Raw genomic sequence first — 115,343 nt, 5'->3', positions numbered from 1 at the left:
GTGGCGTGTCCAATCAGTTGACCACGACCATCGATGTCGTCGACTTGATCCCACCGCAAGTGCAGGACGTGATCATTGACGATGGCAGCTCGCAGCGTAGCATGGCCCGATCGATCACCGTGCTGTTCGATTCTCCAATTGTGCTGGAAGAGGGTGCATTTGATCTTCGCGATAGTCAAAACGAATCTATTTTGATGGAAACCGACTTCGTGCCAGGTCAAGCCACCAACAGAGTCGTCCTGACCTTCCCGGGACAAATCGGCGGATCCCTGGCTGACGGGAACTACAAATTGAGGATTCTATCAAGTCATATTCAAGACGCTGCTGGCAACCTTTTGGAAAGCGAACCGACAGGCGACGACCGGGTCGACGAGTTCTTCCGTTTCTACGGGGACATTAATGGCGATGGATTTATTGATTTTGCCGACTTCGCCGGATTCGGAGCCAGCTTTGGGACCGACGACAAGACCTATGACTTCAACGGTGACGGTACGGTTGACTTTCTCGACTTCGCCGAATTCGGACGTCGCTTTGGCACATCTCTCTTTTAACACCAACAATTAGGAACGACTTTACTATGCTGAGAAAAAACATGACACGACTCAAGATTGCTTCAACACTCTGCTTTTGTTTACTTTCGTTGGCCGCGACGAGCGAACAAGCGACTGCCGCACTGACCTATCAAATCGACCTTGAACGACTCGGCCCAGCCGATGCTCCGAATAAAGTGAGCGTCGCGATGGTGTTGCGAGAAGTCGATGACGGGCTTGATGCCAGCCCTGATTCGGCACTAGCCAAAGGTAGCGGTCTGTTCGGAATTGGGATTCGACTCGAACGCACGCAAGGTGATGCAACGCTGAGCGGTTTTCGCCTTGCCGATGGCTTTGGTCCCTTCGGCGCAAACCCAACCCCCAATCCGACCGAAACGGAATCTCTCTGGGAATTTAACATCGTTTCGTCGAACGCATTTGGGGACTCACCTGGTTTTGGCACGCTACAATCGAGTTTTACGGTTGGTACCGTCGACATCACGATTGGTCGACAAGAATCCGTATTCCGCTTGGGGAACCTAACCGCAGCACTCCCCAACAATTTGTCCTTGGGGCAAAATGCTTTTACACAGCGTGCGGATCGGATTTCGGAATACGGAAGCATTAATGTTTCGGCAGTTCCCGAGCCAGCATCGGGTTCGTTCGCGATGCTGATCGGAAGCTTGATCTGCTTTGTTCGTCGCCGAAAAACGGCGGCGGTCTTGGATCGGTTGAACACGTGAATTGTCGCTGGGCTAATTCATGCCTAACAGCACAGGGACATAACCGTGTTCGCTGGGGTAGACGATTAGGATTCGTCTTCCATCAGGCGATACCTGGATACTTCTTGGACGCCGCAAGTCGTTTCTCGGATGATAGAGAACCCCGAGTCGTTGGCCGGTCGGAACGTGCCAGGCCATGATCTGGCCGTCGTTGTGACCTGATAGCAAGACGCGGTCATCCGCTAGGAAGCAAAGTGCAAAAAGGGAGGAGAGATTCTGGATGTCTAGCATCACCTGGCCCGATTCGCGGTCCCAAACGTTCAGGTGCTTGTCGTTTCCGGCGGCGATCAATCGCTCGTCACGACTAATCGCAACGACATCGGGATCCGACATCTCTCGCCAACGCATCACCCGGCCCGATTCGATTTCGAGCTCTTGCACCCTTGTGTAAGCGGCATTTTCGCAAATCAATGTTCGGTTGTTATCCGCGAAAACCGCATTGGAATCGCCTGCCTTGGGATTGTTCGTGATCAATTGATGGGTGGACCAATCATCGATCGACTTCCATACATAGACTTGCCCATTTCCGATGGCGGCCAGCCGACTGCCGTCACGCGATAGACTCACATACTCATGGGTTTCGAGTGGCGATTCGATCGTGGCAAGGGGTCTGCCAGTCTCTAGCGACACGATTGCAATTTGGCCGGAACTCTGCATCGCCGCTAATCCATTAGCGGATTGGGGCGAGAATTTTTCGATCGACGACCTCGTCGGCTCCTGCCCTCGCAGGACGAAAACCGGATCGGGCTCGTTGTCGAACAGGTAGGCAGCTTCGATCGCCATCGCCGATGTGAGCTCACGCTGGCAGGCAACGGCATCGCGATCCCACACTTGCACCACGCCATCATTGCCAGCGGTAACGAAGTGCTTGGAATCGTCACCGAACCACTTCGCCGCTAACCGTGTCTCTCCCTCCTGATCGTGAGCGGTCAGCTGTGCGTGAATTCGACCGTCGACATGCGATGAATCAAAACGGCTAAGCTGGATCAACTGTACCCGTCCATCACCAAATCCGGCTGTCAACCACATCCCGTCCGCTGACGCGGATACCGACTGCGCATAAGATGCACTGACGTTAAAGCTCCCCATCGCTGCTCCGGAATCACGATCAAAGACGGCCAATGAATCTAAATAGCGTTCGCCTGCGATCAACCACTCGCGATGCGGACCTGCCCAACACATCGCACGGATATTGGAAAACGGTTTCGTATCGATCGATCGGGTATGCTTCCCGGTGGCGACGTCCCAAACGTGAATCCCCTCTCGTGTCGGCACAAACAGTTCGCGACTGTCGGGCGAGAACAAAAGCGTCTCGTGCCGCTGATCATTTGCAAAGCGAAATTTCTCATTCCCTTCCGCGTCGCCAACCCAGACACCGGTGTATCGAAATCCAGCAGCAACCGACTTGCCGTCGGGCGACCAAGCCAATGATTCGACTCCATTGATGACTGGCCATACATGCCCGGTACACTCCGCTTGCTCCAAGTCCCAATAGCGAACGAATCCCGACGCCGACCCGCTGATTGCCATCGAGGCATCGGGAGAAATCGCCACCGCATGGACCGGTTCCCAATGACTTCCAAGCGTGATCCGGGGCTGCTCCGGTTCATCCAATCGAATCTTCATCAGGTTGCCATCCTCGCCGACACAGAGGCAGAGATTACCATCTGCGGAAACCGCAACCTCATGGATAGGCGAAGGGAACGAAAACTGACGCTGCGGCGGCGGATGTGCCGCCGAATGCAAAAAATCCAATAGCGTTGGCGTCCGTTTGGTCGTTGGATCCAGTAAAGAAAGCCGGCGGTTTTGCAGCGCATCGCTGGTTACCTGGGCCAAATGAACCAGATCGCCACCACGATAGGCCGCGGTCGCCGTTTGTAACTGGCTACTCTCCAGCAAACCATTGGCCCGCCGCTCGCGTGCCTCGCTTTCCAATTTAGCGCGGCGAACTTCGACCACTTGCCAAGTCGACACGACACTTATGGTAATCAGTGAGAACAGGACGAGTGCCACCGCAGAGAGTCCCAAGCGGTGCCGCTGGAACATTTTGCGAAGTTGGTACAGCCGTGAAGGTGGGCATGCCAAAACCGCATCGCCGCCCAAGTATCGCATGATGTCGTCAGCCAATTCGGCTGCCGTCCCATAGCGACGGCGACGATCCTTTTCCAATGCCTTCATGATTATCCAATCCAGCTCGCCTTGAATCGTCTCATGCAGCTTTCGCCGATCCACGCCTCGATGTTGGGCAATGGTAGAGACCTTATCAGCCTTCATGGTGCTAATTGCTTCGCTCGGTCGAAGCGGTTGTACCTCGCGAATGATCCGGCGTACTTCATCGAAGCTAGCCGTCTTGAAAGTTTTGTGGCCGAACGGCGGAGTGCCCACCATCAATTCATACAACAACACGCCCAACGAATACACATCGCTGCGTGTGTCGATATCGACGACGCCCATTTCAGCTTGTTCGGGACTGATGTACATCGGCGTGCCCACCATTTGAGCGAAACCGGTGTAGATTGTATTGTCCGTCAGCGGATGACCGAGTGCCTTTGCCAACCCAAAGTCGATCACTTTGGGAACCGCCTCCTCATCAACCTGAGCAACCAGAATGTTCGAGGGTTTCAAGTCGCGATGAATCACCCCCTTTCGGTGAGCATGCTGAACCGCACGACAAACCTTGACGAAAATTCGTAGCCGTTCGTTCGCTTTGAGCCGGTAGGCATCAGCATGTTCGGTGATCGGTAACCCTTGGACCAGTTCCATCACGAGGTAAGGCTGCCCAGCCGTCGTTGCACCACCATCGAGAATCTTGGCAATGTTGGGATGATTCATCATCGCCAACGCTTGACGTTCATTCGAAAATCGAGCCATCGTCTCTTTGGTGGCGATCCCCGCACGAATCACCTTCACGGCCACCTTGCGGCGGACCGGCCGCTGCTGCTGAGCAACATACACCGCTCCCATCCCACCTTCGCCAAGAAGCTCACAAATCTTGTATCGATCGATCAGATGCACCCGGTCGAGTTCGCTAGGCCCCGATTGCAACCATTTTGTGACAGGGGTTCGCCGAGTCTCGGCAGCCCCAATACGATCGACCACCTCATCTAAAAGGTTGGCTCCCTGACGATCGTGGGCCCCCAGCAATCGCTCGACGTCCGAGAGCATCGCTCGGTCCGATCCACATGCTTGTTCGATAAATCGCCGTCGATCCTCATGGTTTTCGAGTTCGGTCGCCCGTAAAAAAACAGACTTGATCGATTCATGTTTCGATGGTTCATGCATGTGCGGATCAGTTAGAATCGATTGGTCCAGTGAGTAAACGGAGTTGTGGACGAGGCGACGAGGCCTTGATGGGAAAAAAATCGGTTAAGACTCCTAAGAGTCATGCGAAAAAGTTACGAGATCGTCCAACGCTTTTCGCTGCGGTAGGCAGGAATCAGTGACAAAATTTCGCTTTATGCAGTGAGCAACCATGGATCATCAACCTCCGTAGTGGATCTTGTTAAAGATCCCTCGCGGTAAGGATCTTTAACAAGATCCACTACGGGGAGCGGGTATGGATCTTTAACAAGATCCACTACGGGGAGTTCTTTCGTTTTCAACTTTCCGACTGCACCGCGAACCAAGTGCGGGCGAACTCCCAATTCTTGTAAGCGGTGCTTCGCGGCATCTCCAACAATTCGCCCGCTTCGACAATCGACAAACCTGCAAAAATGCGAAGCTTTACCAAATCTGCCGACGCGGCGTCTACGGTGGCCAATCGCTCAAGCCCTTCGTCCAAATCCAACCACAGATCGGTCATCTGAATCGACTCATCCGCCAATTCGCCTAATTCCACACGCCGAAACTGGCCACCCCGCTTTTGGCTTCCGCGAGCACGTGCGGTATCGATTAGAATTCGACGCATCGCTTCGGCGGCAGCCGCGAAAAAGTGCCCACGACTATCGAACGGCTGAAGCCGGCCACCCGATACCAAACGCAAGTAGGCCTCGTTGACCAGTGCTGTTGGCTGGAGAATGCATTCGGCACCTTCCCCTGCAAATTGGTACCTGGCAATCAAACGCAGTTCGTCATACACGGCGCAAAGCAACCCCTCCGCCACCCCAGGTTCGCCGGTCCGCAATTGGCCCAATAATTCGGTAACTTCACCCATGCTGATAGTCTATTCGGTAACCACCCGACAATCCAGCCGAGTCACCGAATTGGATCGGTTCGGCCTATCGGGTTTACCGTTGGAGGCATCGCACCACGGGGATCCCGGCATAAAAAAAGCCGCGTTCCATCTTAGAACACGGCTTTTCCATTAAACGGTTAAGTAAACTGCGCGGGACATTGCCCCGCGCCGCTCATCAAACGAATTCACGGGCTTGGATTTATCGCTGAGCGATCGAGTGTTCGACAAAGTCGAATGTCAATTCGGTTGTGCTGCCTGCGGCGACATTGACCGAACGCTCTTTGCTAACCGATTGGCCATTGACCATCGCTGTGACGCTTACGGTGTATCCGCTCCACTGCTCGCCCGCCTTCAATTGCTTCGTGCGGAATGTTCGCACGCTGCCTTCGCCTCGAGTTTCATTGCCAGCCAAGGTAACAACGGCATCTTCCGGAACGTTCAACTTGACAGTCGTCACAACATCGTTCGTCACAACATCGTTTGCCATGGGGGCTTCCGAAGTCGTGGTCGCCAGTTCGGTTTGCATTGGCTCGGCTTGCGTGTCGGAAAATACGAGTCGCTCCTCATCACCCGACCGCAATTGGATCGTCTTGGTGGTCGACTTTGGTTCACCATTAAGCTCATAATCCACCTGCACGACATAGCTGTAGACATAACCTTCCTGAAGACCTCGCGACATGAACTTTCGCTCGCTACCTTCGCTGCTGGTAGGACGTCCGTTGACAGTCACCTTAGCATTTGTGGGGACGTCGATCGTCAACATCGCCGAATCCATCTTCAGGCCTGGCTCGATCGATTCGACCCCAGCAGCGTCATTGTCGTCGTCGCCCGAACGATCAGCGTCGCGGTCACTCGAAGCTGGAGCTGCATCGGAAGCGGGGGCTTCCAGGATGTCGGAATCACTTCCTTGATTGGTATCTAAACGAGATCCGTTGTCGATATCTGTCCCGTCCATCGGAGACGAATACGACTCCAAAGGTGATTCAATGACTGACGATTCGTAACCATAATCGGCATCCATCATTGGATAGGAATTAACGACTGGAGCCGTATAGGAATCGTAGTTGTTTACGACGCCGGTGCTGCCGCCATAGGCAGGGGCTAGGTACGCCCCATAGCTACCAGTTGACCCATAGCTACCAGTTGACCCGTAACCCGCGTACCGCCCACCACTGCTGCCACTATTGTAGCTGTAGTAACTGGCGTAACTCACTCCCCCGCCGCTTGATCCCCCGCTGGCGTATCCACTCGATCCGCCACCGTAGAAGGCGGCTGCTCGTGCGGCTTTCTTTTCATGAATATGAGCAAAAAGCCGTTTTAGTGGTCCAGCGTGTCCGCCGACAGAACCGCCACCACTTGAGTTATACCCTCGGTAACTCACGTAGCTGACGGCGCTCGAGCCATAACTGCCGCCACTCGAGCCATAACTGCCGCCGCTCGAGCCATAGCTGCCGCCACTCGAGCCATAGCTGACGGCGCGCGAGCCATAGCTGCCGCCGCTTGAGCCATAGCTGCCACCACTCGAGCCAAAGCTGCTACCGAAACTACCGCCGGCCTCGACATCTGTAGGTGCTATCGCCATGCAGGCGAGGGCCGAGGTAATCGTTAAAATCTTGAAGCATTTTTTCACAGTTGAAGATCCTCCGTCATCCGATAGATTGGTTACTTGGTATTTGCTAGCGATTCGTCAACACTGAGCTTTTTGGGAGTGGATCTCGTTAAAAATCCTACCGCGTGAGGATCTTTGACAAGATCCACTACCGGCTGCCCTAAATTCAGATAAGGTGAAAAGCACTAGGCTTCCTGCTCAAGGCGATACTGCGGGCCATGGTAGCCGATCACGCATCGCTAGCAGGTAGAGTAGCGGTTAGTTTACACCAGGCAAGCAGTCTGGGCAAACTTTGCGGATTAGGGTGGCTCAGGCACCCCACTTCACAATGGAAGGACAATCACGGGTTCAATCGACTTTTCGAATAGCAATATCATCGAAGTCGGCTTGTCCCGTGGCACCGAACAGGCCGATTCGCAAGATTGCTTCGCGTGTTTGTACAGGAATTCGCACCATTCGGCTGACCTCTCCCCAAGAACGAGTCCCCTTGTAGGGACCGATCCAAAGTGTCCCCAGATCTCGTCGCTGCTCGTCATAAAGGCTGATCGCGATCATTGGAAGCGTGTCTGGTTCAGGACCTGCGACAACATTTTTTGTTTGAATTTTTCCGCTAAGTCTTATCATGGACACTTCGCGTCCGTCGATTGGAATTCCCTGCAACAGATGGGAACTGAGGTTAGGCGTTTCATTTTCGAAGCGAACGAAACCTTTCGACTGGCCGCCGATTGATCGATCCATTTTCGAGTTTTTGTTCGCAGGGAGTTCATGACTCGACAGACGGGTCGAGATGGCATCGACTTTGACGTGTTCCAATTGACGTCCGTAATACCATCCTGGAACAAAATCAACGATCTCGGAATCCTGTTCATCGGGAAAGCTCTCAAAATCCCCATTCACGACGGCTGGGTTTGCCGCATCGGGTTGCATTTGACGGCCCTCCTCCGCCTCACCGGTCATAGGGACAAACAAGGTAGGACGGAGCATTTTGCGAGTCAGTTTGCCATCTTTTTTAGTCATCAGAAAGAGCGTTTGCTGATACCTTTGTCCAACGGGTATGACCATCATGCCTCCTTCGCGAAGTTGTTCGACCAGGGGTTCAGGAACCTTTTCGGGGCTACAGGTCACGATAATTTTGTCGAACGGGGCAGCATCCTTCCAACCTAAGAAGCCATCGCCAACGCGAGTCGACACGTTTTCGTAACCGAGTCGTTCTAGATCTTGCGCTGCCCGTCGGCCCAATTCATCAACAATCTCAATCGAATACACATGCTTGACCAAGGGACTTAGGACGGCAGCTTGGTAGCCACTTCCGGTTCCAATTTCCAGTACGATGTCGGTTTCCTTAGGCTCGATCGCCTGGGTCATCATGGCAACGATAAACGGGCTGCTGATCGTTTGCGAGTCACCGATCGGCAAGGACATATCCAAGTACGCACGGGCTCGTTGGCTACGGGGTACAAATTCATGCCTCGGGGTCGTACGCATCGATCGCAGGACTCGTTCGTCCGTCACCCCTGCCGTTGCGATTCGGTCGCGTACCAATTGATCGCGTGCCATTGCGTACAAGTCATCCGCACTTGCTTGCGTGGATTCGAACAGAAAAGTCAAGCCAAGGCTCCCCAAACAGCAAACGACGAGAAACGGTCGAAACCAAGACATCATTAAACTCACCTTCCCGCTCGAAGTAAGACAGGCATACCGAACACATCACGAAATAAACCCGCATTTTGCCGCATCGCTACTTGCTCGAGTGAAACATCCTCGACCCCAGGGACTTGAATGACCAATTGTTTTGCTTCGCGTACGCACTCGATCTCTTGGATACGTCCGCTTCGCGTGTCATCCAGCGCGATTGCCAATCTCAAAATGGCGGCCAATTTGGCAACCGTCACGCGATCTTCGCGTCCGAGTGATCCGTATCCTTCGTGCGATTGCTGCGGATAGGCTCTACGGTAGTAGCGAGCCACCAAGCCAACCTGCAAAAGTTCCGATCGAGACAATCCAAAGATTTCGCTATTTCGGATCACGTACAAGGCGTGTTTGTGATTGCTTCGCACATTGATCATCAAGCCGATTTCGTGCAGCAGAGCGGCAACATACAGCAATACCTCTTGACGATAATCAAGCTGATGCTCTCGAGCGAGTTGGAGGAACAATTTTCGCGACAATTCGGCAACATTGCGAGCGTGCGACTCGTCAAAATCGAAACGACGCCCCAAACCCAACGCGGACCGGATGATTTGGTTGCGAAATTCATCGGTCCAACTGCCGCCCACGGCCATATCGTGAAGGAGACCGTCGCGTAGGTTGGTGTCACAGACATAGAGAAATGGTTGCTGGAAAGCCTGAGCCAGCATGGTGTAGGCCAACAATGCGGGACCAAGCGTTTCGGCCTCAATAAAACTTGCTCCGAATCGTTTGACGATCGTGTCTTCATCGAGTTGCAAAATTTCATTGGTAAAGTCGGCTAACTTCTCCGTCGGCAGCGGCGTCAGCGACGTTCCATCCCAATCGTCGAGGAGACGATGGGCGGCGAATCGAATGTCGCCTCCAAATGCGACGATTCGATTGGTCGGATCCTCGCTAACGTCGGCAACGATGTTGTCTAGCGTCCGGCGAACATGACTTTCGATAAAACTTCGGCGGCGAGAGGGCGAAACACGTGACGACTCAATCTGTTGCAACAACCGCAGCGAACCTAAACGATACGATTGGCTGTGCATGACGTTGCCGCTGCGGATCACTAAAACCTCGGTGTTACCACCTCCTATTTCTACCACAACGGATCGGCCATCCGCCAATTCCGGCTCGCCTCGCAATTGAGGAGCGATTCCCATGTAGGTAATTCGGCTGACTTCGGCCTCATCGATCGATTCGATGTTCAAGCCGGTGACGATGAAGATGCGGTCGGTAAAGGCAACGCGGTTCATCGCTTCGCGGACAGCCGTCGTTGCCACAATCCGTAAATCAGGGCCTGGTGTGATCCCGTATTCTCGCAGCACCCGTTGATACTGTTTCAAAACCGTCGCCGCCCGCTCAATGCTCTTTCGCGACAACCGCCGAACGGCAAACACTTCGCGCCCCAAATCAGCGGGTTGCACCAGCGTATCGAGGGTCCGGACGTCGCCGTCCGCATGGATCTCGGCGATCGCCATCCGAATACTCGTTGCACCAATGTCGATCACGGCGACCGGGCGTGGCGAGATTGGAAGCAGCGGTGTCGAAGGAACTTGGGCGGGAGATGTCATAGGTAGTAATGAATGAACGAAGTGATGGAAACGAAGAAAGAGTGCTACGACTATGTTTCGGCGAATTGCTCTCGATTTACAAGCCGTCAATCAATGACATCAAAATCTTTCAGAACCCTCTCAGCCGACTCTCCTCCAAAACATTGTACGGCATTCCAGCCTCGTTGAACCGCAGCATCGATATTTTCTTGTTTGTCATCGAGAAACAGAATCCGCTTTGGGTCGACGCCAGCCAACCCTTCGGCTGCTGCGTAAATACGAGGATCGGGCTTCATCGCGCCGACCTCGTAACTGACGATCCGGTGCGTCCAAACCATTTGAGAGATTTCCCACGTTTGGTTGGCGATCCACTCCCAATGAGACACGCAGGTGTTGGAAAGCAATCCATAGTGTGTCCCGCGACGGGCGACCTTCGCCACCGTTTCAGCCATCGATTCGATCGGCGTAAACATATCGCTGCTGGCCTCTAGCAAGTCGCGATTTGACATCTTCGCGGGTGACATTCCTATCTGCCCACGTACCGCCTCGGCGAATTGGTCACACGTCAAACGCCCCTTTTCGTATTCTTCCTGAAATCCACTCTCATACAAACAAGCTTTCGCATGAGCACCATCAATGCCAAAACGTTCAACGAAATTGGCGATCGCGACCTTCGGATCAAAGGCAACGAGAATGTTCCCCAAGTCAAAGTAGACGAAATCAATCGAGCGATTCATGTGGATGTCGTTTTGGAGTTGTCGCGTTGAAAAATAAAAGCGGGAGGGGGCCCTCGGTTTTTGCCCCGGTCTGTTTCGCCCCAGTCTGTTTTGCCCCAGTCTATGGTGAAGCTCGTTTGTCAACAAACCGTGATAGCCAACAACGCAGGACGCAATCGAGAAAGGGGTAGGAAATCGAGCAATGAATTTGTAGCGACTCGTCCACAGGAAGGATACCGAAATCAGCCTCCACCGCTCACCCACCTCAGGGGTACTCAAAACTTGCTGTTTCCATAAAGAATCATTTACGCAGTTGCTTGGTAGCCCTGAATTGGAAAGGTTTGGAAACTGGAAAATTCTTTACAAAATACCGCTTTGCTCTGTCCCGTTCGATCAAGAGAGGACGCATTGGACCTCTAGTGGGTTCCATTCCGCTCCACCCGAAGGAACGCGATGCCTGCAGAACCACAACTCCCAATTGGTGAATACGGCTTCCATTGGACTTCGTGACAAAGGCGATCAAGAAGTGTCCTAGGTTTACATCGTCTTAGCCATTGGCTCCGAACTGTTTAACGAAACCCCTTCAAGGAAGAAACGATGTTAGTCCTATCACGAAAAATCGGCGAGCGAATCACGATTGGCGACGACGTACAAATCACGATAACCCGAATCGCAGGCGGACGGGTGACCATCGGTATCGACGCGCCAAAGAGTGTCACCGTACGCCGCAACGAACTAGCGATTCAAAATCATGAGTCCTCACCCCGTTTCAGCGGAACACTTGGCCTGCCTGGTCAGCGTCGTGCTCCTTTGATTGAAGACGTTTCGAATGTTTGAGGCGTTTCGAACGCCGTCGAGACTTACGATTGTATTGTCAGCTTGCCAACACAGCAGCCAAACGTTTCGAGAGTAAAACCACAGGCCCAAAAAATGGAACGAGCGGCCATGGTGCATGTGATCGGCCCCCAACGGTCATGAGGCATCAAAGACAGCCTCAAGTCATCTCCTTTCGGAAACGCAAGGTTGTCGCATCAAGGCAATTGCTTCGCCGTCGTAATCGCAGGAGAAACCGATCACCGAAACCGTAGCTCCGCCGATAAACAACCAATCTGGACAAGCCAACTATTTTGTCAAAATCAGCTTTCCCTGCCGGGTCAGACGCAGACGATAGAGCTGCCCCTCGTGCTCAATCCAAACCTCCTCTCCACAGCGAGCCAGTTCATTGAAGTGAACAATTTTCGACTCAATTTGGCGGATTGCCGAATCGTTCGATTCGGTCGTTCTTCTAGAATCGCCATCAGAACTGCTCTCGCGTTTCTGCATAAATCATTTCTCAGTCATACTTTAAGGTTTAACACTCTTTTTACACACACAGTATTGCGTAAAATCAATTTTGCCGCAACACTTACTGAGAACGATTCGCAGTAGCAATTCGCGTCCCTCCCGGCAATAGAGTCGTTCGACGCCATCGAAACGCAGATTGATAACGGTTGTTGGCACAGCTTGTGCATTGCCTGAGCAATACCAGAGTTCCGGAGGAATTCGGCCTCACGGCATTTGCTGCGTTTTACCCGTTGGAGACCGTGGCTGACGGCCGCAGGCGAATCCTAAACCATCCACAATCGGAGAATCCCCCCATGAGTCAACGACGGAATTTTCGCCTCGAGCGACGGATTTTTGTCACCACGATCGCTTTGCTGGTTGTCTGCGGAACAACGTTCGCCCAAGACCTTGCGCCGGTAGAAAGGGCTCCGGTTTCTAAACGGGAGCAACAGCGACGCGAAGTCGTCGACAAAGCCCTCGCCTATTTGGCGAAAGAAGGCCAATCCAATGCCGGAACGTTCTCGGACAAGGTCGGGCCAGGAGTGACGGCTTTGGCGATCACTGCGGCCCTGCGAAATGGAAAAACGACGGATGATCCGATGGTGGCCGAGGGCTTGATGGCCTTGGAGAGCTTCATCAAGCCCGACGGTGGGATTTACGGCAATGGTCGACTAAAGAACTATGAAACCTGCGTTGCGATGGTTTGTTTTTCCGAGGCAAATCAAACGGGTAAGTACAATGAAACCTTGAAGCGAGCCAAGGAGTTCGTCACAGGAATGCAATATGGCGAGGCGAAGCGTGATCCGTCTGACCCTTGGTATGGAGGCGTTGGCTATGGCGGGGCGGGACGTCCTGACTTGTCTAACACCGGTTACTTGATCGAAGCTCTTCGGGCAGCCGAATCTAGCCCCGAGGATCCGGCGATCCAACGAGCATTGGCGTTCGTTTCACGTTGCCAGAATCTTGACAGTGAGTATAACGACACTCCGTTCGCGGCTAAGGTCGACGACGGCGGGTTCTATTACGAAATCCCCACGACGAAGATCGACCCGAGCACGTCAGAGGAGCGTTACACGCCAAATGGAGGTTTGCGCAGTTACGGGTCGATGGGTTACACGGGACTGAAGAGTATGATTTTTGCAGGGTTGACGAAAGAGGATCCGCGAGTGAAAGCGGCATTGCAATGGATTACGGATCATTACAGCGTCGAGAAAAACCCGGGGATGGGCTCGGCTGGATTGTACTATTACTACCACACGTTCGCGTCAGGCTTGAACGCTGCCGGAATCAAGATGTTAAAAGACGCCGACGGAGTCGAGCACGACTGGAAAGCAGACCTTATTGCCGAGCTAGCCAAGCGTCAAAACGAAGACGGTTCGTGGAGCAATGACAATCAACGATGGTTCGAGAACGACAAGAACCTAGCAACAAGTTTTGCATTGATGGCGTTAGCATATTGTAAGTAACGTAGCACAGGCTTCCAGCCTGTGAATTCACTCGCGCCATCGTGGCACAGGCTTCCAGCCTGTGAGTTCACTCGTGTCATCGTGGCACAGGCTTCCAGCCTGTGAATTCACTCGTGCCATCGTGGCACAGGCTTCCAGCCTGTGATGGATTGTCGTCATGCCGTCAAACATCTCCCCCTTTTTCACAGGCTGGAAGCCTGTGCCACATTACGTCATGTTACAATCAGATATAAAAGCTAGCTGATGTTGATTCTCTCACAGGCTGGAAGCCTGTGCCACATTACGTCATGTTACAATCAGATATAAAAACTAGCCGATGTTGATTCTCTCACAGGCTGGAAGCCTGTGCCACATTACGTCATGTTACGATCAGATATAAAAGCTAGCTGATGTTGATTCACTCACAGGCTGGAAGCCTGTGCCACATTACGTCATGTTACAATCAGATATGAAAGCTAGCTGATGGTGATTCACTCACAGGCTGGAAGCCTGTGCCACATTACGTCATGTTACAATCAGATATGAAAGCTAGCCGATGTTGATTCACTCACAGGCTGGAAGCCTGTGCCACGATTGAAGGCCAATCCATGATTGACGAAGGTCTCTTCCGTCGCCGTAATTTGCCGCACATTGACGTTGATGGAAAGCCATATTTTATCACTGGCTGCTTAGCTGGAAGCATTCCGGCCTCTGGCATGAGTCGAATTCGATCGTACCGCCAAGAATTAGAGCAGAGAAGCATTCCCAACAATATGGCGTGTCAAGAATGGGAAGAAAAGAAACACAAACTTGTTTTTAGGCTGGTTGATTCGATCCTAGATGGTGAACCCGCGGTAAAACACTTGGAAGACGACCGGCTTGCGGACATCGTACAGAATGCTTTTTCGCATTTTGCGGGTGAACGATACCAACTCTTTGCCTACGTTGTCATGCCCAGTCATCATCATTGGGTGTTCTTGCCTGATCCAGATTGGAGTGACGCGTTTTTGAAACAGCAACTGAGCAAATGTAGGCAACAAACACCACGCGAATCCATATCGCATAGTATTCAAAGTTTTACAGCCACGCGATGCAATCGTATTCTCGGGCGAACAGGTACATTTTGGCAGGACGAAACATTCGATCATTTTGTTCGCAACGAAACCGAATTGCTACGAATCATTCATTACATCGAGAACAATCCGGTTGTCGCTCGCTTGTGTGAAAAACCAGAAGACTACAAACACTCATCGGCATCCATTCGCAAGAAGCGGGGCATCGAAGCGGGGCAACCGATCAGCCGTGGCACAGGCTTCTAGCCTGTGGCCCCTAACCCTCACAGGCTGAAAGCCTGTGGCACATACAAGCATCACAGGCTAGAAGCCTGGGCCACTAACATGAAACGACTCTGGTTAATTCATCTGACTTCACTGATCGCGATCGCGATTTGGGCAGTGTCGGACCCGTTGTTCGAAACGACCATTCAGTATCGAGGTCTGAGTGATGCTTCCCAAAATGTCGGTTGGATTCGCGTAGCCAGTTTCACGCTCGTTGTCATTTTCGCAATCGGCAGTCTACTGGCGTTGCTATTTCAAACGTTGAGCCGACGCAGCGCCCCGCGGCATCGCTCGACCCGTCAACTGCTGGCCATCACCACCGTGATCGCCGTTTGGTTTTCTTTCGCTCTGTATCACGACGCGATCGCTTGGCAAGGCAAACGACTTCGCTTCGCCACCCGTGTCGATGAACTCGAAGCGATCGTAGCTCCCCTACGTTACGAATGGCCAGACCGCGATGGAGAGCTTCGTGGGATCGGTCCTTTCATGGCCTATCCGTTTGGTCGTCCCACGACGCTCCTGCTGTTGGAAGCGCCGCGGGTCGCCGAGCGATCGGTTTACGTCAGTGCTGTCGAACGATCGGATACCGGAGCAATCAAATTGCAACTGACCGGCACCGACGGCGGCGACTGGGCCGAATGGCATCCACCCGGCAGCCAACCATCCTCCTTCACCGGAGGCCTCGCAGATTCCCACGAGCTTCAATCGGCCACATCGATCGGCAACGGTTGGTACTTGGTGCGTTACAGGGCGTAACGTGCCCTTAACATAGCAGGAGCGTCAACGTTGAAATTCGCCAGGAAAAATCGAGTCTCACTATCGAGAGAGTGCTTTCGTTCGTTGTTGATCACAGATTTTCTGCATCGAGTCACTCGGAAGAGAAGCAAACCAACGATCGAGTGCCGCTGGGTCACCGTCATCCACGTCAATCCGATCAAACATGCAGTCGGCACCGACCCATTGTAGCCATTGGTCGAGCTGCCGGCCAAAGGCACAGTAATCATCGTAGCTGCTATCGCCGAGTGCGAGTACGGCATAATGCACGCCCGACAGGTCGGGTGACTCGGCCATAACGGTATCAGCGAACGCGATGGCATGTTCAGGCGGATCGCCCTGACCAGCGGTGCTGACGATAAACAGGACTCGTTCGTATTGCAGAAGAGCGTCAAGCGCGACCTCGTCGATTGGCAACCGTTCAGCCAGTTCACCGCTCGTTTGCAATCGTAAAACCGTTTGCTTTGCAATCTCTTCGGCAAACCCCGTCTCCGTAGCATAGATGACTCGCCATTGTGCCCGCGTCGGCGGGGGGTGAGCCGAAGCTGGCTTTCGTGATGACCACCAGATCAAAACCGCAAAGGCAACGAGGATGATCATAGCGATGAACCAACGATCCGCGCGAGGTGTCGCGATCCACCAAACACCGTCGCTCCAAGTTGCGAACAAGATGCCCACAACTGACAGACTCATTAAACAGAAAACGTTTACGAGTTGGGTGTCCAATCGACCATGCATGTTGAATTCCGATCCGCAGGTACGTGAAAATCCCTAGTGGCACAGGCTTCCAGCCTGTGAGCGTTACCCAGCACAGGCTGCCAGCCTGTGTGTGTGTTGCGTAGCACAGGCTTCCAGCCTGTGTGTGTTGCGTAGCACAGGCTTCCAGCCTGTGAGTGTTGCGTAGCACAGGCTTCCAGCCTGTGAGTGTTACCCAGCACAGGCTGCCAGCCTGTGTGTGTTGCGTAGCACAGGCTTCCAGCCTGTGAGTGTTACCCAGCACAGGCTTCCAGTTCGTGTGTCGGCCATCACAGGCTGGAAGCCTATGCCACTTGTTATTGAGGCAGCACTTCCACGGTTGCGGCGTAACCGAGACGTCGCGTTTGTGCTTGCGGAACGCTCGTATCCTTGTCTTGGGCACTCGATTCGATCCAGTACATACCTGGATTTGACCACGTTACGGAGAACTCGCCATTGGCATCCGTCGTCACAATCTGTTCCTCTTGCCTGTCGCGATAGCGAGTCTCACCACGAATCACGGTGACGTCCAGTCCCTTGGCAGGTTTGCCGTTGACGACCAATCGGAACGTCGCTTTTTCACCAACGTAAAGGTCGTTAGGATGGCTGACGGGAAGGAGTTCGACACCTTCACCGGTCGGTTTGAGCGAATCGGTTGTCGGCGGCCCGTTGGTGACAAAGGTTTCGATCCGTCCGACACTTTCGGTGACTTGTAAGTTCGTCGCTTCCAAGGGAATCTCGGCCGTAAGATTCTCGGGCTTGCCGCGCCAACGCAGCTGCTCGCCATCGAGTTCATAGCTGGCGAAGACGCCTCGATTGACAAGTGCGATGCGATACGTTCCTCGTTGGGTCAGTGGCAGGTCGAAGACGCTACGATACTTGCCGACCGATTGATTTTGAGCATCAGCGGTACTTCCATCGGGTGCGATAATCTCCAACCCATCGAGTTGAAGCGGAAAATGATTGAAGTAAAACAGATCGTTCGAGACCGCAGCATCGACGGTGACCCAAGGATCGGTCCCAGAAAACACGGTTTGCGAAGGACGCAGCCAAACTTTATGGGCAAAGCTGGTTACGGGAAGCAGCAAAGCAACCAATAGCGTTGAGAGTAGGATTCGAGTCATCGGTTTCTCCAGGGTGGTGAAAGTGGCCAGGCTTCTAGCCTGTGTTCAGCAAGGACGACAGGCTGGAAGCCTGTTTTAGCAAAGTTCACAGACTGGAAGCCTGGGCCACGGTTAAGGTTGAATGGTGAGCGTGATTTCGCCGAGTTCTTCTTTGCCCGCGGCGCGAAGCGTTTTGTTTTGATCAGCCGGCCAGGTGAACGGTATTTCCAGCAGCTCGCGTCCACCAACTTCACGTGCAGCTTCGACGATCAAGTTGTATTTTCCAGGTGCGAGTTTTACCAATCGCGGATCATCGCTGGACAGCGCAACCGTGTGCGTTCCCGCCGGTCGGGTCGCCCCGGAAACGCCATCAACAGGCATTTGCAAACTTCGTCCGCTGCGCCGCCACCATTGCCGCAGATCAGGCAACCACTTCGTGCCGACTCCTTCAGCAGAGTCTTTCATCTGATACCAAACGGCGACGTTCGCAACCGCTTGCTTGTCTTGGTCTTGAATCCACGCCGCAACGTAAGGGCGATGGTATTCAGACACGTTCAATCGCGGAATCTCGATCGTCGTGACGAAGCGGGCGGTTGGTTCATCGCCGTGAACGATACTGGCAAGCAAACACAGGTTTAGTAAACCAAAAAGCAGTGATTTCATCGAATTTCAAAGTGTTGAAGGATGTGGCACAGGCTTCCAGCCTGTGAATGACAAAAACACAGACCGGAAGCCTGTACCACCTAGTGAATCAATAATATCGCCACCAACGCGGGAGCGACGAAACCGAGTGCGACCAACGGCCATGTTAGCCGGCGACGTCGCGCATGCTGAATCAACAACATCAATCCCGTCACACAAAACACGACCGTCGCTAAAGCAAACAAATCCAAAACCCACTTCCACGCGGGCCCGGTATTGCGGCCTTTGTGCAAGTCGTTGAAGTAGGAAATCCAGCCACGCTGAGTCCGTTCAAACTCGACCATCCCTGTCTCACGATCAATGGCCAACCAAGCGTCGGTGCCGGGGCCAGGCATTGAAAGATAAATTTCATCATCGGACCAATCCGCAAGTCGTGAACCGATTGGTTTCTCAAAGCGGTCCGTCAGCCAACTCGCAACTTCGACCGGCAACGTGCCGCTACCGTCAACCTGGATTTGTCGCACCCGATCTTGTAAGCCTTGAGGCATCTCGGCTGTCCGTGATTCGACTTGTGGGTTGCCCTCAATTTGCGAAGCATGATTGAGGGTGATACCTGTGATCGCAAACAACAACATGCCGACTAAACTGACCGCCGAACTGATCCAGTGCCATGTAACGATCGTGCGGGACCACGAAGCAGGGCGTGGCGTTGGTGGAACTTCGTCCGCCGTCCGCATTGGTGCCGATTGAGTCATAGGATCCTTTCACGAGCTCGCATGATCGCGGTGGCTATGGCTGTGACGAAATCGTTTCAACCTCGCGTCCCCGTTTTGTCCAGCTGGCATGCCAAACATCGGCATCGACGGAGTCGGTAACGTTGCGAACACTACCGTCCGCCAAGCAGACCTTCACGAGGCCGGCATGATTGCTGCGAGCTGCCGTGATCTTGGACGACCCGCGAACCATATCTGGAATCTGGCTATTGGGGCTCAGGCGACCGTTCATGACAGGGCCGTTGGGTACGCTGCCGCGTAGCCAGTAGTGATTTCGATCCCCATTCCAACTCGTGATGTAGCTCTGAATGTCGGCAACGTTCCCCGAGTCCGAAAGACTGGCCACCGTGGTGTCCGCTGCAGAGGTGGACGCTCGATAAAAATCGGGATCCATCAAGGGGGTAGGGGTCGCTTGGTCAATGTCTCCACCAATCAACGCTTCGGCAAAGGCAATTGTGTTGCTAGTCCCATCCAAGATGTCTCGGAACCGCACCGTAGCCCCAATCCAACACAGTCCATCCGATTTCACGCCGTTGCCAGGATGGAAGACGCCATCAAGGCCACTGCCTTGATTCATGCTATAGCTTGTTCCGGCAATTTGGATCGATGCGCCTGACGGCATCGTGAGTCCATGCAAGGCAGCGTTGATGTCGCTGGGGCATTCATAAGTGGCAACCCTTGTCCCAGCGGCCACATGAAGATCGGCTGGTAAATCAGCGAGCGCGGGGTGCCCCATGTAGATATCAAAGTCGATCAAATCCTGCAGCTGAGCCTGTTCCAAGAAGGGCAGAATCTTGGCGTGCGGCGAGTAATCGCTTGGATATCCGCCCGGCCACGAGTACCCATTGTTTGGAAAGGCCTCGTTGTACGTCGAAGCGTAGTTGTGAAGTGCAAGACCAATCTGTTTTAGGTTGTTACTGCACTGCATCGAGCGAGCCGCTTCACGAGCAGATTGAACGGCGGGCAATAGCAGCCCCACAAGCACGCCGATGATTGCGATCACGACCAGCAGCTCAACGAGCGTGAAGGCCTGGCGGGCCACCGCAGGGCTTATGCGGCGTGTAGGGGTACGTAGAGACGAATGTCTATAGAGACGTAGCATTGATTTTCTCCAGCCTAGGAAGGCACACGAGGAACGGATCTTTCCCAAAACTTGTTTTTCTGTCACCACCGTGGTGACCTTCAGAGGTTGGGAACGGATCGAACGTGGCTGGCTAGAGGGCGTTGGACGGCCCGTGGCTTGCTTCGTCGATTGAGCGAATCGCTAATGCGAATCATTCTCAATACCCAACATGTTAGCGGTGTTGTTTTTTTACGCAAGCGAGGATGTGAAAATTCTCGTCAATGCGGTTTTCGCCGACCTTATCGCGGCTCTTGTAGCGGCAATCGCCGCGTCTGGTGTTTTTTCGATGATGACTTTTGCCGCATTCCAGCTTCCCCAACCGTTAATCTGAGTGTCGCGAGGCGTCCCAGGATGGAAGCCTATTGCTTTGTCCAGATTTAGCTTCAGGTGCGGCGCCAACGTGCCGGGGGTGATCACCCCCCCCCTTTTCTGCGGCTGGAGACAGAGCGTGGCTGTGGCTTCCAGCCGCAGCGTATTGGGCTAGATGCCCCCAGCCACTCTTTTGCCAAGCCTAAACTCAAGCCTAAACTCAAGCGGAGACAAAGCACGGGACGACGGCTGCACGGGACGACGGTAGCATTTTGCCGACCTATGCCAAAACCGTGTCTTCCGACTCGACCGCCGCCTGATACTGCATCGATAGCGACAGAGCGTTCCCGCACTCGTCAACTTCGAATTGTTTCAAGATTCGGCCATCCTTTAGCACGACGACTCGGTCCGCCCATGCCGCCACGGTCGATTCATGAGTAACAACCACAATCGTCCGTCCTTGTTGGTCGCATAGTGTGCGAAGCAACTTGCAGATCGCTTGTCCGGTAACCGAGTCCAAACTGCCGGTCGGCTCGTCGGCAAGCACGATAGCGGGATTCGCAATCAGCGAACGCGCGATCGCAACGCGCTGCTGCTCACCTCCGCTGAGCGAATCGGGGCGGTGCGTCAAGCGATCCTGAATGCCGAGCTGGTCCGCGAGCTCGCTCACCTCTGACGTGTCGGGCTGTTTGATACCCGCGGCATAGAGCGGGAACAAAATGTTGTCATAGGCGTTGAGCGAAGGAATCAAGTTGAATGCTTGGAACACCAACCCGATACGTTCGCGGCGAAAACGAGTGAGTTTGCTATCACTAAGTTTGTCCAAGTCTTGGTCGGCAACGATCACGGTGCCCGCAGACGGTCGGGTCAGGCCGCTCATTAAATGCAAAAGCGTGCTCTTGCCAGAACCACTCGCCCCCATGACTGCGACAAACGTTCCCTCGTTGATCGTTAGGTCCACCTCAAGCAGCGCGTTGACCGTACGATCTCCTTGGCGGTAAATCTTCGAGACGTTTTGCACGATAGTGATCGGCTCAGGGTTCTTTTCATTCATCCGTTTGGCTTCGGTAGGGTGGTTCATGCCGTAGCCCGGCCACACGCCTGGACCACGATTCCGGTTTGATCGTTCACCCGAACGATTTATCCGGGCTTACACCCCATTTAGCACAGCCCGTACCAAGCCGAGCGAAAATGCCCCGGAGATCATTCGAGTGGCCGCGTTGTCACCCAAAAAACGGGGGAAAACATGGCGAGTTTTGGGCAACCGCCAAGAAGTGACTTTCGGTTGAGCAGGTTCCTGGTGGCGAAAATCTCATCCGAGGCGGCTAAAAATTCGCCTCCCTTCGTGCAGATGCAAATTCCTTGTGGATTGGTGCTTGACGAAAATTTTGCGCTGCTTTAACCTGTTGAGAACCAGTCGCAACAAGTCGACTGGCTCGATAGAAGCAAGCGAGGGGCCCAATAGCTCGATAGCCAGCCACGATCGAACCGACTCTTGAGCATCAACTCGAGGGTATTATCCGTTTCAACCTGTGGTCCTTGCTGGAGTGAGCTATGTACCAAACCGCTACGTCTGTGGAGTCTCGTCTGAACCGTCGAGCTTTCACGCTGGTCGAACTTTTAGTCGTGATCGCCATCATTGGGGCGTTGGTAAGCCTATTGCTGCCCGCTGTGCAAAGCGCGCGTGAAGCGGCGAGGCGAATGAGTTGTTCCAACAATTTGAAACAACTCGGCTTGGGCATGCACAATTTCCATGCGGCCTTCGATGCGTTTCCAACCAGCACCTCGGGTAATGGCGCGCTGCATTACTGGGGTGCTCAGTTGATGCCGTATCTCGAGCAAACGCCATTGGCCGGGATCTATGATTATTCGGTTCGGTACAATGACGTTGGCAATCGCCCAGCGGTACAGACCCCGCTTTCTTATATGAGTTGCCCGAGCACCCCTGGCGGTCCGATTCTAGACCCGCGTTTCAAGCGGGCGACGGGGTCGAGTCCGGAGGCTTGGTCGTCCTATGGTGCTGACTACGCTGGTTCGGCTGGCCCGTATTCCTCCTTATGGAAGGCGCCCAACTATGTGGGAACCGAAAAGCCAACAAACATCGATGGATTTTTCAAAGGCACGACGAAGCCGGGGCAACGAGGGCGTCGCAGCCGTGACATACTCGATGGGCTTTCTAATTCGATCATGTTCGTCGAATCGGCTGGCCGTCCTCAAGTGTGGCAACAAGGCCGCATGCTTCCTGGCTCTGGCGAATTAGAGAGTGCCTCTTCGTTGTACGTCGCCGTGTCGAGTTGGGCAGCGGCCAATTTGTTTGTGGTTCGCGGCTATCGTTATGACGAAACCATCGCAGATGAGTTCTCAAGATGGAAAACGCCAGGCCCGAAAATGATCAATGCATCGAATTACTATTCCACCTATTCCTTCCACCCCGGTGGTGCTCACATCGGTCTCGCCGATGGTTCGGTTCGATTTGTCAGCGAGAGCGTTTCAACAGCAACGATGTGTGATTACTTGACCATCGCAGGCCACGAGGTTAACGGAGAGTTATAGTGAATCAAATGCGTTCACCGGCCATTGGATTGATCGGTCGTCCGAGATCGATATTTATTTTGCTGGCAATGATTTCATCCTATGTCACCGCTGCCAGCGAAAGTACCGAAAAGAAACCACCTCGCCCCGAGCGAACCGAACGCGAGCGAGCGCAGTGGATCGACGAGCTGCGATCGCTGTATACCACAGACCCTCAGCAGTGGCCCGCTCCGTTTGTCGATGAGCCACACCAATGGCGTGAGCTCGGATTGCTTCCGCCTGTCGTCCATCCTACCGATAACCCGCACTCACCTGAAAAAGAAGAACTTGGGAAGATCTTATTTTTTGATCCCAGGTTGTCTGGTAGCGGCCAAATTGCCTGTGCATCCTGTCATGACCCCGATCTTCATTGGGCAGATGGACGCACCACCAGTTTCGGTCATTCCCGCACTCTGCTGACTCGCAATGCCCCCACGATTCGCAACAGCGCGTTCGCGAAAACGTTGTTTTGGGACGGCCGCGCCGAATCGCTGGAGTCACAAGTCATTGCAGTCTTAAACAACCCTAGCGAGATGCGTGCGAATGTTCACGACGTCACCGAACGGCTCAAAACGAGTGATGAATACCGAACACGTTTCCAGGCTTCGTTTGGTGATGACGCGATTACCTTCGAACGAATTGCCCAGGCAATCGCTTGTTTTGAGCGAACGATCGTCGGCGGCCGGTCACGGTTTGATGCGTTCCTCAACGGTAAGATCCCTGAACTCAGCCCATCCGAGCTTGCCGGATTGGATCTTTTTCGCCGTGAAGCCCGTTGCATCAACTGCCACAATGGTCCACTGTTTTCCGATGGCGAAATGCACAACGTCGGACTGAGTTACTATGGGCGTCGGTTTGAAGATCTGGGGCACTACCATGTCAGTGGCGAAGCAGAATCCGTCGGACAATTTCGCACTCCTTCATTACGCGATGTCACACGGACGACGCCGTTAATGCACAATGGGTTGTTCGAGCTACAGGGCGTGCTCAACATGTACAATGCAGGGATGCCAACGCTAAGGCGAAAGGATCACCAACAAGACGATCCCTTGTTCCCAATCAAATCACCTCTACTAAAACCATTGGGATTGAACCAACAAGATCTCGCAGACTTAGCTGCATTTTTGAAAGCGTTGGAAGAACCGAAACTGCGGATTTGGGCTCCCCCTTTGCCAAGCATTCCGCCGACCAACTGACCCGAACGATATTGATTAAATTTCTGATGTTGAATACAAGAGTTGCCTGCGCGATACTGTGGTTGTCATCTGTTTTTCTGACGGGATCGGCACAAGAGAGAATCTTGGAGTCGGGTAAAACGCACCACGGAAGCATCGCCGCGTCAAACGAAGTCGATTCGCTTGAACTTACGCTGTCACCGGAGGATTTTGTACGTGGTTCGGTCGCCGGTGATGAGATGGTTCTGTGGCTTGTCGATGGAGATCAGCGTCGTGTTCGACGGTTGGCAGCTGGCATCGGGTCTCGGCAAGCATTTATGTTTGTTGCTGGCGAAAAGGGTCCTTACTCGTTGCAAGTCAGCGGCCCAGTGGGTCAGAGCTACACGGTGCAACTTAGAGATGTCGTCCCGCTTGCTGATCAATCGCCTCCAGCGAACCCGTTGGCGAGTCCCACGCTACGGAAACTAAAAAAGCATCTGGCTTCCGGTGGCGACACGAGCGATTTTTGGGAAAAAATGCAACAGCAAGGAACCCCTCTCGTTGAAACAACCAACGTGGAACCTCCGCTCGATGCGACCGAAGCATTAATCACCTTTTTGTGGCGAGGTGCGAAACGCAATGTTAGACTTTTCGGTGCACCATCAGGCGATCATGATGAACTCGCCCGGCTCCCTGGTAGCGACATTTGGTACCGCAGTTACCGCGTTCCCAAGACAGCCCGCATCGACTATCGACTAGCACCGGACGTTCCGCAATTTGACGGCACAGCGACCGAGCAACGACGTGCGATTTTGGCGACCGCCCAACGCGACCCATTCAATCCACGGCACGAGCCAACCAAAACGGTTGACATCTACGATGGCGTTTCGATTGTCGAGCTACCCGATGCGCCAGATCCAATTTGGACCACGCCGAACCCCTCTCTACCAACCGGCACGGTCAAAACCTATCGTTTAACGAGTCAGATTCTTGGCAATACACGGGATATTCATCTGTATCGTACGGCCGGTTATCGACCTGATTCGCCCGAGAATGCGATCGTGGTCACGTTCGATGGCGATCAGTATTTGAACGAGATCAAATTACCGCTGATTTTCGACAACTTGGTTGCCGCTGGCAAAATTCCTCCCACCGCAGCGATCATGATCTGCAATCCCAGTCAACAACGCCGCTCTGCCGAATTGCCGTGCAATGACAACTTTGCTCGATTCATAGCTGACGAGTTGATGCCTTGGGTGAACGAACAAGATATCCACGCGGCTAGAGAACGGACCGTTATCGTTGGTGCAAGTTTCGGTGGCCTTGCGTCGGCGTTCCTGGGACTCAAACACCCCGAGATCTTCGGCAACGTGATGAGTCAATCAGGATCGTTTTGGTGGGCGCCCGGCGGTTTTGAAGCGAAGGGTAACGTAGAGTCTCAATGGCTAACTCGCCAATACGTTACGGCTCCACTGCAACCCGTTCACTATTATCTCGACGTAGGAACGTTTGAGACACCGAGTGAGATATTGCCATGTACCCGGCACCTTCGCGATGTGTTGCAGGCGAAAGGCTACGACGTGAAGTACAACGAGTTTGTTGGTGGCCATGGATACTTTTACTGGCGATACAGCTTGGCTGACGGTATCATCCATTTACTTGGTGCTTCGCAGAACGCTGATCAATGATTGTTGTGACAACCAGAAAACGTGCGTGAAGGGAATGCCCGTGCTACTGAGAACGAGCACGTCGTTTCGCTTGCAAGAGTCGTTCGCTATAGGTCAGCTCGGCTTCTTCTTCCACTTCCACTTCTTCTTCGTTGAATTGCGTTACGAAACCCTTCGTCGATCGCTCGGTAGTTGCTTCGCGTTTGGCGTGCTGCAGCGCGTCGAGTCGTTGGATCCGGTCGGTTTCAGGTGGCTGTCGGTTGAAGGGTGTCCAGAACCGGTTGATCCAGTTGAATTGAAAGGCAATCCGTCGCACCAGACAATCGGCGAAGAAGACGCAGCACCCCAGGACCACCATCGTCGGCCAATTGTCGCGGATCGTTTGGATCGCGGGGAGGCCTCTGCGAAAGGGGTTGATTGAAATCGGCTTATCGGTTGATGCATCGACCAGTGGGACGATTTCCGCGTCGCTTTGGTTCATCGTAAGACGGCGGATCAGCGGTTCATTGATTGTCCGGCTACGATACTCGTCATCAGCGGTTACCGTGACGCCTGCGGTCAACGGCGCCTGGGCAGCCCCTGGTGTGACTTGAATAAAATAGACGCCCGCTTGGTCCGTGGGAAATGAACCAACGTATCGCCCTGGAGCGGTTTGGTTCAGTGCCACCGGGACGGGATTCAACTTAGGATCGAGAACAGACGCCGATGGTTCTAAAAAATCGAGATAATCACCGTCTTGGTTGATCGCATTCACAACGATCTGGACTTTCCCGTCTTCAATTCGAGTATGGAGCGTGAAGTCGCCTGTGTCGCCGGTAGGACGCATCAGCCAACGCACCAATTGCGAAATCAGTTTTGCTTTCCCCGGCCAAGCGTTCCAATCGGTCGCCCATCGCTGGCCGGTGTCGGTGGTCCAAACAGCTGATCGCCCTAATCCGAATTGCCAAGCTGCTAGTAGGGGATGATCCGTTTGCATCGGTCCAGGGGCGACGATCAACGACTGTGCCAATGGACTGTCTTTGATCGTGGTCATGACGAAGCCATGCACCGGCGGCACCGCGTCGATGCCTGAAAGGGTTGCGTGGGGGAAGGCGATCGTGGGCTCAACCCCTTGCTGACTTTCAAAGATCAGCGGGCGTGAAACGCGTCGTGTTTCTCGCATCACAATTTGTGGAATCGCTCGTGGTGAATGAACGTGATAAAGTTTTCCATTGCCGCCCGTTGCAATTCGTCGCATCAATTCGACATCCGCATCGGCGCCAATTGCGACAGACGTGATGGTAATATTGGCCTGCGTTGCCTTGGCAACCAAATCGTCGAAATTGGCCGACATTGTCCTGCCGTCGGTCAGCAAAATCATATGCTTCACCGCCGCATCATTGCGAACCAAACTCACCACGGCTTGTTGCATGGCGGGAAACATATTCGTCCCTCCGCCCGTTGCAATCCGACCAATTAGAGGAAACAGGTGCGTGCGATCAGCAACGGTTTGCATCGGAACGATCGGGTGTGCTTCGGAATCGAACGCGGTGATGCCAATGTAATCTCGAGCCCCGAGCGACTGCACCGCTGCTCGTGCCGCCGCCTTGCACAACATCATCTTCTCACCATCCATCGACCCCGAACTATCGATCACTAAGGCCAACGCGCCTACGGCGGCGACTTTCGAGTTCTTGATCTCAAAATCGACCGGCATCGCCCGTTCGATTTCGGTTCCCGTCCATCCCCCCGCACCAAACGAGTCGGGGCCACCGATCATCAACAGACCCGCGCCGAGTTGTTGTGTGTTGCGAACCAGCATTGCGATCTGCTGATCGCTGACGAACGCTATCGAACGACTCGGATCGTCACTGGCACGCGGCAGGTCGGCAAGAATGACGGCGGAGTATGCTTGTAGTTCCGCGAGCGTGCCGAACATCGAATCGGACGCCTGTACCGTGACTTCGATTGCTTCGTCTCGCAATAGATTGGCGATCGATTCCCACTGATTCACTTGCCTTGCCGGCGTGATCATTAACACGCGCCCTTTACCAACGACGTTTACAAACGCGGTCGTGCGATTGTTCTGGTTGCGAGTGTCGCTGGTCGGGTCGCTAGCGATAAACTCAGCCGTGTAGGTGTACGCCCCAGGCCGGTCGATGGTGTGGCGAATCGGGAACACATTGCTTCCTGGTTTCAACTCGATCGGTTCTTCAAGCAACAGCTCCTCATCGCCACCGGCGTTGCGTGTCATTCGCAACCGACCTTTGACCGGATCGCTTGACGCTTTGGATCCGAGTTGTTCGATCAAAACGCGTGTCTCAATCGGTTGTCCGTCACGAATGACCGAGGGGACGTCGAGCCGTTGGAGGATCACGTCCGTCCCCGATTCGGGTGGCACCGTAACGAAATCAATCCCGATCCTGGACGCTACCAAGTTTGCGGCAATTCGCTCCACCTGGCCCCGTGTCTGGTTGCCATCGCTGAACACGACGATTCGCCGCCGGGTATCGCTGGGCATCGACGACGCAGCGAGCCGCAGCGCGTCTTCCAAGTTGGTCGCGTCCGTCCGCAAACCAACTCGGCGGAGTGCCGACCGAAACGGCAAGCCATCATCCAACGGCGGGAGTTCGATAGCAGCATCCGCACCAAACAAGATGACTCCGGCAAGGTCTTCACGACCAACGTCTCGGTTTTCAATCGCGTTTTGCCGAGCATAATCGTACAGTTGACTGCGATAGGCAGGATCGATGCTGTCGGATTGATCGATCACGTACATGACGGTAATGCGATCGGTCATCCTTTGAATTTGGATTCCAGCGATCGCCGACACGATTGCAGTGATGACGATCGAACGAGTCAGAATCGCAAGAACGCAGCGTCCCCGGCCAAGGGACTGCATGCGTTGAAATCCCCACGTTGCAATCAAAGGAACAAGTAATAGAAACCAAAGATAGTTGGGATGTTCAAAGGTAAGTTGCATGTCGTAAAATTTTTCATGGAATTGGGTTGCCTCCGTGGCCTAGGCTTCCAGCCTGGGGTGGGTTGCCTCCGTGGCCTAGGCTTCCAGCCTGGGGTGGGTTGCCTCCGTGGCCTAGGCTTCCAGCCTGGGGACAGTGAGTTGATCTCCCAGGCTGGAAGCCTAGGCCACGGGGCGATGCACTCAATGTACCCAGGCTGGAAGCCTAGGCCACGGGGCGATGCACTCAGTGTCCCCAGGCTGGAAGCCTAGGCCACGGTTGGATGCACTTAGTGTACCCTGGCTGGAAGCCTAGGCCACTTCTTACACAAAATCTCCTCCCGATTGCAGTAGGCTCATCGGCCTCGCGCGGCGTATCGCTAGGGCGGGCCAAGCGGCTGTCAGAATGCCTAATAGACCGACCAAAATCACTCCGCCGACGATCGGCAACCATGGAATCACAAGCGGTGGGTGAAGGCCGCCAAAAAAACTCACATACTGTGCCAACTCGGCTCCACACCACCCGGTCAGAATGCCGAATCCAACGCTCAGTACACCTGCGACCAAGGCGATCATCAAACCCTCGACCAAAATCGCTCGTGCAAGCTCACTGCTGGTGAACCCAATCGATCGTAACACGCCAAACTCCCATCGTCGAACTTGAACCGATGCAACGATCACGTTCAAGACCCCGATGCACGCGATCAATAGCGTCACCAGCGGTAGGACGCTGATCATCCATAACCATCGCTTCGCACCGCCCAGAAGTCGATCACGGATACTTTCAATCGAAACGACCTTCGCACTCACTTCGTCGGAATCGGTTTCGCTAACCTGATTCGCCTGAATGAATCCAGTGATCGACGATTCGATTGCTTCCACATCCGCCGAATCGCCCTGGTAGGAAAACCAAACGTGAGAGGCAACACGCAAGTCAAAATCGGCGGCGACGGAATCGTAGTCGGCAAACACCAACGCGGCGGCACGATGAGTTCGCGGACGCAGTCCCGTCAACTTCGTTTGCCAATGCCAGCCCGGTAACTTCACGGCGCCCACAATCGTGTATTCAACCGTTTCTCCTGCGTTTCGAGGTGGATCGACGGCGATGGTCTCTCCCAACTTCAATCCTGATTCTACCAGAAAATGATCCGGAACAACACACGCATGACCTTGCTGCATTCGCTTTACAGCTTCCTCTGGCGTGCCAGCGACCCACTCCAATTCCAGCAGCGGCCGCTCGCCCGCAAACGCCCCTGCGGGATCAATGCCAACGATGATGACGTTGTCCTGCCGAATCACGGATGGCCGATCGGCACTCCCCATGATGTCGTCGACCAATCGCGGTTGCTCGACGACCAGCGGCAGGCATCGCGAGGCATCGACATCCGAAAGCTCGGTGATGCTCGATACCTGATCGGGCGGTAATCCTGGCTTCATGAGGACCATCGCATCCGGCGTCCAATCGCCAGGAACGAACGATTCCAGCATGGTGAATCCCCAGACTTGGATGCCGACGAAAAGCCCCAGACCGAAGGCCATCGAAACCGATGCACCAACAGAGCGCCAAATGTTACTCGTCACTTGACTAGCCAACAACTTCGGTTCGACATCAAAAACATGAGCAAGCAAGGGACCAAGCAAACGGTCAACGAAGACGACGATCGACGGGGTGAGAACAACGAATCCTATCGTGATGCAGGCGAAGCTTGCCGCCATCGCCAACCCTATCCTGTCTTCGCTAGGTGGAATCACGAACGCGATCAGCGGACCGACCGCAAGCAGCACCAGGCCGATGATGACGGTCGGAATCATGAATGGCGGGATTTGATCGTGACACATGTTTCCCGCCTGGGTTCTAGATACCATATGCTGGAAGCCCATGCCACTGGTCATCGCGTCAATCGGCTTCACGCGGGTGGCTTGATAGGCAGGTACGAGCGATGCCAACATCGCGCCACCAATCGCTGCGATCGTGGCCAACGCGAAACTGCTCGTGCCGACCGCCACACCGTGGTACAGCAGGTCGCCGAACAAACTTTCGGCCACTTTCAGCAAACTCCAACCCAAGGCAACCCCAGCGACAAGCCCCGTGCCACCCAGCACAAGACCTTCAATCAAAATTAGCAATCCGACCTGTCCGCGAGTTAGCACGACCGCCCGCAAGATCGCGTATTGTCGAATCCGTTCAGTCACCCCCATGCTTAGCGAACAGTAGATAACGAGCATTGCGACTAACATCGCGACGCCGGTTGCAGCATACGATTGCATGCGCACATTCTGAGCTGCCGACGCTTGGTCGAGAGCCTCTTCGATCTCGAACGCTTGTTGAAACTGCAAAGGAACCGCATGGTCACTCAATCGAGGAGCCCAACGGAAGCGAAATTGCGTGATGTCGGCATGCGGGTCGACCTTGACGCCAAGCAAACTGATTTGAAACGGTTCGCCGGTGATCCGTTCGGCCAGCGGAATCGAGATGAATGCTTCGCCGGAACTTGGCGACAACACCGGGATACCGACACCACCCGCACCCGGTAACGTTGGTGCGTTGACCATTCCGTCGACTCGCACAACGATGGACGTTTCGCCCGCTTGGTTCGGATGCGGTAGTTCCAACGTCAAGTGATCGTCGATCGAGATTCCGCGTTGATTTGCGACGTCGGCGCGAACGACAATGCTCGGAGTTTCCTCATTTGAGTCGTCGGCAACAATCCAGTTTCCCTCCGCCATCTCGAACGGCGGTTCCGGTGCCTCGGTGGCGATGAACAACAGCGATGGCAGTGGGCTGTGCGAACCCGAACCGGAGCCGCCACGGGCTGGTTGGTCGCTCGGAAGCGGTAAATCATTCAGTTCCAACACGGGGATTCGGCCTGCCCACATCGGGTCGACCGCTTTTACCGCAGGATCGTTGCGCAGCGGAGCGATCGCTTCGGACGGTACAAAGTCGGTCGGCTCGCCGCTGATCGGGGCGATGGCAAGTTCGTATCGACCAAGCGCGAGATTCGCGTATTCGTCATACGTTTTGTGCAACGCTTCGTAACTGCTCGTGACCCAGATCACCATACTGACTGCCGCGGCAGTTGCGAGGATCGTCAAAAGGGTTCGCGATCTACGTTCACGCAAAAAAGCGATGACTAAGTGGATAATCATTGGAAGTTCCATCAACGTCGTTGAACCGCGTTCCCGTCGGGCCGCGAATGGGTCTGAAATCACGAGGCCTTGCCCACGCGGTTACACAAGCACTTCTTGATATTGGCTTGCCACGGTTTGAAGATCGCGTCTGCCATCGGTTTCAAATTCCGCTAAGTTTTCGCCGTCTTTCAAAACGCAAATCCGATCAGCCCACATCGCGACGCGCGGTTCATGAGTGACCATCACGATCGAACGGTGTTGCTCATCAACCAAAGCGCGAAGCAGTTTGCAAATCTCCGTTCCCGTAACGGAATCGAGACTTCCGGTCGGCTCGTCCGCCAACACGATGGCAGGGTTGCAGACCAGCGCGCGAGCGATCGCAATGCGCTGTTGTTCGCCGCCCGAAAGTGCTCCCGGTTTGTGGCTTCGTCGATCCGACATGCCGAGTCGCATGAGCAGTTCGTCCACGTCCGCATCGAGTTGTTTGTTCGCCCGTGCGGGCAAGCGTATGTTGTCTTCTGCCGTAAGACTTGGAATCAAATTGTACGCTTGAAATACGATCCCAAGATTCTGGCGGCGGAATTTTGTCAATGCGGTATCCGAGAGCTGCGACAGATCTTGGCCCGCGATCGCCACGCTGCCCGCGTCGATGTCGATCAATCCAGCGATCGCATGTAGCAGCGTGCTTTTGCCAGATCCCGACGCGCCCATGATTGCAACGAACTCGCCCGGCTGCACGGTCAAACAGACACGATCGAGTGCGATGATTGAATTCGTCCCCTGTTGGTAACGCTTGACAACGTGCTGGGCCACCAATGGAGGTGCAAATGCGGGTGAGTTCAAAGGTTGAGGTTCCTATGCGGGTGTAATAACCATACTCCATTCACAACGCACACATGAAGCCGCGTTGATGTGAACAACGCACCGCGGGATTTCGCCCGCGAGGTAAACACAAGTTAGTTGCTCATGATGGCCTGGACAAGACACGGCGGGCAAACCGCCAACCATGGCGGAAACTTCGCCGGTTTTTGCTTTGCTCAGACGATCAGGACCGAGATTATTGAACGAAATGACAGTCGACAAACATTGGCGCACTTGTTGCATACGTCGTGCCGAAGTCCATTCATCGTGGCACAGGCTTCCAGCCTGTGATTTTGTGGCACAGGCTTCCAGCCTGTAATTTTCATTCGTTCACAGTGGCACAGGCTTCCAGCCTGTGATTTTCATTCGTTCACAGTGTCACAGGCTTCCAGACTACGATTTTCATTCATTCACAGTGGCACAGGCTTCCAGCCTGTGATTTTCATTCGTTCACAGTGGCACAGGCTTCCAGCCTGTGATTTTCATTCGTTCACAGTGTCACAGTCTTCCAGACTGCGATTTTCATTCGTTCACAGTGGCACAGGCTTCCAGCCTGTGATTTTCATTCGTTCACAGTGTCACAGTCTTCCAGACTGCGATTTTCATTCGTTCACAGTGTCACAGGCTTCCAACCTGTGATTTTCATTCATTCACAGTGGCACAGGCTTCCAGCCTGTGAATGAATCCAAATCACAGGCTGGAAGCCTGTGCCACCTTTTTCTTGAGTTTCCATGACAAACCTTCGCCTACTAGCAAAACTGGTTATTTCTCAAACGCGACTTCATCCGGGACGGGCCATCATTACGACGCTCGGGATTATCGCGTCCACGTGTGCGGTCGTTTGGGTCGTTAGCGGCTATGATGCGCTGGTATCACAATTCGATGAGAACGCGGGCAAGTACCTCGGCCGCTATGATGCATTGGTGATCCCCAAAGCGAGCGGACCGCCGGGTTCACCAACGCCAACGATTGACGAATCACTGATTGCAACGCTTGAGCAGGACGCGGGTGTGTTGGAGGTGAATCCAATTAGCAATTCGCGAGTTTCAGCAGCACGGGTTGGAGGATCTTCTGACGGAGACGAATCGGAATCATCATTGGGGTTGCTCATCGGTGATCGCCCCCCGGTCAACGGAGCACCTCCGATAGGCCCGACGATGGTTAGCACCCCAGCGACGGAAGAACCTACTACCTTGATTGCTGGACAATGGTTAAGCGACACGAACCGTAGCCTAGGCTTCCAGCCTGAGACCCCCAGCACCCAGGCTAAAGGGCGAAGCCACGAGAGTGCGTTTGAGGCCGTCGTTGGCGAAGATGTCGCCAAGGAAATGAAGTTGTCCGTCGGCGACGAGTTGCGTGTGACAACGTTTGGCAATCAAGTGCAATTGAGAGTCATTGGCATCGTTGAGCAGGCTCCGGAAGCCCCATCGCTGCGACCAAGTGGGCGAGGCCGCGGCCCAAGCCCCCAGTCTGGGGAAAAGCGGAAAGCGCCAGGCGGGAAGCCCAGCGCTCCCACAACACCAAGCATCGGGCTTCCAAGCGGTTTCACTCAAGGGATCGCGACGAGCGCTATCTACGTCCGACCCTCGGTCGCCGCGATCATCAACGGCTATCCCACGAAACCGCAAACACTACAAATTGCCATTCGTGACACGGTAACGATCGAACAATTCCGCAATGTCTGGCAAGACAAATTGGCCGCGAACCACCCGCCCCTTCAACTCGTTGACTTCTCCGCCGTCCGCAGCGGTTTGGAAGCGAGCGGTAGCGTTTCCAGCCAACAATCGCAAGCCTGGGCGGCAACCGGCATGGCGTCGCTCGCGGCAATTTTCATCATCTTTTCAACGCTCAGCATGGGCGTCAGCGAGCGGGCACGCGAGTTCGCGATGCTGCGCGCGATCGCACTGACGCGCACACAAATTGCAGGCATCATTGCGATCGAGAGCTTGCTGTTGGCGTCGGTCGGCTGGCTCGGTGGTCTCGCTGCGGGCTGGTTCTTGGTACTCTTGGGCAGCCAATTGCTACCCAGTCTATTCGTCTCCGGTGCAGTGCTTGGTTGGGGCTGCGTGGCACTTACCGGCCTGACTGTTTTCGTCGGGGCAATCGGAGCGGCAGTCTTGCCCGCGTGGCGCGCGATGCGCATCCAGCCACTCGAGGCAATGACAAGTGGCACAGGCTTCCAGCCTGTGAATGAATCCAAATCACAGGCTGGAAGCCTGTACGACGAATCTAGATCACAGGCTGGAAGCCTGTGCCACGGTTCCAAATCACAGGCTGGAAGCCTGTGCCACGGTTCCAAATCACAGGCTGGAAGCCTGTACGACGAATCTAGATCACAGGCTGGAAGCCTGTGCTACGGTTCTAGATCACAGGCTGGAAGCCTGTGCTACGATGGCAAATCACAGGCTGGAAGGCTGCGTTACGCGTTGGTCGGACTGCTGTTGGTCGCCTCCACTCCCGCCATCGTGTTTTTGTTACCCATGTCGGATGCGTGGCGAAAATGGTGCTATTCTTTCGTCACCTATCCAATGCTATTGCTTGGAATCCTCATGCTGGCTCCCATGATCGTGATGATTTGCGAACGCGCGTTTGCTCCTGTTGTGACCGGCCTGTTGCGATTGGACCAACGTATGATCAAGACCCAATTGTCGAGCAATCTTTGGCGAAGCGTTGGTGCAACGTTGGCACTATCGGTTGGCCTGGGCTTGTACACTTCGACTCAGATTTGGGGCTATTCCATGTTGGTGCCGTTCACGCCCGGCGACTGGCTGCCGGATGCGCTCGTCGCGTTTCATCCGATCGGGCTGGAAAAAGATGACGAGCAACGGATTCGCCAAGTGGACGGAGTGAATCCGGATCAAGTGATGGCTCTGGCAATTGAGCAAGCAAAGTTTGACTGGGGTGATGCAGGACCACCCGAAAGACTCAAGATGGGTGGAGACAATGGGATCGTTTGCGGGATCGATCCGGTTCAAGCATTTGGTGGTAAATCCCCGATGTTGCCGGTGACGTTTGTCGCAGGAGATCGCGAAACGGCAATCAAGTCACTTTCCGATGGCGATGCCTGCGTGATCGCGGAAGATTTTTCAATGGCCACCGGGTTGGGCGTCGGCGACTCGGTGACGTTCATTCCACCAGCGGCCGGAGACCAACGGGTGACATACCGAATTGCAGCGGTAGTATCGCTTCCGGGTTGGCAATGGGTAACGAAGTTCTCGGGAGTTCGCCGCCACTTCGTTCGAACAGGGACCCTCCTGTTCGCAAGCCGCAAGGATGTGCGCACGGACTTCGCATTGCCGCACACCGAGTTTTTCTGGCTTAATTTCCGTGGCACAGGCTTCCAGCCTGTGAACCCAACGAATCCCCAGGCTGGAAGCCTAGCCCACATCGAAGCCGCTTTTCAGTCGATCGCTGAAAGACACGCGGGCAAGACGTTCACCGCTGATGGCGTGGGCGAAGTAAATGCCTATCGTCCCTTTGCTCGCATGACGGCAACCGAGGATGTCAAGAAAGCGATCAAGATACGTGCAGACGATATGATCTGGGGGATGAGTTATCTGCCTCTGATCACCTTAGTCGTGATGTCCTTGGCCGTGGTCAATACGATCATTGCCTCCGTTCGCTCACGAACATGGGAACTCGGCGTGATGCGATCGATTGGAGTGACACGAAGTCAACTCGTCCGCCTAGTGATCGCCGAAACGATCCTGATTGCTGTGGCCGCGTGTGTACTTAGTTTGAGCTTTGGATTGATCGCTGGTTGGTGCGGTGTCGGCATGGCCAAGTTCGGCGGTTGGTTTGCAGGTCCACCCACGTTTCTAATTCCCTGGAGACATTTAGCTTTCGGGTTCACGCTCACGCTCACGCTCTGCCTATTGGCCGGAATCTGGCCCGCGATCAAGATCGGCCGCGCCGAACCGTTGGAGTTGCTGCAAGCCGGCCGAAGCGTGCAGTAAAGTGATCGGCACGCCCGCTTCCAAGATTCGCATCGCGTTTGTATCCGTCACGACGTTTAGCGAAATCTGCGGACGTGCCAATATGATCCTCGGAAATCAACAGAGCTTGTGAAGGATCTCGCGAGCAACCAGAATGGGAGCTTCATCCGCTTTGTCAATCTTGAAGAGTCTCTGAAATGGAAAGTCAATGGAACCAGCGTTACTCGGCCGACGGTTTCGCGTATGGTGCCGCGCCGAATGAGTTTCTCGTGTCGGTCATCGATCGATTGCCGCGCGGTCCTGCTCTGTCCCTTGCCGAGGGCGAAGGTCGCAATGCGGTCTATCTCGCGAAAGCCGGCTTCGATGTAACAGCTGTGGACCAAAGCGAAGTGGGCCTCGCAAAGGCGCAAGCGTTCGCACGCGACCAAGGTGTCTCCATTAAGACGGTCCAAGCCGACCTGCGCGATTTCGTAATCAAGCCAGACCAATGGGCTGCTATCGTTTCGATATTCTGCCACCTACCAGAAACAGTACGCGCTTCGTTGCATTCACGAGTGTCAGCAGGGCTTCGCATCCGTGGCATGTTCGTCCTTGAAGCATACACTCCCAACCAATGTGGGCGTGGAACGGGAGGGCCGCCAACACCAGATCTAACCGTGTCGCTTGCGGATTTACAAAACGAACTCGCCGGCTTGGAATTACTGCATGGCTGCGAGTTAGAACGCCATGTCAACGAAGGACGGTACCATACCGGCCTCGGATCCGTCGTTCAACTGCTGGCCAGTCGCATCGTTTGAACCCGTTGCTGACAACGCGGCACCAGTTGATATCCAGTCCTTGGTTGGATTAGACAAAAGCCAGTGCCCTTCATCGTCAAACTCGGCAACTAGCCAATCGAACGACGTCGACGACGTCCCCAACCGACAGCAGCGAGCCCCATCCAAACAGCCACGCAGCTCGGTTCTGGCACAGCGGTTGTCATCGACAAATTGTCTATCGCAAAGTACCCAGGCGTGTTCATTCCCCAAGTTCCCGTGTCGGACGAGGCGAGATTAAAGTGCAAACTGCGAGCGGATGATAGCGAGCTCAAATCCAACTGCGACCAGGAATCCAAGACAACGTCATTCGCATTGTCCGAACCACGATAATCCGCCAAGAATATGTCCACGGGGTTTGCAAGCACCTGTTGATTCTCATCAATCCCGAAAACAGACAATTTGAAATAATCGGGATCGTTACCGGATGATCCGCCAAATTTTTTAGCAAACCCGTCACCGTTGAGCATCGAGAGCGCCGCATAGGTTGTGTTGGTAACCGACACCGATTGGACCTGAGCGTCACCAGGCAAATAGATGCTCGGCAGGGACATCAGTTCTGCGACGCTCGTCGGTACGTCGTCGCGATATCCGAAACCAATCGCAAATTGACTCGAACCCTCCGCCCCCTGTCCGGCGAACGAACTAAACTCATTCGTGAAACCCGCAGTGGTCGTGTCTGTGCGATTGGAGATGGCAAAGCCACTCCAACTTCCGTAAGTATTGTAGTAGCGATTCGAAAAACCAACTCCATCTACATCCAGCACACCCACCGTCTCCATCCCCCCATAGGGTCCGGGAACCTCGACGCCCCCGGCGGCGGGACCGTTAAGGACCCCCGCGGGACCGAGTGATACACTCTCGAAATCTACCACCAATGCGGCCCAACAACGACTTGAACCGGATTGACTAAAGATGGTTGCCAACAGTGCAAACAACATGAAACAACGAAACATCACAGGAAAACCTCAGTCAACAAACGAACTCAGACGCCAATGGTTTTCTCCCTGCGCGAACCTTCAGCCCAACGTGAATCGATCGACTAGCGACTGCACGGCACCAAGGTTCTTACGCTGAAGAGAAACGCGATCGACGCGGGAATTCACAAAGGAAATGAAACAATCCAATCCCTTGAAGCCAACGCGATATTCAGCGTCGCCGACTCAACGAATTGCAACGTTTGCCTCAATCCGAGAAGGCACAAAAACGTCTTGTCCAAGGTAGGTCTTCTGACTTGCCACGGTTCCTGTCACCCACAGCCTTCTCGATCGCGATAACGCGACCAATGGCTCTTCATAAGAAGCGGGTGACCGGTGCAATTCAATTAAGAGTTTGCGCGTGGTACACAGCGGCTGGACCGTCCCGGAATTTCACCGGAGTTCCCTGTTCACCTGTTCGAATCAAATACGAACAAGTCACCATGGACGGTTGCAAATTTACCCGCGATTCGATTGCTGTCAAGTGCAGCCATTAGACGGCCAGCCCTGATCGAGGATTCGTTTCATCGCAGCGAGCGTTTCGCTGCTAACATGATGCTCAATCCCTTCGCTATCCGCCGCCGCCGCTGACTCACTGACACCTAACTTCCTCAGGAACGATTCGACAATCCGATGCCGTTTTCGTGACTTGGTCGCCAGTCGCTTTCCGGCTTCCGTCAGTTCAATCGGCTGATAAGTCTCCGTCACCACCAACCCGTCGCGCTGTAGCCGCGCAATCGTGTTGTTCACAGTCGCATGGGTGACAGCGAACTGTTTTACCAAATCGATGGCTCGGCAAACCCCTTTTTCCGCAATCGCATCCGCAATCGCTTCGACGTAGTCTTCCGCGAGTTCGCTAGCGTGATCCGCTCGAATTCGTTGGGGAGGCTTGGCTTTCAAAGAATTACCCACATAGGAAAAGTGCGAACAAAATGCGAAAGCTCATTGTAGCAAAAGAATCGATTTTGCCGTAGCCCTTGACACAACGAGCCAACCACCTAGACTTAGCCTGTACTAAGTTAGCCTTAACTAACTTCGTGCAGGCGATGCAGGGCTTCGTTTACGCTCTCATTAACGTAAGAGCATTGGGCAAAGACTCGCTTGCTGCACCCTCAAAGTTAGCATTGGCTAACAACAAAACCATTTACCGAACCGGAGGCATTTCCATGTTTTGTCCATCGATTATTCGAACCCATCAAAACACTCCAAGCCCATCGTCCCACTCGCATCCAAATGGAAAGCCGTCCGGTTTCACCTTAGTCGAACTGCTGGTGGTGATCGCGATCATCGGGGTGCTGGTGGGGCTACTGCTGCCTGCGGTTCAGGCGGCTCGCGAGGCGGCTCGGCGGATGTCGTGCAGCAATAATCTTCGCCAGATTGGTTTGGCCGCGCACAATTACCATTCGGCCTACAATCGTTTCCCGTCGGGCTACGTATCCTTCGCGACCAACAACGGCGTCGCCCCGCCCCAGGCAATGATCGACCCCGTCACTTGGGATGCCGCTCCCGGTTGGGGATGGGCAGCAGGGTTGCTGCCGTTCGCCGAAGCCACGGCCGTTTCCGATAGTCTGCACTACGATCAGCCGATCTGGGCACCTGTTAACTCGCAAGCGATCTCCGCGAGGATTCCGATGTTCTTATGCCCCAGTACCACTGGAGGAGATGACGCGTTCGCAGTCCTCGACGAAGCTGGTAATCCGCTGCGGTTTGGCGGCAAAGAAGTATGGTTGGGCCGCAGTCACTACGTCGCCAGCCACGGTCAAGAAAGTTGCTGGGGCGAATGCGGTTCGGCTGCAACCGGCGAAGTCTTTACTAACATTTATACGTCGGAAACCAAGATAGTGCCGGTCGATGGCGATGCGTCGCGAATTGCGGACGGCCCGTTTTATCGCAATTCAAAAACACGCTTTCGTGATCTGCTCGATGGAACGAGCAATACAATCTTCTTTGGTGAACACAGTTCAGCATTGAGCGAGAAGACTTGGGTCGGTGTTGTCCCAGGTGCATCGACGCATCCACGGTTTTCCAGCCCTGAAAATGGTCCCGATGCCGCAGCCACTTTAACACTGGTACATGCTGGACCGTCGGGCGGCGAACTCGACATTACCGGCTCGCCGATCATTCATCCGGTCAACTTTCCGACCTACCACGTCGGCCAAATGTTCTCGGAACATCCCGGCGGAGGCTACATTTGCATGGGCGACGGTTCGGTGCGGTTTGTTTCGAACTTCGTCGATCTACTTCTTTGGGCGGAATTGTCCAGTATGGATGAACACGAAGTCATCGATTGGGAGAAGTTTTGAACATGAGAAAAGCAACCGATTCAGAATCAAATCTCAAACCATCGATCTTCGCTGCGGTGGCATTGGCTGGCATCGGCCTCGCCGTCGCGTGCTGGTTGAACCGTCCGACCGTTATGCTCGAAAGAGACGACTATGAAATCACGATCGCTTTGTACCGCGTTTGCAATGGACGCAACGAAACCGATCTATTGCGCGTCGAAGAACTGCTCAATCAGTCTCGCGCTGATGCCACCGAAAAGGACGAGTCATTCTTGGCATTGATGGCGATCATTGAACGAGCCAAAGCCAACCGATGGAGCGACGCCATGGCGGATTGTCGCAAATTGCTCGACGACCAAGTGCAACGATAGGACCATCGAGAAGCCTTTCAGGACCTGTTACTTGAAATACGATGATGCTGAGCTGGAACATAACGGTGGAGCTTCCTTTGGTACTCTGCCATAGCAGACTGCATGATGGATCGTAAACCCACTGCCATAACTCTACCTGTTTAAACGGTTTACGAAATCATTGTTTTTTTTCACATACGTCATTGCGTTAAACGAAAGTTCTTGCAATACTTAATGAGACTGATTCGCATTAGCGATTTAGTCTCGACGACGCAGCAAGCCAACGAACCTTGCCGGCCATGCCGCAGGGCTCTCTAGCCAGCCACGCTCGATCTGTCTCCCAATCGCATGATTCGCCATTGGGAATTGATCCTTCTTCACGTGTGCATCTGTAACAGGAGATTCCCTCATGCACCGACTGGCTAGAAATGCGCGCTTTGCGTGCCGCCCAAGATTGGGTTTTACTCTCGTTGAACTGTTGGTGGTCATCGCGATCATCGGTGTGCTCGTCGGACTGCTGCTACCAGCGGTCCAAGCGGCTCGCGAAGCGGCCCGGCGGATGAGCTGCAGCAACAATATGAAACAATGTGGTCTGGCACTGCATAACTATCATTCGACCTTCCAGCGTTTTCCTGGAATTGGGTTCGAATCGAATTCGGCTTTCTCGGTCCAGGCACAAATTCTGCCCTATGCCGAACAGGAAAACCTGCAAGACTTGATCGACTTCAGCAGTCCGATCTACACCGGTTCTCACGGGCCAATTTCCATTCATCCGAACAACGAGGAAGCGGCTCGCACTTTGGTGCCGATGTTCCGATGCCCGAGTGATCCGCAAAACGATTTATTCACCGAGTTTGACTGCGACGGTGCAGCGGGCCAAGCCTACCGTGGCTGCAATTTCATGGCTTGCACCGGCTCGGGACGTGACGATGCCTGGGATCTACGCTCCAAAACCGATGGGCTATTTTACTACGGTTCCGAAGGACGGTTTCGCGACATCCTCGATGGCACGAGCAATACGGTCGTGTTCGCCGAAACATTGCTCGGAAACGGTACCGTCGCAACGACAAAACCCGCCCAAGAACATGATGCGGTGGCATGGGTAGGGCATGGCACCGCGACCAATCCTGATGTGGAATCGCTCACCAATGGTCCCGTTTGGGGGTGGTACGGGTATCGAGGCTATGCATGGATATCGGGCAAGGCTTATTCGACAACCTTTAGCACCTACACACCACCGAATCCCGATTATGCCGACGTAACTCAACTTGCCTATGGATGGTTTTCATCACGAAGTCATCATAGCGGTGGAGTGAACGTGACGTTGGGGGATGGCAGTGTTCGCTTTGTCACCGAGTCGGTCGATTTAGAACTCTGGCGAGATTCCGGGTCCATCGCGGACCATCGTGTGACGGAGGGTTTGTAACGATGAAATGTACACAACCATTATGCTCGTGGTGCATCGTGCTGATACTCGCTGGCCCGAGCGTTTGCTTGTCAGGATGTAGTGGATCAGAACCGGACGAGTCGTTCGAACGGGTGGGCGTTGCGGGTGAAGTTTGGATCGATGGCAAGCCGCTCGAGGCGGGCGCGATCGTCTTTCATTGTCTCGACACTGCCGGTGAAACGGATCGTCCCGTGACCTCATTTGCGTTCATTGAAAACGGACGTTACTCGATCGATCCAGCCAATGGTCCAGCGATCGGCAAGGCAAAAGTAGAGTTTCGCCCCAAGCCGCTCGATCGGCAAATGGTCGAAGCCTCGCTAAATTCAGGTCCGAACTGTCCTCGGCCGCACTACCAAAGCAATACGCCTGCGGCCGTGGTGGCGATTCCCGACGCCTACGGAGCGAACACGAAATTGACCGTCCAGCTCGTGGCGGGGAACGAAAACCACCACGATTTCCAGCTTCATTCACGTGCTCGCTAAGGAGAGAACGGATGCAAACCCTTTCGATTCTCCTCGCCATTCCGGCGTTACTGTTTTCCGCGATCGGGCTCGTCCGATCGCGACAATGGTACATGATCCCGGTTGCGGCAGGCTTGTTGGCATTAGCCGGATTCCTGCTCAATCCGCTCGCCGACTCGTATTCGATAATCGACCTGAAGGAAAGGCTGACCAACTTTGAAACACTGACACTGATGTGCATCATTCAAATGATGTGCGTGGTCATTGCGATGGTGGCTTCCCAGCAAATGGGCGATCCGATCGGTGCCCACAACGACGCTTGGAAAACCAAGAGTCGTGAGCGTCGTTCAATACTGCTCGGTATCGTCAGTTCGCTGCCGGGGCCGTTGTTGTTGGTCACGATGTTGCTCATCGAGCAAGGCATTTTATCCGGGACAACGGAATCGCGGCCTGAACCCGTCGGGCGGATGGTCGGCATTGCCTTCGCCAGCGGTTTGTTGGGGTTGTCGGCAATACTGATGGTAATTCCAAATCGCTTGCAATCTCCAGTGCATCTACTTGCAGGCTCAGCGGTTTTGCTGATCAGCATGTTTGTGCCACTGGTGCAAGATCCGTTGCCCGAGACGATTGTCGGCATCGATTGGACCTCGCTTCGACTACTGGCTATCGCCATGCCTGCAGTCGCCGTCGCGATTGTCGCGGGGCATCGCTTCAGTGGAACAGGCTTCCAGCCTGTTGATGGGGAGACCACAGCCTAGTGCTTCAACCAGATCAAAATTTAGGGTGGTCGTAGTGGACGAGGTTACGAGTCCCTTATTGCACAGCGGTCCAAAAGGACTCGTTGCCTCGTCCACTACCCTAAAACGAGACCTTGAGGCACGACGAGAAACCTGTTGAAGGGTAGATCACAGGCTAGAAGCCTGCGCCACTGTTGAGGGGGGAGACCACAGGCTAGAAGCCTATGCCGCTTTTGATGAGGAGATCACAGGCTAGAAGCCTGTGCCACTGTTGAGGGGGGAGACCACAGGCTAGAAGCCTGTGCCACTTTTGATGAGGAGATCACAGGCTAGAAGCCTGTGCCACTCGCGAGAATCAAATCACTTTTTACATTACAGGACACACTATGAATCTCTTGACGAACATCTTTTATTTGCTTGCCACCTCTTTAATGATCCCGGTCATGTTGGCGCTACTGTGGTGTCTCGTCCGCACTTTGCTCTGCAGTGGTGCGACGCTGCGGCGATATCGAAAACGGATGCGGTTCGATTCGCTGCGGCGAGAAATCGCAATGCGGCTTGATGCGTCGGAGCTGCCCGATCGCCAAGTGTTGTCCGATTCGGCGACTTGGGACGAAAGCGGCGTGTCGGCGGCAGTCAGCAAACTAATGTCAGTCGCGGACAACGATGTGCTAGCAGAAAAAGTGGTCCAAGATTGTCAGATTCATTGGTCCGCTCAAATCGATCCGCTTCGCACACTCGCTCGCACTGGCCCCGCTCTAGGGTTGATGGGCACGTTGATCCCGCTCGGCCCCGCATTGGTGGGGTTGGCGGCCGGCGATTTGCAGACGATGAGCCGTAACTTGGTGATCGCCTTCGCCACCACGGTGGTCGGGTTGCTGATTGGTACACTGGCTAGCTTTTTGGCAAGCGTGCACAGCGGATGGCGCCAAGTCGATTCGGTACTGGTTACCTACGCCGCGAATCGGTTGGCCCAAATCGATTTGCATCACGACTCATCAGATGACGACACGATGGTCGACGAATTAGACCAACAACGGAATCATCGCGAGGTCGCTCATGTCTAGTGCACATCCGCTGGGGACACACGTTCGGAACAGTAAGGTACGGCGGCCTGCTCGGCATATTGGTTATGAGATGGCTGCGGCGAATGATGCCGAACCCATCGACCCCTTAGCGTCGATGGCCAACTTGTTCGACGTCGCGATGGTGTTTGCGGTGGCCTTGATGGTTGCGTTGGTTTCGTACCTACAAATGCCTGCGTTACTCAGTAGCAAGGACTACACGGTGATCACCAACCCTGGGAAATCAGACATGCAGATCATTGTCAAGGAGGGGCAAGAGATCAAGCACTACGAGGCGAACAACGAAGTCGGGTCCGGTCAAGGCGAGTTGTTGGGCAAAGCATACCGATTGCCCGATGGACGTGTTGTTTATGTCCCCAGTGATTCGCCGGCGGAGTTGCCTGCGGAATGACCAACGTGGCTGGGGCTTCTAGCCCCAGCATCCAACGCAAAACACTATGGGTCCCAGCCCCAGCCACGCAATTCGTAACACCCTTCCAACCAAATCATCATGTATCGTCGATCCATCGTTGCCGCCGTCCTGTTTTCGCTTTGCCTTACCACAGGGCTTTGGGCGTACCATCGCTACCTTCGGGCTTTTCGTGTTGCCGTCATCCATTTTGACGATACAGGCTACGCGGCGTGGCACGACGCCATCGATGAAACCTCCTACACACTCCATCGCTACGACCGCGACCAACTCGACACTATTCCTCTGGATCATTACAACCTTGTGGTCATCCGGGCAATGGGCTTAAATCTGACCGATCAACAAGTTGCTGCGTTTGAATCGGCACGGCAATCGGGTACAGAAATTTTTGTCATCCTGCCAACCAACGATCGATCACGGGAACAAACGTCGCTTGACGAAACACAAAAATCAATCGTCGACGAGTATCTACGCCATGGTGGCAAAGAGAACCTCGTCAACATGTTTCACTACGTCGCACGCGAGTTCGGCGGTCGCGAAGTGGAGATCAAGCCGGTCATCGAAAAACCGCAAAAAGGCCTTTTTCATTTAGGCGATGTCGTCTACGAATCACTGGAGGAGTACGATACCTTTTTAGACCAACGTCGCCCGTTCGCAAGTGATGCAGCACGCATCACACTGGCCGGTCCGTTCCTAGACCCATCCGATACGCTCAACCGCGACCACATCGACCGCCTGATCAGCTCCTTTGAAAACTCTGGCGTTCGCGTTTACCCACTATTCGGACATGAGGAGTTGATCGAGCGGATCGAAGCGACCCAGCCCGACTTGGTCATCACGTTCCCGCATGGGCGAATGGCGTCCGGCAACGTTTTCCCTAGGCTATTCAAACGGCTCGATTGTCCCTGCGTCAGTGCCCTATCGTTGATGGACGACTCAGCCACTTGGATGGACGACCCTCGCGGCATGAGTGCTGGGTTCATGGGCCAATCGATCACGACACCCGAAGTCGATGGTGTGATCGAGCCGCTCGTGATTTCATCCGTCGATCCGAACGAACGAGAGATTCGTGTGCGGACGCCGATCGATGACCGAGTGCAAAAGCGAGTATCGTTGGCACTGAATTGGATCAAACTACGCAAAAAAGCAAATGCCGACAAGCGAGTCGTGATCGTCTACTACAAGGCACCCGGTTTAGCGGCCCTCTCCGCTGGCGATTTGGAAGTCGTCCCATCGCTCTACAACACGCTCAAGCGGATGCAGCGCGAAGGCTACGATTTCGGCGGCCAGCTTCCCGATTCGCCTGCGGAACTAGAGCAGTTGATCCAGACACGCGGTAAGACGCTCGGTCAATGGGCGATCGGTTCCTACGAGAACTTCTTGACCGAAAGCCAGCCCGAGTTCGTCCCGGCCCAGCGGTACGCCGAGTGGTTCTCACAAGCATTGTCGCCAAAACGGCAGCAAGAAACGATCGATCTTTGGGGCAATATCCCCGGCAAACAAATGGTTACACAGCAAGACGGTCAGTCCTACTTGGTCGTCAGTCGTATACAGCTAGGCAACGTCGTCATCATGCCGCAGCCCACTGTCGGCGGTGGCGGAAAGGATGAAGACGAAGTGGCGTCGATCCACGGAACCGACCAAGCCGCACCCCATTTCTATCTGGGGGCATACCTGTGGGCACGCTACGGCTTCGATGCCGATGCGATCGTTCACTACGGCACGCACGGCTCCCTCGAGTTTACCTATGGCAAATCGGTAGCCCTAAGCCGCGATTGTTGGCCCGACATTCTGATCGGAGATGTACCACATATCTATCCATATGTGATTAACAATATCGGTGAAGCGGTGATTGCCAAACGTCGCTCCAATGCCGTGATCGTGTCGCACTTGACGACGCCGTTTGCCACTAGCGAACTGTATGGCGATCTGTCGATGTTGCACGACAAGATTCACGATTGGGAAGCGGCTGTGGAACCGGGGTTGAAAGAGGAAACACGTCGCTCGATCGGCAACATGGTCGCAAAACTGAACCTAGCATCCGACCTTGGCTTTGATGAGGCATCCGATGCGGACCAACTTCTCTCTGACGAACAACTCGACCGAGTTCACAACTATTTGCACGTATTGAAAGACCAAAGTATCGGCGATGGTTTGCATGTGATCGGACGCCCTTACGAGGAAGAACAAGTCGAAACAACTGTGATGCAGATGATTGCACCTGATGCAGTTGACGTGATGCTGGAGGCACTGGGCTTGCACGCTTATCCTGACGTGATCGAATTCCGTAGTGAGTTGACAACCCAATTGGTCAGCGGAGTGCTGCGAAATACCCTAAACGAGGAATCCCTGTTTGGTACGCAGCGATTGAAGGAGCTTCGTGAATCGATCGAGCAAAAAGCCGCCACATCCCAGGCGTCATCTAGTCATGGGTATGGGCCACCAGCAGGACATAGCCGCCCCCGTGCGGACGGCGGCAAACCGGAAACGTCCCTGTTGTCTGAAGCTGAAAAACCAAAGCACGCTTCGGAAAACCTACCTGAACTTGATACCGATACAATTTTGCAAGATTCGTTTTGGAACGACATTGCACCCCAGCGAATTGCTTCTGGTAGCGATACAAAGATTCAAATTCAACTCTTAGAACTGATCGATTCAATCCGCCACGATGCGGAGGGGCTGCGACAATCGCCGGCGGCGGAACTCGACCAATTCATCGTCGCACTTCGTGGCGGCTACATCGAACCCTCTTCGGGCGGCGACCCGATCGGCAATCCCGCCTCGGTCCCAACCGGTCGGAACTTGTATGCCATCAACGCCGACATGGCCCCGAGCGACGAAGCTTGGACCGTCGGTTGCCGGCTGGCCGATGAACTGCTCGCTTCGCATCAAGCTCGCACGGGGCATCTGCCACGCCGCGTTGCGTTCTCGCTCTGGGGTGGCGAGTTCATTCGAGGCAAGGGGACCACGCTGGCACAGATCTTGTACTTGATGGGCGTTCGCCCGATGCGAAATTCGCGATCCGGGGTGTTCGACGTCGAAATCATTCCCGCCGAAGAATTGGGGCGACCGCGAATCGATGTCCTGGTACAAACGTCGGGCCAGTTTCGTGATATCGCCGCCAGTCGTATTTCGCTGATCGACAAAGCGGTCAACAGGGTCAGCCGTTTGCCGGACGAGTCGATCGCCAACTATGTTCGCGATGGATCAAACGAAGCGGAAGCGGCATTAAAAGAACAAGGCATGTCGCCCAAGGAGGCTCGTCTGTACGCGACGGCTCGCATTTTTGGTGCGGCCGAGAATCGAAGTTATGGGACCGACATCATGGGGCTGGTCGAGAAAGGCGACACATGGGAAGACGAAAAAGAGATTGCCGATCGCTATATCCAAAACATGGGCGGAATCTATCGCGACGGAGCGACTTGGGGAACATACAAACCTGGGGTTTTCGCATCACAAATGAAAGGCACAGAGTTGGTCGTGCATCCCCGATCCTCTAATTCGTGGGGGCCTCTCAGTTTGGATCATGTTTATGAGTTCATGGGCGGTATGTCGATGGCCGTTCGAAACAAAACGGGTCACGATCCGACGGCGGTGTTCAACGATTTGCGACGCCGGGGCCGGGCCAAAAGCACAACCGCGGTCGAAGCGATTCGCGAAGAAGCGAGAACGACGATGTGGAATCCAAAATTCATCACCGGTATGCAACGCGAAGGCGGATCGGCGGCCGCCAGCTTGACCGAATCGGTGCGAAACTTGCACGGGTGGAACGTGATGCAGCCCGCATCGATCAGCGAAGACATGTGGGATGAGACCTACAAGGTCTATATCGAAGACAAGCACGATCTCGGGATGCGAGAGTATTTTGAACAGAAGAACCCGTATGCTTTGCAAAACATGACCGCGATCATGCTAGAAACGGCACGCAAAGGATACTGGCAGCCGCCTGAGGATATTCTGCAAAACTTGGCCACGGTTCACGCGGAATTGGTCAGCGAGTTTGGAGCAGGATGTTCGTATGAGACTTGCGGCAACGGGAAACTACAAGACTTCATCAACGCGGCCTTGATCGCACCTGGCAGTGAAGCGCCGGCAGAACTCGAAACCAACTACCAAGCGTCGTTAGCCAGTGTCCTTCAGTCAGCCGAGCCAATGCCGGAGGTCGAAGGCATGACGATGGAAGAACGCATCGAAGAAACACCAACCGACCGACAACCAATCAACCGCACGGATGCATTACCGCTTGCGTGCGGCCTAGCACTGGGCATTTTGTCATTGACAACGTTCGGCTTTCTTGGACGTCGACGGTCATTCTAACGTGGCATGAGACATGCAGAGAATATATGTCGGGGGATCCTAGCCCCAGTACTGCCGCTGGAAGCCACAACCACTGACAAGTCCGCAATTCATTGATCGAACATTTTAACAGAGCAAATTGACTCCTATGGAATCACCCAACTTATTACCTGGCGAAATACTCGATGCATCGAAGAGGCTTGGTTATTGGCTATTGGCAAGAATGGGCAAGCGGGTCTTACAACCGGGAGGAATCGAATTGACCAAGCGACTACGAAACCACTTCACTAACTTCTTAACCTCAAACAATGAGAAACGAAAGATGCGAAAAGACTGCTTCACACTCCTGCTAATAATAGCGGCAACGTTTTGCTGCGCGCCTTGCGATGCCCATTTCCCGTTTTTGACGACGGATGATGACGGGCATGCAACGATGTGGTTCGGAACGTCGATCGATGACCAAACCTACCCGATGCCCGAAAATATCCAGTCGATTGAACTGTCGTCACAAAACATCGAAAAGCCGGTTGCAACCTCACCGGTCGATTCGGACTCACTCGTCGGCATCCGCAGCCAAGCCCCGATCGAATTGAACGCCGAAATCTTCGGGACGACCACCTACGGTTTGTACCACGGCACCAAACTGACATATCATGTCGAGCACTTGCCGCAATCCGATCCAAAGACTTGGCCGACGGAGCCACGTAGCGAGTCGGCTCTTCAAACCACGATCCGCCCGACCGATGAGGGTATCGAAGTGCATGTCTTCAAAGGCAAAGAGCCGCTCGCAGACACCGATGTAAAACTGTTTCGCGACGAAAGCTCTGAGAGTGTAGAACAGACGACCGACGCCGCAGGCAGCGTCCGCTTCGCTGCCAATGCTTTGCAAGCAGGTTTGAACGTCGTCATGGTCGGTATTCAAGACGACAAGGCAACGGGTACTTACGAGGATGAAGACTACAGCAGCACCACCGACTACCTGACTTCAACCTTCTTTTACAACAATGAATCGAACGAACCTAAATCAAGCGAATGGATGTCCGCCACGATCAGCTCATCCGGGCTAGCCGATCTGCCAGTGGAACTCACCAGTTTCGGAGCAGCGATTGTAGACGGAAAAGTCTACGTGTATGGCGGACATACCGGGTCAGCCCATTCTTATTCGACTGCCGAGCAATCGAACCAGCTCTGGTGCTTGGATTTGGAAGAGAAAAACGCAACGTGGAAACAGTTAACAGGTGGCCCACGACTGCAAGGTCTCGGCATGGTTGCCCACGACGGACGCATCATTCGGCTCGGCGGCTTTACCGCAATGAATGAGGAAGACGAAGACCACGACCTACAATCACAAGCGAAAGTCGCTGCCTACGATCCGGCCACGGACACTTGGACCGATCTGTCGCCGCTTCCCGAGCCACGATCCTCCTTCGACGCCGCTGTCATCGGTGATACCGTCTATGTCGTAGGCGGATGGCAATTGAAGGGCGATTCGGACGAAAGCGTTTGGCACAAGACGGCTTGGAAACTGGATCTATCCAACCCCAACGGAATTTGGCAACCGCTCGCCGCACCGCCGTTTCAAAGGCGTGCGGTCAGCGTTGCCGCGCACCAAGAAAAACTCTATGTCATCGGCGGCATGCAATCCAACGATGAAACAACGACCGAAGTTGCCGTCTATGATCCCGCAAAGGATCGCTGGAACAAAGGGCCAAGTTTGCCGGGCGAATCGATGGACGGGTTCGGAACGGCCGCATTTCAAGTCGGTGGCCGTTTGGTCGCCACGACGATGAGCGGAAATGTGTTTCAGCTTTCCAATGACGCTTCAAAGTGGAATCCAATCGCAAAGCTCGATCCAGGTCGCTTCTTTCATCGCTTGGTTCCCATCTCGGACGATCAACTATTGGTGGTCGGAGGCGCGAACATGGGGATCGGCAAGTTCGCGGTAATCGAACGCATCGATTTGTAGAATGCTTAGAAGAGCCGATTTTCTACGTTGCGGCGGTTCTTACGTGGCCGAGTGCTTTGGCACCACGAAGAATCAGGGCAAGCATTTTTCGTGACGGTGGCTTCTAGTGCATTTTGATTTTTGACGTGGCTGGGGCTTCCAGCCCCAGTTGAGAAGAACGCTGCGGCTGGAAGCCACAGCCACTAAACCCGCAGCCTACGGCTTTTTGCAAAATGCTTCTAGCCGCAGCTTACGGGGACAAGATTTACTGAGGCAAGATGCCCCGGCCACTATTATGACAAGGGTTTCAAAAATAAAACAACTTCCGCAACGGGCTATCTACAAAAACAAGCGACAGGAAATTGAGCGTGAGAAAAGCAATCCATAGGCACAACGCCTATTACGCTCGATTTCCTGTCGCTTGTGTTTTAGATAGTGGCACGCAAAGGAAGACGATTGGCGATTGCGTCGATACAGTGTTCGGTTGATGCCTAAAATCAAGCTGTGACAAACCACTTGACTTCCGGGCTAGCTATTTTTCGCCCCCCGGGGCGGAAGCCTAGCCCGCGTACAGAAATCATCAGAACATCAAAGATGAAGCGGATTACAACTTTCCAACCTCACGTTTTTCTAAAGTCACGGTTCGATAAACACCTCATGCCCTGCTCGGGTGCTGATCGCGTGGAACACCTCTTCGTCAATGAATTCCGTAATCATTCGGACGCTACCGTCGGCCCTGAGAAAATGAGTTCCACCGGGATGGAGACTGCTGAAATTATGGAAATACTGTGTTGGCGTTTGTTTCGAGTTCGGCGGATAGCTGCTGACTCCCGCGACTCGGGCAACCCCATGCTCTCCACCACTAACAACGCCCACCCAGGTGGATGGAGCGTACAACGAGTTTCGCTCGCCAACGACTAACGTGTTACTCAACCCGTCCAAAAGATCGGCGAATCGACATTGCCGATTTAGAAAGAACGTACCGTTGCCCTCGCAGCCATTGCATGTCGGCAGGCTGGGATTGCAAGCCAAGTGAAACTCCTCGGTGCCGAACATGCCGATGTAGTTGCCGGTCGCCATTTCGATCGGAAAGGAAATACCGGTCACGACCGACGGTCCACCATCATTCAATGGAAACGTTTTGTCGCCAATGTCCGATGGACAACGATACGTTGCGATCATCGCGACTCGTGCATCGTCATTGATCGGGTCCGAGATCGGATATTCGAAGTGAATCAAGTTGTCTTGGACGGCAGCTTGTTCGAGGAATGGCAAAATCGCCGCACTCCAAGACCAGCCTGGGACGCCGAACCAGTGGGGCGTTTCTTGGTCCTCTTCAAAACCTCGCCATCCGGCAGGCAATTCCCGATAAACGTCGTGATACATTTGCAGGCCAAGGCCAACTTGCTTCATGTTATTGGAACACGACATGCGACGCGCTGCCTCGCGTGCTGCCTGAACGGCAGGCAGCAATAGTCCGACAAGGATGCCGATAATCGCGATTACCACCAATAGCTCAACTAAAGTAAAGCCGAATGGAAGTTGGATCGGACGCTTGTTTTTATTCTTTTTCTTTTCGAGTGTTTTCATGGTAGGCGCAATGGTTTGTTCGGTGGGGTATCAGAGAATTTGGATGGCGAGATGAAGAGCTTTGCGAAGTGCATACGAGTCGACGACAAGACGTTTGGTCGGACCATGTATCATCCGAACGCGCACACACCCACAAAGCACACCCACAAAGCCAATGGGCAGGCTTCCACTTGGGTGCTGGAATTCCCAGACTAGAAGCCTAGGCTACGGGAGAGGCGGTTACAGGCGGCCCACGCAGAGGCGGCAAAGGAAGTGGCGATACGATGTCGCCCAAGAAGAATGTGGCGACAAACAATTCACAACAAGGCAGTTGCAATTGCGGACACTCGAGCCGGAAAAGAATGTCCTTCGATGCACTTAGCGATTGGCAGATCGGACAGCAATCCGAATCATGCGATTTTTCAGTCGGTTGTGGATTCTCGGTTTCTGAGTCACTATCCGCAGTATCACGATGCTCGAAACAAGAAGAATGCGAATGACAACAGCATGAGTCCGCACTCTCGAAGCCGGCGGACACAGGTCCACAAACATCATCCCCGACACCCACCACATGCCACCACGCTGGGGCATGCCCGAGCGCAAGCAAGAGGCACAATAGAAAAGTCGATAGATATCGAAACAGGGGCACCGCGATATCGCCCAATAGGGGGACATGTTATTCAAAGGCAGAGTGGTCCGACCAGAGAAGCAACCATACTTACGTTACGCGGTTCCCGCTTGTTCGTCAATCGAGATTGTTTCAACTCCGTTATCAATGGCAAACCGACTTCAATGAAAAACCGACGCCACCCTTGAACATGCTAAGAATTCGAAACTCCTTTAAACAATCTGAAGTCGTAACGATCATCCCTACTACCGTTCTCTAAATCCTACGTGACATTCGGCTGAGAATCCGTCCTGTAGAGATAGTGAGCGTTTCGATTTCATTCGTTCGAAACGCTCGCCGCTCTACCGGTACAACAAGCTAATCTGTCTACTCTTGGGTTTAAGCAATGCTCTCTTCTCAACCCGCCGACTTCGGTCCACCGTCAGCCCCCCCGTTGGCCTCGCTGCGAGAGTTGTCGTTGCCGATGCATACGAGAAGGCGTTCAGCGGTTGGCGAAGCATTCGGTCGTGGACGAGGTAAGAAGTCCCGAACGGAAGGAATCGTTCCATCGTCCATTTCGCCCATTGAGCATTCAACGCGTCTTTTCACCCTCAAACAACGACTTGAAGAAACTCCACCGTGGTTGATTAGTACGATCCTCCATTTGCTCCTTTTGTTGACGCTTGCATTGATTTCGACTTCGTCGGGTGAGATCGGAAATATCCTGCTGACGATTCGTCAAGCGGGAGACCAAGCGACCAGCGAATTGGTAGAGTTCACGATTGCCCCCTCCGAACTCGACGAGCTCCCAACCGAAGATCCTTGGGGCACGGATTCTTGGGAGACGGATCCTTGGGAGACAGAAGTGAACGTCGATATCGAACCGCTGGAAGCTGTGAAAGCCTTGGACCTTGTTTCGGTATCGGTGACTTCCGAATTCGTCGTCGCACCATTTGCGTCACCTTCGGCCAAGAAATTACCGTCGACGAACGCCGCTTCAATGTTTCGTGGTCGCACAGGAGCGATGAAGCAAAGGCTGCTAAAGGCAGCTGGTGGCACGCAGGCAACCGAAGATGCGGTGTCACTTGGATTGGAATGGCTAAAGCGTCAACAACTCCAAGACGGAAGATGGAGTTTGATGGGGCCCTATACCGACGGTGCCCAGAGTGAGAACAATGTCAGTGCGACGGCAATGGCGATGCTTGCGTTTATGGGCGCCGGTAGTACGCATCGCAGTGGACAGTACAAGAAGGAACTATGGCAATCGGTGCGTTGGTTGGTGAAGCAGCAGGACCGTCAAGGATTCATGGCGGCTCAAGCTGGAGACCACGAAAAGATGTACGCACAGGCTCAGGCGATGATTGCACTCTGTGAGCTCTATGCGATGACGGGCGACTCTTGGATTCGACCCTACGCACAAGCGTCCTGTGATTTTGCCTGTCGTGCCCAGTCGCCTGAAGGCGGCTGGCGTTATCGCCCCCGTTTTGACAGTGACACGTCGGTCACGGGCTGGTTTGTGATGGGACTCAAAAGTGGTGAAGCAGCAGGCCTGAAAGTCGATCGGTACATTTGGCCCAAAGTGGCAAAGTATCTCGACAGCGTCAGTGCGAAGCCTGAGAACGATTACTACTCTGCCGTGGGCTACTCTTACAAAGTCGGCGATGTTGCTACGCCGTCGATGACCGCCGAAGGATTGCTATGCCGTCAATACATGGGACTGCCCCGCAACACGCTCGGTATGAGACAGGGTTTGGGCGCACTCGCTGACAATCACCCCATCGATTATCGCGAACCGAATGTCTACTACTGGTACTACGCCACTCAGTCGCTGCATCATTTCGGTGGACCATTGTGGACGAAGTGGAATGACAAGTTGAAGGTTGAGCTGCCGGCTAAACAAGAGATGCGTGGGCGCGAGCGAGGCAGTTGGTCACCGCAGCATGACGCTTGGGGGCGTCATGCTGGCCGCCTCTACACAACCTGCTTCTCGTTGTACTGTCTGGAGGTGTATTACCGTCACATGCCATTGTACGATCCAAACGAGGAGACGTAATGACGCGTGTGACCCGAGTATTGTCAGCCTCAATACTTATAGCTAGGTCGTGGATCTTGTTAAAGATCCTGCCGTATGGAAGCTCTTGAACAAGATCCGCTGCTGCGCCTGCAAATTTCTCATCCCTGACAAAACGCCACGCTCCTGCCTTTTAACGAGTTGCTTCGCAACTGCTTTTCACGATCCCTTGCCTTTTCTGGCCCTCTTCCTGACAAAACAACGCATTAGCCCATTACGGGGTGCTTTTCCCGCCGATCCGAAGGCAACCGACGTTCGTAGAGCAACCAACCACTCCTCTACCGATGACTCGGCTGCCAAAAAGTCGCATCGGCTTGATGTGGGAACGTCGAATCGAGAGACGAGATGACTGATGCGCTACAAGCATCCTCTCTGCGAAACTCTGCGTCTTTGCGTGCTCTGCGTTTACAGAGTACACTCGTAGAAAACGAATTCTCTAAGGACATGAAAATGGACATTGCTGGCCGACTTGCGAGAATTGAAAAGGATCTCACTAAAATCAAATGCATTTTGATTGGACGAGCCTACTCGGTTGCCGAGACCGAGAATGAAGTCTACCGAGACCTTGGCCCTGGGTTGCTTGAGTGGGTGCATGAAGACGCCATGTGTTATAAACTCAGCCAAGCGGGGGTGGCGTTCAGCGAATGGTCAACGGATTGGCAGAGTAAGAACGGACCACCATGAAACGACGGCTCTCTCGGCATCTTCGCGACCTCCGCGTTAAGAAACCACGCCGGAAGAAACCACGCCGGACTCGATGCGGAGGTCGCGATAGCGTTGTGGGCCGTAGTGGGCCGTAGTGGGCCGTTGAGGAAAACGTACAATCGAAAGCGAAATGTCAAATTCTATCGACACGAACACGATCGCCAAAATCGATTCGGAACAGTTGCCCATTCCCACACACAAACTGCACGGCTGGACGCATTTTGCCGGGTTGTATGCGGGCGAACATGTGGCTGCGACAGAGTTTGTGATTGGTGCAACTTTTGTTGCGTTGGGGGCAACGACGACGGACATTTTGGTGGGGTTGCTGATCGGGAATATTCTGGCAATCCTGAGCTGGACGCTGATCACCACGCCGATTGCCATCCAAACGCGGCTGAGTCTCTACACGTATTTGCACAAGATTGCGGGGGACTCGATGAGCGATCTTTACAACGCGGCCAACGTGCTGATCTTTACCGTGATCTCCGCCGCAATGATTACCGTTTCTTGTACGGCCGTACGCTTGCTGTTCAACATTCCCGCTCAATTGCAGTGGTATCCCACCGATAGTCTGTTTGTATTGGTCGTTCTCGGCGTCGGCATGATCGTCGTACTGGTGGCGATGTATGGCTTCAATGCCGTGGCCGAGTTCTCGGGGCTGTGTGGACCTTGGCTGATTGTCATGTTTATCAGTGGGGCACTCGCTCTGTTCCCTGCCCTTGCTAATGCAGTCATCGGGCAGACACAGCTCGAAAGTTTCTCCGACTTCATTACGATCGGCGACCGATCCATTTGGACCGGAGTCAACAGCGCGGGCGAACCTGGGATCGGGCTAATCGAAGTGATCGGTTTCGCTTGGGCGGCCAATACGATCACACACTTTGGTTTGATCGACATGGCACTGCTACGCTATGCCAAGAAAACGGTCTACGGACTTTGCACCAGTGCGGGGATGCTGTTCGGCCATTACATCGCGTGGATCGCGGCAGGCATCATGGGAGCGGGGACGGCGGTATTGCTCCAATCCACCATCGTCGAACTCGATCCCGGCGATGTCGCCTATCGAGCGTTAGGATTGTCGGGATACGTGATCGTGATCGTTGCCGGATGGACGACGGCCAATGCGAACTTGTACCGAGCCGGATTGGCCGCTCAAGCCATCTTTCATCGTCATTCGCGAAGGCAAGTCACGTTTGCGGTCGGCGTTGCGACGGTCGTGATCGCCTGCTTCCCCTTCGTTTATAAACAAATCTTGCCGCTGTTGACCTATGCTGGGCTATTGGTCGTTCCCGTCGGCGGAATTGTCTTTGCAGAACACTTCGTCTTTCCACGCATCGGGCTGACTCGATACTGGGTAAAGTATCGTGGCTTAAGGCGAAGCACCCCCGCAATCGCATCGTGGGCCGCTGGCTTGGTCTTCGGGTTTGGACTGAACTACTTGCAAGTCATGTCGTTTTTCTACCTCTTTCTTCCGACCTGGCTATTCACGATCGTCCTCTACTCATTTATGGCCAGCCGATTCGGCGCGTCGGAACGCTATCCGGATGAAGAAGCCGCCGAGGTCGAGAGGAACCTCGACATCAAGGAATTCCAATCGCAACAAGCCCTCTCGGAAGGAGATCCCATTCATGACGATTCGCTGATGTCGAAGGGGTTGCACGGCATTGCTTGGATGGCTTTGTCAGTAACCTTGATCTTAGCCTTGATCGTGATGTTCGCCAGTGGCGATATGGTTTCGTACCAGCGCAATGTCAGCGTCTTCTACACTTGGAGCTTCCTCTGCACGATCCTCTATTTCGCTACCTCTTACTGGGCATTGCAACGCACGAAAAAACTCAATAAGGCACATCCATGAACTCCCCAATGAAACTCAATCAAGAGAATCTCTCCCAACTCCCCCGCGACATCATGCGGCCGACTTACGACCGCCGTCAATTGACCGCCGGAATCGTTCACGTCGGGGTAGGCGGCTTCCATCGCTCTCACGAAGCGTTCTATACCGACGAGTTGCTCCAATCGAGCGATGCTTCTCGTTGGGGTATCTGCGGCGTCGGACTACGAGCGGCCGACCGTAGGATGGCATCGATTTTGAAGGAGCAAGATTATCTTTATAGCGTGATTGTCAAGCATCCCGATGGGCATCGGGAAACCCGCGTGATCGGTTCCATCGTCGATTATCTAATGGGCTGTGACGATCCCGCTGCAGTCATCGACCGAATGGCCGATGCGAAAACGAAAATCGTCTCGCTGACAATTACCGAAGGCGGTTACAATGTCGACCCCGATACAGGCGACTTCGACCGTTCCAATCCCGATGCCCTGCACGATGTCGAAAATCCGTCCAACCCAAAACTTGTATTCGGATACTTGACTGCTGCACTAAAGAAGCGTCGGCAAGCTGGATTGCCAGCTTTCACTGTCCAATCATGTGACAATATTCTGCATAACGGTGACCTGACGAAACAGATGCTGCTCAGTTTTGCAAGAATGCAAGACTCGGAACTCGCCGATTGGATCGAAAGCGAAGTCTGCTTTCCCAATGCGATGGTCGACCGCATCACTCCAGTCACCACCGACGCCGACATCGAGTATTTGCAAAGTGAGTTCAAACTCGTCGACAACTGGCCGGTCGCGTGCGAACCGTTTCGCCAATGGGTCGTCGAGGATCGCTTCTCGAACGGAAGGCCCAAGTGGCAAGACGTCGGGGTACAGTTCGTTGCCGACGTGACTCCTTATGAAAAGATGAAGTTGCGACTGCTGAACGCAGGCCATTCGGTCCTCGGCATCCTTGGGGCGATCCACGGCTACCAAACGATTGACGAGTGTATGCGGGACGATCTATTCGTTACCTATCTGCGTCAATTCTTTGATCATGAAGTGACTCCGGTGCTCGATCCAGTACCTGGCATCGACTTGAATGAGTACAAACGGACACTCGTCGAGCGATTTGGCAACCCCAGTATCGGGGACCAACTGTCAAGAATTTGCTTGGAAAGCTCTAGCAAGTTGCCTGTGTTTCTGATTCCAACCATCCGCGAGAATTTGTCGCGAGGGGCAGGCCTGGAGCATGCGGCGTTGGTGATCGCAGCGTGGTGCTACTACAGCGACAAACACGCCGACCGTCACGGCAATGCACTCGAAGTCACGGACGGCCTGAAGAACGATTTGCAAAAGGCGGCGAAGGCAACCAGCGAGGATGTTTTGTCATTTGTCAAGTTCAAGCCGGTCTTCGGTGAACTCGCCACGGATGAACGGTTCACTGCGATCTACGCCAAGATGATCGACCGCCTATACCGCAATCCTGACGTCAGCGAACAGATGCGAGAAATCATCGATCTCTAGCGGGACTCACTGACGGTTTTCGTTAGACGACCAAACCAGACACCATCACTCCGTCTCCGTGAACGCCAATGCCGATTGCTGCCCCGCATCTGAAAAGACTGCGTTTTCGTACATGTACTCAGCCTTTAGCGGTACTCGAGCTTCTATTCGTACTCGAAGTGCCGGGGGAGGAGGGGGAGGAGTAGAAGGAGTAGAAGGAGTAGAAGGAGTAGAAGGAGTAGAAGGAGTAGGGAGTAGGGAGTAGGGAGTACGAGTACGAGTACGAGTACGAGTACGATTTTTTTTGCCAATCTTGGTCGCGATTAGCGAGAAGTGCCTGGAAAATGCTTAAATTCTCGGCCCTTGCCTTGGACAAATGGCGCATTGGCTCCTAGCGAACGGAATCAGCCCAACAAGGGCAGGGAATTTTCCACTGAACACGCGTAGCGATGGACCCACGCGATGGCTCGAGGACAAGCATGACTGAAAATCAAGTACAAAACAAACGGATCGAATTGAAATATCTGATCGACGCTGATCTCTCTCAGGAAATTCGTGCCTGGGCACGCGAACACCTGGGCGTCGACTCGCATTGCGACGACGCGATGGGTGATAGCTACGAAGTCAACACCCTGTATCTCGATACGCCGGAACTTGATCTATTTTACGGAACGAGCAAAGTCGGTAAGGCCAAGCATCGCATTCGCCGATACGGGGACAACGCGACGTTGTGGGTCGAAACAAAACGCAAGAAATCGTATGTCGTCAACAAGAATCGAACCGCGGCGAGCGAAGAGGAAACGGTGTCCCGCTTAACGAATTTGGCGGATCAATCCCCATGGTGCGGCGATTGGTTCGCTGCGCGCATCATCGAGCGGCGGATGCATCCTACCATACAAGTTCACTATCGCCGCTTTGCGAGAACCTCCACCCTCTCCACCAATCATTTGCGGCTGACGATCGACAGTCGTCTGCAAACGAGTCCTGCCAATGGATGGAACGTTGCTTCGACATCGGACCGTGCCAATCAATCCCAGCGGGTCAGCGCAACCGACGTCGAGATCCTAGAACTGAAATTCCAAAACCAGATGCCGCACTTGTTTAAAGAACTGCTGCGGACCTATGCGATCGCAGAGACGGGCTTTTCAAAGTATCGTACGTCCGTCAAGTGTGGGATGGGCTTCGATCCAGTGACCAATGCATCCTCAATGACAGGAAATCAATCCCACGCGATGCCCGAGGAACCAAGCCATGCCTGAATGGCTGACCTCCGCTTCCACCGATTTAGATCCCGACATCGCCACGCTTGCGATCCGCTTGGCGACTGCATGGGCCTGTGGGTTGATCGTTGCTTTCATCGCTCGCCTCCATCGGCCTGCTGGAACTCCTGACACGCTTTCCTTGACGCTCGTTCTAATGAGTATTCTGATTGCCATGGCGACTCAGATTATTGGCGATAATGTCGCCCGTGCGTTCAGTCTCGTCGGTGCACTTTCAATCGTTCGCTTTCGTACCGCAGTGCCTGAGACACGCGATGTTGCCTTCGTTCTCGCGGCGGTCGTCGTCGGCATGGCTGTCGGAGCAGGTCAATATTGGGTTTCCGGTATTGGATTGTTCGCCGTCGCCTTGGCAACGCAGCTTATGGCAAACTCGAATGCCGGTGCCGAAACTTCGACCACTTCATCAAACTTGTGGCGACTAACTCTCACCGTCGGTTTGCATAGCGTCGGCGGTTGGGAAGCAGAACTGGACCGTATGACCGAGTCCTACCAACTCATCAGTGCCGAAACCACTCGGCGTGGTAGCGCGATGGAACTGGTCTATACCTATCAGCCGCGTGAAGGTTTCGACGCCAATCAACTCACCACCTCTCTCAACACGCTGCCGATCATTGAGTCCGTATCAGCTAAGCCAATGCGGTAACTTCAATGGTAAAACAGTTGAACGAAATACGTTTTCCTTGTTGACGGAACGGCCCAATGGTCGTGATCGCTACCTGATCCTTCGGGAAGATCAAATAGGTCGGGCGCGCCAGGCACTTGTGCAACTTTCCAGCCAACCGCCAGCAGGACATGCAGCAAGGTCTGGCAATTGATCTCCAAAAATGAAAGCCCCCACGCCGCAGATCGTGGTTTGCGATTCTATCTCGATGCACATGGTCGCCAGGCGACTTCTTTCTTTGAAATTCTCGTTCCCATGCTATTTGGACAGAGTCAGGCCCCGAGTGGCTTCAAACTCAGGGATTGAAGCCGAGGCTGTAGCGGAAGTCTTTAAGACGCTCGTCCGTCATCGTTTCGCAGCCGAAGCTCCTGACGCAATTTGGCTTTTCAAGCCAGCTGTGCCCCCTGCCCACTTTACGGAAGTGGATCGGGCGTGCCAGTCGACGCGGTTGTCGATGTGGATGACGTGGTCGTCAGCATCAACTCACTATCGTCACTGTCGAGTTCGGCATCCCGTTTCGCTTTCAACGCGGCGATTCGCTCCGCTCGCTTGGCCCGCTTCGCTTCGGCGCGAGCGAGTCGTGTCGCTTTCAAACGTTGCTGTTGGTCGTAGCGTTCTTCAGACAATTGCTGCATTTGCTGTTGCCGCATCGCGAAGTACTGTTGCTGCAGAGCCAGCAATTGCTGCTGCAACGCAATTTGGCGTTGATAGGCGTACAGGTTTTCCGAATTGGCAAGTGAGACGAGCGGATTGAACGAACCCGTCGCCAAGGATGCTCCACCAGGACCACCGCCCCCGTGTCCACCCTGCGAGCATTGGGCCTGGGCGTCGTCGGTGGAAATCAGCAACGCAGCAGCAATCGCCACAAACATTGAAAATCGCTTAACGTGAAGCATGATTCATTTTCCCGTGCGAGTGAAAGAGGAGAGTGAGAGGGGGTTTGTTCCATTCCCCCGTTCTACAGGGACGTTTTGCACACACGGGTGTCACGCTTCATCGCGAAACCACTGGTAGCGATTGTATCGTGTGTGCGGATTTGAGCAGCTTCGGAAGGATGACGAACCGTTTCCTGGAAATTGGTAACCAAGCGAACAAATTTCCCAAAGATCGCTAGGACAATAATTTTACAGCGGTTCAACGCCAATTCCGCGACGACGTTTGCAGGAAAGTTAGCGGAAAATACTCTTCGTGGCACGTGCATTGCGGACGTTGCGTCATGTTCGGTCTATCATTTCAAAATTCCGTGACCAGGTATCGTCAATGAATGCTCTTCTTGAACTTAGTCGTGCTGTCGATGAAACCGCTATTGTGTTGAACCAGCGATCTGTCCGTATCAAACAGGCGGTTAGCGCCGAATTGGCTAGCACACAGCAAGGGGCGTTGAAAGGTGTGACATGCGAGTACGAACATGGCATGCTCCAATTGCGAGGCAATGTCCATTCTTACTACCTGAAACAACTAGCTCAGGAACACGCTCGCCGCGTCGATGGTGTGACGCACGTCATCAATAGCATTCGCGTGGTTCAAAACGAAAAACCTGTTCGACCGTTCCGAGCAAACCGCCGGATTTGAAAGTAGGCTGTCTACCACCCGTGCTTGGTCACAGCTCGATTATTGGCTTGGCAAAAGAGTGGCCGGGACGAATGGGGCATCTTACCCCAGTCAACGGCGGATGGAACGGGCTGTCGATTTAATCGGTTTGACTCGACGGATTGTTTAACGCCAAGCCATAGGCGACCGCTTATAGAAAAGCTGACGCCTTCGGCTAAGCGTTAAACGATTAAATCGACGGCCCGTGGAATCCACCGGCACGCATCTTACCCTCGTTCTTCGTTGGGACAAAGCACGAGTCAGGCGTGCTGAGCGATAGCACAGACGGTTGTCATGAAATTTGGTGGTTGTGACTTTGCCGGTTGTTGTGACTTTGGCGATACGCGTCATGACGGTCGTGCGGATTACACCATGTCGGATCGCTCGGCTGGTACACTCCTAGCGTGCGTGACGATAACGACGTTTATTACGAACTGTCGTCAAATTCCGGTCTTACCATGCTCGGATCGACTTCTCATAAGGAAAAACAATGTCCAGGGCATTCCGATTGCATTCGCGCTACCAAATCGCCACCGCACTTTTGCTCGTGAACGCCATCGGGTGTGCCGGGTCCGGTACAATCGGAAATGGACGAGTTCACGAATCGGTTGCGTCGGGAATCGTACCCGCCGTCCCTGCGTCAGATGATCCCTTGTCACTCGTCAAACTCGCTAGCTTTGCCGACGATGCGACGGATTCAGAAGAAGAGATGGAGCTAAAAGACGCCGCATCCGTCGTGACAGAGCAGGAAGCTGACGATTCAGACTTGATACCGGTCGTCATCGCCACGACCGAGTCCTTTTCGTCCAGCGGTGAGTCGCTTGAAGATGCGTGGGCGATGGCTGTCGCTGTCGACCAGAAACTACAATCCAAAGCCAATGTAACCGGAGCGGCCGTGTACGCTCATGAGGCGGCCAAATCGGCGAGAAACCCATCGCTACGGACTTTTAATTCTTACACCGCGCTTGATCGAGAGCCAGGCATCGGTGTCAATATTCCCGGTTTGACGTCGCTCGGTTTCGGTTCACTGCCCATTGGTGAGAAAGACTTTTTCTCGTCCGCAACCTTCGCTTCGGTTCCTCTATACACCAGCGGCCGGATTCGTAGCACGATCAACGCGACTTGTGCCAATGTCCAGGCATCGCGATTCGACCAACGCTCGGAAATGCATGATCTGAAAATGGAGGTTGCCGAGGCGTATGTGAATGTCTTGAAAGCGGAAAAGTTGGTCGAGGTCGCTCGCATGAGTGTCAGTACGTTGGAAAAACATCTTGTCGATGTGAAGGATCTGTTCGAACAAGGCGTGGCTGCCAACAGCGACGTGCTGACGGTCGAAGCAAACCTCTCCGACGCTCGCGACACGTATCTGCGGGCAACCAACGCGGTGGATCTAGCCAGTGCGGCTTACAATCGGTTGGTGGGCCGGCCACTCGATCAACCGGTGGCACTTGCCGAATTGTCCAGCACGCTTCCGGTGGGATCGCAAACCAGTAGCTCGGGAACTTCGATGCATGCTGGTCCCGATGAACTGGTCGCGCTTGCCACCGCACAGCGATCGGAACTTCAATCGGTTGCGCACAAATCCAACGCGCTTCGTCATCAAGCAAAAAAGGAACTTGCGGCACTCGGTCCCCAAGTCGGTGCAGCAGGTGGGTTCAGTTTTCTTGAGAACGAGAACTTAACGCACGAGGGATTTTGGTCAGCGTCACTATTGGCGGAATGGACCGTTTTCGATGGTGGCGTCGCCAAGAACAAAGCAGCCTCCTTGCGTCAGCAAGCGTCCGCACTTGCGCGACTGAAACGCGACTTGGAAAGCCGTATTGCCCTGCAAGTTCGGCAAGCTTGGCTAAATCTGCAAAACGCCACCGAGCGAATCAACGTTGCCGAAACGTCTGTCGAACAGGCCAAGGAGAATCTCAGGGTTGCTTTGGATCGCTACCGAAAAGAGGTCGGTACCAATACGGAGGTATTGGATGCTCAAACCTTGTTGGCTCAAAGTCGCAGCACGTACTACTCCGCCACCTACGATGCCGTACTCGCGCGTGTGATGCTCGATCGAGCAACAGGTAGCCTATAAAAGGATCCTGAAAATGGACGGTTTGTGCAGATAGGCGCAGCGCCCATATGTGGGCAATGCAGGCCGGACAATGCTGGCGTAGCGAAACCTGTCAAGAATCTTGAGTGAATATCGTTTAACGTACGTCTTCATGACTTCCGCGGCGTTCTATGGCGATCTATCGCTCTCCTCTCCTCCGTGCAGTGTAGACGATCGTATTGGATCGCCGTTCATTAGCCAACGGCACAGTTTCTGCACTACGGCCTCCTCCGGTTGTCGTTGCCGGAAAACCATGCAAAGCGGATGTGTCGCGTTGCAACGGTGGGACGGCGATGTTCTCGGAATTCAGGACTTGCCGCGATGGCGAAATTCTTCAAACGTCTGTTCATGATCCTACTGCTCGCCGGCTCCTTGGTGGGTGGGTACTACGCTTGGGATCGCTGGGGTCGTGTAGAGCCGTTGCCTGATGGGCTGGTTCAAGCCAATGGGCGGATCGAGGGCGACCACGTCACGGTCGCAAGTAAGTTCGCTGGCAAGATCAAGGAGTTGCTCGTTCGCGAAGGCGACAGTGTCGAGGAGGGACAGGTCTTGGCGCGACTGGAATGCGAGCAGGTGAAAGCAAAGCTGCGTCAAGCGGAGCAGGCGATCGAAGCGGCAAGGGCCCAGTACCGCGCTGCCCAATCCAGTCTCGACCTGCTCAAGCGAGAAGTTCCACTAATGATTGACACGGCGGCGGCATCATTGGAGCATGCGAAGGCGGTTGTTGCGAAGGCGAAAGCCGCGGAACAGCAAGCTGCCCGCGATGCATCGCGATTCGAAAGCCTTGCTTCGCGTGGAACGATCGAGAAACGCAAGGGGGAAGAAGCTCAACTCGCCTGGACCGTCGCTAAGAATGATGTTCGCGTGGCAGAGACAGCGTTGACCCGGGCGGAAAAACAACTTGCCGAAGCGAATTTGGGCGAACGCCGCATTCACGCCAAAACCCAGGAAATCGAGGCATTGGCCGCCCAACTGGCAGGCGCGGAAGCCGTTCGGGACGAGGCCAAAAGTGTCCTCGATGACTTGACCATCACCGCACCGGCCAGCGGCGTCATCACGACTCGCGTCGTCGACGCTGGTGAAGTCGTCGCCGCGGGTTCGCCATTATTTGATCTCGTCAATCTCGACCGACTGTATTTGAAGGTCTACGTACCAGAAATCGAAATCGGCCATGTTCGGCTCCAATTGCCTGCGCGTATCCACACGGATGCGTTTCCGGAGAAACCGTTCTCTGCCACGGTTCGCTATTTGTCGTCTCGCGCCGAATTCACCCCCAAGGAAGTGCAAACGACCGATGAGCGTGTCAAGCTTGTCTACGCTGTCAAGTTGTATTTGGACGAGAACCCCGATCATCGGCTGACGCCTGGTTTGCCCGCTGATGCGGTGATTCGCTGGAAGGAGAGCACACCATGGGCGAAACCGCAATGGTAGACCGTTCTCGTCGTGGAACGCGTCAAGGGTACCACCACGGCGACCCATCAAGTGACACGACCGTGGTGACGACTTCCGCTTCCGAACCGATCGTCCGCGTCTCCGCATTTCGGAAAACGTATGGGCGTACCGTCGCCGTCGATGGCATTGACCTGGAAATCAACCGAGGCGAAATCTTTGGATTGATCGGTCCCGACGGTGCCGGCAAGAGCAGTCTGATGAAAGCCGTCGCTGGTGTTCTGACCTACGACAGCGGGAGGTTGGACGTTTTCGGCACGCGAGTCGACTCGGAACAATCGGCCGAAACGATCAAGGATCGCATCGGATTGATGCCTCAAGGTCTAGGCTTGAATCTCTATGCCGATTTGTCGGTGGAAGAAAACGTGGACTTCTTCGGCCAGATTCGACTGGTTCCCAACGATGTACTCCAGCAGAGAAAGAAGCGTTTGCTAGAAATGACACGGCTTGAAAAGTTCCGTGATCGAGCAATGAAAAACTTGTCGGGCGGAATGAAACAAAAGCTGGGTCTTGTTTGTTGCCTAATCCATCATCCCCAAATGGTGGTGCTCGACGAACCGACGACCGGTGTCGACCCGGTTTCACGACGAGACTTCTGGAGTATCTTGGCTCAACTCTTACGTGAAGAGCAAATCACGGCGTTGGTTTCGACCGCCTACATGGACGAAGCGACGCGATTCCATCATGCCGCGTTATTGTTTGAAGGTAAGGTGCTCGCTCGCGGCGAACCAGACGAAATCGCAGCACTCGTGCCCGGCCGGATTGTGCAAGCGAAAGCCGAGCCACAAGCCGAAGCCTTTGCACGACTGAAAGAGAGCTTTCCACAATCCGAAGCGGTCGGTCCGTGGCTGCGTGTGTTCGTCGATGACGCCGACGACGAGCAAGCAACGACCGCCGTTTCCTCAAGGATCGAAAAATTCAAACCGCAAGAGATGCACGTCGCGCAGCCGGATCTGGAAGACGTCTTTATCGCGCTTTTACGTCGGCGCGGATTGACCGATGAGGAACCGAAGCAAGACGTGGTGGAAGTCGCCAAGACGTTCGGCGTGCCGACGGGCGATTCAAAACGTTTGGCGGGTATCGCTACCGAGAAACCACTCGCCATCGAAGCCCATGATCTGGTCCGAACTTTCGGTGATTTCAAGGCCGTCGATCGCGTCAACTTTCGCGTTCAGCAGGGCGAGATTTTCGGACTACTCGGCGCAAATGGTGCGGGCAAAACAACCGTCATCAAGATGTTGACTGGTTTGCTGCCGCCGACCGCCGGGACGGGCCGGGTTGCCGCAGCCGACATGCATCGCGCGGGCCAGGCGATCAAGGAACGCATTGGATACATGTCCCAAGCGTTCTCGTTGTATCAAGACTTGACCGTCGTCGAGAACATTCATCTGTACGCGGGCATTTACGGACTGTCTCGACGAATGGCGCGTGAGCGAACCGACTGGATCATCGAGATGGCCGGTCTTGCAGGGCGAGAATACGAATTATCAGGAAGTCTTCCAATGGGCGTTCGCCAACGTTTGGCCATTGGATGTGCGTTGGTTCACCGCCCACAAGTTCTGTTTCTGGATGAACCGACGTCCGGCGTCGATCCGATTGGGCGACGACGGTTGTGGGACATCATTTTCGATCTGTCTCGGAACGCAGACGTCGCAATTCTGGTCACAACACACTACATGAGCGAAGCCGAACACTGCGATCATATCGCGATGATGTATGCCGGACGCGTGTTTGCCGATGCATCGCCGAGCGAACTCAAGGCAGACCTTCGCAAAGAATCGGGACAACTGCTAGAAGTAACAACGGACAACCCGCTCGCGGCGCTCGATGTCATGGAATCGTGCGGATTCGCAGGCGTCTCCTTATTCGGGAAACGCATTCATCTGCTTGCTCCCGACCCGATCGAGGCCGAACAACGTGTCAGAAACGCTCTCACCGACGATGGCATTCACGTTCTGTCTGTGTCCGAACAGCCCTTGACGATGGAAGATGTGTTCGTCAACCGTGTGCTAGCACTCGAGAAAGCCGATGAGGCGAAGCAATGAACATCCGCCGCGTCGCCGCCGTAGCATCCAAGGAATGGCGAGAGATTGTGCGTGACCGCATGTTTCTCGCCTTGACGTTCCTGGTGCCGCTGTCGCTAATGTTGGTCGTTGGCTATGGGCTGTCGCTCGATGTGGAAGACATCCCGCTCGCGATTGTCGATCGTGATGGCTCGGCTCTCAGCCGCGAATATTCGTATCGCTTTATCGACTCGCGTTACTTCGACTTCAAGGGTTACGCGTTAGATCGTCATGAACTGCCACCGCTCTTGGCGGACAACAAGATCCGCGCTGCCATCATCATCCCCGAAAACTTTCAAAAAGAACTCCTTGGCGGGCGTCCGGTTGTTGTTCAAACAATCATTGACGGAACGTTTCCATTTCGCGCCCAAACAACCAGGGGCTATGTGTTAGCGATGAACACCGCCTTCACCAGTGAGTTGTTGGCCGCGTTCATCTCGAAGAAGCGGGGGATTCCGCTCGCGGAAGCAGCCAGATCAGCAAGACCAGTCAAATTGGAAGCGAGATACCTTTACAACCAAAGCATGAAAAGCGACTGGGCGATTGCCCCGCGATTGATCATGGTCATCCTGATGATGACGCCACCGTTCTACACAGCACTCGGAATCGTTCGCGAGAAAGAACGCGGCTCGATCTACAACATCTATTCATCGACCGTCACGCGGCTTGAATTTCTTTTCGGAAAATTGATTCCCTATGTCGGGATTTCCTCTGCAAACGCCGCGATTCTTTGGCTGATCGCGACCCAGCTTTTCGGAGCACCCTTCAAAGGCAGTCTGTTGTTTTTTGTCCCGGCAACACTGCTGTACATCATCTGCACGACAGGTCTGGGATTGGTTGTTTCCGTGTTGGTAAAAACCCAAGTGGCGGCGATGGTGGTGACGTTTATCGTCACAGTGATTCCCTCCATTCTTTACTCAGGCGTAATCGTTCCCATCTCTTCGCTGAGTGAATCGGCACAGGCAACGGCCCACGCACTACCGGCAATGTACTACACCAACATCATTGTTGGCACGTTCATGAAAGGAGTCGGACTACGCGAACTTTGGCCCGATGTTCTTGTGCTTGCCCTTTACGCGATTGGGTTGATGACGATCGGTTATCGAATGTTCCACAAGAGGCCAAGCACATGAGTACCACAATATCGGGCAGCCAAGAGGAAGAGCAGGAGCATCGCCAATCATCTCAAGAAACCAGACGCGCGAATCGCATTCGCGGGTTGGTCGTCTGGTGGAATCGCATGCGAGTGATGACGATCAAAGAGTATCTGCAACTCTACCGCGACCGCATATTGATCGTATTTATGATCTATGCATTCACGCTCGAAGTCTTCCTCGCTGGATCCGGTGTCAGCATGCAACTTCAAAACGCAGCATTGCAGGTGCATGATTCGGACCACAGTTTCGCATCACGCGAACTGATCCATCGCTTCCGTCCGCCGCAATTTAGAATTGATGGCGAGGTGCTCAATCATGGCGAAAGTATCGATTTACTCGATCGCGGCGAAGCAATGATGGTGCTCGATATCCCGCCGCAATTCCAAGAATCACTGCTAAGCGGAGACACGGCGAGTGTGCAGCTGCAAATCGACACATCGAATCCCGTGCTCGGATTCTTGGCGACGAGCTACGGCGAGCAGATCGCCGGGCAATACGGACTGGAAGCTGCCACGAAACGCGAGGGAATCGGCGTTAACCAACAGGTCGCTCCAATCATTCAAGAAGAACACCGCGTCTGGTACAACGCCAATCAGAACGACGCATGGTTCATGTCGGTCGTCGAGATGCTGAACGTCATCACCATGTTTGCGATCCTGCTACCGGCATCCGCGATGGCGCGTGAGAAAGAAAGGGGAACCATTGAACAGCTGATGGTCTCGCCGTTGTCCACGTTTCAGATGATGTTTCCAAAAGTGCTTGCGATGACGAGTGTGATCTTGGTCGGCACCTTCATCACTATCCACTTGATCCTACAACCCTGCTTCGGTGTACCGTTTCGCGGTAGCTTGACATTGTTCATGGTGGTAACGGCGGTCTATGTGTTTACGACGGCTGGAATCGGCATGTTGCTAGCCACCATTGCCCGAAATCTCGCGCAGGTAGGTATGTTAACCGCCCTCATCTTCATCCCCATGGTGTTTTTATCTGGAGCGTGGACGCCGCCAGAAAACATGCCATCGGTTCTTCGAGCCCTCAGCGCGGTCGCTCCCTTGCACCATTACATTGACGCCAGTCTGGGCATCATGCTCAAGGGATCCGGTATCGGACTGCTTTGGGATTCGATTCTTGCGATTGCATTGTTCGGCGCTGCAATTTACGGACTCAGCATGAGCTATTTCCGCCGTCAACTCGGCTAGCCACGCTACAGCTATCGTCACCTCATAGCGTTCGTCTCTTCGCCCCCAGGCAAAATCGTCATTCCCACATATTCGACGATGCCGTCATGGGAGACCTCGCGGACATGCAGTTCGATTTTCTCAAAACGCACGGTTGAGCCCAATTGGATATTCTTTGTCCTCAGTCGCTCTCGGATGAGGTCATCGAGCGTCGCGTCTGGGTTTGCGTCGAGTCGTATATCATAAAACTGTTCTAACTCGCTTACCTTGATTGATCCCCGTAGCGGAAATTCAAGAGCGGTTGGCAATGCCGTTGGACTCTGTTGGCCATGAGCGAAGATGCGATCGACGATCGGGCGAACTTGTGGACGCAAAACGACGATAACATGGTCACCCGCTTGTATCTGGGAACGTCCTTGCGGGGGAATCAGTTGCTCGGCGCGAGCGATCAACGCGATCACGACTCCCTCTGGCAACGCCAGATCCCTAATCAAACGACCTGCAACCCGACAGTTTTCGTCAACAAAGTAATCGACAATATCGCCTTCAAAGTCTCGCAAGGAGCTGATTTCCAAGGTCACCGGCGGCGGCTGCCTTGTCGGTATTTCCAATTTCAAGTACCGAGCAACCGGTGGCAAACTCCAACCTTGAACGACCGCGGAAACCAGGACCACGAAAAAAACGATGTCGAACATCAGCGAGGCTCCTGGAAGTCCCGCCAGCATTGGGAACGTCGCAAGTGTAATGGGAACGGCTCCTTTTAATCCGACCCAGGACAAAAAGATCTTTTCGCGAACCGCAAATTTAAAGGGCCACGCACACAAAAACACAGCTATCGGGCGAGCGACAAATATCAGCACGACGGAAATAAGCAATGCCGAAGGCGCCGCTTCGAGCAAGCGACTAGGAAATGACAAAATCCCCAACGCGACAAACATCAGTATCTGACAAATCCATGCCACCGCGTCATGAAACAACAAGATGCCTCGGTGGAAGACGGGACGCCGGTTCCCAATCACAATTCCCGTTAAGTAAACCGCTAGAAAACCGCTGCCTCCCAACGCGACGGCCGAACCAAACGACAACAATCCCATCGCCGTCGCGATGACCGGGTACAACCCCGCGGCGTCAAGTCGGATTTGCTTTAGCAACCACACGCCGCTCCAACCAACCGTGACTCCGATGACGGCACCCACGATCATCTGGTTCAAAAACAAAGTGACCACCCCAAGGCCAACCGGCACCAATCCCGTCAGGACTTGAATTAACCCTACCGTTAAAAAAATCGCCATGGGATCATTTGATCCGCTTTCAACTTCGAGCGTATCGGCCAACCTTCGGCGGATATTCACGCCGCCGCTGCGCAATACGGAAAAGACGACCGAAGCATCGGTCGAACCAACGATACTGCCTAGCAACAGGCCCTCGAGCCACGACAAGTTTAATATCCACGACGCCGCCAAGCCAGTGATCACGGCCGTGATTAACACCCCCACCGACGCCAGGATTCCAGCCGGTTTCCAGGCGGACCGAATCGTTTGGATGGGTGTACGAAGACCGCCATCAAACAAGATCAAACAGAGCGCGATTGTTCCAATACTATTAGCAAGCGAATAGTCCTCGAACTCAATCCCACCAATCCCCTCCGACCCCGCCAACATCCCCACCAGAATGAACAAAACCAAAACGGGCATTCCCAATCGCGCCGAAAACTTGTTGGACACGATGCCAAGCAGCAGCAGGATACCGGTGATCAGAATGAGAGTGTCGATACTTAGCATAATATGGTTGATTGGTTGCAGATGGCGATTACAAGCTGGTGCGACTCTATTCGGCCCGCTCACTTAACACGACGGACGGGGCAATGAACGATACCCCTTGCTGGCCTTGCGTGTCGATCATCACGGTTTCGACAAGCGGCTGATTGACTTTTGTACCCGCTTGCCATTCGACAATAAAACTCGCACCACTACCACCTGACTTGTCGTCTCGATCAACCACAAACTCCGTTGCCGCCAAAGGACCGAGCTTGATCGTTTTTTTCAACATCGATCGCAGTTCGTTGCCGCTGGTGTCAAAGTAGCGAACCGACGTTACCACGATTTCGTTATCAATGTCTGTATTGCGGATGTTGAGAGTGACGGTCAAGAAATACGGTTCACCCTTTTCGTGATAGACATGTGAGTACGCTGGCACGTACAGCCGTTGGCCTTCGACAGGATGCCACGGCATCACGTCTATCTCCATACGAGCCTCGTCACGAAGCCCAGGGACCAGGTGTGGAATACTCGACTGGAGCGAGCGGAATCGAAACTCCACGAACCCCGCTAACAATACCATCGGTACAATCAAAAAAAGAAAGATCAGTAGCTTTAGATGCCGGGCAAATTTTTCTGTTTCTTCTTCGCAAATCGGGGTCGACATTTACTTGAGTCCTAATCGGAGTTCCGTTTCAATCGCACATCGAATCCCATACAGTGGACGATTAACATTGTGCTTTGTCATTGCTTGACTTTAGGCTTGGCAAAAGAGTAGGCTTGGCAGGCTTGGCAAAAGAGTGGCTGGGGCCTCTTCCCCCAACCAGCTGCGGCTGGAAGCCACCGCCACGAAAGAGGCGTACCCTCATTCTTCATTCTTCGTTGTGACAATGCACTAGCCCTCGATTCCATGTTGCTTCATCATTCGATACAGCTTGCGGCGTTCAATGCCAAGGACTCGGGCGGCCTTGGACTTGTTGCCGTTTTCGCGTCGCAGGACTTCGGCAATGTGCTCGCGTTCCAGTGCGATGAGGGAACCGACTTTCGGTAATTCCACGCCCGTTGGATGGCTGGCGACCGTTTGCGTGTGCTCGTGACGTAGCTCCTCGGGTAAATCACTGATCGTGATGACTCCGTCGTCCGCGAGAACCTGAGCCCGCTCCAAGGTGTTAATGAGCTGGCGAATGTTGCCAGGCCACGAATAGGCGACCATCGCTTGCCGAGCCTCTTCGTCCATTTCGTGGTCTTTGCCTAAGAAATGGTTGACGAGCAGCTCCACGTCGCCATCACGCTCTCGCAGTGGCGGCAAGTCGATGGGCATCACGTTGATGCGATAATACAAGTCTTCCCGAAAACGACCTTCGGCAACCTCCGTTTTCAAGTCCCGGTTGGTCGCAGCAACGATGCGGACGTCGACGCGGCGTTCTTTGTGCGAGCCGATGCGGCGGAGTGATCCGTCCTCGAGAACCCGTAGCAGCTTCGGCTGCAAGGCGAGTGGCAGTTCCCCAATCTCATCAATGAACAATGTGCTGCCGTCCGCGACCTCGAACAGGCCTGGCTGCATCTGCGTTGCGCCCGTGAACGATCCTTTTTCGTGACCGAACAGCTCACTCTCCACCAAGGTTTCCGGTAGCGCTGCGCAGTTGATCGTGACCAATGGCCTACCACTGCGAGAACTTCCGCTGTGAATCGCTTGAGCAACCAACTCTTTCCCCGTGCCACTTTCGCCTTGAATCAAAACCGCATTGTCCCTCGGTGCCACTCGATCAATCAAACGCCCCAAAACCCGCATCGGCTGCGACGTGCCGATGATGGTGGTCGCCGGTTTCTTCGTTCGCGTGATGACTTCACGGAGTTGTGTGTTCTCCTTTTTGAGTTTTCGTCGTTCGACGGCGGCCAGGCAGCGACGCTCCAAATCCCCCATCGGGAATGGCTTGGTTTGGAAATCAAACACGCCAAGACGCATCGACTCGACCGCGTTATTGATCGTCCCTTCGCCGGTCAACACGATGATCTCCGTGTCGGGATTGGATTCTCGCATCCGCTGGACCAACTCGATGCCGCATAATCCAGGCAAATTCCAATCGAGAATCACAATATCAAAGTCGTGTACGGAACATCGGTCAATGCCATCCTGACCGCTGCTCGTTTGCGAAACCCGGTGCCCCTTCTTCTCGAACCAGCGAACACAACCTTCGCTAAAGTCCACCTCATCGTCGACAAACAAAATCTCCATTGGCTCTGTCATGTCACCGTTGCTTCCCTGGTATTGTTTCTATGGGCTATCGTAGTGGATAAGGCTACAAATCCTCGCAGTCGATGTTTCGAGAGAGAACCGCGACCTCGTCCACTACTTCTATACTACGTCCAATTGCCCGTATGTGCGCACTTATTGTGCGGATTTGGACAATTGGCGTCTACCGACGCGCACTGAATGTTTGTGATTCGCCCGGTTTGAGACGAAAATCGCCTGAGCACGGCGGCTGCGGACTTCAACAACGCAAAGCGAATGCCACATCACCCAACGGCAAAATTTTGCCTGTCGCAACCCGCCCCAACCTCTACCATCGTCGGCTATCCCCTGCTGAGGAGCAACTTACTCAGGGGCCATCGACGCGATAGGCGTCGAAAACGGAGTCGTTTGCATCTCGTTCACTGACTCGACAATGCCAAACCGGCCCCCGATTTGTTTTTCAAGTAGCCAAGATCGTATTCGGAGCTTGGATGGACGAAGCGGAGCCTTGACATAATCGACGGCTTCGGGACCTATGAATCCGAGGAAAAGGGTACCGAGAAAAAAACTGGCAATTGCATACATCGTGAATGGCTTGATGGCCCAGTTGATAAACAGCGTTAGACCAACAGGCCGAACCGCTTTACCAGCTTTTACCACCTCGTTAAAGTCGATTTTGACCATGATTGGGCACATCATAAAGAACCGGCAGACCGCGATCGGAATCGAAATCACCGGTGCGTAAGTGAGATACCAGCAACAATGCACAAGCCGACCCAAACGGTCAGGTAGCGTTCAAAGAATCCGATTCCCTTTTCGTTCCTCGGGCATGTGTCAGCTTGGTTCATTTTTGTATTTTCCATCACTCTCTCCTTTATCGTCTATCGCCGGTACACGATGAAACGGCTAAAAAAAAATCATAGTTTGGCGACGAATGCCTTCAATTGTTCGAGCCGTTTTGGATTGATGCCATAACAGACCTTTGGCCCGTCCACTTCGCCGTGGATCAATCCAGACTCTTTCAAGATTTTCAGATGCTGCGAAACCGTTGATTGGGCGAGCGGCAACTGATCCACGATCTCTCCACAAACACAAGCTTCGCGACCGATCAATAGCCGCACGATCTGGACTCGAGCCGGATGCGCGAGCGCCCAGGCCAAGCTGGCAAAATCCTCTGCCGTCGGATCCGGCTTTAGCTTCACCGGTGTTGAATCGCATCGTTTCATGATTACTTGCTTTCCCGTCGACCAAACCTATCGTTCATCTACGATAGACGATACCGGAATCGTTGGAGGCTGTCAATCACCGAAAATTGAATGAACGCCAAAATTCGGTGGACGCTCCGATTGTCGGATCCCTGTCGGATTCAAGGATGTCGTGAATCGCACCGCCTAACGACGCTTCCGCCGAGCATGCAAAACGTTAGAGCACATTGCCCATGACCATCAAATCCGAAAATGGAGCGGGAACCCGACCTAGGGCTCATCAACTTTCCATTCAGGGCAGCATCCCCCAGACTTTTTCAGATTTCGGGCTCGCTGGGCGTCTGCCTCTAACTCCGGCACCTCGCAGAAGCACTCATTCAAGCACTCATACAGTTTGCTTTGAAAAGATGATTTAGCGGGGGTTAAAGAGTAATAAGCCCAAAGCCCTGCCTTCCGCACATCAACCAAATTGGCCTTTCGCAAATAGGCCAAGTGCCTCGAAACAGCGGATTGCGGAAGTTGAAGCACCTCCACGAGATTCCCCACGCAGGTTTCCCCTTGGACAAGGAGATGCAGGATACGAAGCCGAGTCGTATCCGCGAATGCTCGAAACATGACATTGATGTCGGTGGCGATGTCGTCTTTTGGCATTTTGCCATTTTATCGATGAGAGCTTGACCCATTGCGTCTTGACGCTTTGGCTAAATTCGTGGCACTTCGATAGCCTACCAGCAAGTCGGCCCATTGTTCAAGGTCGATCGATTCTCGTTTCTTGCTTGGGGGTGCAAATGGAACATGCCATCTCCGGCGGCAGGATGCCGCCGATACCAAAGCAATGCCGGCCATCTACGCGGCGTCGAACGTCCGAACCGAGGCACGGTCATCGACCACCGTGCCATCTCGTATTTTCAAAATACGTTTTGCACGCTCCGCAGTACCGGGATCATGAGTGACCATCACAATCGTCTTTCCTTCTTGATTAAACTCATCGACGAAGCCGTGCCCGGCCATTCGGAGTCAAGTCACACATCGACTCGCCCTTTAAGTTGACTTTTCCCGAGGTTGGCGAGAGCATGCCGCCGAGCATCACCAACAAAGTACTCTTGCCACTGCCGCTTGGCCCGATCAAGGAAACAAAATCCCCCTCGGGAATATTCAAGGTCGCATTGTCCAATGCGACGACCGTCTGGCGACGCAGTTGATAAGTCTTCGTCACATTTTCCATACACAACATGATTCAAATCTCCTGAAATGACGTGACCGGGTCGAGCTTGGCGGCGCGCCGAGCGGGAAAAAAACTAGCAGCCAAAGTGATACCGACGGAAATGCCAACTGCCGATAAAGCCAGCACCGGCATCGGAAAAACAGGAACCCCGGCAAGTCGGGGGCCCAAGGTGATGGCCAACACCGTTCCAATCACGAATCCACCCACTCCGCCAGCCATCCCCAGCAGCAGGGCCTTGAGCAAAAAGACTCGCAGGATCAACGTTGACTCAGCCCCCAGCGACATCAGGGTGCCAATCTCGCGGCGACGCTCATGAACATTTGCCAGCATGTCGTTTGCGATCCCCGCTCCGCCAACAAAGACGATGATCAGAACGAAGATCAACGACAACTTCTCCATCATCCCGTTCACTTTTGCTTGAGTCGCAACGACCTGAGTTACCGTGACAACCTTTGCATCAGGCAACAACTTGTTCACATTTTCAACCAACCCCGTAGCGATCTCCTTGCAACATCCGACAATCTCGATGCAACTGACGACCGCCTCTTGGTTGGACATCTCTTGAACCGTGTGCAACAGGATGGGTGCTTATCGTTCTCGGTATCTATTTTTCACTCTCGAATGTCTTCGACATACACTTCACATTTGCATAGGAATCATCCGCGATGATACAGATCAATCGACGCAAAGCTTTCATGTCATTCGGAATGATCGGCGGCTCCATGTTCGCGGGCCGCAGCGATGCCGGTTTCGGCGCCGCGACAACACAATCCTCAGCAGCTTCGCTTTGGAACTACAAAAAACTCAATCCAGACGATGTAGCCGATCGCGCGTATCGCATTTACCCAGATGGCGGGTGTATGTACAGCGTTGTCGGAGGAGTCCTTGGAGCATTGGCGGATAAGGTTGATGAACCCTTCCGATCCTTCCCGATCGAGATGATGCGATATGGCGATGGCGGTATGGGAGGATGTGGTTCGCTATGCGGTGTAATCAATGGTGGATCAGCGGTGATTGGAATGTTTCACCATGAGAAGCCAAAGGAACAGCGAGAAGCCATGATTGCTGAACTGGTGGTCTGGTACGAGTCAACACCGCTGCCAAAATACGAACCAGAAAATCCGCGATGGGCAGACGACGCGCCGTCCAGTGTTGCGGGTTCCATCTTGTGCCACATTTCGACAAACCGATGGTTTGAGGCCAGCGGAAGGGAAGCGTTCAGCATGGAAAAGAAGGAACGCTGCCGACGACTTGCTGCCGATGGAGCAAACAAAGTTGTCCAATTGCTCAATCGCGACCTTGATGGAGTCCCGATATTGGGCGAGTTAACGCCGCAGGTTCAATCATGTATCAAATGCCACGGTAAAGAGGGTATGGGCAAGACCATGGTAAAAATGAGCTGCGGAAGCTGCCATCCGTTTGAAGGCGGTCATCCCTAGTGCGTCGACGATGTCGATTCCCATGAGATCGGCGAAACGAGACTCACTAACTTGACCGCTAGCTTGCGTCCTTTGCTATAATGAGGTCCCATAACGGTCTACGGAACCCCCATAACTTCCAGCGGCGGGTGTGTTCGCCCGCCTCAACGGACGCAGTAGACTCTCACCCTTTTTTTAGGAATCGCGAGACCAATGAAGACATCCATCCAATTTGCCTCCTGTTTATTTGCCGCTGTCGTCTTTCTCTCCATGACAGCGATGGTTCACGCCCAACAAAGGGGGACCGGACGCGCCCCGAGCGGTGACCGATCAACTGGAGACATCGAACTTGAGAAACCTCCCGTGCCATTGGATGAATTTGAGCAGACGGCTTTGAAAGTCCTCGGCGATATCCAGGCAAATCAAGCATTTCGCAACGTACCGGAAAATGACGGGCGGTTGCTGCGGATCATGGCCCAATCGATGGGCGCAAAGAACGTCGTCGAACTGGGAACGTCCACCGGCATCTCAGGAATATGGCTCGGCTTGGGATTGAAAGAGACAGGCGGACACCTGACGACCTACGAGATTGATTCGGACCGTGCAGCGAAGGCGCGTGAAAACTTCAAGCGAGCGGGATTGTCGGACGTGATCACCGTCGTCGAAGGGGACGCGCACGAGAAACTGAAGGACTTCACCGGTACCGTCGACATGGTGTTCTTGGACGCGGACAAGGAAGGCTACATCGATTACTTGAATACGTTGATGCCAATGTTACGACCGGGTGGATTGATATTGGCTCATAATATCAATCCTCGGATGGCTCATCCGCCGTTCATGGAGGCGATCACCACCGACCCGAATTTGGATACCGTGGTCCGCGGCGGTATGTCAATCACGTTAAAGAAAAAATAGAAGGACTGTCTTTTCTGCGATCGCATGACTATGATGGCGGGTGAGCCGATCCATAGCAGGGGAGGCCGCATTGAACCAAGTCCGGAAAACTACCATTTTAGAAACGGTAGGCGTTTACGTGGCCCAGGCTTTCAGCCTGGGTTTTGTTGGTCACCAGGCTAGAAGCCTAGGCCACAAGGTTTTGTTGGTTCCCAGGCTAGAAGCCTAGGCCACAAGGTTTTGATGGTCCCTGGCTAGAAGCTTGGCCACAGGTTTTGATGGTCCCAGGCTAGAAGCCTAGGCCACAAGGTTTTGTTGGTCCCTAGGCTAGAAGGCTAGGCCACAGGTTTTGATGGTCCCCAGGCTAGAAGCTTGGCCACAGGTTTTGTTGGTCCCCAGGCTAGAAGCCTAGGCCACAGGTTTTGATGGTCCCTAGGCTAGAAGCCTAGGCCACAAGGTTTTGATGGCCCCGGGCTAGAAGCTTGGCCACAGGTTTTGATGATCCCCAGGCTAGAAGCTTAGGCCACCTACCCTGCGGCTTCGTCACCTTACGCCCAGTCGGCATAAAGCTGTACCCTGCCCACCCCTCACCCACCTCCGATGCTCATGCTTCGCCAAAACCAACGTCAAAAGCATCTCTCTCAACGGTTCTCTGTTTCTGTTTTGTCCGTTGCCATGACGACCTTTCTGCTCGGTGGACTCGTTGGCTATCTCGCAGTCAAAAAAGTTAACTCGGCAGGTGGCGAGGTTTCAGCCAGCTCCCCTGCTGGTAAGGGACCACCACGTAGTCCGCAGGCCCAATTGGTTCGAGTCGGTGAGATCCAACGAGCATCGATCATGCCTGTGCGGACTTTGATCGGTGACCTGGTCGCGTTGCGCACCGCAACGATTGCGACCGAGGTGGCTGGGAAAGTGGTTGCCTTGCCGGTGGATGAAGGGACAAAGGTTGTCGGCGGCAAAACAGTGCTGGCGCGTATCGATGACACTTGGACAAAATTAGACGAGGCCAAGATTGAATCACAGATTGCCGAAAAAAAGGCCACCCAAGCCTTCGAAAAAGGTGAACTCCGCCGCTTCGAAGATATGTTCCGTCAAAATGCGGTTTCTTCCAGCGAAGTGGAACAGAAACGTTCGCTAATCGAAGAGCTCGAAGCGTCCTTGTCGCAGCTGCAGGTGTTGCTCAAAGAAGCCCAAGAACGCAATATGCGTCTCGAGTTAATCGCACCGTTCGACGGTAGCGTTGTCGCCAAACATTCCGAACTAGGGGAATACGTCTCGGTCGGCAGCCAGATTGTTGAGATCGTTTCATCGGGGCGAATCGATGCTCGGATTATGGTCCCCGAAGAATCGCTGCCACTGCTAAGCGTTGGCGATTCGGTCACTCTGATTGTCGATAGCTTGGGGATGGAACTTGAAGGGAAGGTTTTCTCGATCAATGCAAAAGGCTCGCTAGGCAGCCGCACCTTTCCTGTTCGCATCGCACTCGATGATCAAGACGGAAAACTGTTGCCAGGAATGGGAGTCAGTGTGTTCGTACCGGTGATGCGTGAATCGACCGAGCTAATCGTGCCCCGCGATGCGGTGTTGATCAAACCAGATGAGGCGACCCTTTGGATACTGCAGCCACAAGATAAAAACGGACCGCATGGAGAACCGCAGCCCGTGTGGTTGGCGCAGCCGGTGCCGGTCCGAGTCTTGTCGCAAACCCGCGAGTCCTACGCTATCGCTTGCCAACGCGAAACGGATGTTGAGCGGGTTGTACCAGGAGTCCAAGTGGTCACGGAGGGGCTAGAGCGATTAACCCCCGGCGCAATCGTTCGAGTTGATGAAGATCGTTCCCCGTTGAGTCCCGTGCCAGGAACGTACCGTACTGGCCAACAAATCGTCGACAAATAGCGAAACCTACCGATCATGGACCCAATCAAATTTTGTATTGAGAATCCGGTCAAGACCACCGTTGGTGTGATCTTGGTTCTCTTGTTCGGCGTCATCGCACTCTCACGCATCCCCGTGCAGTTGACCCCCGATGTTGATCGGCCCGTGATCACGGTTAGGACCAACTGGGATGGTCGTAGTCCTGAGGAGATTGAGAAGTCGATCATCCTTGAACAAGAGGAAAAGCTGAAGTCGGTTCAAGGCTTGTGGAAGATGACGTCACTCGCCAGCCTCGGTAGCGCACGAATCACGCTTGAGTTCAACGTCGGTGCTTCGCCGGACCGAATCCTTCAAGAAGTCTCTAATAAGATCGACGAAGTTCCAGAGTACCCCGAGGATGTCGATCGCCCAATCATCGATTTGGCCGATACCGCCGGTGACAACGCAATTGCCTACCTGCTGTTACAAGCCGAAGACCCCGATTTCGAGGTCGCGACCTTCTACGATCATGCCGATCGCTTCCTCATCCCAAGTCTCGAGCGGATCGAGGGTGTGGCGGAGATCGAAATTAAAGGGGGACGACAACATCAAGTTCAAATCCGATTTGATCCCGAAGCGTTGGCACGTCGCAGCATCACGATTTCGGAATTGAATGCTGCACTGCGGTTGGACAATGTCAACGCGACAGCCGGCGACTTGGCTGACAGTCGTCAAGATGTTCGCTTTCGTGTACTTGGTCAATACAACTCGCTGGAGCCACTTCGCGATACGATCATCAAGTATGACGAACTGGGCAGCCCGGTGCGTGTATCGGATGTCGCCCGCGTGGAGCTTGCCCTGGAGAAAACGATCCACTTTGACCAGTGCAAAGGGCGAACGTCGTTGACGATCTTCGTCAAACGAAAGACCGGCAGTAACGTGTTGGACATCATCGAAAATGTCAACCGAGTCGTGGAACAGATGAACGCCGAAGGCGGTGTCCTGCGAAGTTTCAAAAATGATCGGTATGGATTGCGTTTGCGGATGGCGTTCGACGATTCGCACTACATTTATAGCGCCATCGGCTTGGTCGAACAGAACCTGTGGATCGGCGGTGGGCTAGCAGTGCTTGTACTGCTGCTGTTTTTGCGGAGTATCCGATCGACGATGATTGTCGCTGTATCGATCCCGATTTCTGTCATTGGGACCTTCGTGGTCATGTGGTTCGCGGATCGAAACTTGAATGTCATCTCATTGGCAGGACTCAGCTTCGCCGTCGGGATGGTGGTCGACAACGCCATCGTGGTCCTCGAAAACATCGATCGGCATTTGCAACTGGGAGCAAGTCCTCGGCAAGCCGCCTACAATGGAACGAAAGAAGTTTGGGGAGCCATTCTGGCATCGACGCTAACAACGATCGCCGTTTTCGCACCGGTGCTAACGATTCAAGACGAAGCAGGCCAACTGTTCTACGATATCGTCTTGGCGATCTGTGCCGCCGTCACATTGTCGTTGGTGGTTTCGGTCGCCGTGATCCCGACCGCCGCAGCTCTATTTCTGCGTGCTCCGAAACACATCGCCACTAGTCTCGGCGACGCGGACCACAACAATTCTCGGAGAGAATCACCTACATGGCATGATTCGATCACCGCGTCGTTTGTTGGCCTCTTCGGTCTGGTCAAGATCTTCACTTGGTTTGGAAATAGGTGGACCTCGATGATCCATCTGTTGACCTTCCGCAGTCTTTCTAGTGCATGGCTAAGGCTGATGCTGATTGCAATCGTGACGCTAGGATCCATCGGACTTAGTATCGCACTGATGCCTCCCGCCAGCTACCTTCCGAATGGGAACAAGAACTTTACGTTCTGTCGCATGTCGACTCCAGCGGGTTATTCCGTAATGGAGAACTACTATGTTGGACAGCGGATCGAACAAGAACTCAAACCGTTTTGGAACGCAAAGAACTCGGAAGAAGCGTCTCAGTATGGACCGGTGATTGATCAACGAACCGGAACGGAGTATCACGATATCCCAGCGCTGAAGGAGTTTTTCTTTGTCGTCGCGCGAGGAAGCGTGTTCATGATCGGTATCAGCGATGACCCGGCAAACGTTGAACCGGTTGCGGCTATCTTTAACAAAGCGTTTAACGTGATCCCCGCCAGCAAGGGAGTGACATCACAAGCCTCGATATTCGGACGGGGCGCGGGCAGCTCGAACGCCGTCGATATCGAAGTCAGTAGCAATGACATGGTCCGCTTAAAAGCTGCCTGCACCTACCTGGAACAGCGGCTACAAGAAGCTTTCTCGAAGTTCTCCGTCCGCACGTCGCCTGAGAATTTCGACGAAGCGGGACCCGAGCGGCAGTTGCAGATTAAACAGGAGGTCGCAAAACGACTAAACATCAACGTCAGTGACTTGGCGATGTCAGCTCGGTCGATGATTGACGGGTCGTTCGTCGGTGACTTTGACTTCGAAGGCGATAACATCGATTTGGTATTGATCCGTGATCCCGCATCGGAAATTTTCCCCGAGCAGATTGCGGACTTGCCTGTTTCGGTACGAGAATCCGACGGCTCGGTTGTCATGGTGCCGCTAGGTCAGATCGCTGATTTCATACCAACCGAAGCCTCGCAAGAAATACGGCGGGTGGAGCAGCAACGAGCGATCGCTTTGACCGTGACGCCGCCCAACCATGTGGCTCTCGAAGAAGCTCAAGAGACGATCCTCGATGTCGTGGAACAGGCACGAGCCGAAGGCAAGATGGGGAACGATATTTTTGTCTCGTTGTCAGGCAATGCCGATCGTTTAACGGATGTTCGCGCAGCACTGATGGGACATTGGAACGGTTGGAATCGCGAGTCGCTCGGCAGCGTTGCATTAAGTCGATTTTTCCTGGCGTTGGTTATCACTTACCTCTTGATGGCGGCGCTCTTCGAGAATTTCCTCTATCCACTGGTAATCATGTTCACAGTGCCGCTTGCGACCGTCGGCGGCTTCGTCGGATTGTGGATGGTACACCGCGAGGACCCGACACAGCAACTCGACGTCTTAACGATGCTCGGCTTCGTGATTTTGATCGGCGTGGTGGTCAACAATGCTATCTTGATTGTGCATCAGGCGCTGAATTTCATGCGAGGTCACCACAGTGCTGCGGAGGGTGAGATCGCACCAATGTCAGCTCGCGACGCTATCTGCGAATCAGTTCGAACACGTATGCGCCCAATCTTCATGACGACTTTCACCAGTATTTTCGGGATGCTGCCGTTGGTGATCGCCCCTGGCTCCGGCAGCGAACTCTATCGCGGCCTCGGATCCGTCGTCGTCGGTGGTCTAGCGTTTGCCACCATCTTCACCTTGTTAGTGATCCCGTTGGTGTTCAGCTTGCTGATGGACATTTTGCCGAATCATCGCTCTGCAGAAAACCAACCCGTCAAGACCGAAGAGGCATTGCTAACCAAGCACTAATCCTTCAACTCGATTTGGTTTTAGGATTTGCCGGTTTGGCGTTTGCCACGCGACCGCTGAAAAATACGGGGCTAGCGCCCAAGCGACTATTCTGAATTCGGTTTCAACTGTGCATCGACGGACCATTTTCCAGCACCCACAATCAGCAGGTAGAGCGAACCGAGCAGCATCGAAAAATCGGTCCTGGCCGCGTGAGCGGCCTCCCAGAAACCTTCTTCGGCAAGCATTGGTAACTTGGTCGTCGCAATCGCGACGAGCATAATCGTGATCGTCGGCAGCACTGCGAAACGCGTTAACAAACCAAGCACAATGGCAATGCCACAAACGATCTCAAAGCTACCAACGAAATAACTCAGAGATTCTGGCTCAGGCAGCCCAATCTTCTCAAATCGACCAGCTCCCCGAGCGTCAGGAAATAGAAACTTCTGAAGACCTTCCGATAAGAATACGAATCCAACCATGAAGCGAATCAGAATCACCGATCGTTGAGCAGTCGTTTGGCTTGCTTTCTTAATAAAATTCATTTGATTCTCGAGATTCGAGGGGGTGCCGGGGCTGATAGAAAACCATGCTAAACCTCGGACGATAATTTCAATCCGGCTAGCGAGATGACTAGCAGCATTAAGAACAACAATCGCCAAAGCGATGTCGATTCACCTAAGAATACAATTCCGAAGACCGCTGTTCCGAGTGCTCCGATCCCCATCCACACCGGGTAGGCGGTCCCAATCGGGATCTGGCGAACAGCGAGCGATAGCAACAAGATACTGGCAATGTAGGCCAACACCGTCCAAACACTTGGCCAAAACCTGGTGAAGGCATCACTGTATTTCAAGCCAATTGCCCAGGCGATTTCCAGTAGTCCGGCCAGCAAAAGAATGAACCAAACGTTCATGACAACGCTCCCGAGGAAAGTTAGAAAAAAAGCGTCGTCTTGTCTTAACCGGGTACGGCGCGTCTCGTCCGGAACGTCATATACTCCTTTCAGTCTAGGCGCGTTGCCTAGCTCGCTCAAGTAGGCTAGTGCTTTGTCACAACGGAGAATGAGAGTAAGAATCTGTCGTGGCTGTGGCTTCCAGCCGCAGCCTATTCTGGGGCAAGATGCCCAAGCCACTCTTTTGCCAAGCCTAGAATCAAGCGGTGGCAAGGCAATGGGCAAAGAAAAGCGGTCCGACGACGGGTGACAACGATTCTTCCCCTCAAGTTGTAGGTGATGATTCGAAACTTCAAGGAAATATTCTGTTCCCATCGGCGCCCCTACACACCCCGCTCCGTGTCGGTAATTGTGACTGATCCAAAATTGATTTAGCCTGTTGGGGCACGTTAATCAACCAGCATATAACGCCCGTTAATGGACACGACGATATGAAAAATGCCATCCCAACCACGCTCTGGCCCTGGACGACGACAATAACAATCCTGGCCTGCCTTGCATTATCAAGCCCTACATCCCAGGCAGCAGAAGACGCGTCCCCGGAGAATTCCGAGTACACAGCCCACACCACGATCGATCCAGAAATCCCACTCGACCAATTAAAGGTGATGGTGAAGCCGCTGACAAAGCCCGAATTACAGGTCGAGTCGGATGCCTGGTTCAAGCTATTGCGCGCGAAGGCTCGCGAGGTCTCCTCGGTCCAAATGGGTGTGAAGAAGGCCAATGAAGCCTTGGGGGCCGACGATGATCAGGCCGCCAAGAAATCGCTGAAGGTCGCCAAAGTGATTACGAAAACGGTAACGGAGGCAGCCGCACTCGAGGAGAAGGCTGTCACCACTGCCGCCCAAGAAGAACTTGGAGTCGACAAGGATGCCGTCGAGGACCAAGGTGATTCGGATCCAGAGAATGCCGATACGGTTGACCAAGTTGCTGCCGATGAGTCCGACATACCGTCTGAAATCACGGATTCGGCAAGCGAACTCAAAGACAAGATGCTCACCAGTGTCCCCGTACTACAAGACCAGAAAACCGCCCTCAGCGATCGGTTGGAAGTCGTGCTCGATTCGCTCGAGGCCAAGGGTGGCGAGGTCGAAGAATACCGCACCTATGCAAAGGAGGTTTCGGGCATCGACCTTGACACCTCCGATGCCGCTTCCGCTTGGGCCGGGATTGTCGGCTGGATGACGTCCAAGGAAGGGGGCCAGCGACAGGCTTGGAATCTCGGACGCTTCGCCTTCATTCTGCTCATTACCTACCTGTTGGCGAAAATTATCGCGAGAATCGTCAATTGGCTGCTCGAACGGAAACTGAAACTCAGCCAGCTGGCGGAGAATTTGATCTCCAGCACGATCAAGAACCTCGTCATGTTGATCGGGTTTGCAATCGCCCTGACGGCTTTAGAAGTCGATATCACGCCAGTCTTAGCGGCCATCGGTGCCACGGGATTGGTGGTCGGCTTGGCCTTGCAGGGCACGCTCAGTAATTTTGCTAGCGGGCTGATGATTCTGATCAATCGACCATTTGATGTCGGCAATGTGGTCAACGCCGGTGGCATTACAGGAACGATTGCACAGATGAATCTGGTCTCCACCACCTTTCGCACATTCGACAATCAAACCATTCATGTTCCTAACAATGAAATTTGGAACAACGTGATCACCAACATTACCGCCAACCCCACTCGCCGCGTCGATATGGAGTTTGGCATCGGATACGATGATGACTTCGAACAAGCCGAAAACCTAATGAAAGAGGTCTTGGCCAACAACAAGCTGGTCCTTCGTGATCCTGAACCGGTTGTTGTGACCCATGAACTGGCCGACTCCTCGGTCAACATTGTCTGTCGTCCGTGGGTCAACACCAGTGACTGGTGGCAGGTCAAAACCGAAGTCACCCGAGCGATCAAACGCAAGTTTGACGAAGCCGGGATTTCATTCCCATACCCACAACAGGATGTGCACTACTACGGTGCCGGCCCGGCGTCTGCGACCGCAGCCAATTCCTGAGTCGAATCGGGAACGAAAACACGGTCATGCTCGGGAAGATCGAGCAGCGATAGCCGCTTTACGGCAATCGCTTGATTTCCACATTTCGGAATTCAACGGCATCCCCGTGGCCGGCAAAACCAAAGAATCCACTTTTGCGATCCTTGCCTGGGTGGGGTGTGTTTGCCATGAACTCAGTCACATCGGCAAGATCACCGTCAAGAATCACGGAGCCGTTCAGTTCGACTTTGATCTTGGTTCCCTGGACCGTCACCTCTTGGAAATTCCACTCCCCGGTAGGACGCAAATACCCGCGATGTGCTGGGATCATTCCATAGGCGGAACCGTGAGCTTGACGAGGATCAATTTTCGCATAGTTGGGATGCTCGGTATCGAGAACTTGCAATTCACACATCCCCGTATAGGCTGGATCGCCTGATCCGGGATAGCGGATTGCCAACCCATTATTCCCAGCGGGCGGCAACTTGAACTCGACCCTGGCGATGAAGTCAGCATATTCTTCCTCGGTATGCAAGACGCCACCGGTACCAGGTCTACAGCGGATCGCGCCGCCGACCACCTCGTAGTTTTCAACGTCTCCCTCCCAATCGCTTAAATCCTTCCCATTGAACAGCGATTGGAAACCCTCGCTGCGATGGGAACGCAGTATCTGATTGGCTTCCTCGCTATCAATCTCGCGGATTTTAATCTCGCGCCAGCGAATCTCACCACCGTGCGTCTGCAGTTGGATCGGGCCTTTGGGAACCAATGGCATTTTTCGGTCCCAGTAGTTTTCCATGGTTGCGTGATCGACAACGTGTTTGCCATTGAGCCAAACGCTCGTACGCGCTCCAACCTGCTGGATCCTAAACTCGTTCCACTCGCCAAAGGGGCGATCAGCGATCTGACTTGGATCTTTGCCCGCAGCACCGGGTGAGTTATTCCAGAGTCCACCCGATCCCTTGTCCTGTCCAGCGGAGAGTTTTTCGGCCTTGTGGTTCCAAATCTGCACTTGAGGATTCGACTTGAGATAGATCCCGCTATCGGCGGAAGGGATCGTCTTGTACTGGATCAACAATTCGAAGTCACCATAAACTTCATCGGATGTCAGAAAGACGCCGTGGCCATCGTTGATTAACTCACCGTCTTTCGCGGTCCAATGTGCGACAGCATCCTTTTGCCACTCATCCATCTTGATCGCCCGCTCCGCGTCCGGCATCGCCGAGAGCACTCGCGGGTCCATCGTCGCTTCGCCATGCCAATGGGTCAGATCATTGCCGAGGAAAATCGAACGAAACGGACTCTTGGCAACCATGTCCTCAGCGAATGCGGATGGTTGAAGTAACATGGCAAGCAGGAGAATCAAGAGTTCCAATCCGATCATTTGCTTCATGTTCAATTTCATCAAAATATCTTTCTTTCTTAAAACCATGAGCCGACGTAAAACGGAATTCATTCCGTTGACAAGGTGCTGCAATGACGAAAAACGATCCTATTCGGGTTTCTGCAATCCGTCTCCTACTCACATTGCTTCAACCCACTCTTTTTGTGCGCCACCGCTTTGCATCCGCTATCGTCCCAATGGATGCTATTTCGCGACGGTATCGTTATCTGAGGCCATAGGTTCATTGATCACTAACCTCACAAACAAAGATTTGGTTCCAGGTTTGCCCGTTCGCGGTTACCGGCCGGACATAAGCAATCCGTTTTCCATCGGGTGAAAACACGAATGCTTCAGGACGCGGCGGGTGGCGTAGGCTGCCAGCCCGGGAGTCCTTTGGTGACGGTACGCTGGGTGCTTGCCCCGCGTTGGATTGCTGCGTTAGCCGAACGGTTTCTCCGGTACTTGCATTGGTAACGCACACGTCTTGATCCATGGCGTGAGCGATCCACTGGCCGTCGCAGCTCCAAGTGAATGCCGAAGCGATGTCATTTGGGTTATCGGTGAGTTGCTTTGGCGAACCGCCGTTTGGTGAAACGGTCCAAAGTTGGACGATGCCCTGGTCATCCTTCATTAAGAAAGCGATCTGAGTGCCGTCGGGTGAACTTCGCAACCAATGCCGAACTCCTTGAATGCCTGGATGCTTGCGGTCCGAAGTAAAGGTTAGCCGTCTTTGTACAACGCCATCGGGCGGAGCCGGGCGAGTGGTAGCTGTTCCTTCCAAGGGGGCACCCTGTTCACGAGTTAGATCCTCTGGCAGGTCAACGATAAAGGCTTCGCTGACCGACTCACCCTCCGCCGTAACGACTTGTCCTTGAAAAGCGATCGCTCGATGTTGGCGTTTGCCATCGAGGCGAAGATAGCCGTCGAGGCCCACCCATCCGTCCTCAAAAGCACGGCTGATTTCATCGGACCCTGGTATCGGATGATTCGCGGTACGTGTGACTAGGACGGTGAAATGCGACCCGTCGTGGTTGCGAGCATGCCCACGCCCGACAACGACTGGACCTGCCGGCACGCTAATGCCGATACCACGCTGGTTCACGTCATGCGTGCCAGAATCTCCCAATGTCCAAAGTAGATGGTCCTCGTAGGTGAAGGCTATCCATTTGCCGTCAGGTGAAAAGGTATGCACATGGGATCCGCCACGCAGCGCTCCGGCGGTGAACGGAGGCGTCAGATCGCGGGCATCCAAAGTGATTGCTGTTTCCGGATCGTCCATTCGGACGATGACCCCTCGGCGATGACAAGCGTTGTAGGTCCAATCGGACGTTGGATTCTCGGGACCGTGGATGAAGACGATACGATCGTCGGTAGGTGAAGCGGTAACCACACCACAACAAGCATCCGCTTGCGATTGATAAAGAATCTCTACTCTACCGCTTTTCGTGTTGACTCGTTCAATGCGGGTACCGTTAAAGTCACTGCCGTCCGCAGTGCTTCGAATATCGTACACAATCCATTGCCCATCCGCCGACCATGTCCCGGCGTTTGTCAATAGATGTCCATAGGGGGCGTGCGTCAGTTGTCGCTCGACAGACGAATTCAATCAAGCCACCTCATCGATATTCATTTTTATCACACCTGGAATTCCATGGTGCGTCCATGTAAGGTAAACATCGGATACGACGCTCGCACCGTTCGGAGTAGATAGACGCGGTGGATAGACGCGAATTATTTGGGTGCGACATCCTCCACGCGAAACCAACCCGAGACAGTTTACACATGAACCAAGATCGACGCCAACTGCGAGGCATCGTGCCGCCATTGATCACGCCGCTTGCGCAGCGAGATGAACTCGACCTAGAAGGATTGGAAAGACTTCTTGATCGTGTCATCGATGCCGGCGTGGCTGGAATCTTCATTCTCGGAACCACTGGCGAGGCACCGAGTCTGAGTTACCGACTACGGCGTGAGATGATTCGGAAAACCTTGGGAATCGTGAACGGCCGTGTACCAGTGCTAGTCGGAGTGACGGACACCGCGTTTGTCGAATCGGTCGAACTAGCGAAAGACGCAGCGGATTGCGGTGCATCGGCCGCCGTTCTGACGACACCCTACTATTTCCCTGCCGGACAGACCGAGCTGACCGCCTATGTTCAGGAGATCGCTCCACGGATTCCGCTGCCGTTGATGCTCTACAACATGCCTGATCTGACAAAAGTCTGGTTTGAGATCGACACGCTCGGCAAACTGTCACGTATCGAATCGATTGTCGGCGTAAAAGACAGTAGTGGTGACCTTGGCTACTTTGCTCAGCTCTGCAAGTTGAAGCTGAAGCGTCCCGATTGGTCAATCCTGATCGGTCCCGAAGCTAAATTGGTCGAAGCTCATCGGCTTGGCGGTGACGGCGGCGTTTGCGGCGGTGCCAACGTGTTGCCCCAACTGTTCGTCGAGTGCCATCGAGCACTATGCAGTGGCGACGACCAGACCGTTGCAGAGAAGCAAGCTCAGATCCTTGTCTTCCAAAAGATATATGACATCGGGAAATACGCATCGCGTCACATCAAGGCGACCAAGTCCGCATTGTCACTACTTGGTATTTGTAGCGACCTGCCTGCAGATCCGTTTCATCGATTCCTAGATCCTCAACGCGAAAGCGTCGCGAAGATTTTGCGAAGTATGAACGTGCTAACCGAAACCGAATCTCGATCGCAAAGCCTATCGGATCTGTGCGACATTCACGAAAAAGGAACGCTCCGCGAATGAGGAAGGTTACTGAATTCGCGGTCCTTTCGAACATCACGCACGTTGGCTGTCCCCGCTTGGACGGTACCTATTCGGATTGTAGGGTATTCGGCCGCATGATTTCATCCAGCGACGCATTTCGAACTTGATAGACGTTTGCCCCCAATGAAGAGGGGGTGCCAAGAATGGCCCTCGATGCTTCGTCGTGAATTAGCAGCGATTCGACAACGTCGTTCCACTGTGTCGATCCGCTTTCCTGTGGATGCTCTTGAAGTTCGCTTAGCACATCACGGATCGATTCACTTGAGAGATCAAGCGACCGTTTGGCCAGTTCACTCTTGCCGTTGTAGTGATAGGCCAATGCTAATGGTGCATGTACCAGGTATCGGTCGGGCCAATGCGGGGCGGCCTCTGCATCGAGGAGCAAATTGATCGCTAAATCGAAATGATTGACGCGCAGCTCTGCCAACGCAGTAATGTATTGACACATCAACGGTGGCAGGATTTCGCGTGGTCGCCCGTCACCCGGTGGGCCCGGGGGCGGACCTTCGTACTGGCTCATTGGATCATCAAAGCCAAGCGGATCATCAAAGCCGGGTGGCGGCCCCGGCGGAGGCATTTCCAGCCAACTTTGCGCCAATTCAGCGAGGGCTTGCCCGTGCTTCGACGGATCGGCTTGATCGCTGACAACCAATCCACGCAGCATCGACCACTTGGGTTCGTCGGTATTCTGGAGTATGTCGTGCCGATACTGTTCCGTCAGTCGTGCGAATCCCTCATTGTGTCCGGTATAAAGAAACAGAGCAGGCACTCCCCACCACTGAGGATGAGATGTCGAAGCCCCGGTATCCAAGGCAATCAAGTAGTCTTTCGCGGCTTCCGGCCAGAGGTAAATCCGAGCATAAAGGTGGGCCCGTTGAACGCGTGGCAGGAAGAAGGTCGGTTGGATCGAAATGGCGTCGTCGTAGTCTCGCGCTGCTTCGCTCCACCGACCCGCGTCGGCGTGTGTCTGGCCGCTAGCGACCAAAACACTCGCCTGCGTCAAATTCGCCGCGAATGTCTCAAGTTCCTGTTGGGCCTTGATTGCCTTGGACATTTGCCACAAACTCGCCGCCGTCCCTGCGATCATCGTACAACCAACCAGAACAGCCGTAATGATGGCGACACGATGACGGCGTGCAAATTTTTGAAATTGGTAGACAGCGCTTGGCGGTCGCGCGACGATCGGTTCTCCACTCAGGTAATGGCGAACGTCATCCGCTAACGATGCTGCGGAGTCGTATCGCCGCGAGCGGTCTTTTTCGAGCGACTTCATGACGATCCAATCGAGATCGCCACGCAAGGTGGATGCCAAGCGATGCAAATCGACCCGACGCCGATCCGCGATCGTGGACAGCGCCTTGTCTTGCGTCGAAAGTCGTGTGCTTGGCCGTGGTGGTTCTTCTTCACGAATGATCCGGCGCATTTCATCCAGGCCTGCCGAGTCCATCCGTCCTCGGTCAAAAGGCGTTGTGCCAGCGAGTAATTCGTACAACAGTACACCGAGCGAATAAATATCGCTCCGCGTGTCGACGTCTAGCCCACTCATCTCCGCCTGTTCGGGGCTCATGTAAAGCGGTGTGCCGATCATCGAGTGAAAACGAGTGTAGACCGTTTTGTCGGTCAGCCTTTGTCCAATTGCCTTGGCGACGCCGAAGTCGATCACTTTCGCAACCGGTTTGCTGTCGTGTAGCGTGACCATCACGTTGGATGGCTTAATGTCGCGATGGATGACACCTTTTTGATGCGCATGGTGGACGGCCGAGCAAACGTCGATCATTAGCTTCAAACGTTCGCGGACATTCATTTGTTTTTTGTCGCAGAATTCCGTGATCGGAAGCCCCCGCACCAGTTCCATCACGAAGTACGGTCGATGGTCCGTTGTCACTCCGGCATCGAACACCTGCGCAATGTTGGGATGGTTCATCATCGCAACGGCTTGGCGTTCGCCCTCGAAACGAGCAATGATCTCTTTGGATGCCGCACCAGGCTTGACAATCTTTAATGCGACTCGTCGCCGAACCGGTTGCTCTTGCTCAGCAACAAAGACAAGACCAAAACCTCCCTCACCGATCTGTTCCATCAACTTGTAAGGACCGATCTGCATCCCGATGTGCTCGAGCGGCTGCTCAGCAAGCTCGCTGGGAATTGAGAATCGAGTCCGATCGCTGCCGATAGGATGATCCAACAGCACGGCCGGTCGTTCATGAGCTGCTAACAAAGCCTCGACCGACGCACGGAGCGTTGCATCGTCACCACAAGCGGAATCGAGATAGGCCAAACGATCGTCGAGGTTTTCCTCGTCGATGGCTTGTAGAAAGATCGCTCGTTCCGTCGGATTCGGCATCAAGTTGTCTCGACCTGTACGATTAAAAATGGATGCATACGTTCTTTCCATTCTACAGAACGATTATAGCAAGAGTCTGAAATCATCTTAAGGTGTCTTCGCCGCGGCGGTCGCGATGACAGATGTCACGCAAGTCATCCACAGCGATCGACAACGGGAAAGGCGCTTCACTCAGGGCGTTGAGGCCTACCATTTTCGACGTCGGCATCACCGCCTTCGGCATGGTCGGGGCCATGCGATGGCTGAAAGTTTTGAAGCTGTTCTTCTTGCTCGTCCGTCAGGATTGCGGCGAGCCGTTTGTCAACGTCGGCTTGCAGGGCGGCAAGTTGACGCTCTTGCCGGACACTCAGGTTGAGCGACTGCGTCAGGCGTTCCGGCAAGACTTGACCGGGTGTTGGCGGCGGACCTTCCGGTGCCCCCTCGGGCCGTGGTTGATTGGCAGCTTGCTGGTTGGCTTGTCCGAAGTTGTTATTTTGCAGAGGCGGACCACCGCGACCCAATTGATTGCCTTGACCTTGGTTTTGCAGAACCGCCATCAGTTCCGCCTTGGTCACGCTACCGTTGTGGTCTGAATCCGCTTGCGTAAACAATTGAATGATCATTTCCAGCGGCGGTCCCCCACGCCCCATCCCAGAGGCTCCACCGCGTCCCGGCGGCTGGGCAAACAATAGACTCGTGCTCAGTGCAATGCTAGCGAAGATGGAGAATTGAAAGACGCGATTCATGGCTCGGTTCCTAAGAGAGAGATAAGATTGGCAACCAGTGGTTTTCGATCCAACGAAAGTCGTCAAAACGTTTGTTTTTTCAGCTTGCCGAAAGTCTTGATACGTTCCGCCACGGTGTTAATGCGTCACCCGAGGATGGAAGGGGCCAAGCTTTACAGGCTATTTCCGCAAATAGTTGAAAAGCCAAGAAACTATCGGAAATCCCTCGTTTTCCTATGTTTTATGTGCAAGAGTTTGGGCAACAGGACCCGAAAAGTAGTCAGCCACGACTCCGTTTTCCGGTAGCGGAAAAGCGTCAAGTGTTTCGGCCAACACAACAATTAGCAAAGTACTAAAATGAACATTTCCAACTCGATCGCATCCTCTTCCAGCCAAGCTTCGGCGTTCTCTTCACGTCCTCAAGGTCCACCAAAAAACGAAGAGCATCTTGCATCGGCACTCAAGTCGATTGGCGTCGATGATTCGACAGCGGCCAATGTACTTGAGCAAGTGGACGAAGCGATCTCAGCACTCAAATCCGAGTCTTCCTCGGGGATGGCAAGCCGCCCAGCGCTGAAGACGGCGGTCAATGATGTGCTCGAAGCCAACGGCATCGATTCGGGAGAAGTCGAGGAAGCGATTCAAGCGGGCAGTGCCGCGAACTCGAGCGGTGTGTCGGTCGCGGGCGGCGTGTCAGGTGTGGATGGGCCGGCAGGTCCCGGCGGACCATCAGGCGGGGGACGCCCAAATGGACCACCGCCACCACGCAGAGAAGACGAAAGCGATACCAGCGCTGTGGAATCCGCTCTGCTCTCCAGTGGTTTGGAAGAGTCCTCAACCGATGAGCTGATCAGCCAAATGCTCGAAACCATCCAAGAGTTAACGGCGGATGCAGGCAGCGAAGTCTCCCAAGACAAACTTCGCTCCGCCTTGACCAGCCTGTTCGAGGAGAATGGCGTTAGCTTTAGTGAGTTCGAACAATCACTCGGTGAGCAACTCGGTGCTACGGGATCGTTCCTAGACCGTCTGGTGTAACCCTTCCTTTCCTGTTCATCCGCGAGCCCATCGGGCCGCGTGCCCGACATAGCAAACGCAAGTGCCCGTTGTCCCTAAGTCAGTTGCTCCTCAGCCGAGCTTTCCTCGCACGGCGTGGGCATAAGGAAACCTTCCGCAACTTCCTTCTAACCCACAATTTCTTCAGAAGAGCCTCTCATTTATCCAATGAATCAGTGTTCGGCTTTGTCAATAGCAGAGATGAGAAACGCGGGTCGCTCCTCCGCGAACTTCCGTAAAGACATTGGTTGATCCGCTGACGGCTTTTCAGGATCGATTGCCGCTTGAAAGTCCTCATAGGATGACAACTTTCGGGTATCGGCTTTGACGAGCGGATCGACGAGTTGTCGGTAACCCTCGACGACCGGGCCCAATTTCTCCCAGGCAACCGATTCGCTCGCGATTTGCTGAACGTATTGAAGATAACGCTTCTGCAATTCGGGCACCGCCAACAGGCGGCTTCGCAGCGGCATGCGATCATTCTTGATGTTGACCAGAGGGTCCGTGTCCACCTGGGCGCGAAGTGGTCTATCACCCAATCCGCCAATCAGGCTTCCGAAGAGGTCACCGATCAGGCCTGGCTTGTGATCGGGACCGCCCGGTCCGCTTGGTCCATCGCCGGGCCCCCTTCTACCACCAACGTCTCCTGGCCCAGGGCCACCTGGTCCGGGGCCGCCTGGTCCAGGGCCACCTGGCCCAGGGCCACCTGGTCTGGGGCCACCTGGTCCGGGACCACCTGGTCCGGGGCCTGACAACGCAAAGGCTTCATTCATGTCGTGCGGGAGGACGTGGAATCTTCCTTCGCTATCTCGGAAAAGATTGTAGTCACTCGCCCGTGTCCAATAGCCGTCGTTATTGGCTAGCGTGACGTCTAACGCGAGGAATTTAAGGGTTTCGTCAATATCAAGGATTGGCTCGAGTGCGGGCACGAGCTGTTCAGTCGGGGTTTGGTTCAAGGTCTTGCATAGCTGCACCAGGGCCGTCCAAGCTTTCTTGCCATCGTTCGACTTCATCTCAAACCGCTCCTTGTACGGTTCCAGATCATCGCCTAGATAACGCAGGCCACCATCCGCTTGCGGGTTGCCGCTGACCTTCCAACGTGTCCCTTTTGATCCGTTATAGTTTTCTTCCAAAAACTTTTTGTCGAATTGCTGAACATTGTTGTACAACCCCCAACTTTCACCATTGATGACGAGATGAACGAAGTTGGCTTTGGGAGCCGGGATGTATTGGCGAGCGATGTACGAATAAACGACACTGCTCATCATGGACGGATCACAATGGCAGTTCAGTAGGTTCAACGTTTTGTATCCGTCAATGTTTTGGTCGCCATGAATCATGTCCAGCGATATATTGACCGACCGCTTGCCACCACGCGGGACGTGGTCAAATGACGAAGCACCGCGAAAGTGAACTCCGACGTTCTCGTAGGTCTTTCCATCTAGGATCATGGTAGCCGGGACATCCACATCGGTGGAATAAAAATCTTCCAACTCGGATTCCCAGTCAGGATTGCCGAATTGCAAGAACACCGTTCGCAAGATGCTGGTGTCGTACAGCGAATGGTCCGGATAGGTATCCACATCGCTCACTGCCACCTTCGGTCCGGGCGTTCCCGGCAGCGTCGCTTCGCCATGGCCCGGTCCTTTGGGTCCACCGCCAAGGCCGGCTCTTCGGCCCTGATTGGACGCGATTGCTTTGCGGGCCAGCTGTCGTTCGTTCGCATCGAGCCAGCCGCTCTCGTCGGCATCATACTCCTCGACGATTTTTCGTTCCGTGCGATCTGGCCCACCCGGTCCGCCCAAACCAAACCGTTCGGCTCGTTTCGCATAGACGATCCCTGCAACGGCCACACCAACAATCAGTAGCGAAAGAAGTTTTTTTTTCATTTATCAAATTCTGGGTACGAATATCTGGGCACAAGGTTTCTGGCGGCTGTCAGCTCAGAACCTGTTATGCGTTAAACGTGCTTGGAGAGGGCCAATTTTTTTAACAAAAACGTAAGTTTTGCCTTGTCGTCCACGACGTTGTGCCGTCAGCTCGGCACATGAATCATCGGGGTTTTAAAATAGGCATGCAACATGGAAGTTGGCTTTGATCGTTCATTTTTTTACCGTCTGGTATTTTTCGCCCTCCGAAAAAAAATAATCGTGGCGGCGAGTTCAAAAAATGGCCCTTTCCTGAAGTGGATGACGCATTGTCAACCAGCGAAGAAAATCCGCCCCCACTCCGTCGTTCAGCAAACGGTCTGCTGAACCCCCCTAACTCGGGGTGGTCTAATCAACGATTGAATTGAAGCCATAGCCACGATGCCAAAATCACAGAGTTTTTTCAGCCGCACATTATCAAGATTAGGCCGCTCGCAGGATCGCAAGCGTTCTCGCCGCCGTCGGCCCTCGCGTCGCCTGCGGGCGGAGGCCCTAGAGGCACGTCAATTGCTCGCCGGAGACCTCTTTATCAACGAGATCATGGCTGACAACGATGCCATCATCGAAGATCCCGATGAGGCGGGGGCGTTCGAGGATTGGTTTGAAATCTACAATGCGGGTACAGCGGCAGTCGACCTCGGGGGCATGTATCTGACCGACGACGTTAGCGATCCCACGCAGTGGCAAATTCCGGCCGGATCGTCCGTCGCCGCCGGTGGCTTCCTGTTGATTTGGGCTGATGGTGAACCCGAACAGGGTGACAATCACGCTTCGTTCAAATTGTCGGCAGGCGGCGAAACGGTTGCTCTCTACGACACCGACGGCACGACCCAGGTCGACTCACTCGAGTTCGGTGCTCAGGTGACCGATGTTTCTTACGGGCGTTCTCCCGATGGCAGCGAGACGCTCAGTATACTAACGACGCCGACACCTGGTGCGGCCAACTCCATCGTTGGCGATGCAAACCTCGCTCCGACCGCCAATGCAGGCGGCCCTTATTTCGGCACGACCGCGGATACGATTTCGCTGAGCGGATCAGCTTCTTCCGACGCTGACGGAACGATCTCGAATTACGCTTGGGATTTGGATTACGACGGCGTTTATGACGACGCAACGGGGGAGACGGTCAGCTTTTCGTCGGCAACGGTGGGGACGTTCGTCGTCGGTTTGCAAGTGACAGACGATGATGGTGCGATCAGCGTGGACACGGGGACGATTAAGGTGACGCAGGTGGGAGACGTGCCGTCAGCCTGGGATCCCGTCACAATCGATGATGAGGCGGCCGCATTCTTCGATGACACCTATGTCCATGAGGTCTCGATCACGTTTGATGATGACGATTGGTACAACACACTCTACACATCGCACTCTACCGATGCAGACGACCCCTATTTTGTAGCCGATTTTGTTGCAGATGGGGTCGCGTTGGACTCGGTGGGGGTTCGTTTTAAAGGAAACTCGTCGTTTGACGGCGCCGGCGTCAAGAAGTCGATCAAAATTGACTTCAACGAATTTGAAGATCTGACGTTCATGGGCTTGAAGAAGCTGAATCTGAACAACAACTACAACGACCCGACGATGCTGCGAGAGAAGTTGGTCTATGATTTCGCTTCCAATTTTGTCGAAGGTGCCGGTCGCGCGGTTTTCACCAAGGTCTATATCAACGGTGAGTACTACGGCCTGTACACGGCGGTCGAACAAGTCGACTCGACTTACGTGGAAACTCGATTTGGCGAGGACGAAGACGGCAATTTGTACAAAGGTACCGCGTCGGATGATGCCGTGCTCAGTGATCCACAAGCCGACTTTGGCTCGGATTTGACTTACTTGGGTACCGACCAAACCGAATATGAAGCCTTCTACGAACTGAAGACCAACGAAACAGAGAACGATTACTCACAGTTGATTGAATTCATCGATGTGCTCAACAACACTCCGACCGCCCAATTGACCGATGCGATCGAACCATTGCTGGATGTGGATGACACTCTGGCCGCGCTGGCGATCAACAATCTCTTTGTGAACTTGGATTCCTACTCAGGTGCGGCTCATAATTACTACCTCTATGATCGCGACGACACCGGGCAATTCACTCACATCCTCTGGGATGCGAACGAATCGTTCGGCACGTTCACGCAGTTCGTCGACCGCTTCCAAAACCCGGTCGAGATCGATCCGTTCTGGCTGCCCACAGCAACGACGATGGGGCCACCCGGCACACCGATTGAGGACGAAGAACGACCGCTGATGGAAAACCTATGGGCGGTCGATGACTATAGCCTCGCCTATCTCCGCGATCTCAACGAAATGTTGCAAGAGGGCTTCGATGCCACGACGGCCACCGCTCGAATCAACGAACTGGCCGATTTGATTCGCGAGGATGTTGATGCGGACCCGAACAAGCAGTTCACGACCGAAGCATTCGAAATGAACTTGACGACCACCGGGACCTCGGGCGGCAGAACGATCTACGGATTGACCAGCTTTATTTCAGAACGATCAACGTACCTATCTTCGGTCTTGGCAACCTACGATCTGGAACCGGAATCGGTGGAGGTCTCTATCAACGAGATCATGGCCGACAATGACTCGGTCATCGAAGATCCCGACGAAGCGGGGGCATTCGAGGATTGGGTCGAACTGTACAATCCAGGGACGACTTCGATTGACCTCAGTGGTTTCTACCTGACCGACGATGCTGCCGATCCGACGCAGTGGCAATTCCCCGACGGATCAACGATCGATGCAGGCGGTTATCTAGTTATCTGGGCCGATGGCGATACCGATCAAGGGGACACTCACGCGGCATTCAAACTGTCCGCCAGTGGCGAGTCTGTCTTACTCTACAATGTCGATGGAGCCACACTGGTCGATTCGATCACCTTTGGTGAGCAGACAACGGACGTCTCTTATGGTCGTTTCCCCGATGGTTCTTCGACATTGACCGTGTTGTCGGCCGCCACCCCCGGTGCTGCAAACACCAACGACGTGATTGAGAACGTCGCTCCAACCGCCGACGCTGGTGGACCATACACGGGAAGCGTTGGCGACATGATCACGCTCAGCGCGGCGACTTCATCGGATACCGATGGCACGATCACGACGTATGCATGGGACTTGGATAACGATGGCCAATACGACGACGCCACCGGAGTCACGACAACGTTCGATGCGACGACCGCCGGGACCCTAACGGTTGGTCTGCAAGTCACCGACGATGGTGGGGCAACCAGCACCGACACAGCGACGGTTGGTGTGACTCTCGAAACACCAGTGGTCTACGTCAACGAGATCATGGCCGACAATGACTCGGTCATCGAAGATCCCGACGAAGCGGGGGCGTTCGAGGATTGGGTCGAACTGTACAATCCAGGAACGACTTCGATTGACCTCAGTGGTTTCTACCTGACCGACGATGCTGCCGATCCGACGCAGTGGCAATTCCCCGACGGATCAACGATCGATGCAGGCGGTTATCTAGTTATCTGGGCCGATGGCGATACCGATCAAGGGGACACTCACGCGGCATTCAAACTGTCCGCCAGTGGCGAGTCTGTCTTACTCTACAATGTCGATGGAGCCACACTGGTCGATTCGATCACCTTTGGTGAGCAGACAACGGACGTCTCTTATGGTCGTTTCCCCGATGGTTCCTCGACATTGACCGTGTTGTCGGCCGCCACCCCCGGTGCTGCAAACACCAACGACGTGATTGAGAACGTCGCTCCAACCGCCGACGCTGGTGGCCCATACATGGGAAGCGTTGGAGATATGATCACGCTCAGCGCGGCGACTTCATCGGATACCGATGGCACGATCACGACGTATGCATGGGACTTGGATAACGATGGCCAATACGACGACGCCACCGGAGTCACGACAACGTTCGATGCGACGACCGCCGGGACCTTCACGGTTGGTCTGCAAGTCACCGACGATGATGGGGCAACCAGCACCGATACGGAGACGATCACTGTTTCCGACGCTGCACCTACCCCCGGGTTGGTTGTGACACAAAGCGGTGGCACAACAACGGTCGATGAGAACGGATCGAGTGACACAGTTAGCGTGATGCTTACCAGCCAACCAACGGCTGATGTTGTCGTCACGGTAACCAGTGCAAACGTCGGTGAAGTAACCGCTAGCCCTTCAACATTGACGTTCACATCCGAGAATTGGAATGTGGCTCAAACCGTTACTGTTACGGGAGTAGAAGATGGTGTTTCGGATGGCAGCCAAGTGGTCGCCTTGACATTTGCGATGACCAGTGACGATGCGGCCTACGCTGCACTCGATAGCGTGGCTGTAAATGTTACAAATGAAAATATTGAGACACCAACGATTCCTACTCAGATCTTCAGGCCTGACGTTGTCGTTAGGGTGCATGTGATTCCCGCGAGCAGTATGCGATCAGCGATAATCTTTGAGGCGTTCGCTGACACGACCCTATCCGTGTTCCCGGTTGGAACCGCTTCGATTAGCGAAATTGTTCGAGTTGTTGACGCGAGTTCAGAACGCATCGATGTTTACGAAGGTGGTAGCACGAGTGTGACGGTCGTGGCGGGTCGAATCTACGCTATTCTCTTTGAGGCACAAACGGAACAACGCATCTTCACGATTCGCTCGACCTCGGGAACGGATGCGTTCTCACCGACCTCTCCAACAAACATTCTGCAACCGACGGATACGACTGGGGACGGATTCACCACAGCAATGGATGCTTTGTCGGTGATCAACTACCTCAGTCGCGATGCGGACACCCTCGCGACAGAAGGCGAAACGGCATCCGAAGCTGCTGCTTTGCTGGACGTGAATGGGGATGATCGGATTTCAGCATTGGACGCGCTCATCGTCATCAACCGACTCAACAGCGGAGTTGAACCATTATCGAGTGCTGGCGAAGGTGAATCCGGCGGTTCCATGATTCCGCAGTCGGTGATTGCCGTCAGCAACCAAGTCGAAGAACTCGCTGAGACGAGAATTTTTGACGAACTGCCTACAATACTCGCGTCAGAATCGGATAGACTGGTAGCGGAGCCAATGCCGAATGCCAATCTTGCCCAAGTGCAGCTGCTTGATGAGGTGATCGGCGATGACTATGCGGACAGTCCGATTTCCGAAAACGACATCGATCTGCTCGCAACCGATTCGTGGCACAGGCTTCCAGCCTGTGATTTATAGGACAGCAACCGATTCGTGGCACAGGCTTCCAGCCTGTGATTTATAAGACAGCAGCAGATTCGTGGCACAGGCTTCCAGCCTGTGATTTATAAGACAGCAGCAGATTCGTGGCACAGGCTTCCAGCCTGTGATTTATAAGACAGCAGCAGATTCGTGGCACAGGCTTCCAGCCTGTGATTTATAAGACAGCAACCGATTCGTGGCACAGGCTTCCAGCCTGTGATTTATAAGACAGCAACCGATTCGTGGCACAGGCTTCCAGCCTGTGATTTATAAGACAGCAACCGATTCGTGGCACAGGCTTCCAGCCTGTGATTTATAAGACAGCAACCGATTCGTGGCACAGGCTTCCAGCCTGTGATTTATAAGACAGCAACCGATTCGTGGCACAGGCTTCCAGCCTGTGATTTATAAGACAGCAGCAGATTCGTGGCACAGGCTTCCAGCCTGTGATTTATAAGACAGCAACCGATTCGTGGCACAGGCTTCCAGCCTGTGATTTATAAGACAGCAACCGATTCGTGGCACAGGCTTCCAGCCTGTGATTTATAAGACAGCAGCAGATTCGTGGCACAGGCTTCCAGCCTGTGATTTATAAGACAGCAACCGATTCGTGGCACAGGCTTCCAGCCTGTGATTTATAAGACAGCAACCGATTCGTGGCACAGGCTTCCAGCCTGTGATTTATAAGACAGCAGCAGATTCGTGGCACAGGCTTCCAGCCTGTGATTTATAAGACAGCAACCGATTCGTGGCACAGGCTTCCAGCCTGTGATTTATAAGACAGCAACCGATTCGTGGCACAGGCTTCCAGCCTGTGATTTATAAAACAGCAACCGATTCGTGGCACAGGCTTCCAGCCTGTGATTTATAAAACAGCAACCGATTCGTGGCACAGGCTTCCAGCCTGTGATTTATAAGACAGCAACCGATTCGTGGCACAGGCTTCCAGCCTGTGATCTGAAAAACACAGGCTAGAAGCCTGTGCCACTTGGTCCCAAGCGACAACCAAAAAGAGAATTGAGATGAACCGATCACTGACATTCCTCTTATTGATACTCAGCCTTTTTCTACCCAAAGTTTCCACCGCCGCCGATTGGCCTCGATTTCGCGGAAACGATGGCGATGGCGATGGAGCAGACTCGAAGATCCCGCTTTCTTGGAGTGAAACCGAAAACCTGGCTTGGCGAACCGCTTTGCCTGGCCCAGGATCCTCATCGCCGGTGGTTTGGGGAGACCGAGTTTTTGTCACCTGCTATTCGGGTTATGGAGTCGCAAGCGAAACGACAGGCTCGAAAGAAAATCTAAAGCGACACCTGGTTTGCGTGAATTTATCCGATGGCAAGTCACTTTGGACAAAAACGGTTGCTGCCGAAATGCCGGAGGATGACAGCCATGGTTACATCACGGAGCATGGTTATGCAAGCAACACGCCAGTAACCGACGGCAATCAAGTGTTTGTTTTTTTCGGCAAGAGCGGGGTATTAGCGTTTGACATGGACGGAAATGAGCAATGGCGAGTCGGCGTGGGGAAGGAATCGAGCAATCGTCGTTGGGGATCCGCCGCCAGTCCCGTGTTGTACAAGGATATGGTGATCGTGAACGCATCGGAAGAGAGCCGCGCGATCCTTGCACTGGACAAGAAAACGGGCCGTGAAGTTTGGAAGTCGGAAGCCAATTCGCTAGAGCTTGCCTACGGAACGCCTCTGATTGTTGAGTTGTCGGATGCGACAGCGGAATTGGTAATCTCGGTGCCAGGTGAAGTATGGGGACTGAATCCAGACACAGGCAAGTTGAAATGGTACGCCGAAACAAACTTGACTGGCAACATTTGCCCGTCTGTGATCGCACACGATGGAATTGTTTATACGTTCGGCGGCTATCGCTCAGCGGGCAGCCACGCAATTCGTGCGGGAGGAAAAGACGACGTTACCGACACGCATATGGTATGGTCCAGTCGCGAGAGTTCGTATGTCGCCACGCCGCTCTTGCACGAGGGGCACCTCTATTGGATCGATGACCGCGGGCAAGCTCACTGCCTTGATGCGAAAACGGGCGAGTCGGTCTACCGCGAGCGTGTTCCTGACTTGAGCGGCAGTGGCAAGCCTGTCTACGCATCGCCCGTGCGGGTGGGCGATCGATTGTATGTGCTCAGCCGCTACCAGGGGACATTCGTCTTGCCAGCAAAACCGACTTTTGAAATTCTGTCCACCAATCGATTTGAATCGGACGAGAGTGACAGCAGCGGCACCCCTGCGATCGCTGGAGATCGGATGGTGCTCCGATCTGGACGCTATCTCTATTGCATTTCAGAAATGTAGCGGCGGTTCTTGATCGCTGTCGCAACTAGTCTATTGTAGGGTTGTTTACGGCGATCTCGGAAATACGTTGGTAGCGGATCTTGTTAAAATCCCATCGAACTGGATTTTTTTCAAGATCCACTACCTTTCGTCGCAGCATCGCTGCCCTACGAAAAAAGAATGCATCGAGCAGTTCGGTGCATGCAAATCGTCTTTTCTCGGAGGAGTTCAACATGAAACGAACCTTGTTTTTAGCAACCCTATGGTTAGTGAGTGCGACATCTCTCGTCGCCCTTGCGCAACCGCCCGCGGGCCGTGGACAAGGCGGTCAAGGGCTTGGCGGCCGTGGACAAGGCGGTCGTGGACTTAGCGGTCGAGGACTTGGCGGCGGTCCTGGACGTGGTGGGCCGATGGCTGATAGCAGCCGTGCCCCAGGAGGTACTGGTCCAGAGATGGGCTTGCCAGCGAATTCAATGATGCAAGCATTAGATGCAGACGGAGATTTTGAAATCTCTGCAGAAGAAATGGTTTCCGCTGCGGAGGCGCTGAAGAAGCTAGATAAGAATGGCGATGGCAAGCTGACTCGCGAGGAAATGTTTCCCATGCTAGCCGCCGGTCGCCCTGGACTGCTGCGTAATGCTGACCGGATTGACACACCACGCGACGCTGATCGACCTGGACGGGCAGGCGATGGCGATCGGCCTGAACGAGCACGTGGCGGTGAGCGAGTTGGTTCGCCACGCGACGGAGATCGCACGGAACGGGCACGCGGCGGTGAGCGAGTTGGCTCGCCACGCGACGGAGATCGTGCCGAACGGGCACGCGGCGGTGAGCGAGTTGGCTCGCCACGCGACGGAGATCGTGCCGAACGAGCACGCGGCGGTGAGCGTGTTGGCTCGCCACGCGACGGAGATCGCACGGAACGAGCACGCGGCGGTGAGCGAGTTGGCTCGCCACGCGACGGAGATCGCACGGAACGAGCACGTGGCGGTGACCGAGTTGGCTCGCCACGCGACGGAGATCGCACCGGACCAGCACGTGGCGGTGAGCGAGTTGGTTCGCCACGCGACGGAGATCGCGCGGAACGAGCACGCGGCGGTGAGCGAGTTGGCTCGCCACGCGACGGAGATCGCGCGGAACGAGCACGCGGCGGTGAGCGAGTTGGCTCGCCACGCGACGGAGATCGTGCCGAACGAGCACGCGGCGGTGAGCGAGTTGGCTCGCCACGCGACGGAGATCGCACCGGACCAGCACGTGGCGGTGAGCGCGTTGGTTCGCCACGCGACGGAGATCGCACGGAACGAGCACGCGGCGGTGAGCGAGTTGGTTCGCCACGCGACGGAGATCGCACGGAACAGGCACGCGGCGTTGAGCGAGTTGGCTCGCCACGCGACGGTGATCGCGCGGAACAGGCACGCGGCGGTGAGCGAGTTGGCTCGCCACTCGGCGGAGCTGGGCTTGTTGGTCCACCCGATCCCGCGAGATTCGTTGCACTTGTCATGCAATTTGATGCCGATCAAGATGGCAAGCTGAGCAAAGATGAATTGCTGAAATTTTCGACAGAGGTTGCAAAACGTCGAGAACTAGCAGATCGTCCTGAAGACGGCCGCCCTGATCAGAGTCGTCCATCCCGCTGAAGGCGTCCTGCGTCTGAGTAGGGTGTAGCATGGGCCAAATTCCCAGCAAGATTTTACAAGCCTGGCATTTGGGCCTGAAAAGCACACCTAAGGCGTCTGCTAAGTTTCGTTTCGTCCCCGATGGGGACGATCGCTCAAAGCCGGGGACGCAAAGCCCCCGGCTTAGGGTAAAATGATCCAGGAGGCCCCGGATAGGGGCGGCAGCGATCTCCGATCGTCCGAGTGGTGCCTTAGAAACTGCTGCCGTTCTTATCGAGACTGGGCCATTTCCTAGACATTGGCCCAATGGATGAGAGAGGATCCGAATTGATGAGTGTTGCAAAGTGTTTACTAGGAATGGCATTCATGTTCAGCTCTTTCCATTTGCCGTGTATCGCCGAGAGCGACTCAGCCGTTGTCGTTGACCAACAGCGACATTCTGACAATTGGCGTCTACCTGCCATCAAAGGAATCCCCCCTCTCATCCTGTTTCGTGGCGAAGATATCGACATTGATAACGCCATTAACTCGGATCGGAAACCGATCAATGAAACGAGCTATTTTGACTTTGTGTGTCGAGACGTTGATTTCACACGTTCGCCCGATACAACCAACTCAACGGCAAGCGTCCCCCTTTTTAAAGTGACACCGATTCGTGATGCACTTATCGAAGTGAAGCATCCGTATTGTTGGCCCCGTACGACATACGAACCAACTGGCCGCAGCGAGGCTGCGATCAATGTCGTCTACGGTCGGTCACAAGGATTGTCTACCAAGCGGACGATTCGAAAAGACCGATGGCTTGCGGGTCCCCATCCAATGGGTCTGATCGGTAGAGACAGATCTGGTTTCGGGACCGGATTCGATCGCGATGGTAGTGGTAACGAGCAATGAACCGAGATATCACGCAAATCTTATCGGCGATCGAAGCGGGTGACCCCCGTGCGACGCATGACCTGTTGCCACTTGTCTACGAAGAGCTCCGGCGGCTGGCGGCCAGCCGTATGAAACAGGAAAAGTCAGGGCAGACGTTGCAGCCTACGGCTCTCGTTCATGAAGTTTTCATGCGGCTTGTCGGCGGTGACGGCTCTCAACAGTGGGATGGCCGAGGCCATTTTTTTGCCGCTGCTGCCGAAGCGATGCGAAGAATCCTTATTGAAAACGCACGTCGTAAAGGGAGAGCGAAACGCGGTGGAGAACTAAATCGCCACGATTTGCATGACGACGCAGCGGTCGTGGATCCCGATAATGTCGATGAACTGCTTTGCCTTGACGACGCACTCAACAAACTCGCGGCCGAAGACCCACCATTAGCAAAGCTGGTTGAGCTACGCTACTTTACCGGTCTCACGATCGAAGAAACGGCGAAGGTGCTCGACGTTTCCCCACGAACGACCAAGCGAAACTGGGCCTATGCCAGAGCCTGGCTGCAACGGGAAATGGGTGAGTAGGGTTCGCTCGCGTAATCAGCAACACGGTATCAGCAACGGATCCCAAATAGCCTGCTCGATTCATCAGGCCAGTCATCAGGCCAGCTGCTAAAACCTTCTAGGTTAGCTGCTAAAACGCGGGTATCTGAGGTCGTGGCAGTCGAGCCGAACGAAGCGATTTTGGCGTTGCAGCAGGGAGTCGCTTGGGCATCGGGCGAGAACTTTGCAGCTCACTATCTGGCTGCTTGTTGGATGGCTTGCTGGGCTGCGGCAGTCGGGCTGCCGCCAAACTTTGCTCCACCGATCGGTTTGTGCGAGCGTCCAACCGATCGAGATTTCTAAGAGGTTCAGACAAATCATCCGCGTCGGACTCAGCACCGGTGGATTTTCGGTTCTTTGAAGCCTCTTCTTCCTTCGATTCGTAGGAATCTGTCTTCGTATTTTGCTCCGAGGGCCTGCTCTCGAAGTCACGCTGAGGTGGCACTAAAGGTGGTCCGAACACACCGATATCGCTGTTCGACTGGCTCGACATCATCAATGGCGGTATTGGATGGCCAGCCGGCATTGTCGGTTGGAACCTGGTCGATGCCGCTGGATGATACATCGGTTGAGGAGCGTAAGCTTGCGACGGCCGAAATTTCTCAGAGAACGATTTTGGTGGCAAATCGGCAAGCGGGCGACAGGACGAGTCCTGGCACGCATGATACCCATCGCCCCATCCCCAACCACACCACCGACCCCATTGCTGGATCTTTGAGTAGGCCGCGAACCGTACCGTTTGTTGGGTATCGACTCCTTGGGCACCGACTTGTTGGGCACCGACCTGTCCGCCGCAACAAACGATCGCCGTAGCCACGATAGCGAATGATTGAACTTTTCGATTCATGAGAAGCAATATTTGGGTGAATACGAAACGACCGGATGATCATCGACCTGATTGATTCAATCGGTTCTTTCGCTAGGAACGATCGTCCATCGATCGTTTTCGAGCCCCGGTTTTGCTCTATCTGGTGTTGGTCTTAACGATTACGGCGGCTCTTCCAACCGATAGATTAGAAAAATCACACTTTCATTGGCAGTTTGCAGCGTAGAGATCAGAAAGTTGAGAGTTGATGACCTAGTGTTCACTTGGCGTGAAATACAAATCAAACAGGCTTGGCCAAAAACACTTATCCCATGAAACAATAAACCGATGAACAAAAGAACTCGAATACTCGTTGACCCTCAAGTTCAATGGACGATTATTGGTCGGGTCATGGCCCATTGGGCTCTGTTTGCTGTCTGTTTGATCGGTGTCAGCATTTCGGTGCGAGTTTTTGTAAACGTCGTCGAGCAACCCTTTGAGGAAGCGGTAATGTCGGCGGTCAAGGCCCAAGCCCCGATCATGCTCATCATGTTCGTCTTGCTGCCTGTTTTTATCCGCGACACGCTTTCCTTGAGTATCCGCTTTGTCGGGCCAATGTATCGACTGCGATCGGCGATAAAATCGGTCATTCAGGGTGAAAAAGTGACTGCGATTCAGTTTCGAAAACGCGATTTTTGGCCTCAAGTGGCGGCGGACTTCACGACAATGCTTGAGGAATACAACACGTTGCAAGCGGAAAATGAGCGACTCCGCCTTGAAAATCAATCTCTACGCCTCGAAAGAGTGAGTGCAACGTAGGTTTTTCGAAACCGAGAGATTCTCTTTTTCAAAATCCGCGTAAGCTGTGGCTACCGGGTCTGCGTCGTTTCGAAAGCAAGCGAATTGCCCCAGCCTGCAGCGACCACGCTGGTTTCCAGTCGGGAGCTTGGAATCGACCATCCACTCTGGGTTTCGCATGGGTTTTTGCACTAATTTGATCTTTTCGGCGTCGATTGGGCTTCGTCGACTTCGCGAAACGCTTGCTTAACGTCATAATGCCAACGTGATACGACACCGACGTAAAACGTTTGCCTCTCTTTGTGACGAGCTAGAAAAGATGAATAAACAACTGATGGATCGAAGCCGTATTTTGCGAGCAGCGAATGCTGCGTTTATTAAAAATCTCTGTGTCTCTTTGGCGGTTTTTAGCTTTGTGCTTTCCTTTGAGAACATGGTAGCGAAAGCCCATCCCGCGGAAGAATCGACAACGGTCGTCGATTCGGATACCGAAATGAACGCTGACGATCAGCAGACCAGCGAGAGCGGCACAACGGAATCAGGCACGGTCGATACGACCCAACCGTCGCCAACCTTCACGCCCGATCCGGGCCAGGCAGATTTTGACGAAGCGGTTTTGGCACGCATTGATGCCGAAACGCCTCAGCAACTCGAAGCGGTTTCGATGTTGCTCGAATCGGCTCTCGCCAAAGGACTCAACCAAGAGAACACGGCATTTGCCAAGAAGATTCTCGGTAGTGTGTTGTTGCAGCGAAGCCAACAATTGGCTGCCGTGATGACGCGAGTCCGCGGGCGACGGCAACTCGAATTGCGCGACGAAGCGTTGAAAGTGTTGGAAAAAGCGGTTGAAAATGATCCGACGTTGGTCGAGGGTCATTTGTTGATTGCTCGTCTGAACCTAGTGCTCGACGGCGACCGCGGTCGTGTTACCGAGGCGACGACCAAGGCGATTGAGCTGCTTGGTGACGAACCGGAACAGCAAAGTGGAGCCTATTTGCTACGTGCCCTGACGCAAGAATCGGACGACAAGAAACTGGAGGATCTCGATTCTGCCATCGAAGCGGATGCGACCAACATTGAAGCATTGCAAGCGCGGGCGGCGCTTCGAATGCAGAAAGATGATGTCGACGGAGCGATCGCCGACCTCGAGCAAATTCTAATCGAACAACCGGGGAACCAGTTGATCGCTCAAGCCGCCGTGAACGAATTGATCGACCGCGAACGGATGGACGATGCATTGGCGCTCGTAAGCAAATCTTTGGAAGCGAAGCCGAGCGAAGGCATGTATCGTATCCGCGCGATTTTGTACCGGATGCAGGGAAAAGAGGACGAAGCGCTTGCGGATCTTAACAAAGCGTTGGCGATGCAGCCCAAAGATCCTGTTTCGCTGTTACAACGAGCTGGAATCGCATTGTCACGCGGCGACGTGAAAGGGGCCAAACAAGACCTTCGTGCGGCGATTCGAATTGCACCGCAGATCGCCGAGGCGGATCAAACCGTCTTTGTTCGCTGTTTAATCGCGGTGGAGGAAGGCCGGCTTGCCGATGCGATCAATGATATGAAGTTGCTTGCCGCCCGCGATCCTGCCAGTATCGAGCGACAATTGCAACTTGCCAATCTGTACCTCCGAGACGATCGGCCTCGTAAAGCAATCGAAACGCTCACAGGCGTCCTCGATCGTGATCCAAATAACGCCGCAATCTACCGTTCGCGAGCCGATGCGTTGCTAAGCGTTGGCGACCATAAAGAAGCGATTGCGGACTACGAACGTGCTATGGAACTTGCGGATGAAAGCAATGTTGATTTGGCAGGAATCCTAAACAATTTGGCATGGGTCTTAGCAACCTCGCCAACCGATGAGATTCGTGATGGGAAGCGAGCGGTCGAATTGGGACTGCGTGCCTGCGAATTGACCGAGTACAAACAGGCACACATTCTCAGCACGTTGGCGGCCGGATACGCCGAAACGGGTGACTTCGAAAAAGCGATCGAATGGAGTAGCAAAGCCGTCGAAATGGCGGATGAAGACGATGACGAACAACTCGACCAATTGAAAGACGAGGTGAAAAGCTATCAGGAAAACAAACCTTGGCGTGAAGTTCAAGAGGTCAAAGAGAACGAGGTCCCAATTTTGGCACCGGAAGACCTGATCGACACCTGATGCCGAGTTGCCAGATTTTAACTTGATGGTCAGTTCCAACCAAATGTCGTCGACGCATGGGGTGAAAACCGCAAGGCGGCGAATGAGCCAAAGACCGCTCTCGTCGCCGTGGCGGCAGCAGATGTATGACGTCATTTTCGAAGCGGAAACCCCCGCGGGACGATGGTTCGACATCGGTTTGCTCGTCGCGATCCTGGCGAGCATCTTTTTCGTTTCTCTCGAAACCGTTGAAGGATTTAAGCGGAATCAACAACCGGCGATCTATTATGCCGAGTGGGGGTTGACCGTCTTGTTTTCGATCGAGTACGTGCTCCGACTCATCTGTTCGCGGCACCCACTGCGATACGCCTTTAGTTTTTGGGGGGTTATCGATCTGCTAAGCGTCGTCCCTGGCTACTTGGAAATTGTCATTGGCAACTCGTCGCGATCGCTGATGACGCTCCGGAGCATCCGTTTGCTTCGAGTTTTCCGAGTCATGAAGCTGTGGCGGATGATGAACGAGGCGGACGAATTGTCGACAGCGATCTGGAGGGCAAGAAACAAAATCGTGGTTTTTTTGGCCGTGATTTTGGTTGCCGTCACCATTAGCGGATCGCTGATGTACCACGTCGAGACGTTGACGTTTAATGTTGACCCGGATACCGGCGTCACACCAGATACGCAGTTTACGTCGATTCCTCAGGCGATGTACTGGGCCACCGTGACGATGACAACCGTTGGCTACGGAGATGTTGTGCCTAGGACCGTAATCGGTAAGTTTATATCCGCTGCCTTGATACTGCTTGGTTACAGTTTGATCATCGTGCCCACGGGGTTTGTCAGTGCGGAAATTGTTGGGGCCAAAGTAAACGGGCTGAAATCGCGGCGAATCTGCCAAACCTGTGAAACGTCCGATCACCCTGATGAAGCACGCTACTGCTACCGATGTGGCACACCGTTGGGAGAGTTTGAAGAAAGCGAAGCTGTCAATGAAGGCTAGCGAGCGACTTAAAATGCCATGGGGCAAATGACAAAGAAAGCCGCTCGACTAGCGAAGCAGTGATTAAAGTTCGTCGGTGAAGCGCATGCCATCGAATTCAGACCCAAAAGAAGTGCTGAGTCAAAACGCCACACTGTCTAAATCGTTAAAAACATACACAACCCGCCACGCACGCAAAATATTGGCATTCATGACTATCGAGAGAAACGAAACGCGTCCCGTTCGCATTGGAAGTGTACACATTGGTTCCAGGCACCCAATAGCTGTACAAAGTATGACAGCCACAAAGACGCAAGATATTGACGCCACGGTTGCTCAATCAGAAGCCCTTCGCGTTCGTGGTGCTGGGGTGGTCCGCATTGCAGTTGACAGTGAAAAAGATGCTGCCGCTCTTGCTGAAATTCGCAAACAAACCACGGCCAACCTAGCCGTTGATCTGCAGGAAAATTTTCGCCTAGCCCAGCTTGTGGCACCGTTTGTCGATAAAATACGTTACAACCCAGGGCATTTGTATCATCATCAACGCGACAAATCATGGCAAGAAAAGGTCGGCTTCATTATCAACCAAGCGAAGGAGCATGATTGTGCGATTCGCATCGGAGTGAACTGTGGAAGCGTCGATCCAGAGAAAAAAGAGAAATACGACCCCAGTGATTCGATCACGCCAATGCTCGAAAGCGCACTGGAGCATTGTGAGTTTGTCGACTCGCTTGGCTTTGATCGCTACGTCGTTTCACTGAAAGACAGCGATCCGCGTCACGTGATCGAAGTCAACAAACGATTTGCTCAGCGGCGGCCCGATGTTCCTCTACACCTCGGCGTCACCGAAGCCGGGATGCCGCCCGATGGAATCGTCAAAACGCGAATCGCGTTCGAGCAATTGATTGGCAAAGGTATTGGCGATACCGTCCGCGTTTCACTGACTCTTCCCAATGATCGAAAACCCGAAGAGATTGCTGCTGGCAAATCGATCATCGAAGATATTTATGCGGGACGTGTTCGCTCGGTGGTCGTGTTTGATGACACGAAACTGAATATCATCAGTTGCCCAAGTTGCTCGCGAGTGGAGAACGAAGCGTTCATCGATCTGGCTGCCAATGTCAAAGAGATGACCGAGTATGCAAAGGATTACGCGATCACGATTGCCGTGATGGGATGCCGGGTCAACGGCCCTGGAGAAACGGACGACGCGGATCTTGGTTTGTGGTGCGGTCCGACCAAAGTGAATCTGAAACGCGGTACCGAGGCACTCGGTGCGTTTGGATACGATGAAATTCTGCCGAAGTTGCAACAGGAACTAGACGCCATCATTGAGGCAAAGAGGTAGGTAAAGGCTCTTCGGCAACGCCCCCCTACTGTATTTTGCTTTCATCTGGCAAAATGTTCAGTAGCCGCGTCTCGCCGAGACGCGATATGCTCACTATCCGCGTCTCACCGAGACGCGATATGCTCAGTAG

General features: G+C 54.0%; 85 protein-coding genes, 1 pseudogene and 2 riboswitches (1 of these 88 cut by a window edge). Of the genes and pseudogenes, 49 read left to right on the top strand and 37 right to left on the bottom strand.

Features of this window, described 5'->3' with window-relative positions:
- A protein-coding gene (locus Q31b_RS24545; RefSeq protein ID WP_146602289.1) for a S8 family serine peptidase crosses the window boundary here: on the top strand, positions 1-551 show its end. The gene continues 13,270 nt to the left of window position 1, outside the view; the window shows 551 of its 13,821 coding nt (coding positions 13,271-13,821); the start codon falls outside the window, past its left edge; it ends in the stop codon at positions 549-551.
- A 41-nt stretch (positions 552-592) separates the two neighbouring features.
- Complete coding sequence (locus tag Q31b_RS24540; RefSeq protein ID WP_146602288.1) at positions 593-1,273, top strand: hypothetical protein; 681 nt, start codon at positions 593-595, stop codon at positions 1,271-1,273.
- A gap of 12 nt (positions 1,274-1,285) precedes the next feature.
- Here Q31b_RS24540 and Q31b_RS24535 read toward each other — a convergent pair whose 3' ends face one another.
- From Q31b_RS24535 to Q31b_RS24510, 6 genes are all read right to left on the bottom strand, one after another.
- A complete protein-coding gene (locus Q31b_RS24535; protein WP_146602287.1) occupies positions 1,286-4,594 on the bottom strand; it encodes a serine/threonine-protein kinase in 3,309 nt (1,102 codons plus the stop codon).
- A gap of 316 nt (positions 4,595-4,910) precedes the next feature.
- Positions 4,911-5,465 carry an ECF-type sigma factor gene (locus Q31b_RS24530; RefSeq protein ID WP_146602286.1) on the bottom strand — a complete coding sequence of 185 codons (555 nt, stop codon included), beginning with the start codon at positions 5,463-5,465 and terminating at the stop codon, positions 4,911-4,913.
- 220 nt (positions 5,466-5,685) lie between these two features.
- Entirely contained in the window at positions 5,686-7,116 is a 1,431-nt protein-coding gene (locus Q31b_RS24525) for a TIGR03000 domain-containing protein (protein WP_231617827.1), read from the bottom strand.
- 327 nt (positions 7,117-7,443) lie between these two features.
- Positions 7,444-8,757, bottom strand: coding sequence for a protein-L-isoaspartate(D-aspartate) O-methyltransferase (locus Q31b_RS24520; RefSeq protein ID WP_146602285.1), 1,314 nt, complete (start codon positions 8,755-8,757; stop codon positions 7,444-7,446).
- Between the two features lie 5 nt (positions 8,758-8,762).
- Positions 8,763-10,343, bottom strand: a complete 1,581-nt coding sequence (locus tag Q31b_RS24515) for a Ppx/GppA phosphatase family protein (protein ID WP_146602284.1) — start codon at positions 10,341-10,343, stop codon at positions 8,763-8,765.
- Between the two features lie 86 nt (positions 10,344-10,429).
- On the bottom strand, positions 10,430-11,059 hold the full coding sequence (locus Q31b_RS24510; protein ID WP_146602283.1) for an HAD family hydrolase: 630 nt from the start codon (positions 11,057-11,059) through the stop codon (positions 10,430-10,432).
- A gap of 576 nt (positions 11,060-11,635) precedes the next feature.
- On the opposite strand from Q31b_RS24510, the gene Q31b_RS24505 reads away from it, so the two are divergent.
- The gene (locus Q31b_RS24505; protein ID WP_146602282.1) at positions 11,636-11,875 is read left to right on the top strand and encodes a carbon storage regulator; all 240 of its coding nucleotides are present in this window, start codon (positions 11,636-11,638) and stop codon (positions 11,873-11,875) included.
- 285 nt (positions 11,876-12,160) lie between these two features.
- On the opposite strand, the gene hemP is transcribed toward Q31b_RS24505, so the two are convergent.
- Positions 12,161-12,361, bottom strand: a complete 201-nt coding sequence (gene hemP / locus Q31b_RS24500) for a hemin uptake protein HemP (protein WP_146602281.1) — start codon at positions 12,359-12,361, stop codon at positions 12,161-12,163.
- Between the two features lie 314 nt (positions 12,362-12,675).
- On the opposite strand from hemP, the gene Q31b_RS24495 reads away from it, so the two are divergent.
- From Q31b_RS24495 to Q31b_RS24485, 3 genes are all read left to right on the top strand, one after another.
- Positions 12,676-13,827 (top strand): prenyltransferase/squalene oxidase repeat-containing protein, encoded by a 1,152-nt coding sequence (locus Q31b_RS24495; RefSeq protein ID WP_146602280.1) that lies wholly within the window; start codon positions 12,676-12,678, stop codon positions 13,825-13,827.
- 587 nt (positions 13,828-14,414) lie between these two features.
- The gene (locus Q31b_RS24490) at positions 14,415-15,125 is read left to right on the top strand and encodes a transposase (protein WP_231617826.1); all 711 of its coding nucleotides are present in this window, start codon (positions 14,415-14,417) and stop codon (positions 15,123-15,125) included.
- Between the two features lie 78 nt (positions 15,126-15,203).
- Positions 15,204-15,899, top strand: a complete 696-nt coding sequence (locus Q31b_RS24485; RefSeq protein ID WP_146602279.1) for a hypothetical protein — start codon at positions 15,204-15,206, stop codon at positions 15,897-15,899.
- A gap of 60 nt (positions 15,900-15,959) precedes the next feature.
- Here the strand turns inward: Q31b_RS24485 and Q31b_RS24480 are convergent, their stop codons facing one another.
- The 5 genes from Q31b_RS24480 to Q31b_RS24460 all read right to left on the bottom strand — a co-directional run bounded on the left by Q31b_RS24480 (position 15,960) and on the right by Q31b_RS24460 (position 20,272).
- Positions 15,960-16,655 carry a flavodoxin domain-containing protein gene (locus Q31b_RS24480; RefSeq protein WP_231617825.1) on the bottom strand — a complete coding sequence of 232 codons (696 nt, stop codon included), beginning with the start codon at positions 16,653-16,655 and terminating at the stop codon, positions 15,960-15,962.
- A 314-nt stretch (positions 16,656-16,969) separates the two neighbouring features.
- Positions 16,970-17,776: a DUF4198 domain-containing protein gene (locus Q31b_RS24475; protein ID WP_146602278.1), complete on the bottom strand. Its 807-nt coding sequence runs from the start codon at positions 17,774-17,776 to the stop codon at positions 16,970-16,972.
- A gap of 111 nt (positions 17,777-17,887) precedes the next feature.
- The gene (locus Q31b_RS24470) at positions 17,888-18,418 is read right to left on the bottom strand and encodes a DUF2271 domain-containing protein (RefSeq protein ID WP_146602277.1); all 531 of its coding nucleotides are present in this window, start codon (positions 18,416-18,418) and stop codon (positions 17,888-17,890) included.
- Positions 18,419-18,498: 80 nt separating this feature from the next.
- Positions 18,499-19,134, bottom strand: a complete 636-nt coding sequence (locus tag Q31b_RS24465; RefSeq protein WP_146602375.1) for a PepSY-associated TM helix domain-containing protein — start codon at positions 19,132-19,134, stop codon at positions 18,499-18,501.
- Positions 19,135-19,186: 52 nt separating this feature from the next.
- Positions 19,187-20,272 carry a DUF1559 domain-containing protein gene (locus Q31b_RS24460; protein WP_146602276.1) on the bottom strand — a complete coding sequence of 362 codons (1,086 nt, stop codon included), beginning with the start codon at positions 20,270-20,272 and terminating at the stop codon, positions 19,187-19,189.
- Between the two features lie 190 nt (positions 20,273-20,462).
- Between Q31b_RS24460 and Q31b_RS28670 the strand changes: the two genes are divergently transcribed.
- Positions 20,463-20,624 (top strand): hypothetical protein, encoded by a 162-nt coding sequence (locus tag Q31b_RS28670; RefSeq protein WP_197172270.1) that lies wholly within the window; start codon positions 20,463-20,465, stop codon positions 20,622-20,624.
- 258 nt (positions 20,625-20,882) lie between these two features.
- On the opposite strand, the gene Q31b_RS24455 is transcribed toward Q31b_RS28670, so the two are convergent.
- On the bottom strand, positions 20,883-21,656 hold the full coding sequence (locus Q31b_RS24455; protein ID WP_146602374.1) for an ABC transporter ATP-binding protein: 774 nt from the start codon (positions 21,654-21,656) through the stop codon (positions 20,883-20,885).
- 500 nt (positions 21,657-22,156) lie between these two features.
- Here Q31b_RS24455 and Q31b_RS24450 point away from each other — a divergent pair, with 500 nt between their 5' ends.
- The 3 genes from Q31b_RS24450 to Q31b_RS24440 are packed head-to-tail and all read left to right on the top strand — an operon-like array spanning position 22,157 to position 26,015.
- Positions 22,157-23,155, top strand: a complete 999-nt coding sequence (locus Q31b_RS24450) for a DUF1559 family PulG-like putative transporter (RefSeq protein ID WP_146602275.1) — start codon at positions 22,157-22,159, stop codon at positions 23,153-23,155.
- Between the two features lie 8 nt (positions 23,156-23,163).
- Entirely contained in the window at positions 23,164-24,369 is a 1,206-nt protein-coding gene (locus tag Q31b_RS24445) for a cytochrome-c peroxidase (RefSeq protein WP_231617824.1), read from the top strand.
- Between the two features lie 26 nt (positions 24,370-24,395).
- On the top strand, positions 24,396-26,015 hold the full coding sequence (locus Q31b_RS24440) for an alpha/beta hydrolase (RefSeq protein ID WP_146602274.1): 1,620 nt from the start codon (positions 24,396-24,398) through the stop codon (positions 26,013-26,015).
- A gap of 43 nt (positions 26,016-26,058) precedes the next feature.
- Here Q31b_RS24440 and Q31b_RS24435 read toward each other — a convergent pair whose 3' ends face one another.
- The 3 genes from Q31b_RS24435 to Q31b_RS24425 form a co-directional block, all read right to left on the bottom strand.
- A complete protein-coding gene (locus tag Q31b_RS24435; RefSeq protein WP_146602273.1) occupies positions 26,059-28,956 on the bottom strand; it encodes a VWA domain-containing protein in 2,898 nt (965 codons plus the stop codon).
- A 300-nt stretch (positions 28,957-29,256) separates the two neighbouring features.
- A complete protein-coding gene (locus tag Q31b_RS24430) occupies positions 29,257-32,079 on the bottom strand; it encodes an ABC transporter permease (protein ID WP_146602272.1) in 2,823 nt (940 codons plus the stop codon).
- Positions 32,080-32,160: 81 nt separating this feature from the next.
- The gene (locus Q31b_RS24425) at positions 32,161-32,904 is read right to left on the bottom strand and encodes an ABC transporter ATP-binding protein (protein ID WP_197172262.1); all 744 of its coding nucleotides are present in this window, start codon (positions 32,902-32,904) and stop codon (positions 32,161-32,163) included.
- A 749-nt stretch (positions 32,905-33,653) separates the two neighbouring features.
- Here Q31b_RS24425 and Q31b_RS29185 point away from each other — a divergent pair.
- Both Q31b_RS29185 and Q31b_RS24415 read left to right on the top strand, forming a co-directional pair.
- A complete protein-coding gene (locus Q31b_RS29185; protein ID WP_231617823.1) occupies positions 33,654-36,878 on the top strand; it encodes an ABC transporter permease in 3,225 nt (1,074 codons plus the stop codon).
- Between the two features lie 176 nt (positions 36,879-37,054).
- Entirely contained in the window at positions 37,055-37,654 is a 600-nt protein-coding gene (locus tag Q31b_RS24415; RefSeq protein ID WP_146602271.1) for an SAM-dependent methyltransferase, read from the top strand.
- An 89-nt stretch (positions 37,655-37,743) separates the two neighbouring features.
- Here the strand turns inward: Q31b_RS24415 and Q31b_RS24410 are convergent, their stop codons facing one another.
- Entirely contained in the window at positions 37,744-38,628 is an 885-nt protein-coding gene (locus Q31b_RS24410; RefSeq protein ID WP_231617822.1) for a DUF4465 domain-containing protein, read from the bottom strand.
- A gap of 246 nt (positions 38,629-38,874) precedes the next feature.
- A riboswitch (cobalamin riboswitch) is annotated at positions 38,875-39,110 on the bottom strand.
- Positions 39,111-39,129: 19 nt separating this feature from the next.
- A complete protein-coding gene (mntR, locus tag Q31b_RS24405; RefSeq protein ID WP_146602270.1) occupies positions 39,130-39,549 on the bottom strand; it encodes a manganese-binding transcriptional regulator MntR in 420 nt (139 codons plus the stop codon).
- Between the two features lie 266 nt (positions 39,550-39,815).
- Between mntR and Q31b_RS24400 the strand changes: the two genes are divergently transcribed.
- From Q31b_RS24400 to Q31b_RS24360, 9 genes are all read left to right on the top strand, one after another.
- Positions 39,816-40,952 (top strand): DUF1559 domain-containing protein, encoded by a 1,137-nt coding sequence (locus tag Q31b_RS24400; protein WP_146602269.1) that lies wholly within the window; start codon positions 39,816-39,818, stop codon positions 40,950-40,952.
- Positions 40,953-40,954: 2 nt separating this feature from the next.
- On the top strand, positions 40,955-41,302 hold the full coding sequence (locus Q31b_RS24395) for a hypothetical protein (RefSeq protein ID WP_146602268.1): 348 nt from the start codon (positions 40,955-40,957) through the stop codon (positions 41,300-41,302).
- Between the two features lie 388 nt (positions 41,303-41,690).
- On the top strand, positions 41,691-42,707 hold the full coding sequence (locus tag Q31b_RS24390; protein ID WP_146602267.1) for a DUF1559 domain-containing protein: 1,017 nt from the start codon (positions 41,691-41,693) through the stop codon (positions 42,705-42,707).
- A gap of 2 nt (positions 42,708-42,709) precedes the next feature.
- Positions 42,710-43,210, top strand: a complete 501-nt coding sequence (locus tag Q31b_RS24385; RefSeq protein ID WP_146602266.1) for a hypothetical protein — start codon at positions 42,710-42,712, stop codon at positions 43,208-43,210.
- Positions 43,211-43,221: 11 nt separating this feature from the next.
- Positions 43,222-43,947: a hypothetical protein gene (locus tag Q31b_RS24380; RefSeq protein ID WP_146602265.1), complete on the top strand. Its 726-nt coding sequence runs from the start codon at positions 43,222-43,224 to the stop codon at positions 43,945-43,947.
- A gap of 365 nt (positions 43,948-44,312) precedes the next feature.
- Positions 44,313-44,993, top strand: a complete 681-nt coding sequence (locus Q31b_RS24375; RefSeq protein WP_146602264.1) for a MotA/TolQ/ExbB proton channel family protein — start codon at positions 44,313-44,315, stop codon at positions 44,991-44,993.
- Complete coding sequence (locus Q31b_RS24370) at positions 44,986-45,402, top strand: DUF2149 domain-containing protein (protein ID WP_197172256.1); 417 nt, start codon at positions 44,986-44,988, stop codon at positions 45,400-45,402. Before Q31b_RS24375 ends, Q31b_RS24370 begins: the two co-directional genes overlap by 8 nt.
- 99 nt (positions 45,403-45,501) lie before the next feature.
- Positions 45,502-49,737 carry a cobaltochelatase subunit CobN gene (locus Q31b_RS24365; RefSeq protein ID WP_146602263.1) on the top strand — a complete coding sequence of 1,412 codons (4,236 nt, stop codon included), beginning with the start codon at positions 45,502-45,504 and terminating at the stop codon, positions 49,735-49,737.
- A gap of 127 nt (positions 49,738-49,864) precedes the next feature.
- Positions 49,865-51,682: a Kelch repeat-containing protein gene (locus tag Q31b_RS24360; protein WP_146602262.1), complete on the top strand. Its 1,818-nt coding sequence runs from the start codon at positions 49,865-49,867 to the stop codon at positions 51,680-51,682.
- 615 nt (positions 51,683-52,297) lie between these two features.
- Here Q31b_RS24360 and Q31b_RS24355 read toward each other — a convergent pair.
- A complete protein-coding gene (locus Q31b_RS24355; protein WP_146602368.1) occupies positions 52,298-53,251 on the bottom strand; it encodes a DUF1559 domain-containing protein in 954 nt (317 codons plus the stop codon).
- Positions 53,252-54,243: 992 nt separating this feature from the next.
- Here Q31b_RS24355 and Q31b_RS24350 point away from each other — a divergent pair.
- The 6 genes from Q31b_RS24350 (at position 54,244) to Q31b_RS24325 (ending at position 61,857) form a co-directional block, all read left to right on the top strand.
- Complete coding sequence (locus tag Q31b_RS24350) at positions 54,244-55,890, top strand: prenyltransferase/squalene oxidase repeat-containing protein (protein ID WP_231617821.1); 1,647 nt, start codon at positions 54,244-54,246, stop codon at positions 55,888-55,890.
- 363 nt (positions 55,891-56,253) lie between these two features.
- Positions 56,254-56,592: a GxxExxY protein gene (locus tag Q31b_RS24345; RefSeq protein ID WP_146602261.1), complete on the top strand. Its 339-nt coding sequence runs from the start codon at positions 56,254-56,256 to the stop codon at positions 56,590-56,592.
- Between the two features lie 151 nt (positions 56,593-56,743).
- Positions 56,744-58,468, top strand: coding sequence for a purine-cytosine permease family protein (locus Q31b_RS24340; RefSeq protein ID WP_146602260.1), 1,725 nt, complete (start codon positions 56,744-56,746; stop codon positions 58,466-58,468).
- Entirely contained in the window at positions 58,465-59,955 is a 1,491-nt protein-coding gene (locus tag Q31b_RS24335; RefSeq protein ID WP_146602259.1) for a mannitol dehydrogenase family protein, read from the top strand. Before Q31b_RS24340 ends, Q31b_RS24335 begins: the two co-directional genes overlap by 4 nt.
- A 458-nt stretch (positions 59,956-60,413) precedes the next feature.
- Positions 60,414-61,193, top strand: a complete 780-nt coding sequence (locus Q31b_RS24330; RefSeq protein WP_197172253.1) for a polyphosphate polymerase domain-containing protein — start codon at positions 60,414-60,416, stop codon at positions 61,191-61,193.
- On the top strand, positions 61,186-61,857 hold the full coding sequence (locus tag Q31b_RS24325; protein ID WP_146602257.1) for a DUF4956 domain-containing protein: 672 nt from the start codon (positions 61,186-61,188) through the stop codon (positions 61,855-61,857). The genes Q31b_RS24330 and Q31b_RS24325 overlap by 8 nt, the downstream gene beginning before the upstream one ends.
- Positions 61,858-62,288: 431 nt before the next feature.
- Here Q31b_RS24325 and Q31b_RS24320 read toward each other — a convergent pair whose 3' ends face one another.
- Complete coding sequence (locus tag Q31b_RS24320; RefSeq protein ID WP_146602256.1) at positions 62,289-62,771, bottom strand: hypothetical protein; 483 nt, start codon at positions 62,769-62,771, stop codon at positions 62,289-62,291.
- Between the two features lie 62 nt (positions 62,772-62,833).
- On the bottom strand, positions 62,834-63,013 hold the full coding sequence (locus Q31b_RS24315; protein WP_197172251.1) for a hypothetical protein: 180 nt from the start codon (positions 63,011-63,013) through the stop codon (positions 62,834-62,836).
- Positions 63,014-63,135: 122 nt separating this feature from the next.
- Here Q31b_RS24315 and Q31b_RS24310 point away from each other — a divergent pair, with 122 nt between their 5' ends.
- The 6 genes from Q31b_RS24310 (at position 63,136) to Q31b_RS24285 (ending at position 71,428) form a co-directional block, all read left to right on the top strand.
- Entirely contained in the window at positions 63,136-63,447 is a 312-nt protein-coding gene (locus Q31b_RS24310; protein ID WP_146602254.1) for a BON domain-containing protein, read from the top strand.
- A gap of 508 nt (positions 63,448-63,955) precedes the next feature.
- Positions 63,956-65,542, top strand: a complete 1,587-nt coding sequence (locus Q31b_RS24305; protein WP_146602253.1) for a TolC family protein — start codon at positions 63,956-63,958, stop codon at positions 65,540-65,542.
- Positions 65,543-65,881: 339 nt separating this feature from the next.
- Entirely contained in the window at positions 65,882-66,991 is a 1,110-nt protein-coding gene (locus tag Q31b_RS24300) for an HlyD family secretion protein (protein ID WP_146602252.1), read from the top strand.
- Complete coding sequence (locus Q31b_RS24295) at positions 66,970-69,054, top strand: ATP-binding cassette domain-containing protein (protein ID WP_197172248.1); 2,085 nt, start codon at positions 66,970-66,972, stop codon at positions 69,052-69,054. Before Q31b_RS24300 ends, Q31b_RS24295 begins: the two co-directional genes overlap by 22 nt.
- Positions 69,051-70,205, top strand: a complete 1,155-nt coding sequence (locus Q31b_RS24290; RefSeq protein WP_146602251.1) for an ABC transporter permease — start codon at positions 69,051-69,053, stop codon at positions 70,203-70,205. Before Q31b_RS24295 ends, Q31b_RS24290 begins: the two co-directional genes overlap by 4 nt.
- Entirely contained in the window at positions 70,202-71,428 is a 1,227-nt protein-coding gene (locus Q31b_RS24285; protein ID WP_146602250.1) for an ABC transporter permease, read from the top strand. Before Q31b_RS24290 ends, Q31b_RS24285 begins: the two co-directional genes overlap by 4 nt.
- Before the next feature lie 17 nt (positions 71,429-71,445).
- Here the strand turns inward: Q31b_RS24285 and Q31b_RS24280 are convergent, their stop codons facing one another.
- The 8 genes and pseudogenes from Q31b_RS24280 to Q31b_RS24245 all read right to left on the bottom strand — a co-directional run bounded on the left by Q31b_RS24280 (position 71,446) and on the right by Q31b_RS24245 (position 78,385).
- Complete coding sequence (locus Q31b_RS24280) at positions 71,446-73,188, bottom strand: potassium/proton antiporter (RefSeq protein WP_146602249.1); 1,743 nt, start codon at positions 73,186-73,188, stop codon at positions 71,446-71,448.
- Between the two features lie 46 nt (positions 73,189-73,234).
- Entirely contained in the window at positions 73,235-73,831 is a 597-nt protein-coding gene (locus Q31b_RS24275; RefSeq protein WP_146602248.1) for a DUF3124 domain-containing protein, read from the bottom strand.
- Positions 73,832-74,059: 228 nt separating this feature from the next.
- Positions 74,060-75,412, bottom strand: a complete 1,353-nt coding sequence (locus Q31b_RS24270) for a sigma-54-dependent transcriptional regulator (RefSeq protein WP_146602247.1) — start codon at positions 75,410-75,412, stop codon at positions 74,060-74,062.
- 483 nt (positions 75,413-75,895) lie between these two features.
- A pseudogene (locus Q31b_RS24265) lies at positions 75,896-76,245 on the bottom strand (arsenic resistance protein); the annotation flags it as partial.
- 69 nt (positions 76,246-76,314) lie between these two features.
- Positions 76,315-76,623, bottom strand: coding sequence for an ArsR/SmtB family transcription factor (locus tag Q31b_RS24260; RefSeq protein ID WP_231617820.1), 309 nt, complete (start codon positions 76,621-76,623; stop codon positions 76,315-76,317).
- Positions 76,624-76,872: 249 nt separating this feature from the next.
- A complete protein-coding gene (locus Q31b_RS24255; RefSeq protein WP_146602246.1) occupies positions 76,873-77,253 on the bottom strand; it encodes an ArsR/SmtB family transcription factor in 381 nt (126 codons plus the stop codon).
- A gap of 334 nt (positions 77,254-77,587) precedes the next feature.
- Entirely contained in the window at positions 77,588-77,836 is a 249-nt protein-coding gene (locus Q31b_RS24250; protein ID WP_146602245.1) for an ATP-binding cassette domain-containing protein, read from the bottom strand.
- 3 nt (positions 77,837-77,839) lie between these two features.
- The gene (locus Q31b_RS24245) at positions 77,840-78,385 is read right to left on the bottom strand and encodes an ABC transporter permease (RefSeq protein WP_146602244.1); all 546 of its coding nucleotides are present in this window, start codon (positions 78,383-78,385) and stop codon (positions 77,840-77,842) included.
- A gap of 107 nt (positions 78,386-78,492) precedes the next feature.
- Between Q31b_RS24245 and Q31b_RS24240 the strand changes: the two genes are divergently transcribed.
- From Q31b_RS24240 to Q31b_RS24225, 4 genes are all read left to right on the top strand, one after another.
- Positions 78,493-79,266: a C-GCAxxG-C-C family (seleno)protein gene (locus Q31b_RS24240; protein WP_146602243.1), complete on the top strand. Its 774-nt coding sequence runs from the start codon at positions 78,493-78,495 to the stop codon at positions 79,264-79,266.
- A gap of 192 nt (positions 79,267-79,458) precedes the next feature.
- A complete protein-coding gene (locus Q31b_RS24235) occupies positions 79,459-80,160 on the top strand; it encodes an O-methyltransferase (protein ID WP_146602242.1) in 702 nt (233 codons plus the stop codon).
- Between the two features lie 585 nt (positions 80,161-80,745).
- Positions 80,746-82,035: an efflux RND transporter periplasmic adaptor subunit gene (locus Q31b_RS24230; protein ID WP_231617819.1), complete on the top strand. Its 1,290-nt coding sequence runs from the start codon at positions 80,746-80,748 to the stop codon at positions 82,033-82,035.
- Between the two features lie 15 nt (positions 82,036-82,050).
- Positions 82,051-85,458: an efflux RND transporter permease subunit gene (locus Q31b_RS24225; protein ID WP_146602240.1), complete on the top strand. Its 3,408-nt coding sequence runs from the start codon at positions 82,051-82,053 to the stop codon at positions 85,456-85,458.
- An 86-nt stretch (positions 85,459-85,544) separates the two neighbouring features.
- Here the strand turns inward: Q31b_RS24225 and Q31b_RS24220 are convergent, their stop codons facing one another.
- Positions 85,545-85,982, bottom strand: coding sequence for a DoxX family protein (locus Q31b_RS24220; protein WP_197172245.1), 438 nt, complete (start codon positions 85,980-85,982; stop codon positions 85,545-85,547).
- Between the two features lie 47 nt (positions 85,983-86,029).
- A complete protein-coding gene (locus tag Q31b_RS24215) occupies positions 86,030-86,353 on the bottom strand; it encodes a DMT family transporter (RefSeq protein ID WP_146602239.1) in 324 nt (107 codons plus the stop codon).
- 28 nt (positions 86,354-86,381) lie between these two features.
- Positions 86,382-86,442: riboswitch (guanidine-III (ykkC-III) riboswitch) on the bottom strand.
- A gap of 381 nt (positions 86,443-86,823) precedes the next feature.
- Between Q31b_RS24215 and Q31b_RS24210 the strand changes: the two genes are divergently transcribed.
- A complete protein-coding gene (locus Q31b_RS24210) occupies positions 86,824-88,398 on the top strand; it encodes a mechanosensitive ion channel family protein (RefSeq protein WP_146602238.1) in 1,575 nt (524 codons plus the stop codon).
- Between the two features lie 58 nt (positions 88,399-88,456).
- Here Q31b_RS24210 and Q31b_RS24205 read toward each other — a convergent pair whose 3' ends face one another.
- Both Q31b_RS24205 and Q31b_RS24200 read right to left on the bottom strand, forming a co-directional pair.
- Positions 88,457-89,782 carry a 3-keto-disaccharide hydrolase gene (locus Q31b_RS24205; protein WP_146602237.1) on the bottom strand — a complete coding sequence of 442 codons (1,326 nt, stop codon included), beginning with the start codon at positions 89,780-89,782 and terminating at the stop codon, positions 88,457-88,459.
- 220 nt (positions 89,783-90,002) lie between these two features.
- Positions 90,003-91,367 (bottom strand): DUF3748 domain-containing protein, encoded by a 1,365-nt coding sequence (locus Q31b_RS24200; protein WP_197172241.1) that lies wholly within the window; start codon positions 91,365-91,367, stop codon positions 90,003-90,005.
- A 176-nt stretch (positions 91,368-91,543) separates the two neighbouring features.
- On the opposite strand from Q31b_RS24200, the gene Q31b_RS24195 reads away from it, so the two are divergent.
- Positions 91,544-92,527 (top strand): dihydrodipicolinate synthase family protein, encoded by a 984-nt coding sequence (locus Q31b_RS24195; protein ID WP_146602236.1) that lies wholly within the window; start codon positions 91,544-91,546, stop codon positions 92,525-92,527.
- A 67-nt stretch (positions 92,528-92,594) separates the two neighbouring features.
- Here the strand turns inward: Q31b_RS24195 and Q31b_RS24190 are convergent, their stop codons facing one another.
- On the bottom strand, positions 92,595-94,892 hold the full coding sequence (locus Q31b_RS24190; RefSeq protein WP_146602235.1) for a serine/threonine protein kinase: 2,298 nt from the start codon (positions 94,890-94,892) through the stop codon (positions 92,595-92,597).
- Positions 94,893-95,059: 167 nt separating this feature from the next.
- The gene (locus Q31b_RS24185; RefSeq protein WP_146602234.1) at positions 95,060-95,617 is read right to left on the bottom strand and encodes an EF-hand domain-containing protein; all 558 of its coding nucleotides are present in this window, start codon (positions 95,615-95,617) and stop codon (positions 95,060-95,062) included.
- A gap of 336 nt (positions 95,618-95,953) precedes the next feature.
- On the opposite strand from Q31b_RS24185, the gene Q31b_RS24180 reads away from it, so the two are divergent.
- The gene (locus Q31b_RS24180) at positions 95,954-96,631 is read left to right on the top strand and encodes a hypothetical protein (RefSeq protein ID WP_146602233.1); all 678 of its coding nucleotides are present in this window, start codon (positions 95,954-95,956) and stop codon (positions 96,629-96,631) included.
- A gap of 191 nt (positions 96,632-96,822) precedes the next feature.
- Here Q31b_RS24180 and Q31b_RS24175 read toward each other — a convergent pair whose 3' ends face one another.
- A complete protein-coding gene (locus tag Q31b_RS24175) occupies positions 96,823-98,538 on the bottom strand; it encodes a CotH kinase family protein (protein ID WP_146602232.1) in 1,716 nt (571 codons plus the stop codon).
- Between the two features lie 420 nt (positions 98,539-98,958).
- Here Q31b_RS24175 and Q31b_RS24170 point away from each other — a divergent pair, with 420 nt between their 5' ends.
- The 5 genes from Q31b_RS24170 to Q31b_RS24150 all read left to right on the top strand — a co-directional run bounded on the left by Q31b_RS24170 (position 98,959) and on the right by Q31b_RS24150 (position 109,125).
- Complete coding sequence (locus tag Q31b_RS24170; protein WP_146602231.1) at positions 98,959-103,758, top strand: lamin tail domain-containing protein; 4,800 nt, start codon at positions 98,959-98,961, stop codon at positions 103,756-103,758.
- A gap of 1,025 nt (positions 103,759-104,783) precedes the next feature.
- Positions 104,784-106,079, top strand: a complete 1,296-nt coding sequence (locus Q31b_RS24165) for a PQQ-binding-like beta-propeller repeat protein (RefSeq protein ID WP_146602230.1) — start codon at positions 104,784-104,786, stop codon at positions 106,077-106,079.
- 212 nt (positions 106,080-106,291) lie between these two features.
- Positions 106,292-107,695, top strand: coding sequence for an EF-hand domain-containing protein (locus tag Q31b_RS29440; protein ID WP_146602229.1), 1,404 nt, complete (start codon positions 106,292-106,294; stop codon positions 107,693-107,695).
- A 345-nt stretch (positions 107,696-108,040) separates the two neighbouring features.
- The gene (locus Q31b_RS24155) at positions 108,041-108,568 is read left to right on the top strand and encodes a hypothetical protein (RefSeq protein WP_197172227.1); all 528 of its coding nucleotides are present in this window, start codon (positions 108,041-108,043) and stop codon (positions 108,566-108,568) included.
- On the top strand, positions 108,565-109,125 hold the full coding sequence (locus Q31b_RS24150) for an ECF-type sigma factor (RefSeq protein ID WP_146602227.1): 561 nt from the start codon (positions 108,565-108,567) through the stop codon (positions 109,123-109,125). Before Q31b_RS24155 ends, Q31b_RS24150 begins: the two co-directional genes overlap by 4 nt.
- Before the next feature lie 109 nt (positions 109,126-109,234).
- Here Q31b_RS24150 and Q31b_RS24145 read toward each other — a convergent pair whose 3' ends face one another.
- Positions 109,235-109,990 (bottom strand): hypothetical protein, encoded by a 756-nt coding sequence (locus Q31b_RS24145; protein WP_146602226.1) that lies wholly within the window; start codon positions 109,988-109,990, stop codon positions 109,235-109,237.
- Positions 109,991-110,296: 306 nt separating this feature from the next.
- Here Q31b_RS24145 and Q31b_RS24140 point away from each other — a divergent pair, with 306 nt between their 5' ends.
- The 4 genes from Q31b_RS24140 to ispG all read left to right on the top strand — a co-directional run bounded on the left by Q31b_RS24140 (position 110,297) and on the right by ispG (position 115,213).
- Positions 110,297-110,767, top strand: coding sequence for a hypothetical protein (locus Q31b_RS24140; RefSeq protein WP_146602225.1), 471 nt, complete (start codon positions 110,297-110,299; stop codon positions 110,765-110,767).
- 298 nt (positions 110,768-111,065) lie between these two features.
- Positions 111,066-112,907 (top strand): tetratricopeptide repeat protein, encoded by a 1,842-nt coding sequence (locus Q31b_RS24135; RefSeq protein WP_146602224.1) that lies wholly within the window; start codon positions 111,066-111,068, stop codon positions 112,905-112,907.
- A gap of 82 nt (positions 112,908-112,989) precedes the next feature.
- On the top strand, positions 112,990-113,886 hold the full coding sequence (locus Q31b_RS24130) for an ion transporter (RefSeq protein WP_231617818.1): 897 nt from the start codon (positions 112,990-112,992) through the stop codon (positions 113,884-113,886).
- 178 nt (positions 113,887-114,064) lie between these two features.
- Complete coding sequence (ispG, locus tag Q31b_RS24125; protein ID WP_197172299.1) at positions 114,065-115,213, top strand: (E)-4-hydroxy-3-methylbut-2-enyl-diphosphate synthase; 1,149 nt, start codon at positions 114,065-114,067, stop codon at positions 115,211-115,213.
- The last annotated feature ends 130 nt before the right edge of the window (positions 115,214-115,343 follow it).

It is taken from the genome of Novipirellula aureliae (assembly GCF_007860185.1).
Classification (GTDB): Bacteria; Planctomycetota; Planctomycetia; order Pirellulales; family Pirellulaceae; genus Novipirellula_A; species Novipirellula_A aureliae.
Note: the sequence above shows the minus strand (reverse complement) of the source record. Positions and strands in the feature narration are given on the sequence as shown.

Coding starts and splice junctions, on each gene's coding strand:
- Q31b_RS24150 (WP_146602227.1), top strand. CDS start 108,565: ATGAACCGAGATATCACGCAAATCTTATCGGCGATCGAAGCGGGTGAC.
- Q31b_RS24210 (WP_146602238.1), top strand. CDS start 86,824: ATGAAAAATGCCATCCCAACCACGCTCTGGCCCTGGACGACGACAATA.
- Q31b_RS24285 (WP_146602250.1), top strand. CDS start 70,202: ATGAGTACCACAATATCGGGCAGCCAAGAGGAAGAGCAGGAGCATCGC.
- Q31b_RS24320 (WP_146602256.1), bottom strand. CDS start 62,771: ATGCTTCACGTTAAGCGATTTTCAATGTTTGTGGCGATTGCTGCTGCG.
- Q31b_RS29440 (WP_146602229.1), top strand. CDS start 106,292: ATGAAACGAACCTTGTTTTTAGCAACCCTATGGTTAGTGAGTGCGACA.
- Q31b_RS24415 (WP_146602271.1), top strand. CDS start 37,055: ATGGAAAGTCAATGGAACCAGCGTTACTCGGCCGACGGTTTCGCGTAT.
- Q31b_RS24485 (WP_146602279.1), top strand. CDS start 15,204: ATGAAACGACTCTGGTTAATTCATCTGACTTCACTGATCGCGATCGCG.
- Q31b_RS24460 (WP_146602276.1), bottom strand. CDS start 20,272: ATGCTACGTCTCTATAGACATTCGTCTCTACGTACCCCTACACGCCGC.
- Q31b_RS24450 (WP_146602275.1), top strand. CDS start 22,157: ATGTACCAAACCGCTACGTCTGTGGAGTCTCGTCTGAACCGTCGAGCT.
- Q31b_RS24275 (WP_146602248.1), bottom strand. CDS start 73,831: ATGTCGACCCCGATTTGCGAAGAAGAAACAGAAAAATTTGCCCGGCAT.
- Q31b_RS24140 (WP_146602225.1), top strand. CDS start 110,297: ATGAACAAAAGAACTCGAATACTCGTTGACCCTCAAGTTCAATGGACG.
- Q31b_RS24435 (WP_146602273.1), bottom strand. CDS start 28,956: ATGCAACTTACCTTTGAACATCCCAACTATCTTTGGTTTCTATTACTT.
- Q31b_RS24410 (WP_231617822.1), bottom strand. CDS start 38,628: ATGTTTCGTTGTTTCATGTTGTTTGCACTGTTGGCAACCATCTTTAGT.
- Q31b_RS24325 (WP_146602257.1), top strand. CDS start 61,186: ATGCCTGAATGGCTGACCTCCGCTTCCACCGATTTAGATCCCGACATC.
- Q31b_RS24490 (WP_231617826.1), top strand. CDS start 14,415: ATGATTGACGAAGGTCTCTTCCGTCGCCGTAATTTGCCGCACATTGAC.
- Q31b_RS24390 (WP_146602267.1), top strand. CDS start 41,691: ATGCACCGACTGGCTAGAAATGCGCGCTTTGCGTGCCGCCCAAGATTG.
- hemP (WP_146602281.1), bottom strand. CDS start 12,361: ATGCAGAAACGCGAGAGCAGTTCTGATGGCGATTCTAGAAGAACGACC.
- Q31b_RS24330 (WP_197172253.1), top strand. CDS start 60,414: ATGACTGAAAATCAAGTACAAAACAAACGGATCGAATTGAAATATCTG.
- Q31b_RS24230 (WP_231617819.1), top strand. CDS start 80,746: ATGCTTCGCCAAAACCAACGTCAAAAGCATCTCTCTCAACGGTTCTCT.
- Q31b_RS24280 (WP_146602249.1), bottom strand. CDS start 73,188: ATGCTAAGTATCGACACTCTCATTCTGATCACCGGTATCCTGCTGCTG.
- Q31b_RS29185 (WP_231617823.1), top strand. CDS start 33,654: ATGACAAACCTTCGCCTACTAGCAAAACTGGTTATTTCTCAAACGCGA.
- Q31b_RS28670 (WP_197172270.1), top strand. CDS start 20,463: ATGTTAGCGGTGTTGTTTTTTTACGCAAGCGAGGATGTGAAAATTCTC.
- Q31b_RS24465 (WP_146602375.1), bottom strand. CDS start 19,134: ATGCGGACGGCGGACGAAGTTCCACCAACGCCACGCCCTGCTTCGTGG.
- Q31b_RS24400 (WP_146602269.1), top strand. CDS start 39,816: ATGTTTTGTCCATCGATTATTCGAACCCATCAAAACACTCCAAGCCCA.
- Q31b_RS24155 (WP_197172227.1), top strand. CDS start 108,041: ATGTTCAGCTCTTTCCATTTGCCGTGTATCGCCGAGAGCGACTCAGCC.
- Q31b_RS24540 (WP_146602288.1), top strand. CDS start 593: ATGACACGACTCAAGATTGCTTCAACACTCTGCTTTTGTTTACTTTCG.
- Q31b_RS24240 (WP_146602243.1), top strand. CDS start 78,493: ATGATACAGATCAATCGACGCAAAGCTTTCATGTCATTCGGAATGATC.
- Q31b_RS24340 (WP_146602260.1), top strand. CDS start 56,744: ATGTCAAATTCTATCGACACGAACACGATCGCCAAAATCGATTCGGAA.
- Q31b_RS24310 (WP_146602254.1), top strand. CDS start 63,136: ATGAATGCTCTTCTTGAACTTAGTCGTGCTGTCGATGAAACCGCTATT.
- Q31b_RS24255 (WP_146602246.1), bottom strand. CDS start 77,253: ATGCCAAAAGACGACATCGCCACCGACATCAATGTCATGTTTCGAGCA.
- Q31b_RS24530 (WP_146602286.1), bottom strand. CDS start 5,465: ATGGGTGAAGTTACCGAATTATTGGGCCAATTGCGGACCGGCGAACCT.
- Q31b_RS24290 (WP_146602251.1), top strand. CDS start 69,051: ATGAACATCCGCCGCGTCGCCGCCGTAGCATCCAAGGAATGGCGAGAG.
- Q31b_RS24225 (WP_146602240.1), top strand. CDS start 82,051: ATGGACCCAATCAAATTTTGTATTGAGAATCCGGTCAAGACCACCGTT.
- Q31b_RS24130 (WP_231617818.1), top strand. CDS start 112,990: ATGAGCCAAAGACCGCTCTCGTCGCCGTGGCGGCAGCAGATGTATGAC.
- Q31b_RS24185 (WP_146602234.1), bottom strand. CDS start 95,617: ATGAATCGCGTCTTTCAATTCTCCATCTTCGCTAGCATTGCACTGAGC.
- Q31b_RS24235 (WP_146602242.1), top strand. CDS start 79,459: ATGAAGACATCCATCCAATTTGCCTCCTGTTTATTTGCCGCTGTCGTC.
- Q31b_RS24445 (WP_231617824.1), top strand. CDS start 23,164: ATGCGTTCACCGGCCATTGGATTGATCGGTCGTCCGAGATCGATATTT.
- Q31b_RS24480 (WP_231617825.1), bottom strand. CDS start 16,655: ATGCATGGTCGATTGGACACCCAACTCGTAAACGTTTTCTGTTTAATG.
- Q31b_RS24495 (WP_146602280.1), top strand. CDS start 12,676: ATGAGTCAACGACGGAATTTTCGCCTCGAGCGACGGATTTTTGTCACC.
- Q31b_RS24205 (WP_146602237.1), bottom strand. CDS start 89,782: ATGAAATTGAACATGAAGCAAATGATCGGATTGGAACTCTTGATTCTC.
- Q31b_RS24395 (WP_146602268.1), top strand. CDS start 40,955: ATGAGAAAAGCAACCGATTCAGAATCAAATCTCAAACCATCGATCTTC.
- Q31b_RS24145 (WP_146602226.1), bottom strand. CDS start 109,990: ATGAATCGAAAAGTTCAATCATTCGCTATCGTGGCTACGGCGATCGTT.
- Q31b_RS24380 (WP_146602265.1), top strand. CDS start 43,222: ATGCAAACCCTTTCGATTCTCCTCGCCATTCCGGCGTTACTGTTTTCC.
- Q31b_RS24190 (WP_146602235.1), bottom strand. CDS start 94,892: ATGCCGAATCCGACGGAACGAGCGATCTTTCTACAAGCCATCGACGAG.
- Q31b_RS24135 (WP_146602224.1), top strand. CDS start 111,066: ATGAATAAACAACTGATGGATCGAAGCCGTATTTTGCGAGCAGCGAAT.
- Q31b_RS24455 (WP_146602374.1), bottom strand. CDS start 21,656: ATGAATGAAAAGAACCCTGAGCCGATCACTATCGTGCAAAACGTCTCG.
- Q31b_RS24375 (WP_146602264.1), top strand. CDS start 44,313: ATGAATCTCTTGACGAACATCTTTTATTTGCTTGCCACCTCTTTAATG.
- Q31b_RS24520 (WP_146602285.1), bottom strand. CDS start 8,757: ATGATGTCTTGGTTTCGACCGTTTCTCGTCGTTTGCTGTTTGGGGAGC.
- Q31b_RS24305 (WP_146602253.1), top strand. CDS start 63,956: ATGTCCAGGGCATTCCGATTGCATTCGCGCTACCAAATCGCCACCGCA.
- Q31b_RS24370 (WP_197172256.1), top strand. CDS start 44,986: ATGTCTAGTGCACATCCGCTGGGGACACACGTTCGGAACAGTAAGGTA.
- Q31b_RS24220 (WP_197172245.1), bottom strand. CDS start 85,982: ATGAATTTTATTAAGAAAGCAAGCCAAACGACTGCTCAACGATCGGTG.
- Q31b_RS24535 (WP_146602287.1), bottom strand. CDS start 4,594: ATGCATGAACCATCGAAACATGAATCGATCAAGTCTGTTTTTTTACGG.
- Q31b_RS24300 (WP_146602252.1), top strand. CDS start 65,882: ATGGCGAAATTCTTCAAACGTCTGTTCATGATCCTACTGCTCGCCGGC.
- Q31b_RS24245 (WP_146602244.1), bottom strand. CDS start 78,385: ATGTCCAACCAAGAGGCGGTCGTCAGTTGCATCGAGATTGTCGGATGT.
- Q31b_RS24180 (WP_146602233.1), top strand. CDS start 95,954: ATGAACATTTCCAACTCGATCGCATCCTCTTCCAGCCAAGCTTCGGCG.
- Q31b_RS24295 (WP_197172248.1), top strand. CDS start 66,970: ATGGGCGAAACCGCAATGGTAGACCGTTCTCGTCGTGGAACGCGTCAA.
- Q31b_RS24510 (WP_146602283.1), bottom strand. CDS start 11,059: ATGAATCGCTCGATTGATTTCGTCTACTTTGACTTGGGGAACATTCTC.
- Q31b_RS24470 (WP_146602277.1), bottom strand. CDS start 18,418: ATGAAATCACTGCTTTTTGGTTTACTAAACCTGTGTTTGCTTGCCAGT.
- Q31b_RS24355 (WP_146602368.1), bottom strand. CDS start 53,251: ATGAAAACACTCGAAAAGAAAAAGAATAAAAACAAGCGTCCGATCCAA.
- Q31b_RS24475 (WP_146602278.1), bottom strand. CDS start 17,776: ATGACTCGAATCCTACTCTCAACGCTATTGGTTGCTTTGCTGCTTCCC.
- Q31b_RS24195 (WP_146602236.1), top strand. CDS start 91,544: ATGAACCAAGATCGACGCCAACTGCGAGGCATCGTGCCGCCATTGATC.
- Q31b_RS24385 (WP_146602266.1), top strand. CDS start 42,710: ATGAAATGTACACAACCATTATGCTCGTGGTGCATCGTGCTGATACTC.
- Q31b_RS24360 (WP_146602262.1), top strand. CDS start 49,865: ATGGAATCACCCAACTTATTACCTGGCGAAATACTCGATGCATCGAAG.
- Q31b_RS24350 (WP_231617821.1), top strand. CDS start 54,244: ATGCTCTCTTCTCAACCCGCCGACTTCGGTCCACCGTCAGCCCCCCCG.
- Q31b_RS24335 (WP_146602259.1), top strand. CDS start 58,465: ATGAACTCCCCAATGAAACTCAATCAAGAGAATCTCTCCCAACTCCCC.
- Q31b_RS24365 (WP_146602263.1), top strand. CDS start 45,502: ATGTATCGTCGATCCATCGTTGCCGCCGTCCTGTTTTCGCTTTGCCTT.
- Q31b_RS24440 (WP_146602274.1), top strand. CDS start 24,396: ATGTTGAATACAAGAGTTGCCTGCGCGATACTGTGGTTGTCATCTGTT.
- Q31b_RS24270 (WP_146602247.1), bottom strand. CDS start 75,412: ATGACAGAGCCAATGGAGATTTTGTTTGTCGACGATGAGGTGGACTTT.
- Q31b_RS24215 (WP_146602239.1), bottom strand. CDS start 86,353: ATGAACGTTTGGTTCATTCTTTTGCTGGCCGGACTACTGGAAATCGCC.
- Q31b_RS24165 (WP_146602230.1), top strand. CDS start 104,784: ATGAACCGATCACTGACATTCCTCTTATTGATACTCAGCCTTTTTCTA.
- Q31b_RS24170 (WP_146602231.1), top strand. CDS start 98,959: ATGCCAAAATCACAGAGTTTTTTCAGCCGCACATTATCAAGATTAGGC.
- Q31b_RS24505 (WP_146602282.1), top strand. CDS start 11,636: ATGTTAGTCCTATCACGAAAAATCGGCGAGCGAATCACGATTGGCGAC.
- Q31b_RS24345 (WP_146602261.1), top strand. CDS start 56,254: ATGACTGATGCGCTACAAGCATCCTCTCTGCGAAACTCTGCGTCTTTG.
- Q31b_RS24250 (WP_146602245.1), bottom strand. CDS start 77,836: ATGTTGTGTATGGAAAATGTGACGAAGACTTATCAACTGCGTCGCCAG.
- Q31b_RS24515 (WP_146602284.1), bottom strand. CDS start 10,343: ATGACATCTCCCGCCCAAGTTCCTTCGACACCGCTGCTTCCAATCTCG.
- Q31b_RS24175 (WP_146602232.1), bottom strand. CDS start 98,538: ATGAAAAAAAAACTTCTTTCGCTACTGATTGTTGGTGTGGCCGTTGCA.
- Q31b_RS24260 (WP_231617820.1), bottom strand. CDS start 76,623: ATGAAACGATGCGATTCAACACCGGTGAAGCTAAAGCCGGATCCGACG.
- Q31b_RS24430 (WP_146602272.1), bottom strand. CDS start 32,079: ATGATTATCCACTTAGTCATCGCTTTTTTGCGTGAACGTAGATCGCGA.